This is a genomic window from Streptomyces sediminimaris (genome assembly GCF_047049295.1).
GTDB lineage: Bacteria > Actinomycetota > Actinomycetes > Streptomycetales > Streptomycetaceae > Streptomyces > Streptomyces sediminimaris.
The window spans coordinates 1,118,253-1,233,595 of record NZ_JBJWOT010000001.1 but is presented as its reverse complement, the minus strand read 5'-3'; the positions used below and the strand labels follow the sequence as shown (position 1 = coordinate 1,233,595).

Sequence of the window (115,343 nt, the reverse complement as noted above, 5' to 3'; positions counted from 1 at the left end):
CGTGTCGTGACGCAGGAGAACAGGAGTGAGCCGGTCCAGATATTCCGGGATCCCGGCCGCGGCGATGTCCAGCGCGCCCGCCCACGCCTGCGCCTTCCGGCGGTTGGCGGGGTCCGTGAGGTACGCCTCGAGCCGCTTGACGTCGCAGATCGTCGCCCGCCTCGTGCCCCCGTAGAGACCGGGCGTGTCCCCTTGCTGCAGGCTGCCCCGGACGGGTTGCGGCCCGGCCCCCTCGGCGTCGTGGCCCAGACCGCTCTTCTCGTCGAAGAACGGCGCGAGCGAGGGAACCCCCGCGGCCACCGCCTTCACGAGGAGCAGCGGTGCGCCCCGGTCACACCCACTGAGCACCAGTGCGAATACGAGCAGGACGGCGATCCTGTGAATCGCCGATTTCCCGGCCCCTTGCATAAATGCGCGAAATGTCATCACCGCTCCCCCCGGCGGTTCCCCCGATGCGCTTCATGCTACTGAACGCCGCCGAAAGGCGAAGCCTTCACTGGCCGTGTGCGTTCAATGAGGCCAAATAGGCGTTGTACGCCTGGAGTTCCTTGTCGCCGTCGCGGTCGGCCGCCCGGTCGTCGCGCCGGGCCTGGCGCTGCTCGGAGCCGTACCACTGGAACAGCAGGGCGATCAGCACCAGTACGGACGGGACCTCGCTGAACGCCCAGGCGATGCCACCGGCCGCGGTCTGGTCGGAGAGCGCGTCGATGCCGAGGGAGGCGGGCGGGTTCTTGAACGTCCCGACCATCGGCGTCGAGCCCATCATCAGCGCGATACCGAAGAAGGCGTGGAACGGCATGCCCGCGAACAGCTCCAGCATCCGCATCAGATAGCCGGGCCGGTGCGGACCGGGGTCCACGCCGATGATCGGCCAGAAGAACACGATGCCCACGGCGAGGAAGTGCACCATCATCGCGACGTGCCCGGTCCTCGACCCCATCAGGACGTCGAACAGCGGCGTGAAGTACAGCCCGTACAGGCTGGCGATGAACAGCGGGATGGTGAACGCGGGGTGCGTGATGATCTGCAGGTACCGGCTGTGCAGCAGCATCAGCAGCACTTCGCGCGGCCCTTTGCGGCCCCTGCCGGCGGTGGGCAGCGCGCGCAGGGCCAGCGTGACCGGGGCACCGAGCAGGATCAGGATCGGCGACAGCATGCTGATGATCATGTGCTGCACCATGTGCGCGCTGAACATGACCATGCCGTAGTCGTTGAGGCCGGTGCACATCACGAGGCCGACGGTCAGCACGCCGATGACGTACGACACCGTCCGTCCCACCGGCCACGCGTCACCGCGCCGCCGCAGCCGCACGACCCCCCACCCGTACAGCGCCAGTCCCGCCAGGCAGGCGACGAGGAAGAACGGGTCCGGGGACCACTCCAACCCCCGTCCCAGCGTGAACGGCGGCAGGTCCATGGTCATGCCGTGCCCGCTGTGGTCCATCGGCCGGCTCCTGATTCGTGGGGGTTGGGCGCTTTGTGTCCGGACCCAGAGTAAGACCGCCCCCGGTCGCGCTCACGACCGGGGGCGGCACAACACCCCACGGGACCCCACGGCGAGGATCAGAGCACGCACTCCGCCTCGTCGTACCGCTCCACCGGTACCGTCTTCAGCGTCTGAACCGCCTCGGCCAGCGGCACCATCACGATGTCCGTCCCCCGCAGCGCGGTCATCCTGCCGAACTCCTCGCGGTGCACGGCCTCCACCGCGTGCCACCCGAACCGCGTGGCCAGTACCCGGTCGTACGCGGTGGGGGTGCCGCCGCGCTGGACGTGCCCCAGGATGACCGGCCGCGCCTCCTTCCCCAGCCGCTGCTCCAGTTCGATGGACAGCTGGCGGGCGATCCCGGCGAAGCGCTCGTGGCCGTAGATGTCCCTGCCGCCCTCGTCGAACTCCATGGAGCCGGCCTTCGGCTTGGCCCCCTCCGCCGCCACGACGATGGCGAACCGCTTGCCCGCCTCGAAGCGCCGGCCCACCTTGCGGGCCAGCTCCTCGATGTCGAAGGGCCGTTCGGGGACGACGATGGCGTGGGCGCCGGCCGCCATGCCGGAGTGCAGCGCGATCCAGCCGGTGTGGCGGCCCATGACCTCCACGACCAGGACCCGCTGGTGGGACTCTGCGGTGGTCTTCAGCCGGTCCAGGGCCTCGGTCGCCACGCCGACCGCCGTGTCGAAGCCGAAGGTGACGTCGGTGACCGCGATGTCGTTGTCGATGGTCTTGGGGACGCCGACGATCGGCAGTCCGCTGTCGTACATCAGCCGGGCCGCCTTGAGCGTGCCCTCGCCGCCGATGGGGATGATCGCGTCGAGCCCGAGCTCCTCGACATGGCCCTTGGCCCGCTCCACCCCGTCGCGCAGGTGCGAGGGCTGGACCCGGGAAGAGCCGAGGATGGTGCCGCCGCGGGCCAGGATGCCGCCCACCGCGTCGAGGTCGAGCTTGAGGTAGTCGCACTCCAGGAGGCCCTTCCAGCCGTCCCGGAAGCCGATGACCTCGTCGCCGTGGTCGGCCACGGCGCGGTGCACGACGGACCGGATGACGGCGTTCAGGCCGGGGCAGTCGCCGCCGGACGTGAGGACACCAATGCGCATAGCCCGGAAAACCTTCTCCAACGTGGTCGGGACCGGACCACGCTGTCCGGCTCGAACCCCGCCACCCTAACGGCAGAGGGGGGCGGGGCCGCACTGTACGTCCGACTGCTGGACGACCGCGCTCACCTGTGCGGACGTGCCGTCAGACGGGCTCGCCGCCGGGCCGGCGGACCGTTGCGGGACGGCCCGCCGGCCCGGGGGTGACTACGCCGGCTGCTGCGCGGAGGCGATGCGCTCGTTGCGCAGCGCCTCGTACCAGCGGTCGTCGGTCGGCGGCAGCGCGTTCACGTCCAGCGCGAGCTTCAGCAGCAGGTCCGCGATCTGCGGGTTCCTGGCCAGCACGGGCCCGTGCATGTACGTGCCGAAGACCGTGTCGTTGTACGCGCCCTCCGTGCCGTCGCCCGTGCCGTTGCCGTTGCCGAGGCGCACCTGCGCGAGCGGGCGGGCGGTGGGGCCGAGGTGGGTGACGCCCTGGTGGTTCTCGAAGCCGGTCAGCGGCGGCAGGCCGAGCCGGGCGTCGATGTCGCCGAGCACGTCGCCGACGCAGCGCTGTCCCTCGCCGCGTACCGAGACCACGTCGAGCAGGCCGAGGCCGGGCTCGCGCTGCCCGAGGTCGTTGATGAACTCGTGGCCGAGGATCTGGTAGCCGGCGCAGACCGAGAACAGGATCGCGCCGTTCTCGGCGGCGCGGTTCAGGCCGCCGTCGCGGCGCAGCCGCTCGGCCGCGAGCCGCTGCGGACGGTCCTCGCCGCCGCCGATGAGATAGATGTCCCCGGAGGTCGGGATCGGCTGGTCGCTGCGCACGTCCAGCCGGGCCACGTCGAGGCCCCGCTGCCGGGCCCGGCGCTCCACGACCAGGACGTTGCCCTGGTCGCCGTAGGTGCTGAGCAGGTCGGGGTAGACCCAGACGACCCGCAGGCTGTTGTCGCTCACTTGTGTCCCCTGAGGTGTCAGTTGCCGACGCGGCGGCGCAGGTCCTGGAACGCGGTGTAGTTGGCGATGACCTCGATCCGGCCCGGCGGGCTCGCCTGGACCGCCCGGTCGAGGTCCTCGCAGACCTGGAACTGCTGGTTCGCGACCTCCAGACGCACCGCGAGGTCCAGCTTCCGGTCGCCGATCACACAGATCGGGTGCCCGGTCAGGCGCGTGTAGTCGACGTCCCACAGCCAGGAGGTGTCGGTGCCGTCGGCGCCGCGCGCGTTCACGGAGAGGATCACCGGGGCCGGCGGCGGGTCGATCAGGCTGAACGTTTCGAGCCAGCCCGCCGGGTTCTTCGCCAGCAGCAGCCGCAGGTCGCGCTGCTGGAACTGCACGACGTCGTAGCGGCCGGCCACGGCCTGCACCTGGTACATGCGCTCCAGGGCGACCTGCGGCGGCACGCCGAAGACGGCGGCGACGGCGGCGGAGCTGGCGGCGTTCGCCTTGTTGGCGCGGCCGGGCAGCTGGAGGTGGATGGGCCAGGCGGACCCGTGCGGGTCCAGGACGTGGTCACCGGAGAGCGCCCAGCTGGGCGTCGGCCGGCGGAAGCCGCACTCGCCGCAGAACCAGTCGTCGCCGGGCCGCTGCATCACGCCGCCGCAGGACGGGCAGGACCAGGCGTCGTCCTTCCACATCTGCCCGGCGGCGACCCAGATGACGTTGGGCGAGGAGGACGCGGCCCACACCACCAGCGGGTCGTCGCAGTTGGCGACGACGACGGCCTTGGACCCGGCCAGCCCCTCACGCCAGTTCTCCGCGAGCATGCGGGTCTCGGCGGCGCGGTCGAGCTGGTCGCGGGAGAGGTTCAGCAGGGCGATGCACTTGGGGTCGGTGTCGCGGGCGACGCCGGCGAGGTACTTCTCGTCGACCTCGATCACGCCGTACCGGGCGTCGGAGTTGCCGGCCAGGGCCGAGGTGATGCCCGCGGGCATGTTGGCGCCGAGCGCGTTGGAGACGACCGGCCCCGCGGCCCCCAGGGCCTCGGCGATCAGCCGGGTCGTCGTCGTCTTGCCGTTGGTCGCCGAGACCAGGACGACGTCCAGGTTCTGGGCGAGCCGCGCCAGAAGGTCGGGGTCGAGTTTGAGAGCCACCCGGCCACCGATCACCGATCCGCTGCCGCGGCCCGCGGCACGGGACGCCGCAGCGACCGCCTTGCCCGCGGTCACGGCGAGCTTGGCCCGCGGCGTGAGCGGGTCCGAGTTGCCTGACATCAGTTCTCGATCCTCCTTGCGTACGCGCCGCGCTTCTGCCTGACGGCAACGTGGTGGTGGTCAGCCTATCGAGATCCATTCGCACTCCCGAATCGCCGTACCCTTGCGGCCATGCGAAACAGCTCCATCCCGGGCACCCGCGGGCGCGTGAGACCCCTCACCCTGTACGGCGACCCGCGGCTGCACGCCCCCTGCGCGGAGGTCACCGGCTTCGGACCCGAACTGGCGTCCCTGGTGGAGGATTTGTTCGCGACCATGTACGCGGCGCGGGGAGTCGGCCTGGCGGCGAACCAGGTGGGGCGCGCCCTGCGGGTGTTCGTCTTCGACTGCCCCGACGACGATGACGTGCGGCATCTCGGCCACGTGGTGAACCCGCGGCTGGTGGCGGCCGACGGCGTGGTGCTGCGGGGACCGGAGGGCTGTCTGTCCCTGCCGGGCCTGGAGGCGGGGACGGAGCGCTACGACCACGCGGTGGTCGAGGGCGTGACGGTGACCGGCGAGGCGGTCACCGTGCACGGCACGGGGTTCTTCGCCCGCTGCCTCCAGCACGAGTGCGACCACCTGGAGGGGCGGGTGTACACGGACCACCTCGGCGGGTGGCGCAGGCGCAGGGTGCTGCGCCAGGCGGCGAAGGCCCCCTGGAGCGGCAGGGGTCAGAACCCCGGTCCGCCGACCCTGTCGCCCGCCGCGGCCAGCCGGCCCCACAGCAGGTCGGCCAGGCTGCGCACCAATTCCGCGCGCGAGCAGGGGCGTTCGTAGAGCCACCAGTCGCCGGCCGCGTGCATCATGCCGACGATCCCGTGGCCCCACACCCGGGCGAGCTGCTGGCTCCCCGGCCCGAGGTCGAGGCGGTCCTCGATGACCTGGGCCAGTTCCTCGCCCATCCTGCGCAGCAGCGGGGCCGAGTGCTTGCCGACGTCGAAGCCCTGGTCGCTCTGGGAGCCCTCCGCCGGATGCATCAGGAACCGGTAGACCTGCGGGCGTGCCTCGATTGCGGCGAGGTAGGTGTCCAGCGTCGCCTCGACCCGGTCACGCCGGTCGGCCGGCGCGTCCAGGGCGGCCCGCAGCGAATTCAGCAGGGCGTCCGTGTGGCGCTTGGCCAGCGCGGCGTAGAGTCCGCCCTTGTCGCCGAAGTGCCGGTACAGGATGGGCTTGGTGATCCCGGCCTCGGCGGCGATGGCGTTCATCGAGGCCTGCGGCCCGTCCCGCAGCACCACCCGGTCCGCGGCCTCCAGCAGTTCACGCCGACGTCTGTCGGCGGACCGCTGCTGCTCGGTCCGCTGCGTGGTGTCCATGAGCTCTCCCCACCCGTGCCGTTTCGGTGACGCCTGCGCAAACTAACACTCAACATGCCCGCTGCATCGAACTGGCTGCCGACCGTCGTCGGGAGTTGACTTTTCCTACCCGCGGGTAACACATTAGTGTTACCGCTAGTAACACATATTGTGCCGCCGCTGGAGGGGACATGGCCGAGTTCACCATGGAGCTCAACGACGAACAGAAGGAGGTCCGGGACTGGCTGCACGGCTTCGCCGCCGACGTCATACGGCCCGCGGCCGCCGAATGGGACGAGCGTGAGGAGACTCCCTGGCCTGTCATCCAGGAGGCCGCGAAGGTGGGCATCTACTCCCTCGACTTCTACGCCCAGCAGTACTTCGACCCCACCGGGCTCGGCATCCCGATGGCGATGGAGGAGCTGTTCTGGGGCGACGCGGGCATCGCCCTGTCGATCGTGGGCACCGGCCTGGCCGCCGTGGGCGTCCTCGCCAACGGGACCGAGGAGCAGATCGGCACCTGGATCCCGCAGATGTACGGCGACCCGGACGACGTCAAGGTCGCCGCCTTCTGCTCCTCCGAGCCCGACGCCGGCTCCGACGTGGCGTCCATGCGCACCCGCGCCGTCTACGACGAGGCCAAGGACGAGTGGGTGCTGAGCGGCACCAAGACCTGGGCCACCAACGGCGGCATCGCCAACGTCCACGTCGTGGTCGCGGTCGTCGACCCCGAGCTCGGCTCCAAGGGCCACGCGTCCTTCATCGTCCCGCCGGGCACCCCGGGCCTGTCCCAGGGCCAGAAGTTCAAGAAGCACGGTATCCGCGCCTCGCACACCGCCGAGGTCGTCCTGGAGGACGTGCGGGTGCCCGGCTCCTGTCTGCTCGGCGGCAAGGAGAAGCTCGACGAGCGCCTCGCCCGGGCCCGGGAGCGGGCGAAGGCGGGCGGCGAGCGGCTGAAGAACGCGGCGATGGCCACCTTCGAGGCCTCGCGCCCGGCCGTCGGCGCGATGGCGGTGGGCACCGCCCGCGCCGCCTACGAGGTCGCCCTCGACTACGCCAGGACCCGCGAGCAGTTCGGCCGCCCGATCATCGACAACCAGGGCGTCGCCTTCCAGCTCGCCGACATGCGCACCCAGATCGACGCGGCCCGGCTGCTGGTGTGGCGCGCCTCGTGGATGGCCGTCAACGGCAGGCCGTTCACCGCGGCCGAGGGCTCGATGTCCAAGCTCTTCGCGAGCGAGACGGCGAAGAAGGTCACCGCGCAGGCCGTCCAGATCCTCGGCGGCAACGGCTACACCCGCGAGTACCCGGTCGAGCGGATGCACCGCGACAGCGCGATCTACACCATCTTCGAGGGCACGAGCGAGATCCAGCGCCTGGTGATCGCCCGGACGCTCGCCGGGATGCCGATTCGCTGACCCGCCCGGTCAGCGGCCCCCGCGCGGGACCACCAGGCCGCTGTCGTACGCCAGGATGACGGCCTGGACCCGGTCGCGCAGGCCGTAGTTGTCCAGGATGTGGGCGATGTGCGTCTTGACCGTCGTCTCGCCCACGCCGAGGTCGAGCGCGATCTCCGCGTTGGACAGGCCGCGGGCGAGCGCCCGCAGTACGTCGAGCTCCCGTCCCGTGAGGGCGTCGAGCCGGCGCGGCACCGGCGCCTCCTCGGGCGCGGCCAGGTGGGCGAACCGGTCGAGCAGCCGGTGGGTGATGCGCGGCGAGAGCACGGCGTCGCCCTCCGCGACCGTGCGGATCGCGCCCACCAGGGAGTCGGCGGGACCGTCCTTCACCAGGAACCCGCTGGCTCCGGCCCGCAGCGCGTCCACCACATGGGCGTCCAGGTCGAAGGTCGTCAGGATCACCACCCGGCTGGGCGAGCCGGACCCCACGATGCGCCGCGTCGCCTCCACCCCGTCCACGCCGGGCATGCGGATGTCCATCAGGACGATGTCCGGCGCCAGCGCCGCGGCGCTCGCGACGGCCTCCTCGCCGTCGGCGGCCTCGCCGACGACATCGATGTCCGGCTCCGATTCGAGGATGAGCCGGAACCCCGTCCGGATCATCGGCTGGTCATCGACCAGCAGGACGCGGATGGCCTGCATACGGGGAGTGCCTCTCGTGCCGGGGTGCGGATGGAAGCGGGATGACGGCGTGCACGCAGTAGCCGCCGCCGGGCCGGGTGCCGGTGTGCAGGGAACCGCCCACGGCCCCGACCCGCTCCCGCATGCCGACCAGGCCGTGCCCGGTGCCGTGGGCCGCGACCGGGGGCCGTACCGGCTCGCCGTCGGGCCGGGGCCCGTCGTCGCACAGCCGCACGGTGAGCCGGTCCCGCTCCGGCTCCCAGGCCACGCGCAGCGCGGTCCGGGTCCGGCCCGCGTGCTTGAGGGTGTTGGTCAGCGCCTCCTGCACCACCCGGTAGACGGTCAGGTGTGACCCGGCGGGCAGTTCGGCGGGCGCGCCGGTGGTGCGGTAGTCGACCTCCAGGCCGGCCGCGCGCACCGACTCCACGAGCGCGGGCAGCGCCTCGATGGTGGGCTGCGGCGGCTCCTTGCTCGGGTCGTCCGCCGTCTCCTCGTCGGTGCGCAGCACGTCGAGCAGCCGGCGCAGCTCGGTGACGGTGGCCCGTCCGGTCTCCTCGATGGTGCCGTGCAGTTCGTGAGCCTTGCCCGCGTCCCGCTCCTGGACCCGGTCCGCGGCGATCGTCTGCACGACCATCAGGCTGACGTTGTGCGCGACGATGTCGTGCAGTTCGCGGGCGATCCGGGCCCGTTCCTCCATCACCGCGGCCCGCGCGTCGGCGGCCTGCTCCCGCTCCAGGGCGGCGGCCCGCTCCAGCGCCTGGTCGCGGATGGCCGCGCGGGCGCGGGCGAGCCGGCCCAGCGCCCAGGCGGCGACCAGGAGCACCGCCTCGGTGAACAGCGCGGTGATCCGGTGCCCGGCCGGCGCGAGGACCGCCTCGGTCACCGCCGACGCCGGGATGAGCACCGCCCCGACCAGCGCGGCGATCCTCGGCGTACAGCGCATGGCGGTCAGGAAGACGGCCGTGGCGACGGCGACGTACGTGGGCCCGATGGACGTCCCCTGGGGCCCGGACAGCTCGGGCACGTAGTGCAGGCGCTGCAGCACCCCCGCGGACACCGCCGCCACCAGCAGTGCGGGCAGCGGAAAGAGCCGGTGCAGGGCCAGCGGGAGCGTCGTCAGCAGGACGAGGACGGCGAAGGCGGCGTCCGGCGCGCGCAGCTCGGGACCACCCGGCGGCACCGCCACCGGCAGGGCCAGGCACCCGGCGGCCAGCAGCAGGGCCAGAGCCGCGTCGGTGACGGCCCGGGGTACGTGGCGCCCCGCGAGCGACTCCATCCGGTCCATGTCCCCACCGTAGACGGATCTCCCGGGTTCGTGATCTCCCCTGGGGTGGAGAGCCCGCGGCCCGTCTCCTCCGTGGCGGGTCCTCCGCAGGGAGGAGGCGCCCCGCCGCCTCGCCCGACCGGCCGAGCCGCCGGTTCGGCGGCACGGCCGAGGCCAAGGGCCCTGTCCGCCGGTGCACTTGAGGTACCACTCACGGACAGTCGCACGAGGAGTCACAGTGCTCGCAAGCCGGTACGCGGTCCAGCTCACGGACGTGACCAAGCGGTACGGGGAGGGACCGGACGCCGTCCTGGCCCTGGACGGGGTCAGCGCGGGCATCGAGTCCGGCACCTTCACGGCGGTGATGGGGCCCTCCGGCTCCGGCAAGAGCACGTTCCTGCACTGCGCGGCCGGACTCGACCGCCCCACGGCGGGCCAGGTGCGCCTCGGTGAGCAGGAGCTCTCGGCGCTCCGCGAGCGGCGGCTGACCGAACTGCGCCGCACCCGGGTCGGCTTCGTCTTCCAGGCCTTCAACCTGCTCCCGTCGCTGACCGTCGAGCAGAACATCACGCTGCCCCTGCGGCTGGCCGGACGGCAGCCCGACGGGACCTGGCTGGAGCACATCGTCACCGCCGTCGACCTCGGCGGCCGGCTGACCCGCCTCCCCGCGCAGCTCTCCGGCGGCCAGCAGCAGCGGGTCGCGATCGCCCGGGCCCTGGTCACCCGGCCCGAGGTGATCTTCGCCGACGAGCCCACCGGGGCGCTCGACCCGGAGACCGCCCGGGACATCCTGGTCCTGCTGCGCCAGGCCGTCACCGATCTGCACCAGACGGTCGTGATGGTCACCCACGACCCGGTGGCCGCCGCCCACACCGACCAGGCGCTCTTCCTCAGCGCCGGACGCGTCGTCGACGGCCTGACCGACCCGGGCGCCGGCCGCGTCGCCGAGGTCATGGCCGGCCTGCGGAGGGCGGTGTGATGCTGACCCTCGCACTGCGCACCCTCAAGGCCCGCAAGGGCGGATTCGCCGGTACCTTCGTCGCCCTGCTGCTGGGCGCCGCCGTGCTCGGCGCCTGCGGCGTCCTGCTGGAGTCGGGCATCCGGGCCGGCTCCGCCGCCGAGCGGTACGCGGCGGCCGACGCGGTCGTCACGGGCCGGCAGGAGGTCGAACTGACCCTCAAGGACCTGGACGGCTCCACCCTCCACGCATCCCAGCCGCTGCCCGAACGCGTCCCCCTGCACAGCTCCCTGGCCGGCCGCCTCGCCCGGGTCGACGGCGTCCGCACGGTGATCGAGGACGACTCCAGGACCGTACGCCTGACGAACGCCCACGGCAGGCCCGTGCCCGGTCGCCACGGCACGGCACTGCAGGCGCACAACTGGTCCGGCCTGCGCCTCGGCGCCTTCCGCCTCACCGAGGGCCACGCGCCCCGCACGGCCGGGGAGGTCGTGCTGGACTCCGAACTCGCCGGACGCGCGGGCGTGGTCCCCGGCGACGAGGTCCGGCTGATGACCACGTCGGTGCCGCGCGCCTACACCGTCGCGGGACTCGTCTCGCTCGGGGACGGACGCGCGCCGCGCCGGTCGGTGGCCTTCCTGCCGGACGCGGCCCTGCGCCGGCTCGCGCCCACCGTCGACGCGTTCGGCGTCCTGGCCGGCCCCGGCACCCCGCCCGGACGGCTCGCCGAGGCGATCCGCTCCGCGCTCGGCGACGACCGTCTCGCCGTGCACACGGGCCAGGGTCGCGGCCGGGCGGAGTTCCTCGACGTCGTCTCCGGCGGCTCCGACCTGGTGCTGCTGGCGACCGTCGTCGGCGGCAACGTCCTGCTCGTCGCCGTCTTCGTCCTCTGCGCCACCACGTCGCTGTCCGTGCGGCACCGGCGCCGGGAGATCGCCCTGCTGCGCGCGATCGGTACCACGCCCGGCCAGATCCGGCGCATGCTCGCGGCCGAGGCCGCCGCCACCGGGCTCGTCGCCGGGGTGCTGGGCAGTCCGCTCGGGCTGGCCCTCGTGTACTGGCTGCGCGACCGGTTCGCCGGGCACGGCGTCGTGCCGCCCGACTTCCCGCTCGCCGTCAGCCCGTTGCCCTTCCTCGCCGCGGTCCTGGTCACCGTGGTGACGGCCCTGGCCGCCGGGCAGGTCTCCGCCCTGCGGGCGACCCGGATCCGGCCCACGGAAGCGCTCGGCGAGGCCGCCGTGGAACCCGCCGGACCGGGCCGGGGACGCAGGATCACCGGCTGGGTGCTCCTGGCGCTCGCGGCCGGGGCCTTCGGCACCGGGCTGGCGCGGCGCACCGACTTCTTCACCCTGGTCGGGCTCGCCAACTCCCTCGTGCTCATCCTTGTGATCGCCACCGCCGTCCTCGGCCCGCTGCTCACCCGGGCGGCCGTGCGGCTCCTGGCGCCCCTGCTCGGCAGGACCGGGGTCACCGGCTACCTCGCGGCGGCCAACACCCGCGCCAACGTGGGCCGGCTGGCCGGGGCGATCACGCCGCTGGTGCTCGCCGTGTCCTTCGCCTCGACGGTGGTCTTCACCCAGACCACGGCCCTGCGGGAGTCCGCCGACCAGGTGCGCGCGGGCCTCCTCGCCGACCATGTGCTCACCGCGCCGGGCGGCGTCTCACCCGACCTCGCCGCGAAGGCACGGAGGCTGGGGCAGGTGAGGTCGGCCACCGGACTGGTGACGTCCAAGGTCGTCGCGGCGGGCGACGTCTTCGGCAGCCAGGAGGCCGTCTCGCTCGGCGCGCAGGGCGTGCGGCCCGCCGCGCTCGGCTCCGCCCTGGACCTGCACACCCGTGACGGCGACCTGTCGGCGCTGTCGCCGCGCACCCTGGCGATCAGTACCACCGCGGCCTCCTGGCTCGGTCTCGGCGTCGGCGACACCGCCCGGCTCCACCTGGGCGACGGCACCCCCTTCGAGGGCAGGGTGATCGCCGTCTACACACGGGGATTCGGCTTCGCGGACGTCACCCTCGACCACGACCTGCTGCTCGCCCACACCACGCGGAAGTCCGACGACTCCGTCCTCGTCCGCTCCGCCCCCTCGGCGCACGGCCTCACCCGGGCGCTGTCCGGCCTCGCGGCGGCCTACCCCGGCACCGTGCTGCGGGACGGCCTCGCCGTCGACGACCAGCTGGCGAAGCAGCGCGCCGACGCCTGGGTCAACTACCTCGTCGTGGGCCTGGTCATCGCCTACACCGCGATCACCGTGGTCAACACCCTCGCGATGGCCACCGCGGCCCGCCGCCGCGAGTTCGCCCTGCTACGGCTCTCCGGCACCGCCCGCCGCCAGGTCGCCGGCATGATGCGCAGGGAGAGCGCCGTCGTCGTGCTGGCCGGGGTGGGACTCGGCACCCTGCTGTCCGCCTTCCCGCTGGTCCTGGTCGCCGTCGGCCTGGGCGGATCACCGTGGCCGGCCGTGCCGGGCGCCGGCTACCTGGCGATCGCGGGCGCCACCGCGGCCCTGGCCGTCGCGGGCACGATGGTGCCGACCCGGGTGCTGCTGCGGATCCGACCGGTCGAGGCGATCGGCGCCGGGGAGTGAACACCGCACCGCCCGGGAGCCGGTGCCCGGCGCCCTACGGCGCCCTACGGCGCCCGCAGGGCGCCCGCGGCCCCGTGACCCGGGGTGGGCCCGCGGCCCCGTGACCCGGGGTGGGCCCGCGGCCCCGTGACCCGGGGTGGGCCCGCGGCCCCGTGACCCGGGGTGGGCCCGCGGCCCCGTGACCCGGGGTGGGAGTCCCGCGGACGCGGGCGGCGCGGGCGGGGTGCCGGGTCGCCCGACGCGCCCGGACAGCCGGGCGGCACCGCATGGTGGTGCCGCCCGGCTGCCGTCGCGGGGGCGCCGGTCCGGGCCGTCCGGCGCCGGACTCACCGGTGCCGCAGCGGAGTCAGCTGCTCGATGTCGTAGCGCGCCCGGAGCTCCTCGATCGCCGCGTGGTCCGGCGGGCCGCCGTCGCCGAGGATCTCCAGGAGCTCCTCGAAGTAGCGCTCGTGGTCCGGGGGCGGGGACGCCTGGAAGAACATCCTCGCCGGCCTGTCCGTCGGATTGGCGAACGCGTGCGGGCAGCCGGGCGGTACCACGACGACCGTGCCCGGGGTCGCGCGCACCACCCGGCTGCCCGAACCCGACTCCCAGGTCCGCCAGTTGTCGGGGGTCCGGACGCGGGGCTCGAAGGCGAGGACGTCCAGCTCGCCGTCGAGGACGTAGAACAACTCCTCGCTGCGGGTGTGCACATGGGCGCCGACGTCGAAGCCGGGCGGGACCTCCACCTCGAACGTGGAGGCGGTGCGTGAGTGGGTGCCGGTGACCTTGAACGTCACGCGCTGGGCGGGGGTCTGCACGACCCTCCCGTGGCCCGGTGGCACCAGCAGGCCCTCCGTCGCGCTCACCGGGGCCTCACCAGGTGACCGGCAGGGCTTCGGGGCCGCGGATCAACGCGCCCTTCTTGAAGGGCACCCGCTCCGGCGGCACCGCCAGCCGCAGGCCCGGCACCCGGTCCAGCAGCGCGTCGACCAGCAGCTCCGACTCCATCCTCGCCAGCATGTTGCCGGGGCAGAAGTGCGGGCCGAAGCCGAAGGACACATGCGGGTTCGGACTGCGGTCGAAGTCGATCGACTCCGGGTCGGGGAAGACGTCCGGATCCCGGTTCGCGGCCAGGTAGGAGACGTAGACCGGGTCTCCCGCCCGGATCCGTACGCCCTTGATGTCCACGTCCTGCGTCGCGATGCGGGACAGACCGACGGCGTTGCGGTGCGGGATGTGGCGCAGCATCTCGTCGATGGCCCGCGGGCGGATCTCCGGCTCGGCGCGCAGCCGTTCGGCCAGCTCCGGGCGGGTCAGCAGGAGATAGAACATCTGGCCGCTGTTGTTGGTGACCGCCTCGCCGCCGATCTGCAGGAGCACGGCGAGACCGACGGCCTCCTGCGAGGTGATCTCGCCGCGGCCCACCGCCGCACCGAGCAGTGCGGTGACGTCCTCGTCCGTGGAACCCTCCCGCCGGCCGATGAGTCCGGCGAAGTAGGCGCCCATCTCGTGCTTGGCCCTCTCGCTGACCTGCGCCCCCTGCGAGGAGGACAGGATCAGCTGGGTCCAGGTGTGCATGCGGTGCCGGTCGGCGGCCGGAACGCCCATCAGCTCGCAGATCACCGCGATGGGGAACGGACCGAGGACCGCCGAGGTGAGGTCGGCGGGCGGGCCGTCCTGCAGGAGCTCGTCCACCAGCTCACCGAGCAGGTGCCGGGACCGCTCGCGGACGCGCTCCACACCCTTCGCCGTGAAGGCGGCGGCCACCGAGCGGCGCAGCCGCGTGTGGTCCGGCGGGTCGAGGAAGCCGACCGCGCCCCGCTCGGGGATGAAGTGCGGGGCCAGCCGGGTGACCGGACGGTCCATGACCGCCGCACGGCTGAAGCGCGGGTCGTTGGTCACCGTACGCACGTCGTCCAGACGTGTGACCAGCCAGGCCCATCCCTCGCCGTTGGGCAGCCGGATGCGGGTGACGGGGCCCTGTGCCATCAGCTCGGTCAGCACCGGGTCGAAGTCCAGGCCGGTCAGGTCGAGGGCCGGCCAGTCCCGGACGGGGGGCGGGGTCCCGGTGAGGGTCTCCTCGGTCATGCGCGCTCACCTCGTCCCTTCGCCCGGCCGGTGCCAGCGGCCCAGGGCCATCTCCGCGGTGATGCCGGGCCCGAACCCGGCCAGCAGCCCGCGCGCCCGGTGCTGGGCGCCGCCCTCGTCGAAGAGCCGGCGCAGCGCGTCGAGGACGACGGCGCTGGCGATGTTGCCGTACTCGGTGAGCGTGGCCCGGCTGAACCGGAAGGCGTGCGGGTCGACCTGGAGGAACGTGCTGAGGTCGTCCAGGATCCGGGGGCCGCCCGCGTGGATGATGTAGAAGTCCAGGTCGGAGGCGTCCCAGCCGTGCCTCCGGGCCAGCTCCCGCAGCGCCGGGGCCAGCGGCTCCATGGTGCCGGGCACCCGCTTGTCCAGCAGGAAGTGGAAGCCCGTGGCCCGGACGTCGTACATGATCCACTCCTCGGTCTTGGGGATCAGGTACGAGCCGTTGCGCTCCAGCTCGATGCCCTCCCCGCCCCGGCCGCGCACGACCGCGGCGGCGATCCCGTCGCCGAACAGGCCGTTGCAGAGCAGCGATCCGACGCCCAGGTCGGTGGGCTGGTAGCACAGCGAGCAGAACTCGCAGGCGACGATCAGCACGTTCGCGTCGGGGTAGGCGCAGCAGAAGTCGTGCGCCCGGTTGATCGCCGCGCCGCCCGCCGCGCAGCCCAGCTGCGCTATGGGTATCTGGCGGGTGGTGCTGTCGAAGTCCATCTCGTTGATCAGCCAGGCCGTGAGCGAGGGCATCATGAAGCCCGTGCACGACACGTAGACGATCACGTCGATGTCGGTGGTGAGGAGCTCGGCCTCGTCGAGCGCCCGCTGGACGACGGCCGGGACCCGGGCCTTCGCCTCCGCCTCGTAGACCTTGTTGCGCTCCTCGAAGCCGGGATGCCTCAGGGTCTCCTCGATGGGCTGCACGATGTGCCGCGTCCGTACGCCGGTGTTCTCGATCAGCCGGAGGGCCAGCGGCAGTTGTGGGTGGTCGGCGTGCCGGGAGCGGGCCAGCTGGAGCGTCTCCTCCATCGTGATCACGTGCTCCGGTACGGACACCGAGGGTCTGCACAAAGTCGCCATGAACCGTGCCTGCTTTCGTCGTCCGGGAGGCTTGCGGCCCCCCGGTCGGAAAGGTTGGTTCACCTCTTGGGGTGGTTCACCCACGATCACCCGTCGGGGCGACTATCTCGCGTCGGACTACTCCGTACCGGGGACCCCGTGCCGGGCTCGGACGGGCAGCGCGGCCCCGGGACCACGGAGGACGCGACAGTGCGCACGGCCCCGGAACCGCCGGAAACGGCGGTCGCGACGCCGGCCCCGGACCCCCGCGCCGCACCGGCCGCGGAGCAGCAACGGGTGATCCGACGGGTGACCCCGGCCGGCCGGGGCGCGTTCGTGCATCTGGCGCAACGGGCCGGGGAGCAGGCCGCCGCCGTGTTCCTCCGGCTGCCCGCCTCGGGCGGGACGCGGGCCGGGCGGCGGCCGCAGCGTTCGCGGCGGCCTGCGGCATGGACGAGGCCCGCGCTTACGGGCCCGTCCCGGCTGCCAGGCCGACCCGGCCCGTACCGCCCGGCTCCTCCTCGACGCCGCCCCGGCGGAGGTGGCCGTGGCGATCACCGCGTACCCCGGCTTCTTCGCCGAACCGTGCCCCGGCACCTGGACCGAAAGGCCACGGCGGCCGTCCAGGCGGCCCCGGACGGGGCAGACGCCGACGTGGACCGCGCCCACAGCCGGGACCTCTGCTCCAGCGCTGTCAGTGTCTCTTCCCGGCGGCCCTGCCGCGGCCGGCCCGCAGGACCCGGGCCCGGCACGCGACGCGCGCTCCTACGGCGCACCCCCGCTGCTGTGCGCGATGCACGCCACATCGATCCGATCGGCCAGCTTCGCGAGCTCGATCGTCAAGGCGGCCACCGTGTCCTCGTCGAGCCCCCTTTCCCCGGCCTCGACAAGACGCAGCCACCGGCCGCCGACCGTCCGCAACAACTTGCTCACATCGGCGGCAGCCACCTGCAAGGTCCCGCGGTCGTCGACGATCAGAGGCAGAGTCACTTCGCGGTTCACAGACCGGATGGTAGCCGCGCGGTCCTCACGCACCGTGCCAAACCGTGGTGATGTTGCAGAACTCGCGGATTCCGTGCCCGGACAGCTCACGCCCGTATCCGGACCGCTTGACCCCGCCGAACGGGAACGCCGGGTGCGAGGCGGTCATCCCGTTGACGTACACACCGCCGGCCTCCAGGTCCCGTACGAACCGGTCGACCTCGGCCTCGTCCCGCGTCCACACGTTGGAACTCAGTCCGAAGGAGGTGTCGTTGGCGATCAGCACGGCCTCGTCCAGGTCGGCGGCCCGGTAGAGCGTGGCGACCGGGCCGAAGGCCTCCTCGCGGTGGATGCGCATCTCGCGGGTGATGCCGGCGAGCACCGTCGGCGGGAAGTACCAGCCGGGCAGCTCGGGGCGCCGCAGCCGGTGGCCGCCGCACAGCACCGTGGCCCCGCTCCGCCTGGCGTCGTCGACCAGCTCCTCCAGGTCGTCCCGGCCCTGCTCGCTGGAGAGGGGCCCCACCTCGGTGTCCTCCTCCATCGGGTCGCCGACCTTCAGCGCCTTCATGCCCGCCACGAACCGCTCGGCGAAGGCGTCGTAGACGTCCGTGTGGACGATGAACCGCTTGGCGGCGATGCACGACTGCCCGTTGTTCTGCACGCGCGCGGTGACCGCGACCTGGGCGGCCCGGTCGATGTCGGCGGACGGCATCACGATGTACGGGTCGCTGCCGCCCAGCTCCAGCACCGTCTTCTTGATCATGTCCCCGGCGGTGGAGGCGACCGCGCGTCCGGCGGGCTCGCTGCCGGTGAGCGTGGCCGCCCTGACCCGTTCGTCGCGCAGGATGTCGTCCACCGCGGCGGAGCCGACGAGCAGGGTCTGGAAGCAGCCCTCGGGGTAGCCCGCGCGGTGGAAGAGGTCCTCCAGGAAGAGCGCGGTCTGCGGGACGTTCGAGGCGTGTTTGAGCAGGCCCACGTTGCCCGCCATCAGCGCGGGCGCCGCGAACCGGACGACCTGCCAGAGCGGGAAGTTCCACGGCATCACCGCGAGCACGGGGCCGAGCGGCCGGTAGCGGACCAGCGCCCGGGAGGCGCCGGAGTCCTTCACGTCGGATTCGGCGGGCTCCTCGTCGGCGAGGAGCTCCTCGGCGTGCTCGGCGTACCAGCGCATCGCCTTCGCGCACTTGGCGGCCTCCGCGCGGGCCTGCTTGACCGGCTTGCCCATCTCGGTGGTCATCACCCGGGCGATGTCCTCGCCGCTCTCGTCGAGCAGAGCGGCGGCCTTGTGCATCAGGCGGGCGCGCTCGGCGAACGTCGTCGTGCGGTACGTGCGGAACGTCGCCTCCGCGAGCCGGAGCCGGCGCTCCAGCTCCTCCTCGCCCATGGCCTCGTACGTCCTGAGCGTCTCGCCGTTCGCCGGGTTCACCGTCGCGATGGGCATGGCTGACCTCCTGGGGGCGGGTTTGCTTCGACCTTCCCGCGCGCCGCCGCCCGCCGCAACGCGGGCGCGGCAGCTGTGCGGTTACCGAGTCCTTTCCGAGTGCTCAGCGAGCCGGTCGAGAAACGCGGACTGCGCCTTGACGATCACATCGCGGGCGCGGTCGAGCCCGAACCACGCCACCCGGTCCAGCTCGGGGAACTCCCGGGTCCGCCCGGAGCGCGGCGGCCACTCCATCAGGAAGGTGCCGGGGGTGATCGCCGCCGGGTCCAGGTCGGCCTCGACGGCCCAGGCCGTCACCGTCTTGCCGCCGGACTGCCGGACCTCACCCAGCTCCACCGCCGCGCCGCCGGGCGGCGGCAGCCCGAGTTCCTCCCGGAACTCGCGCCGGGCGGCGTGCCAGGCGGTCTCCTCCCCGGGCCGGTACTCGCCCTTCGGCACGGTCCAGGCGCCCGCCTCCCGCCGGGCGAAGAACGGACCGCCCATGTGGCCGAGCAGCACCTGGAGCCCGTCGCCGGTGTGCCGGTACAGCAGCAGGCCGGCGCTGTGCGGTGCGCTCACGGCCGCACCTCGGGGTGCGCGGCCAGCAGCGTCTCGACCGTGTCGGCCTCCTCGGGGCGCTTGTCCTCGCGGTAGCGGACCACGCGGGCGAAGCGGAGGGTGACGCCGGCCGGGTAGCGGGTGGATCTCTGCAGGCCGTCGTAGGCGATCTCGACGACGAGTTCGGGCCGTACGGTCACCACGTGGCCGTCGCCGCCCGTGGCCAGTTCCCGCAGGCGCTCGGTCTGCCAGGCGAGCAGCGCGTCGGTCAGGCCCTTGAAGGTCTTGCCGAGCATGGCGAAGGAGCCGTCGGCGGTGCGGGCGCCGAGGTGGAGGTTGGAGAGCTTGCCGGTGCGGCGGCCGTGGCCCCACTCGGCGGCCAGTACGACGAGGTCGAGCGTGTGCACGGGCTTGACCTTCAGCCAGGAGGCGCCGCGCCGGCCCGCGCCGTAGGGGGCGTCGAGGCCCTTGACGACGACTCCCTCGTGGCCGCGCTCCAGCGTCGCGGCGAGGAAGCGTTCCGCCTCGGCCGTGTCCTGGGGGCCGGACACCAGGGTGCGCCGCACCCGCATCGGCTCGGGCACCAGCCGGGCCAGTTCGGCGTGCCGCTCGGCGAAGGGCAGGTCGAGCAGGTCGCGGTCGTCGACGGACAGCGCGTCGAAGAAGACGGGGGAGACGGGCACGCTCCCGGAGGCGGCCGCGACGTCCACGCGCGAGCCGACCCGCCCGGCCGTCTCCTGGAAGGAGCGCGGACGCCCGTCCGCGCCGAAGGAGATCACCTCGCCGTCCAGGATGAACCGCCGGCCGTTCAGCTCCAGTGCGGCGGCGGTGACCTCGGGCAGCCGGTCGGTGATGTCGTCGAGGGTGCGGGTGTGGATCCGTACGGCGTCGCCGTCCCGGTGGACCTGGACCCGGATGCCGTCCAGCTTCTCCTCGACCGCGCACGCGCCGAGCTTGTCGACCGCCTCGGCGACCGAGGAGGCGCTGTGCGCCAGCATCGGCAGCACCGGGCGGCCGACGGTGAGCCGGAAGCGGTCCAGCGCCTGCGGGCCGTCGGCGAGCAGCGCCCCCGCCACCGACTGCAGGGAGCCGGCGAGCATCACCGCCCTGCGCACCCGCGCCGGCGGCGCCCCGGTGGCCTGCGCCAGGCCCTCGACGGCGACGGCGTCCAGGGCGCCCTGCCGTACCTCGCCGGTGAGCAGCCCGGACAGGAACCGCTGCTCGTCCTCGGTGGCCGCACCCAGCAGCTCCCCGACCAGCCGGGCCCGTTCGGCCTGCGAGCCGGTGCCCGCGACCTTGCCCAGGCGGGTCAGCAGGGCGTCCACCTCGCGCACCGTGAGGGTGGGCTCGGCGGCCGGTTCGACCGCGCGGCCGAGCACCTTCCAGCCGACGCCGATCCGGCCCTGCGGCAGCCGTCCCGCCAGGTACGGGATCACGATCGGGACGTCGTCCGCCCCGGCCTCCCGGAACAGTTCGGCGAGCAGAGCGATCTTCCGGGACCGCGCCGAGGTGGCGGCGACCTCCCGGGACACCTGGGCCAGACGGGCAAGCAGCATGCAGCCATGGTGCAACGCGTCGGGCCGGCGGACACCCCGGCGGACGGGCCGTCGCCGGTCCGCGGGCCCTCGCGGCCGGTCGCGCCTGAGCGGCGGAGCCGGCCGCCGGGGCGCGGGCCCGCGCCCCTCAGATCGCCGCGTCGAGGTCGGCCATCAGCAGCTCCCCGTTGATGGCGGCGCCCGCCCGGTAGCCGCGGCTCGCCGCGTTGACCACCTGCTCGGCGAAGCCGGAGGCGTTGCCCGCGGCCCACAGGCCGGGCACGGTCGTCAGACCGCGCTCGTCGATCACCGGGTACGCGCCGAACGGCGTCTCGCGCAGCTCGGCACCCAGCCGCGCGAGCAGCTCGGTTCGCGGCACGGCGCGCGGCGCGACGAACAGCACCGAACGGCCGTGGGCGGTGCCGTCCGCCAGGCGTACCCCGGTCAGCCGGTCGTCCTCGACCACCAGGCCGGCCACCGCGCCCGGCACGACCTTCACCCCGGCCGCGGCGAGCCTGCGCAGGTCGTCGTCGGACAGCTCCTCCTCGCCGACCTCGTGCAGGAAGAACGTCACGTCCTTCGACCACTGCGACACCATCAGCGCCTGGTGCACGCTCATCGGGGTGGTGGCCAGCACGCCGAAGGGCCGGTCGCGCACCTCCCAGCCGTGGCAGTACGGGCAGTGCAGCACGTCCCGGCCGAACCGCTCCGCGACCCCGGGAACCTCCGGGAGCTCGTCCTTCAGCCCGGTGGCGACCACCAGCGCCCGGGCGTGTGCGGTACGGCCGCCGGCCAGCGTCACGGCGAAGTCCCCGTGGGTCCCCTCCCGCGTCGCGTCGACGGCCCGGTCCCGGACGCGTTCGACGCCGTAGCGGGCGATCTCCTCGCGGCCGACCGCCAGGAACTCCGCGGGCGGCATGCCGTCCCGGGAGAGATAGCCCTGCAGGTGGGCGGCGGGCGCGTTGCGCGGCTCGCCCGCGTCGACGACCAGGGTGCGGCGCCGGGCCCGGCCCAGGACCAGGGCGGCGGAGAGCCCCGCCGCCCCGCCTCCGACGACGATCACTTCGTACTTCTCGGTCATGGATGACCACCTCCTGCGCCGACCCTCGCCCGGTCACTGCCGGATTGACAAACGCGTTTGCCGAACCTGCAATGAAAGGCATGACGGACGACACGGGTGCCGCTGACGGCACCGAAGAGGTCCTGGCGGAGGTCGGCCCCCGGCTGCGCCGGATCCGCAAGGAGCGGGGCGCCACGCTCGCCGGGCTGTCGGAGGCGACCGGCATCTCGGTCAGCACGCTGTCCCGGCTGGAGTCCGGACTGCGCAAGCCCAGCCTGGAGCTGCTGCTGCCGATCGCGCGGGCGCACCAGGTCCCCCTCGACGAGCTGGTCGGGGCCTCCTCGCCGGCCGATCCGCGCGTGCGCTCGGAGCCGATCGTCCAGTACGGCCGCACGCACTGGCCGCTGACCCGCCAGCCCGGCGGCCTGCAGGCGTTCAAGGTGCTCGAACCGCAGCGGCGGCTGGAGCCGGAGCCGCGTACGCACGAGGGGTACGAGTGGCTGTACGTGCTGTCCGGGAGGCTGCGGCTGGTGCTGGGCGAGCACGACGTCGTCCTCGCGGCGGGGGAGGCGGCCGAGTTCGACACGCGGGTGCCGCACTGGTTCGGCTCGACGGGGGAGGGGCCGGTCGAGTTCCTGAGCCTGTTCGGGCCGCAGGGCGAGCGGATGCATGTACGGGCGCGGCCCCGGCGCAAGGGTGGCGAAAACGGCTGAGGCGGGCTGTTCCCTCCGCGGCAAGCGACCGCTTAGTATGCGACTGGCCCCGGTCATGGATCCGGGCATGGAACCGTTCATGGATCCGTTCATGGATCCGGCATGACTCCGGTACGACGAAGCAGTCCCGTGGAGGCACCGCATGCAGGCATGGCAAGTGCACGAGAACGGCGAGCCGAGCGAGGTGATGCGGCTCGAGGAGGTGGAGCGGCCCACGCCCGGCGACGGCCAGGTGCTGCTGAAGGTGCGTGCCGCGAACGTCAACTTCCCGGACGTGCTGATGTGCCGCGGCCACTACCAGGTGCGTCCGCCGCTGCCCTTCACGCCGGGCGTGGAGATCTGCGGCGAGACCGAGGACGGCCGCCGCGTGCTCGCCACCCCCGCCCTGCCGTACGGCGGCTTCGCCGAGTACGCCGTCGCGGACGCCGCCGCGCTGCTGCCCGCGCCGGACCCGCTGGACGACGCCGAGGCCGCCGCCCTGCACATCGGCTACCAGACGGGCTGGTTCGCACTGCACCGCCGCGCCCGCCTGGAGGCCGGTGAGACGCTGCTCGTCCACGCCGCCGCAGGAGGGGTCGGCAGCGCGGCCGTGCAGCTCGGCAAGGCGGCCGGGGCCACGGTCATCGGCGTCGTCGGCGGGGCCGGCAAGGCCGCCGTCGCCCGGGAGCTGGGCTGCGACGTGGTGATCGACCGCAGGAGCGAGGACGTCGTCGCCGCCGTGAAGGAGGCCACCGGCGGCCGGGGCGCGGACGTGGTCTACGACCCCGTGGGCGGCGAGGCCTACACCCAGTCCACCAAGGTCGTCGCCTTCGAGGGCCGGATCGTGGTCGTCGGCTTCGCGAGCGGGACGATCCCCAGCCCGGCGCTCAACCACGCCCTGGTGAAGAACTACTCCGTCCTCGGCCTGCACTGGGGCCTGTACAACACCAAGAACCCGAAGCTGGTCCTGCACTGCCACGAGCAGCTCACCGAGCTGGCCGCGAGCGGCGCGATCAAGCCGCTGGTCAGCGAGCGGGTCCCGCTGGACGGTGCGGCGGCGGCGGTGCAGCGCGTCGGCGACGGGCTGACCACCGGCCGGGTGGCCGTCGTGCCGTCCACGGCGAACGGAGCCGCGGCATGACCGACGCAGCCGGACTGCAGCGCCGTACGGCCGAGTTGCTGGCCGCCCATCCGCCGGCCACGACCGACCGCCTGGACTTCCTCAGGGCCCGCTTCGACGCGGGACTCGCCTGGGTGCACTACCCGGAGGGCCTCGGCGGGCTGGGCGTCCCGCGCTCCCTCCAGGCCGTCGTGGACACCGCGCTGGAGGCCGCCGGCGCCCCCGACAACGACCCGCGCCGCAACGGCATCGGGCTCGGCATGGCCGCCCCGACCATCCTCAAGTACGGCACCGAGGAGCAGAAGCGGCGCTATCTGCGGCCGCTGTGGACCGGCGAGGAGGTCTGGTGCCAGCTGTTCAGCGAGCCGGGCGCCGGCTCCGACCTCGCGGCGCTCGGCACCCGGGCCGTCCGTGAGGAGGGCGGCCCCTCCCGCTCGAGCGGGGCCGGGAGCGGGGGAGACTGGATCGTCAACGGGCAGAAGGTGTGGACGTCCGGCGCGCACAACGCCCGCTGGGCCATCCTCATCGCCCGCACCGACCCGGACGTGCCCAAGCACGCGGGCATCACGTACTTCGTCTGCGACATGACCGACCCCGGCGTCGAGGTCCGCCCGCTGCGCCAGATCACCGGCGAGGCCGAGTTCAACGAGGTCTTCCTGACCGACGTGCGCATCCCCGACTCCCGCCGCCTCGGCGAGGTCGGCGACGGCTGGCGGGTCGCGCAGACCACCCTCAACAACGAGCGCGTCGCCATCGGCGGCATGCGGCTGCCCCGCGAGGGCGGCATGATCGCCCCGGTCGCGAAGACCTGGCGCGAGCGCCCGGAACTGCGCACCCACGACCTGCACCAGCGTCTGCTGAAGCTGTGGGTGGAGGCCGAGGTCGCCCGGCTCACCGGCGAGCGCCTGCGCCAGCAGCTCGTCGCCGGGCAGCCCGGCCCGGAGGGCGCGGGCATGAAGCTCGCCTTCGCCCGCCTCAACCAGGAGATCAGCGGCCTGGAGGTCGAACTCCTCGGTGAGGAGGGCCTGTTGTACGACGACTGGACCCTGCGCCGCCCGGAGCTGGTGGACTTCACCGGCCGTGAGGCCGGCTACCGCTATCTGCGCGCCAAGGGCAACAGCATCGAGGGCGGGACCAGCGAGATCCTGCTGAACATCGTCGCCGAGCGCGTGCTGGGCCTGCCCGCCGAGCCGCGCACCGACAAGGACGTCGCGTGGAAGGACCTGGCCCGATGACGGCACAGCGCACACAGCCCGACCTTCTCTACTCCGAGGAGGAGGAGGCGCTGCGGGCCGCCGTACGGGACCTGCTCGCCGACCACTGCGACGCGCAGGGCGTCATCGCGCGCACCGAGTCCGGCGTCCCGCACGACCCCGCGGCCTGGAAGGCGCTCACCGACGGCATGGGCCTGGCCGGCCTGCTGGTGCCCGAGGCACAGGGCGGCCAGGGCGCCACCCACCGCGAGGCCGCCGTGGTCCTGGAGGAGCTGGGCCGCGCCGTCGCTCCCGTGCCCTACCTCTCCAGCGCCGTCGTCGCCACCGAGGCCCTGCTGGAGTGCGGGGACGCGGAACTGCTGGGGCGGCTGGCCTCCGGGCGGACCGTCGGCGTGCTCGCGGTCGCGCTGCACCGCGCCCCCGGCACCTCCTTTCCCGCCGTACGGCTGGAGAACGGCACCGTGCACGGGGAGTTGACCGGCATCGCGGACGCGGCGGCCGCCGACGTCCTCCTCGTCCCGGCCGAGGACGGCCGGCTGTACGCGGTGGAAGCGTCCGAGGCGACCGTCACCCCGCAGACGTCCCTCGACCTCACCCGGCCGCTCGCGACCGTCACCCTGAACGGGGCGCGGGCGCGCGGGCTCGGGGCCGCCGAGCCCGCCGTCCGCCGCGCCCTGCGGGCCGGCGCCGGGCTGCTCGTCTCCGAGCAACTCGGCCTCGCCGACTGGGCGCTGACCGAGACGGTGCGCTACCTCAAGGAGCGCAAGCAGTTCAACCGGCCCGTCGGCGGCTTCCAGGCGCTCAAGCACCGGCTGGCCCAGCTGTGGCTGGAGACGGTCAACCTCCGTGCGGCCGCCCGCAACGCGGCCGACGCGCTCGCCACCGGTGTGGACGTCGATGTCTCGGTCGCCGTCGCACAGGCCTACGCGGCGCCGGTCGCCGTGCACGCCGCGGAGGAGGCCCTGCAGCTGCACGCCGGCATCGGCATGACGTGGGAGCACCCGATCCACCTCTGCCTCAAGCGGGCCAAGGCCGACTCGATCGCCTACGGCACGGCCGGCGCCCACCGGTCCGCGGTGGCCGGACTCGTCGGTCTCCAGGCTCCCTGACTCCCGCTCCGGTGCAGCCCGCCCCACCTGGGGCGGGCTTTTCCGTGCGGCTGCGCGGAACGAGTGAACGAGGGGCGGCGGTCCGGCCAACTCCTGTCATGCACAGGTTCGTTGAGGACCGATCCGCTCCATACTCCCTGTGGTTGAGACCGCCCCACAGGGAGGCACAATATGGCCCTCACCACCCGCCGCAGAGCCCTCGGCACGTTCGGTGCCGCACTCGCAGCCGTGCTCGCCCCACCCGCGGGCAGCGCGTTCGCCGAGGGCCACGAGCACCGGCACCGGCCGCTGTGGCGCGCCCACGCCCACAACGACTACGAGCACCCGCGTCCCCTCCTCGACGCCCTCGACCACCGCTTCGGCAGCGTCGAGGCCGACATCTTCCTCGTCGGCGACCAGCTCCTGATCGGCCACACCGCGGACGACCTGGACCCGACCCGCACCCTGGAGTCCCTCTACCTCGACCCGCTGGCGGCCATCGTCCGGGCCAACCACGGTTCCGTCTACCGCGGTCACCACCGGCCCCTGCAACTGCTCATCGACATCAAGACCGAGGGCTCCTCCACCTACCTCGAACTCGACCGCCGCCTCCGGCGCTACCGGCACCTGTTCACGACGTACGCGCACGGCCGCGTCCACCCCGGAGCGGTCACCAACGTGATCTCCGGCGACCGGGCCGCGCGCACGCCGATGGAGGCGCAGAGCGTACGGCGCGCCTTCTACGACGGCCGGCTCGCCGACCTCGGCAGCGCGGCGCCCGCCTCCTTCATCCCGCTCATCAGCGACAACTGGCAGCTCAACTTCGGCTGGCTCGGCGAGGGACCGTTCCCGGACGCCGAGCGCCGGAAGCTGCGCGGCATCCTCGGCCGGGCGCACGAGCGCGGGCAGAAGGTGCGGTTCTGGAACACCCCCGACCTGGCGGGCCCCGCCCGGGACGCGCTGTGGACCGAACTGCTCGCGGCCGGCGTCGACTACCTCAACACCGACGACCTCGCCGGTCTCGAGGCGTTCCTGGACGCCCGCAGGGCGGCGTAGACACCACACGTTCGGAGGACAGGTCAGCCGCCCGGACGAACCCTCCGCTACGCCACACTTTGGGCCGAACGCCGTGCACCGGACATGGCGTGGCGGAGGAGGGCGAACGATGGCGATTTCCATCTCTGTGGTGGTACTGCTGCTGATCCTGACGGTGATCTTCCTGCGCAACGGGGGCCTGAAGGTCTCCCACGCGCTGGTGTGCGCGCTGCTCGGCTTCTTCCTCGCCGGCACGAGCGTCGCGCCCACCATTCACAGCGGCGTCACGGCGACGGCGGAGATCGTCGGCAGCCTGCGGCCGTAAGGGCCGTGAGCTGCGTCAAAAGGCCGTGAGCTGCGTCAGAGGGCCGTGCACGGGGCATGGCCCGGGTCATGGCCGGCGGAACACCCCGACGCCGTCGGGCACCGGGCGTTCCACGCCCCCCGAGGGGTGGTTGCGCACGGTCACCGCCCCGGTTCCCGGCGCGCGGGTGACCAGGGTCGAAGACCCGCCGCCGTCCAGGCTGAAGGCGTCGACCGAGCCCAACGACCGCATGGCGGCGGCCACTTCCGCGATCGTCAGGCCCTTGCGGTACGCGGGGGCTCCGTCCAGCGCGAACAGGAACACGCGCTTCCCGCCGTCGGCGATGCCGACGGCCGTGCGCACGGCCGCGGTCGTGTCGTCCAGCCCGGACAGCGGCTCGCCGCCCCTCAGCACCGGATAGCCGCCGAGCGCGAAGCTGTACGGGATGCGGGAGCGGGCGGCCACCAGCCCGTGCGTGACCCTCACCGGCTCGCCCTCGAAGAGCTTGCGCAGCCGCCGGGCGCCCGCCTCCCGCCCGACGAGGACGGTGCTGCCCGCGGCGATGACGCCCGATCCCGGGGTGTCCGACGCGGCGACGACCCGGCCGCCGCGGACCGTCACCTCGTAGGTGTCCGTGCTGCAGGGGGCGGCCCGGTCGGTGTCCGTGCCGCAGGTGGCGCGGACCCGGGAGACGCCGCCCCAGTCGGAGGTGAAGGCGCCGATCGAGTCCACCGGCAGCGCGTACTGGTTGAGCCCGCCGAGCGGCAGCCGCCCGGCCGGCGTACGCACCGACCCGGTGAGGGCCATCGCGTCCAGCCGGGCCCTGCGGTCGACGCCCACGCCGATCACGTCCCGGGTGCTGGTGCCGGGCGGCAGCGCGGGGCCGAACCGCTGGCCGTCGGGCACCGCCGCCTTCAGCACGTGCCCGTGCGCGATCGCGGGGCCGTCGGTGGAGCCCGTCGCCTCCACGCCCGGGTGCTGGGTCTCGGTGATGTCGAAGAAGTCGCCGTTGACGCCCGCGACGGCGCCCTCGGCGTCGGCCAGCCGGGAGACGGGCTCCCGGGCGGCCACCGCTTGCGGGTACAGCAGGCCGAGACGTACGTGGCTGTTGCGCAGGTCGACGGTGACGACATGGGCGTGGGCCGGGCCGTGGGCACCCGGGATGTCGTACTGCCGGTAGGTGACCCCCGGCGCGAGGGCGATGGAGCTCTGCGCGCCGCCGGCCGGCGCCGCCCCCACCAGGGCCGCACCGGCCAGCGCGCCGAAGGCCGTGAGGAACGTCAGTGCCGATCGCGCCGCCGTCCGTGCCGTTCTGTCCGGCCCCGCCACCGTTCTGTCCGGCCCCACCACCGCGGAACGTCCTTGACGTCGCGTCACAGAACCCCCTGAGGACTCGTCAACTGTCTGCAGTCTCAGGGGAAGTGCAGCAGACCGGGGCGGTCCGCGGGACGGCTATGCGTCGACGACGCGAGAACGGGTGAGAAAACGCACCCCCTCGGGTGCTTCCAGGGAGAAGCCGCTGCCGCGGCCCGCCACGACGTCCACGATCAGCCGGGTGTGGCTCCAGGCCTCGTACTGGCTGCGCGACATCCAGAACGTCACCGGTTCCGCCACCCCCTCGACCTGGAGTTCCGCGAGCAGCACGTCCGAGCCACCGGTGCGGAACTCGCCCCGCGGATAGCACATGGGCGCGCTCCCGTCGCAGCAGCCGCCGGACTGGTGGAACATCAGCGGGCCATGGGCGGCACGCAGGTGCCGCACCAGTTCGGCGGCCGCGGGCGTGAGTTCGACGCGCGGGGTCTCCTCGTACAGCGGGGTCTGCTCAGCCATGCCCGCAGCACAGCACGGGCAAGGTTGCGAGGGGGTTGCGGGCCTCCGGCAACGTCGCCGCGCGTCCGCGACCACCGGGGGAGGCGAGGCGCCGTGCGGCCGCCGCCGGTGCGACCGGGCCGTCGCGGGTACCCGCGCAGGGGCGAGGCAATCGGGAAGGCGGCAACCGAGATCACACCTTGATGTGAGTGGCCCGGCTCACATGGCGTGACGGGGATGTCACCGACACCATGGTGCACGTCATCGGCAGGCTGAAGGGAGCGGTGATGTTCCGCAAGGTGCTGGTCGCCAACCGTGGTGAGATCGCGATCAGGGCGTTCCGCGCCGGCTATGAGCTCGGCGCAAGGACCGTCGCCGTCTTCCCGCACGAGGACCGCAACTCGTTGCACCGGCTCAAGGCCGACGAGGCCTACGAGATCGGCCGGCCGGGGCACCCCGTGCGGGCGTATCTCTCCGTCGAGGAGATCGTCCGCGCCGCACGGCAGGCGGGCGCCGACGCGGTCTACCCGGGGTACGGGTTCCTGTCCGAGAACCCCGAGCTCGCACGCGCGTGCGAGGAGGCGGGCATCACGTTCGTCGGGCCCAGCGCGCAGACCCTGGAGCTCACCGGCAACAAGGCGCGCGCCGTGGCCGCCGCCCGCGCGGCCGGCGTGCCCGTCCTCGGCTCCTCCGAGCCCTCCAACGACGTCGACGAACTCGTCCGCGCGGCGGAGGAGATCGGCTTCCCGGTGTTCGTGAAGGCGGTCGCGGGCGGCGGCGGGCGCGGCATGCGCCGCGTCGAGGACCCGGCCGCGCTGCGCGAGTCCATCGAGGCGGCCTCCCGCGAGGCGGCCTCCGCGTTCGGCGACCCGACCGTCTTCCTGGAGAAGGCCGTCGTCGAACCGCGCCACATCGAGGTGCAGATCCTCGCCGACGGCGAGGGCGAGGTCATCCACCTCTTCGAGCGCGACTGCTCCCTCCAGCGCCGCCACCAGAAGGTCATCGAGATGGCCCCCGCGCCCAATCTCGACCCGGAGCTGCGCGAGCGCATCTGCGCCGACGCGGTCCGCTTCGCGCGGGAGATCGGCTACCGCAACGCGGGCACCGTGGAGTTCCTCCTCGACCGCGACGGCAACCACGTCTTCATCGAGATGAACCCGCGCATCCAGGTCGAGCACACGGTCACCGAGGAGGTCACCGACGTCGACCTCGTCCAGGCCCAGCTGCGCATCGCCTCCGGCCAGACCCTGGCCGACCTCGGCCTGTCGCAGGAGACGGTGACGCTGCGCGGCGCCGCCCTGCAGTGCCGTATCACCACCGAGGACCCGGCCAACGGCTTCCGCCCGGACACCGGCCGCATCAGCGCCTACCGCTCGCCGGGCGGCTCCGGCATCCGGCTCGACGGCGGAACCACCCACGCCGGTACGGAGATCAGCGCCCACTTCGACTCGATGCTGGTCAAGCTGACCTGCCGGGGCCGGGACTTCAAGGCCGCGATCGGCCGGGCGCGGCGCGCCGTGGCGGAGTTCCGCATCCGCGGCGTGGCCACGAACATCCCGTTCCTGCAGGCCGTGCTGGACGACCCCGACTTCCAGGCCGGGCGGGTCACCACGTCCTTCATCGAGCAGCGCCCGCACCTGCTGACCGCCCGCTCCTCCGCGGACCGCGGCACCAAGCTGCTCACCTACCTCGCCGACGTCACGGTCAACAAGCCGCACGGCGAGCGCCCCCACCTGATCGACCCGGCCACCAAGCTGCCGACGCTGCCCGCGGGCGAGCCGCCGGCGGGCTCCCGGCAGAGGCTGGTCGAGCTCGGCCCGGAGGGCTTCGCCCGCGCCCTGCGCGAGTCGCCGACCATCGGCGTCACGGACACCACCTTCCGCGACGCCCACCAGTCCCTGCTGGCCACCCGGGTGCGCACCAAGGACCTCCTGGCGGTCGCCCCCGTGGTCGCCCGCACCCTGCCCGAGCTGCTCTCCCTGGAGTGCTGGGGCGGCGCCACCTACGACGTCGCGCTCCGCTTCCTCGCCGAGGACCCCTGGGAGCGGCTGGCCGCCCTGCGCGAGGCCGCTCCCAACATCTGCCTGCAGATGCTGCTGCGCGGCCGCAACACCGTCGGCTACACCCCGTACCCGACGGAGGTGACCGACGCCTTCGTGCAGGAGGCCGCCGCCACCGGCATCGACATCTTCCGCATCTTCGACGCCCTGAACGACGTCGGCCAGATGCGCCCGGCCATCGAGGCCGTACGCGAGACGGGCACCGCGATCGCCGAGGTCGCCCTCTGCTACACCGCGGACCTGTCGGACCCGGGCGAGCGCCTGTACACGCTGGACTACTACCTGCGGCTCGCCGAGCAGATCGTCGAGGCGGGCGCCCACGTGCTGGCCGTCAAGGACATGGCCGGCCTGCTGCGCGCCCCGGCCGCCGCGACGCTGGTCTCCGCGCTGCGGCGGGAGTTCGACCTGCCGGTGCACCTGCACACCCACGACACCGCGGGCGGCCAGCTCGGCACCTATCTGGCGGCGATCCAGGCGGGCGCGGACGCGGTGGACGGCGCGGTCGCCTCCATGGCGGGCACGACCTCGCAGCCCTCGCTGTCGGCGATCGTCGCCGCGACCGACCACTCCGCGCGGCCGACCGGCCTCGACCTGCAGGCGGTCGGCGACCTGGAGCCGTACTGGGAGAGCGTCCGCAAGGTCTACGCCCCCTTCGAGGCGGGCCTCGCCTCGCCGACCGGGCGCGTCTACCACCACGAGATCCCCGGCGGCCAGCTCTCCAACCTGCGCACCCAGGCGGTCGCGCTCGGCCTCGGCGACCGGTTCGAGGACATCGAGGCGATGTACGCCGCGGCCGACCGGATGCTGGGCCGCCTGGTCAAGGTCACCCCGTCCTCGAAGGTGGTCGGCGACCTCGCCCTGCACCTGGTGGGCGCGGGCGTGGCACCGGCCGACTTCGAGGCCGCCCCGAACCGCTACGACATCCCCGACTCGGTCATCGGCTTCCTCCGCGGCGAGCTGGGCACCCCGCCCGGCGGCTGGCCGGAGCCCTTCCGCAGCAAGGCGCTCGAGGGCCGCGCCGAGCCCCGGCCGGTGCAGGAGCTGACGCCGGAGGACCGCGAGGGTCTGGCCAAGGAGCCCCGCGCCACGCTCAACCGGCTCCTCTTCCCCGGCCCGACCCGCGACTTCGAGAGCCACCGCCAGGCCTACGGCGACACCAGCGTGCTGGACAGCAAGGACTTCTTCTACGGTCTGCGGCCGGGCACGGAGTACTCCGTCGACCTGGAGCCCGGCGTCCGGCTGCTGATCGAGCTGGAGGCGGTCGGCGAGGCCGACGAGCGCGGCATGCGGACCGTGATGTCCACGCTGAACGGCCAGCTGCGGCCGATCCAGGTGCGCGACACCTCCGCCGCCTCCGACGTCCCGGTCACGGAGAAGGCCGACCGGGCCAACCCCGGTCATGTCGCCGCCCCGTTCGCCGGCGTGGTCACGCTCGCGGTCTCCGAGGGCGACGAGGTGGACGCCGGGGCCACCGTGGCGACCATCGAGGCGATGAAGATGGAGGCCGCGATCACCGCCCCGAAGGCGGGCCGGGTCTCCCGGCTGGCGATCAACAGGATCCAGCAGGTGGAGGGCGGTGACCTGCTCGTCGAGATCGGGTGATCCCGGCTCCGGCCCGATGGGGCGGCCCCGGTACGGCTCCTGCCGTGCCGGGGCCGCTTCGCGTCGCGGCGGGCACCGGGAACCGGCGCTCCGGCCGCGGATTCCCGAGCCTTGACCCACGGTCCGCGCTCCATGATGCTGTGTTGCGACACGCGAGATGTGTGCCGTATTGAGCAACTGCCGGGTTTCAGTTCCCCACAGCCGAGGAGTGGTCATGACTCATCAGGTCCGCGCTGTCGTCGCGCGGGGCAAGGGCGCCCCCGTCAGCCTGGAGACGATCATCGTGCCCGACCCCGGCCCGGGCGAGGCACTGGTGAGGATCGAGGCCTGCGGGGTGTGCCACACCGATCTGCACTACCGCGACGGCGGCATCAACGACGACTTCCCGTTCCTGCTGGGGCACGAGGCCGCGGGCGTCGTGGAGTCGGTGGGGGAGGGGGTCACGGACGTCGCCCCCGGTGACTTCGTGATCCTCAACTGGCGGGCCGTGTGCGGGCAGTGCCGGGCCTGTCTGCGGGGCCGCCCGCAGTACTGCTTCGACACCCGCAACGCCCGGCAGAGGATGACCCTCGCCACCACCGGCGAGGAACTGTCCCCGGCGCTGGGCATCGGCGCGTTCGCGGAGAAGACCCTGGTGGCGGCCGGGCAGTGCACCAAGGTCGACCGGGCGGCGTCCGCGGCCGCGGCCGGCCTGCTCGGCTGCGGCGTCATGGCGGGCATCGGCGCGGCGATCAACACCGGGCAGGTCGGCCGCGGCGACAGCGTGGCCGTGATCGGCTGCGGCGGGGTCGGCGCCGCGGCGATCGCCGGTTCCCGTCTGGCGGGCGCGGCGAAGGTCATCGCGGTGGACATCGACGACCGCAAGCTGGCCACGGCGCGGGAGATGGGCGCCACCCACACGGTGAACTCCAGGGAGAACGACCCGGTCGAGGAGATCCGCGAGCTGACCGGCGGCTTCGGCGCCGACGTCGTCATCGAGGCGGTCGGCCGCCCGGAGACGTACAAGCAGGCGTTCTACGCGCGCGACCTGGCCGGGACGGTGGTGCTGGTCGGCGTCCCGACACCCGAGATGAGGCTGGAGCTGCCCCTGCTGGACGTCTTCGGCCGCGGCGGCGCGCTGAAGTCGTCCTGGTACGGCGACTGCCTGCCGAGCCGTGACTTCCCGATGCTGATCGACCTCTACCTCCAGGGCCGCCTGGACCTGGACGCCTTCGTCACCGAGACCATCGCCCTGGACGAGGTGGAGAAGGCGTTCGAGCGGATGCGCGGCGGCGACGTCCTGCGCTCGGTGGTGGTGCTGCGATGACCCGTGTCCGCGTCGAACGGCTCGTCACCTCCGGCACGTTCTCCCTGGACGGCGGCACCTGGGACGTCGACAACAACGTCTGGATCGTCGGGGACGACCACGAGGTCGTCGTGATCGACGCGGCCCACGACGCCGACGCCATCGCCACGGCCGTGGGGGACCGCCGCCTGACGGCCGTCGTGTGCACCCACGCCCACGACGACCACATCGGCGCCGCGCCCGCACTCGCCGCCCGCACCGGCGCCCCGGTCCTGCTGCATCCGGACGACCTGCCGCTGTGGAAGCTGACGCACCCCGACCGGATGCCCGACGCCGACCTGACCGACGGGCAGCCCCTGACGGTGGCCGGCGTCGAGCTGACCGTCCTGCACACGCCCGGCCACGCGCCCGGCGCCGTATGCCTGTACGCGCCCGCCCTGCGGGCGCTCTTCAGCGGCGACACGCTCTTCGCCGGCGGGCCGGGGGCGACGGGGCGGTCGTACAGCCACTTCCCGGCCATCGTGGAGTCGATCCGCTCGAGGCTGCTCACGCTTCCCGCGGACACCGTGGTGCACACCGGTCACGGGGAGACGACCACCGTCGGCGCCGAGGCGCCGCACCTCCAGGAGTGGATCGACCGCGGTTTCTGACCGCGAAGAAGGGGACGCTCCCGCTGGTCGGCCCGCCTTCCCGTCCCGCCCGCGCGGGACGGGAAGGCGGGCTGTCTGCATGACATGGGCGTTTCTCATCATGCGTCAAGTTGTGTGATGAGAAACAAGCGTGCCCGGACAAACCTGCTCTCTGAACTGCTTGACAGGGGTTCGGGCCGACCCCAGACTGATGTTGCGCTTACCGCAATCCGTTTCGTTATACGCACCGAGGTGTCATGATGATTCCCGCGTGCCGTCTCGCGGATCTCCCGCGAGGTGAGGCTTTCCGGCTCGACACCGATCCGCCGGTCTCGGTGTTCCACACCGACGACGGCGAGGTCTTCGCCATCGACGACACCTGCACCCACCAGGACGCCTCGCTCGCCGACGGCTGGCTGGAGGGGTGCGAGGTGGAATGCCCGCTGCACGCCTCGAAGTTCGACCTGCGCACCGGCAGCGTGGACGCCCCGCCGGCCCGGCTGCCCGTCCGCACCCACCAGGTCCTCGTCGAGGACGGCGTGATCTACGTCCAGGTGTCCACGGACGCCCCCAACCTGCCTCCCTGCGTCGCGGCCCGGCTCGCCGGAGGACTCGCGTGAGGACGGTCGCCGTGGTGGGGGCCTCGCTGGCCGGTCTGTCCGCGGCGCGCTCCCTGCGCAAGCAGGGCTACGACGGGCGGCTGGTCGTCGTCGGCGACGAACCGCACCGCCCCTACGACAGGCCGCCGTTGTCCAAGGAGTTCCTGGCCGGCACGATCGGCGAGGACGATCTCGCCCTGGAGGCGGACGGCGAGGACCTGCGGGCGGAGTGGCTGCTCGGTGCCCGTGCCACCGGACTGGACCGGACGCGCCGAGCGGTCCGGCTCGCCGACGGGTCCGAGGTCCGGGCCGACGGCGTCGTCATCGCCACCGGCGCCGCGGCGCGCGGCCTGCCGGGCTCCGCGGGCCTGGCCGGGGTGCACACGCTGCGCACCCTGGACGACGCCCGCGCCCTGCGGGCGGAACTGGCCCGCGGCGGCCGGCTGGTGGTGATCGGGGGCGGCTTCATCGGCGCCGAGGTCGCCTCCACCGCCCGCGCCCTCGGGCTCGACGTCACGGTGGTCGAGGCGGCTTCGACGCCGCTCGCCGGACCGCTCGGCGAGCGCATGGGTGCGATCGTCTCCGGGCTCCACGCGGACCACGGCGTACGGCTGCTGTGCGGTGTGGGCGTCAAGGGGCTCGGCGGGGAGCGCCAGGTGGACGCCGTGCTGCTGGAGGACGGCCGCAGCGTGCCCGCGGACATCGTCGTGGTCGGTGTCGGGGCCCGTCCGTGCGTCGAGTGGCTGGAAGGGTCCGGCGTCGCGCTCGACAACGGCGTCAAGTGCGGGGCCGACGGGCGCACCAGTCTGGCCGGCGTGGTCGCGGTCGGCGACTGCGCCAACTGGTACGACCCGCGGACCGGGGCGCACCGCCGCGTCGAGCACTGGACCGGTGCCCGCGAACGTCCCGAGGCCGCGATCGCCACGCTGCTCGCGGGCGGCGCGGTGGAGCCGGGGGTGCCCCGGCCGCCGTACTTCTGGTCGGACCAGTACGGCGTGAAGATCCAGTTCGCCGGCCACGCGGCCGGCGCCGACAGCGTGAGCGTCGAGCAGGGCCGCGCGGACGACCGCGACGTCCTCGCCGTCTACCGGCGCGCCGGCCACCCGGTCGCCGTGCTCGGAATGAACCAGCCGCGGTCGTTCACGCGCTGGCGCAGGCAGCTCGCCGCCGCGTCTTGACACCACCCCCGCGGCATCCGATGCTGCGGTTGCGCATCGCACGTAGTGTTGCTCTATACACAACGCCGTCCGGAGTCGCTCTTCCCGGCGCGTGAACCACCTTCGCCACGACGTCCCCCGAGGAGTGCACCGTGACCTCGACCAGCCTGCCGGACAGCCTGATCGCCACCCTGCCCGGCTCCTCCTACACGGATCCGGCGGTCTTCGCCCAGGAGCAGGAGCGCATATTCGAGTCCATGTGGTTCTGTGCCGCGCGCTCCTCGGAGCTGGCGCGGCCCGGTGCCTTCCGCACCGTCGACGTGGGCCGTGAGAGCGTCATCGTGACCCGCTCGCGCGACGCCTCGGTCCGCGCCTTCCTCAATGTGTGCCGGCACCGCGGCGCCAGGCTCTGCACCGAGGAGTCCGGCGAGGTCAAGCGGGCCTTCCAGTGCCCGTACCACGCCTGGACCTACGACCTGAACGGCAAGCTGGTCGCGGCGCCCAACCTCACCAGGATGCCCGACGTCGGCCGCACCGAGTACGGCCTGGTGAACGTGGCCGTCCGCGAGTGGCTCGGCTACGTCTGGGTCTGCCTCGCCGAGAACCCGCCCTCCTTCGAGGACGAGGTCGTCGGGGACGTCGTCGCCCGACTCGGGGACGCCGAGTCCATCGAGCACTACGACATCGGCAGCCTCTCCGTCGGCAGGCGGATCGTCTACGACGTCAGGGCCAACTGGAAGCTCATCATCGAGAACTTCATGGAGTGCTACCACTGCGCCACGATCCACCCCGAACTCACCGAGGTGCTCCCGGAGTTCGCCGACGGCTACGCCGCGCAGTACTACGTCGGCCACGGCGCGGAGTTCGGTGCGGAGGTCCAGGGCTTCACCGTGGACGGCTCGGCGGGGCTCGACCGCATCCCGGGTGTCGGCGACGACCAGGACCGCCGCTACTACGCCATCACCGTCCGGCCGCAGGTCTTCATCAACCTCGTGCCCGACCACGTCATCTTCCACCGGATGTACCCGGTGGCCGTCGACCGGACCGTCGTCGAGTGCGACTGGCTCTACCTGCCGCACGTCGTCGAGTCCGGCAGGGACGTCAGCCGCTCCGTGGAGCTCTTCGACCGCGTCAACCGCCAGGACTTCGACGCCTGCGAGCGCACGCAGCCGGGCATGAGCTCCCGGCTGTACGCCAAGGGCGGCGTGCTGGTCCCCAGCGAGCACCACATCGGCGCGTTCCACGACTGGGTGAACGAGCGTCTGGGCGCCCGCCGGCCCGGGTAGCGGGCGTACCGGCGCCGCTCAGCCCAGGTACCCCATCCGGTGACTGATCTCCTCCGCACCCTTGAGCAGGTTCGGCGCGAGCTCGTGCATGCGCTCCTCGGTGAAGCGGTAGGCCGGGCCGGAGGCGCTGAGGGCGGCGATGACCTCGCCGTCCCGGTTGCGGACCGGCGCGGCCATGGCGTGCAGGCCGATCTCGAACTCCTCCAGGGTCCAGGCGTAGCCCCGCTCGCGCACCTCGGCGAGGTTCTTCTCGAGCCTCGTCTTCGCGGTGATCGTGCGCGGGGTGACCTTCTTCAGGCCGGCCTCGGCCAGCAGTGCGGCCCGCTCCTTGGCCGGCATGTGGGCCAGCAGCACCTTGCCGCTGGAGGTGGCGTGCAGCGGGGTCAGCTGGCCGACCCAGTTGTGCGCCGTGATCGCGCCCGGGCCGCGCACCTGGTAGAGGTTGATCGCGTAGTGCTCCTGCGTGACGGCGATGTTCACGGTCTCGCCGAGTTCCTCGGCGAGCCGCTCGCAGACCGGCCGGCCCTGCTGGGTGATGTCGATGCGTCCGGTGACGGCGCCGGCCAGGCGCACGATGCCGAAGCCGAGCCGGTACTTGCCGCGCTCGCCCGCCTGCTCCACAAGACCGCGTGCCTCCAGTGCGCCGAGCAGGCGGAAAGCGGTGGACTTGTGGACGTCGATCTCGCCGGCGACCTCGCTCACGCCGGCCTCGCCGCGCTGGGCGAGGATCTCCAGGACGCTGATGGCGCGATCGACCGACTGCACTCCGCCGGACTGCGAACTGGCTGTCTCGGTGTCTTGACTGTGGTTGCTCACGACGAAACTATACGCGCAGTACGGTACAACCTGTTGAGTGTCGACAGTCTGACCAGGGGCTTTGTCGTAGTACGGGCCGATTCGTGTGTCCGGGGGGTCACCGTTGCAGCCTGGAGAATTCCCGACATCCGCGTACCGGGGGAGGCGATCGGGTCTGTGGGCCGAAGGCCCCCTCCCGGACGGCTGCCAGTCCCGCTGCGGTGGCGCCGACAGGGGACCACCGGGCCCGCGCCGGTGCCTGTTCGACCCAGGCGCGAGCCGGCGCGGCATCACCATGATGACGTGTGACCGGCCCGGGGCAGCCCGGCGCCACCGGGGACCCACAGGCGAGGCAACGGGGGTCGGCATGCCTGAACCGGACGCGCGGGAGCCCCGCTCCCCGCGGCACATGACGGCCCTCTCCGCCCGGACGGCCCTCGCCGCCACCGTCTGCCGCACCGCCCCCGTGATCGGGCGGCGAGCCATGAGGACGCCACCGGTCCACACCGCGCCTGCGCGTCGCCCGGTCCCCGCGCACGGGGACCGGGCGACCACCAGTACCCGAGAGGCAAGAAGGGGTTCCATGCAGCGAGGAGAGCGGTAGGTCTGAGATGGACATCACGATCCACGACCTGGAGGAACTGAGTCCGTCGCTTCGCCGCACGTGGCAGGAGGTGATGGACGACTCACCCGAATACGCCAACCCCTTCCTGTCACCGCAGTTCGCCGTGGCGATCGCCCGGCACCGACGCGGGGCGCGCGTGGCGGTGCTCCGGGAGAACGGGGACCCCGTCGGGTTCTTCCCCCATCAGCGCGGGGCCTTCGGCGTCGGCCGGGCGATCGGCCTCGGCCTGTCCGACTGCCAGGCCCTGGTGCACCGGCCCGGAGTCGGCTGGGACGCCCGCGAGCTGCTGCGGGCCTGCGGACTGTCCGTCTTCGAGTTCGACCATCTCGTCGAGGAGCAGAAGTCCTTCGCACGCTATGTCACGGGGACGTTCGCCTCGCCCGTGATCGACCTGGAGGAGCACGGCAGCGGCTATGTGGACTGGTTGCGCGAGAGGTCCCCGCGGCACACCAAGACGACGCTGGCCAAGGAACGCCGTCTGCGGCGCGACACGGGGGAGGTGCGGCTCGTCCTCGACGAACGCGACCCGCGGATCCTGCGCACGCTCATGCGGTGGAAGTCGGCCCAGTACCGCAGGACGGGGCGGATGGACCGGTTCGCGCGGCCGTGGATCGTCGACCTGGTGAACGACCTGTCCGAGGTCCGCGATGAGCACTTCACCGGTCTGCTGACCGCCCTGTACGCGGGGGACCGGCCGGTGGCCGTGCACTTCGGGCCGCGCTCGCGCACCGTGCTCGCGGGCTGGTTCACCGCGTACGACCCGGAGTTCCGCCGCTACTCACCCGGGCTGATCATGCACTTGCGGATGGTCGAGGCGGCGGGCCGGGACGGGGTGACGCTGGTGGACATGGGGCGCGGTGGCGGCGAGTACAAGGACTGGCTCAAGACCCGGGAACTGCGCGTCGGCGAGGGGTTCGTGACCCGTCCCCGTCCGGTGGCGGCGGCATACCGGCTCTGGCGCAGGCCCGTGCGCGGCCTGCGGAACACGGTCCTCGCCCATCCCGTGCTGCGGAAGCCCGCCGACCGGTTGCTGAAGACGGCCGGCGCCGTGCGCACATCGGGTCTGCCGGGCGCCGCCGAGCGCCACGGCCGGCCTTCCGGCGGAAGCGGGTGACGATGCCGTACGGATCGCGGCTCGCCGCGACGATGGCACGGCGGCTCGGACGCGAGTGCGTCTACACGCCCTCGGCCCGGCTGGCCCTGTACCTGGCGCTGCGGCGCTGGTGCCGGCCGGGCGCGCGCCTGCTGATGTCCCCGGTCAACGACGACGTGGTCCTCTTCGTCGTCCTCGCCGCCGGACTGCGCCCGGTCCTCGCCCCCGTCTCCGTCCGGGACGGCAACATCGACCCGGCCGCCGTGCCGGAGTCCACGTGGCGGGGTGTGGACGCCGTCCTGACCACGAACCTCTACGGGATGCCGGACCAGGTCGTGCCCCTGCGCCGGCGCTGCGACGAGCTGGGGATCCCCCTGTTCGAGGACGCGGCGCACGCGATCGGCACACATGTGGAGGGGCAGCCGGTCGGGACCTTCGGCACGGCCGCGGCGTTCAGCCTGTCCAAGCACGTGGCGGGCATGGCCGGCGGTTTCCTCGCCGTCGGGGACGCCCGCACCCGGCGGGAGCTGGAACTGCTGCGGGACGATCTGCTGGTGCCGGGCCGGCTCAGCGGCGACCTGGCGACGACGCTGCTTCCGCTGGCGCGTTCCGCCGTGCGCACCCTGGATCTGGTGCGTCCCGTGTGGCGGACCATGCAGCGTCTCGGTCTGCTCGAGCGTGACGGCTTCCGCATGGCCCTGCACGCGCCGCGTCTCACCGTCTGCGCGTCCCGGGCGCCGAGCCTGGCGGCCCACGACCCGTGGCTGCGCGTCGATCTGCACGGCTACCGCACCCGCCACGGGGCTTTGGTGCGCGGGCAGTTGGCGTTGCGGCTGGCCGGGCTGGAGCGGGACCTCGTCCGGCGCAGAGCGGGCGTCTCGCTGCTCTCGGGCACATCATGGGCCGCCCCGGCCCTGCGTGCGCGGGTGGCGTCCGACGGGCCTCCGCCGCTTTTCCGGGTGCCGCTCCTCGTCGAGGACCGCGACGCCCTGGTGGAGCGCATGGTGCGGCACGGCGTGGTCGTCGGGTACGTCTACGATCCCCCGCTCGACGACTACGCGGGCGCGGAGTTCGTCGAGCCCTCCCCCGATCCGTCGGCCGCCCGCTGGTTCGCCGCGCACGTCCTGCCGGCCGATCCGCTCCTGGCGCGCAGGATCGGCGACGCCCTCGCGGGAGAGCGTGCCACGGCCGCGCGCCCCTCCGCCCCGGCGATCCCCGTGCCGGGCGCCACGCCCTCGGCGCCTGGACAGGGCCCGGGGCAGTGAGGGCGCGCCGCCCGCCTCGGCGGCCGGTTCAGGCCACGGCGGGGCCGTCGGACGCGCGGGGATCCGGCGCGGGCAGCATGGTCAGCAGCATGACGGTGGGCTCCAGGGCGCGCACCGTGTGCGGCAGCCGGGCGGGCAGACGGATCCAGCTGCCGGGCGTCGCCACGGTCTTCTCGTCCCCCAGCACCAGGTCGAGGCGGCCGCGGACGACCTGGATGACGACGGGCAGGGCCGAGGTGTGCTCGGTCAGTTCCTGCCCGGCGGCGAAGGCGAAGCCGACCACGCGCAGCCGGTCGTCGCGGTACAGGACACGGCTGAGGGTGCCGTCCTCGGCCAGGGGCAGTTCGGCGGTCAGGTCGGCGATCACGGTTGCGGGCACGGGGATGCCTCCTCAGGCGGTACGCGGGGTGGGGGTGGCGATGAGGGCGATGGCGCCCAGGTGGTCCCGGTGGCGGCGGAAGACGCGGCGCATCTGCCGGACGCGGGGGCGGGCCGCGGGGTCGCGGAGGGCCCGGCCGGCGATGCGCACGGCGTTCCCGAGGCCCTCGTCGGCGATGAGCCGGCGCGGTTCGAGCAGGGCCATCGGCGCCCTCCGGCGGGCGGTGACGGTGAAGCCCTCGGCGGCGAGCAGGGCGACCCAGCCGGACGGGGTCAGCGGGCGGGCGCCGACGTGGACGGCGCCGCCCAGGTCCCTGGTGATCTCCTCGGCGTGTTCCGGACCGAGGTCCTCGGGCAGCAGGCACATCTCGTGCAGGGCGTAGCGGCCGCCGGTGCCGGCGAGCAGCCGCCGGGCCTCGCGCAGGACGCGACGCTTGGCGGGCTCGGGCTGCATGGTCAGCACGGCCTCCCCGTACACCGCGGTGGCGCTGCCGGCCGGCAGCCCGGTGTCCGCGGCGTCGGCCCGCACGGCCGCCACCTCGGTCGCTCCCGGGGCGGGGAGGACGCCCAGTCCGGCCACGGCGGCGGGGTCGCGGTCCACGGCCGTGTAGGAGCCCGGGGCGCGCGCGAGGACCAGCCGGGCGGTGGCGCCCAGACCCGCGGCGAGTTCCACCACCCGGTCGTCCGGTCCGAGGGCCAGGCCGTCGAGCATCCAGCCGGTCAGTTCCCTGCCGCCGGGGCGCAGCACGCGCTTGCCCAGGCGGGCCAGCAGCCAGTGGCCGGGCATGCGGGCCGTGTCCAGTCCGTCACCGGGCAGGGGCATGTTTTCCGGGAGGGCCGAAGGGTCGGTCGGTGCCATGCGCGTACCTCGCTCTCCGCTCGCAACAGGTAGTTAGGTAAACCTAACTTGGCGAGGGGCTGGGGGCGGAGGGCCGAACGTCCCGGGCGCGGGGCCGCTGGGCCCCGTGCCCGTCGCGGGCCGGTCACAGCAGGCCGCTCCAGTACGGCCAGAACCGGGTGAGGACGAGCAGCGCGATGACCCCGTACCAGGCCGCGAGGAGCATCCAGTGCGTCTCCCGCACCAGCTGCATCACGCTCCGGGGCACCGGGACGATCGCCTGTTCCAGGCAGTGCAGGGTCACGTACCAGAACAGGGCGATGGTGACGACCCAGACGACGGCGCAGTAGGGGCAGATCTTGTCGAGCTCGTACAGCGACTCCACGATCAGCCAGTGGACGAACACCACCCCCGCAAGCGCCCCCGCGTCGAGGGCCAGCCAGAGCCGGCGGTGCAGGCGCGCCCCGGAGAGCACGGCGATGCCCAGGACGGTCACGGCGGCGAAGGCGCCCAGGCCGAGCAGCATGTTGGGGAAGCCGAACACGTGTCCCTGCGCACTCGACATGACGCTGCCGCAGCTGACGACGGGGCTGATGTTGCACGGCGGCCGGTAGGCGGGATCACGAAGCAGCCGCCAGTCGTCCACGGTGAGCTGGAAGGAGGCGAGCCAGCCGACGGCCCCGGCGGTGACCATCGCCCATCCGGTCCTGCGGCTCGCGCCGAGCGTGTGCGGGCGCCGGGTCTTCGTGGCGTCCCGTACCGGTGCCGGTCCGTGGCTCATGCGGCCCGCCGGGAGGCGGCGGCGGGCCCGGGGGCGGCCGACGGCGTCCGTGCCGCCGGAGCCACGGACCGCCGCCGGTAGACCAGGTAGGGCCGGACGAGGTAGCCGACCGGCACGCTCCACACATGGACGAGACGGGTGAAGGGCCAGGCGGCGAACAGCAGGCAGGCGCTCAGGGCGTGGAGCCGGAAGAGCAGCGGGGCGTCGGCGATCGCCAGCGGATGCGGCTGGAAGGTGAGGACACCGCGGAACCAGACGGAGACGGTCGTGCGGTAGTCGTAGCCGCCCCCGAACACGTTGTGCGTGGCGGTGGCCGAGAGGCCGAGCAGGACCGTGGCGGACAGCAGCGGGAAGAGGAGCTTGTCGCTGCGGTCGGTGGTGAGGCGGATCCGGCGGGTCAGCAGGCGGCGCGCGCAGAGCATGCCGAGCCCCGTGACCATGGCGGCACCGGCCACCGAGCCCGCGAGGACGGCGGTGGTGTGGTAGGCGTGCTCGCCGATGCCGGCCGCCTCGGTCCAGGACGCGGGCACCGCCAGCCCGACCACGTGCCCGGCGATCACCATCAGGGCGCCGAAGTGGAACAGCGGGCTGCCCCAGCGCAGCCAGCGGTGTTCGAGGAGCTGGCTGGTGTGGCTGGTCCAGCCGAACTGGTCGTGCCGGTAGCGCCAGACGTGCCCGGCCACGAACACGGCGAGGCAGGCGTAGGGGAGGGCGACCCACAGCAGCAGGTCGGCGCCGCTTGCGGGGGCGGCGGCCAGGAGGAGGTTCGGGGCGGTCATCGGGGGCCTTCCGTACCGGTGGTCGGAGCGGGCGCCACGCGCGTCGGCGGGGCGGGCGGCGGTGGGGCGAAGGTGCCGGGCGGGGCGAACTCCCCGTCGCCGTAGGTGCCGTAGGGGTCGAGGCCGACCTCCTCGTTCGGCGGGCCCTCGGCCGCCAGCCGGGCCACCGCCGCGCGGTCCGCCTCGCTGGGCGGCGGCAGCAGCGTCAGCAGCGCGGCCAGCGGATGGACATAGGGGGAGCCGGCGTCGGAGAGCGCCTGGTGGATCAGCTCAAGACCGCGCCGGTGCTGGCGCAGGGGTGCCTCGCCCGGGCCCGGCCCGCCGAGCGCGGCGAACTCCAGCACCACCGGCAGGTGGTCGGGCAGCTCGCCGCCGTCGGTCTCCCAGCCGGCGGCGCGGTAGCGCTGGTTGAGGGCGAGCAGGGCCATGCCGCGGCGTCGGGTGTCGCCGTGCAGGTAGTAGGTGAGGTAGAGGCTGCTCTTGCGGCGCAGGTCGAACATCTCGACGTAGTGCCTCTCCAGCGCCTCCGGCTCCTGGCCGCCGAACCATCGCACGAAGTCCGCCAGCCGCTCGGCGGCCGGGGACGCCGGCAGCGCCTCGACGGCGGCGGCCAGCTCCGGGCGGGCGGCGTCCAGTTCCCCGTCCGGGTACTGCAGGAGCAGCGACAGCAGGCGCAGCAGCAGCGCCCGGTCGGCCGTCTCCTGCGGGGTGAGCCGGGCCCGGCGGCGCGTGGACGCGCGCACGCGGGTGCGCAGGGGGATCATGCCCGGCCTCCGCCGGCCGTGCGGCGCAGGGTGGGGATGCCGAGCATGACCCGGCGGCCGGAGGGCTCGTCGGCGGACTCCACCGGACAGCGGTTCTCCACCGCGCTCAGAGCGGCGGCGTCCTCCTTGTGGGCGGCCGGGACCACATAGCGGTCGGCGTACTTGGCGACGGCGAGGAGGCGGTGGAGGTCCTCGGCCTCGCGGGCGGTCAGCCCGACCGCCTCCAGCGCCGCCTCGTCCCCGTCCTCACCGAGGGTGCGGCCGCGCATGTACGAGCGGAGCGCGGTGAGTTTCATCAGCACCCCGGCCACGACGTCGGTGTCACCGGCGGTGAACAGCTCCGCCAGGTACTCCAGCGGGATGCGCAGCCGGGTGACGGCGGCGAAGACGTGGTCGGGGTCGTCCTGGTCGCCGCCCGCGCCGGTGACGGCGTCGAGCACGGGGGACAGGGGCGGGACGTACCAGACCATGGGCAGGGTGCGGTACTCGGGGTGCAGGGGCAGGGCGACCCCGTACCGCACGACGAGGTCGTGGACCGGGGAGCGGCGGGCGGCGTCCAGCCAGTCCTCGGGGATGCCCGCCTGCCGTGCCGCCGCTATCACCTCGGGGTCGGCGGGGTCGAGGAAGACGCCGCGCTGGGCGTCCAGCAGGTCCCGCTCGTCGGGGGTGGCCGCGGCCTCGCCCACGCGGTCGGCGTCGTACAGCAGGAGTCCGAGGTAGCGCAGCCGGCCCACGCAGGTCTCGGAGCAGACGGTGGGCTGGCCGGCCTCGATACGCGGGAAGCAGAAGGTGCACTTCTCGGCCTTGCCGGTGGCGTGGTTGACGTACACCTTCTTGTACGGGCACGCCGTCACGCACATCCGCCAGCCGCGGCACCTGTCCTGGTCGACCAGGACGATGCCGTCCTCGACGCGCTTGTACATGGCGCCGGACGGACAGGCCGACACGCAGGCCGGGTTGAGGCAGTGCTCGCACAGCCGGGGCAGATGGAAGAGGAAGGTCTGCTCGAACTCGAACCTGACCTTCTCGGCCCATTCCCCGGTGAGGTTGGGATCGGCGCCGGCGTGTTCGGGGGCGCCTCCCAGACCGTCCTCCCAGTTGGCGCCCCAGGTGACGGCCGTGGGCCTGCCGGTGAGGACGGAACGGGGCCGGGCGACCGGGATGTCCTGGCCGGCGGGGGCACCGACGAGGTTGTCGTAGTCGTAGGTGACCGGCTCGTAGTAGTCCTCGATGGCCGGCAGGTCGGGGTTGGCGAACAGCGAGAGCAGGCGCTTGACGCGGCCGCCGGAGCGCAGCACCAGCCGGCCGCGCCGGTCGAGCATCCAGCCGCCCTTCCACCGCTGCTGGTCCTCGTAGCGGCGCGGGTAGCCGACGCCGGGCTTGGTCTCCACGTTGTTGAACCAGGCGTACTCGACGCCGGTGCGGTTGGTCCACGTCTGCTTGCAGGTGACCGAGCAGGTGTGGCAGCCGATGCACTTGTCGAGGTTCATCACCATCGCCACCTGTGCCATCACGCGCATGTCAGTACTCCACGTTCTGCGAGCGACGGCGGATGACGGTGACCTCGTCGCGCTGGTTGCCGGTCGGGCCGTAGTAGTTGAAGGCGTAGGTGAACTGCGCGTAGCCGCCCGCGAGATGGGTCGGCTTGAGCAGCAGCCTGGTCAGGGAGTTGTGGACGCCGCCGCGGCGGCCGCTGACCTCGGTCTTCGGGACGTTCACCGTGCGGTCCTTGGCGTGGTACATGTACACCGTGCCCTCGGGCATGCGGTGGGTGACCACGGCGCGGGCGGCCACGACGCCGTTGCGGTTGTAGGCCTCGATCCACTCGTTGTCCTTGACGCCGATCCTCCCGGCGTCGGCGGTGGACAGCCAGATCACCGGGCCGCCGCGGGAGAGGGCGAGCATGTAGGCGTTGTCCTGGTACTCGGAGTGGATGGACCACTTGGAGTGCGGCGTGAGGTAACGCACCGTCACCTCGGCGCTGCCGTCGTGCAGTTCCTCGTCGCCGTAGTGGCGGCGGGCGTCCAGCGGCGGCCGGTAGACGGGCAGCTGCTCACCCAGTTCCGCCATCCAGTCGTGGTCGACGAAGAAGTGCTGGCGGCCGGTGAGGGTGTGCCAGGGCTTCTTGTGCTCGGTGTTGATGACGAACGGCGAGTAGCGGCGCCCGCCGGTCTCCGAGCCGGACCACTCGTAGGAGGTGATGACCGCGCGGGGCTGGACCCGGGTGTCGGCGAAGGTGATCCGCTCGGCCTCACGCTCGGCGGACAGCTCCACCAGCCCCTCGCTGCCGGTCTGCTCGCGCAGTTCGCGGAAGCCCTCGGTGGCCAGGCGGCCGTTGGTGGTCCCGGACAGGGCGAGGATCGCCTCGCACATGTCGGAGGCGGTGGCCAGGGACGGCCGGCCGGCGGCGATCCCGTCCCGGACGGCGCCGTTGCGGTGGCGCAGCTCGTCGATCTCCGGGCCGGGGTGGACGGTGACGCCCTTGGTGGTGGTGCCCAGGGTGTCCAGCAGCGGGCCGAGGGCGCGCATCTTCTCGGCGACGGCGGTGAAGTCGCGCTCGACGGTCACCAGTTTGGGCATCGTGCGGCCGGGAACCGGCTCGCACTCGCCCGCCTTCCAGTCCCGCACGACTCCTCCCGGCTGGGCGAGTTCGTCCGGGGTGTCGTGCTGGAGGGGCACGGCCAGGACGTCGGTACGGGTGCCCAGGTGCTCGCGGGCCAGCTCGCTGAACCGGTCGGCGATCGTCAGGAACGTGTCGTAGTCCGTGCGGGCCTGCCAGGGCGGGGCGATGGCGGGGGTGAAGGCGTGCACGAAGGGGTGCATGTCCGTGCTGGACAGGTCGTCCTTCTCGTACCAGGTCGCGGCCGGCAGGACGACGTCGGCGAGCAGGCCGGTGGAGGTCATCCGGAAGTCCATGGCGACCAGCAGGTCGAGCTTGCCCTCGGGCGCCTCGTCGTGCCAGACGACGTCCCGCGGCCGGGCCTTTGGCGGAGTCTCCTCGGAGCGGACCGCGGCGTCCGTGCCGAGGAGGTGGCGCAGGAAGTACTCGTTGCCCTTGCCGGAGGAGCCGAGCAGGTTGGCCCGCCACACGGTCAGCACGCGCGGGAAGTTCGCCGGGTCGTCGGGGTCCTCCACCGCGAACCGCAGCCGCCCGGACTTCAGCTCGCCGACGACGTGCTCGGCGACGGGGCGCCCCCGGGCGGCCGCCTCGTCCGCCAGGTCCAGGGGGTTGCGGTCGAAGCCGGGGTGGCCCGGCGTCCAGCCCAGCCGCACCGCCTGCGCGAGGGTGTCCGCGAACCCCTTGCCCTTGAACCGGCCGGTGCCGAGCGGGGAGGCCAGCTCCTCGGGCCCGAAGGCCTCGTAGCGCCACTGGTCGGTGTTCAGGTACCAGTACGAGGTGCCCGCCATGTGCCGGGTGGGCCGCTGCCAGTCGAAGGCGAAGGCCAGGTGCTGCAGTCCGGTGAGCGGGCGGATCTTCTCCTGGCCGACGTAGTGGGCCCAGCCGCCGCCGTTGACGCCCTGGCAGCCGGTCATCGTGGTCAGGGCGAGGAAGGCGCGGTAGATGGTGTCGGAGTGGAACCAGTGGTTGGTGCCGGCTCCCATCGCGATCATCGAGCGGCCGCGCGTGCGCTCGGCGTTGCGCGCGAACTCCCGGGCGATCCGGGCCGCCTGCTCGGCCGGCACCGAGGTGACGGTCTCCTGCCAGGCCGGGGTGTACGGCTGGGACGCGTCGTCGTACGCGAGCGGCCAGTGGCCCGGCAGTCCCGGCCGGGCCACCCCGTACTGGGCGAGCATCAGATCGAAGACGGTGGTCACGAGCCGGCCGCCGATCCGCCGCACGGGCACCCCGCGCACCATCACCGCACCGCCCTCGGTGGTGCCCTCGTCGAACCGCGGCAGTGCCACCCGCACCCTGTCCTCGGCCGACTCCAGCAGGCTCAGCTCGGGCTCGACATCACCGAGTTCGAGGTTCCAGCGGCCTCGCTCGGCCTCCCCCCAGCGGAAGCCGAGCGAGCCGCCCGGAACCACCGGTTCGCCGGTGGTCCGGTCGATCAGGACCGTCTTGAACCCGGCGTGCTCCTCCTCACGGCCGAGGTCCGCGGCGGTCAGGAACCCGTCCGGGACGAGGCCCTCGCCGTGCTCGCGCAGGGCCACCAGGAACGGCGCGTCCGTGAACGTCCTCAAGTAGTCCCGGAAGTACGGCACTTCGCGATCCACCAGGAACTCGCGCAGGATCACGTGCCCCATGGCCATCGCCAGCGCCCCGTCGGTGCCGGGGTGCGGGGCCAGCCACTCGTCGGCGAACTTGACGTTGTCCGCGTAGTCGGGACTGACCGCGACGACCTTGGTGCCGTTGTAGCGGGTCTCGGTGAGGAAGTGCGCGTCGGGCGTGCGGGTGACGGGAATGTTGGAGCCCCACATCACCAGGTAGCCGGCGTTCCACCAGTCCGCCGCCTCCGGCACGTCCGTCTGGTCCCCGAAGACCTGCGGCGAGGCGATCGGCAGGTCGGCGTACCAGTCGTAGAAGGACAGCAGGGTGGCGCCGATCAGCGACATGAAGCGGGCGCCGGCCGCGAAGGAGGCCATGGACATCGCCGGGATCGGTGAGAAGCCGGCGACGCGGTCGGGGCCGTAGGTCTTGATGGTGTGCACGTGCGCGGCGGCGACGAGTTCGCTCACCTCGTCCCAGTCGGCGCGGACCAGGCCGCCCTTGCCGCGGGCCCGCTTGTAGGCGCGGGCCCTGGCCGGGTCGGAGGTGATCTCCGCCCAGGCCGCCACCGGGTCGCCCAGGCGCCGGCGGGCCTCACGCCACAGCTTCAGCAACGCGCCGCGCACATACGGATAACGGACCCGGCTGGGCGAGTAGGTGTACCAGGAGAACGACGCCCCGCGCGGGCAGCCGCGTGGCTCGTACTCGGGGCAGTCGGCGCCGATGGAGGGGTAGTCGGTGGCCTGGTGCTCCCAGGTGATGATGCCGTCCTTGACGTACACCATCCAGGAGCAGGAACCGGTGCAGTTGACCCCGTGGGTTGAGCGCACCACCTTGTCGTGCGCCCAGCGGTTGCGGTAGAAGCCCTCCCACTTGCCGTCGGCCTCGCCGAACACGGCGCGGCCGTCGGCGGACACCTCACGGCGGGTCAGCAGTCTTCGGGCGGCCACCGGCCAGCCCTCAGCGGCGCGTCCCTCGTGTGTGGGCCGCGCGGTGTCGTCGTTCTCCATGTGGCGAAAGTAGACGGCCCACGCCGGTGAGGACCTGGGCCCACAGGTCCTCACCGCGGTGCCCCTCCGGCCCAGTCCGGGCCGCGGCACAGGGACCAATGGTCCCGGTACCGGGGCCGGTCGGCCGAAGAACCCGGCTCGGCCGGCGTCGCATGCTGACAGCGATCGAACCGCGGTGCCCGGACACCCCCGTCCTGCCCCGGACCGGCGCGTTCCCCCGTCTCCGGCCCGGGTGGGCGTGGCGCACGTCCCGTACCGATCGTTTCGGTCGCTGTCCGGCCACCTGTCTCGTCCGCCGTGTCCTCAGGTGGCCGGACCTGCGCCGTCCGGGGCCCGGTGATCCGTGGCGCGCCGGGCGGGTCGGCCCGGGGCCGTGCCCGGCCGGTCCCATGACCGGCATGGACACGCGCGGGTCCGTCCGGACCGGAGGCTCGCCGCCGCCGTGTTCCTGTCCGGTCCTCTTCTTCGGGACCGCCGGCCCGGTGGTGGGGACCGACGGCCCACCCCGCCGTGACGCCCCGGCACGGATAGTGGCCGCGGGCCCTGTCGGGTGTGGTCCCGCGGCACCCGCGATCCGGCGGCCCCACACCGCGAACACGAGGGAAGGACCGCATGCTTCCATCACCGAGGCAGTACGACGACGCACCGACACCCCCCAGATCCGTACCGCGCGGGGCCTGGCTGATGCTGGCCCTGGCCACCATCGGGTTCGCCGTGAACTTCTGGGCCTGGGCCCTGCTGAGCCCGCTGGGCCCACGCCTGAAGGACACCCTGGAACTGTCGTCCTTCCAGCAGTCGCTGCTGGTGGCGGTGCCGGTGGTGGTCGGCTCACTGGGCCGCATCCCCGTCGGGGCGCTCACCGACCGGTTCGGCGGACGCGTGATGTTCCCGCTGGTCTCCGCCGCCACCATCGTGCCGGTCCTCTACCTGGGCCTGGCCGGGCACTCCTCGCTGTGGGAGCTGCTGGTGGGCGGGTTCTTCCTCGGCGTCGGCGGTACCGCGTTCGCCGTCGGGGTGCCGGTGGTCAACGCGTGGTTCCCGCCCGAGCGGCGGGGCCTGGCCATCGGGATCTTCGGAACGGGCATGGGCGGCACCGCGATCAGCGCGCTGACCACGGTCAAGCTCGTGGCCGCGCACGGCATGGCCGACCCGTTCCTGATCACCGCCGCCGTCCTGGCCGGATACGCGCTGATCGCCGCGCTGGTGCTGCGCGACGCGCCGGGCCGCACGGTGCCCGACCAGCCGCTGGCCCGCCGGCTGGCCACCACGTTCCGGCTGACCATCACCTGGCAGGCATCCGCCCTGTACGCCGTGGCCTTCGGCGGCTACGTCGCCTTCTCCGTGTACCTGCCCACCTACCTCAAGACCGGCTACGGGCTGTCGCAGGCGGACGCGGCCAACCGCATGGCCGGCTTCGTACTGCTGGCGGTGGCGATGCGGCCGGTCGGCGGCTGGCTGTCGGACCGCATCGGACCGGTGGCGGTGCTGGGCGGCGCCATGGCCGTGGTGTTGTCGGGGGCGCTCGCGCAGTCGCTCACCCCGTCGCTGATACCGCTCGGCACCCTCACGTTCCTGGCGATGGCCGCCGCGCTCGGCGCCGCCAGCGGCGCGGTCTTCGCCCTGGTGGCCCTGCTCGCCCCGGCCGGCACGGTGGGTTCCGTCACCGGGGTCGTCGGTGCCGCCGGCGGTCTGGGCGGCTTCGTACCACCGCTGGTGATGGGCGGGCTCTACGGCGCCTACGGCTCCTACGCCGTCGGCCTGCTCCTGCTGGCCGGGGTGGCCGCGGCGGCGCTGACCTTCACCGGCACCGGCGTGCGCAGGCACGTCACCCGCCCGGTGCCCGCCGTACAGCCGGAATGAGACGACCGGACAACCGAACAGGAGAGTACGACCCCATGTGCGAGTACTGCGGATGCCAGTCCCTGTCCGCGATCGACGAACTCACCCGCGAGCACGACGCGGTGGTGACCCTCATCAGCCTGGTTCGGGACGCCCGGCGCGACGACGACACGACCCGGACGGCCGAGCTGGCCCGGGAGATCGCCGCGGCGCTGGACCCGCACACCGAGGTCGAGGAACACGGGCTGTTCCCCGCCCTGGCCGACGAGTTCCCGGAGAAGATCGCCGCTCTGGAGGCCGAGCACCGTCGCATCGAGTCGGTGCTGGCCGAGGCCGCGGAGGGCGTCCCTGCCGACCCGGGCTGGCCGGAGCGGCTCATGGACACGCTCGCCCTGCTGCGCGAGCACATCCTCAAGGAACAGGACGGCGTCTTCCCGGCCGCCCTGGCGATGCTGGAGCCGGAGCAGTGGGAGGCGGTGGAGGCGGTGCGCACCCGCGTCGGCAGCCGGGTGCCAGAGCCGAACCGCTGACGCGGCGCACGCCCGCGGCACCACGCCCCCGGCCCGTGCACGGGCCGGGACCTCGCGTACGTACGGTCCCGGCCTCGTACACCCGCGTACGTACGGTCCCGGCGCCGTGCACCCGGCCCCGAGCGGCCCGGAGTGCCGGTCCGCGCCCGGTGCCGGGGCCGGGTCACCGGATCACCGCGCGACCGCGGCGTCGTCACCGCCGCACCGGGCACCGCACCGCCGCACCGGGCACACCGCCGTGCGGACGCGGTGACGGTGGCGGGACGCGGACGAACGCCCCGGGCCGGGGCTCGCCGTCCCGGCCGCCCGGACGTCGTCGCGATCCACCACTTCCCGGACGAGGCCGAGCGGGCGGCGGGCCTCGCCGCGGCCGGGGTCATGGCGCGCGTACCGGGCCGAACAGCGGGGGCACACGCGCCTCGATGAGATGAGGGCCCGGCTCGGCGAGGGCTTCGGCGAGCCCGGCCGTGAAGTCCTCGGCCGTGGTGGCGCACGAGGCGGGCACGCCCATGCCCTCGGCGAGCCGGACGAAGTCCAGAGCGGGCCGGGACAGGTCGAGCAGGTCCCGGCGGGCCCGGCCGTGGTCCGCGGGGTCGCGGTCCGGGACCAGGCGCTCGAACTCCATCTCCAGGACGGAGTACGAGCGGTTGGCGAGGACGACGACGGTGACGTCCAGTCCCTCGCGGGCCATGGTCCACAGCGCCTGGAGGGTGTACATGGCGCTGCCGTCGGCCTCCAGGCACAGCACCGGACGGTCGGGGCAGGCGATCGCGGCGCCCGCGGCCAGCGGCAGGCCCTGTCCGATGGCGCCGCCGGTGAGAGTGAGCCAGTCGTGGGGCGGTGCCCCCGCGGTGGCCGGGGGCAGCCACAGACCGCTGGTGTTGGCCTCGTCCACCACGATCGCCCCCTCGGGCAGCAGCGCGCCCACGGCGGCGGCGACCGTCTCACCGGTCAGCTCGCCCGCGGGCGGCTCCGGCCTCGCCCGGGCCGCCGTCGCTGCCGCAGTCGCCGCCGTCGCCGGTGTCGTGCGGGGGAGCAGGTCCGCCAGGTGCGTGAGGGCCGCTGCGGCGTTGTCGCCCGGGCCGGCCAGGGGATGGACGCGGCAGTCGTCGGGGACGAGGAGGCCGGGTGTCTCCGGATAGGCGAAGAAGGACACCGGGGATCGGGCGCCGACCAGTATCAGGCGTCGCAGGCCGCCGAGTTGGGCTCGCGCCCCCTCGGGCAGGTAGCCGAGCCGTTCCACGGCGGGCAGGCCCGCGCCGCGTTCCAGGCGCGCGGGAAAGGTCTCGCACAGCAGCCGGGCTCCGGTGGCGGCGGCGACACGGGCCGCCGCTCGCAGAGCCGGGCCGCGGGTGGCCGGGCCGCCGAGCAGGATCGCGGCCGGTTCCGCGCCGCGCAGGGCGGCGGCGACGGCGGCCACCGTGCCGTCCGGCACCGGCGCGGGCGGCGGGGACGGCAGCGGTGGGGCCGGGCCGGCGCCCGGCGACCAGGAGACGTCGGCCGGCAGGATCAGCGTCGCCACCCGGCCGGGCGGTGCCGTGGCGGCGGCCGCGGCGGCGGACGCGTCGCGGCCGGCGGTTGCCGGGCCCGCGCAGCGCCGCACCCAGCCGGACACCGTGCCGGCCGCTGCGTCGATGTCCGACTCGAGCGGCGCGTCGAGCGGTTTGTGCGAGGTGGCGTGGTCGCCGACGAGGTTGACCAGCGGTGTGGCCGCGCGCCGGGCGTTGTGCAGGTTGGCCAGGCCGTTGCCCAGTCCCGGGCCGAGGTGCAGCAGGGTGGCGGCGGGGCGTCCGGCCATCCGGCCGTAGCCGTCGGCCGCCCCGGTCGCGACTCCCTCGAACAGGCAGGGCACGGCCCTGGCCGCCGGGTCCCGGTCCAGCGCGGCGACCAGGTGTGTCTCGGAGGTGCCCGGGTTGGCGAAGTACAGCTCCACACCGCACGCCCGCAGGGTGGCCACGACCGCTTCCGCACCGTTCACGTCTGCTCCCGTCCTCGCCTGGTGATGGTGATGGTCGTGTCGATGGTCGTGTCGACGGAGAGAAGGAGAAGGGCCCGGCGGCGTCAGTCGAGGAGCACACCGGGATTGAGGATTCCGCCCGGGTCGAAGGCGTCCTTGATCCGGCGCATCAACGCGATGCGGACCGGGTCCTCCAGTTCCAGGAAGTACGGCTTCTTCGCCCGGCCGATACCGTGCTCACCGGAGACGGCACCGCCGCGGTCGAGTCCCGCCCGGAACAGCCGGCGCAGTACCTCCTGGCGGCGTACGGGGTCCGGCTGGAAGACCGAGAGGTGCACGTTGCCGTCGCCGGCGTGACCGCAGCCGGTGACCAGCGACCCGGTGTCCTCGGCGGCGGCGTGGGCGGCGGCCAGCAGGCCGGACAGCTCACCGCGCGGCACGACCACGTCCACGATGTCGTCGGCGCCGGCCGCCTTCGCCGTCCAGAAGGCGCGCTCCCGGGCCTCGACCAGCCTTCTGCCCGCGGCCGCGGGCAGCACGAAGACGTCCACCGCGCCGAGGGAGAGCAACTGCTCGCCGGCCGCTTCGACATCCTCCTGGAGCCGCGCCGCGGAGCGGCTCTCCAGCACGACGAGCAGATAGCCGAGCGCGGTGAGACGCACGGACGCGGGAATGCCCAGCCCCGGCCCGTCCTCGTTCGTGATCGCCTCCATGGCCAGCAGGTCGACGTACTCCAGTGCGGCCGGCTCCAGGTCCCCGCCCGCCAGGGGCGGGACCGACCGGAAGACGTCCTCGGCCGACGCGAACGCCGCCAGTACGGTCGTGGAGTGCCGGGTCCGCGGCCGCAGCCGGAGCGTGGCCTCGGTGACCAGGGCCAGGGTGCCCTCGGAACCGACGAGGAGCTGGGCCAGGTCGTAGCCGGTGGACGTCTTGACGTACTTGCCGCCGCCGCGCAGGACCTCGCCGGACGCCAGGACGGCTTCGACGGCGAGCACGTGGTGGCGGGTGACCCCGTGCCGTACGGCGTGCATCCCGCCGGCGTTGGTGGCGACGGTGCCGCCGATGCTGGCGGTGGGTTCGCCGAGGCGCACGGGATACGACAGCCCGGACTCGGCGGCCGCCTGGTCGAGGCGGTCCAGGGTGACGCCGGGCTGGACGACGGCCACGTGGTTGACGGCGTCCACCTCCAGGATGCGGTTCATCCGCTCGAACGAGACCGTGATGCCGCCCGGCCGCGGCACACAGCCCCCCGACATGCCGGTCCCCGAGCCGCGGGCGGTCACCGGGATCCCGGCCTCCCCGGCGATCCTGAGCACGTCCGCCACCTCGGCGGTCGCGGCGGGCCGGACCAGATACGCGGGCGTCCGCCGTACGGCGGCCAGCGACTCGTCACCGGCGTATTCGGGCGGGATCTCCGCCCCGGCCAGGACGTTCCGTGCCCCCACGGCGTGGGCCAGCAGTGCTTCGGTGTCCGCCATCGCAGCCCCTCCTCGACCCCCGTCCCGCCGATCCTGGCCGCCGTCACGCACCCCGCGGGAGGGGTCCGTCCGGCCCTCGCCCGGGGCCATGCGGACCTACCTGTGTCCAAGGACCCCCGCCCGACCGGGCGGCGCGGTCCGCACGGTGGGTGGATCCGGCCATGGGCGTCCCGCGCCGGTCCGGCAGGGCCGCCCGGAGGCGTGCGTACGGCGTGCCGCCGATGCCTGCGTGCCCGGTCGGCCCGCGTGATGCCGGGGCACCGCCCGCCCGGCGGAGCGCGGGCGGCCCGCCGGGTGCGGACGCGTGAGCGGCCCCGGCGCGGGCCGTTGCGCGTGAGGCCCGGCGGCAGCCGGACGCGGGCTGCGCGGACTGGGCCGACCTTCCCCTTCCCGTACGGCCGTTCGGCCCTGTTCGGCAGGCGGCGCGGGGACCGGCAGGCGCTGCCGGGTGGACCGTCCGGCCCAGGCGTCCCGGACGGTGATCCGGTGATGCTGGTCCGCGACCGGCCGGGAGCGCCACGAGACCGTGGGGCCCGCCGTCGGCCCTCGTCGTCGAGCGTCCACGGGCCGTGGCGGGCGCGGCGTGTCCCGGTCCGGTCGCCGTCCGGCCGTCGCGTCCGTCAGGCCGGACGGTCCTCCGTCCGTCACGTCCCGGTGCCGGCGTCCCGCCCGCAGGCCGGGGGCGGGTGGCCCGATCGCGTCGAGGCCCCGCGGACGGCGGCCCTGCCCGCATCGGCCGGCCCGACCGGCCGTGAACCGCTGGAGTCCGTTGATGAGTGCTGTCACCCTTGCCTCCGCCCCCGAGGACGCCACCGCGCTGGAAGCGGCCGAGGCAGACCACGTCCGCCTGGCCGGGGAACTGGCCGGGCGTGTGGCGCTGTTGCTGACCGCGGCGGAGCGCGACCACGACGCCGCCGAGAGGATCCGGGCCGGCCTCGTCGCCTTCTGCGACCGCGAACTCCTGCCGCACGCGGCCGCCGAGCAGGCCGTGCTCTACCCCGCCGCGCGCCGGCTCCCCGACAGCCGCCTGCTCATCGAGAGCCTCATCGCCGGACACGGCTGCCTGGCCTCGGTCGTCGACTCCCTGCGAGCCGCTCCCACGCCGCTGCGGGCCGCGGCCGACGCCCGGGCACTGCAGGTGCTCTTCGACGAGCTCGTGGACCGGGAGAACGGCCTGGTGCTGCCGCTGCTCGCCGTGGCCCCGGGTGTCCGTCTGGCCGCGCTGCTCACCGAACTGCGCGATCTGTTCCCGCACTCCGCGCCGGCGAGCGGCACCGCCGCGGCTCGGGCGGCCGGTTCGGCTCAGGACGCCACGGGTGAGGTGGCCGAGGAGCGCGGAGGCTGCGGCGGAGGGTGCGGCTGCGGCGGCGCGGAGGAGGCGGAGGTGCCCGAACTGGACGTGCGGAACGTTCCGCACGCCCTGCGCCACGCCACTGTCTTCGGCGCCCTCGGCGCCGTCCCGGCCGGCGACGCCATGGTGCTCGTCGCCCCGCACGACCCGCTGCCGCTGCTCGCGCAGATCGAGCAGCGCGAGCCCGGACGGTTCGCGGTGGAGTACCTCCAGCGCGGTCCCGAGGCCTGGCGGCTCCGCCTCAGCCACCGCTGACCCGGCGCCACCCGTCGCGACGGCACGGCCGCGGAGCCCGGCGCCGCTCGTCCACCCGTACGGACATCATCCGGCCACCCGTGCGGGTGGCCGGGCAACCGGAAAGAAGGAAAACACGTCATGAATGGTGCGTACCGCCGGACCAGCGCCCTGCTGGGGGCGGCCGGGGCGGCCCTGCTGACCGCCGGGCCCGTCATGCTGCTGCGTGGTCGCAGCGGCCGGAAGGAGATCCGCGCCGAACTGGCGGCCCAGAGGATCACATTCCCCCGCCACGGACTGCCCGCCCGGCTCGCTCACCTGGCGGGGGCGCCGGTCGGCACCGGTCCCCGGGCCCACGCCTACGCCGAGATGATCAAGGATCATCTCGCCCAGGCCACCGGCGGCCGTACCTACGCCGAGATCACCGAAGAACTGCACGCGGCCGGGGGCGACGACGAGAAGCTCACGCAGCTGCGTCAGACCTCCTTCATGGGGGAGACCCTGCGGGGCTCGCTGCTGTCCGCCTATCAGGCCTGGCAGCTGACCACCCTGGTCACCGGCCTCGGCGCTGTGCTGACCGGCCTGGGCGCGGTGCTGGTGGCCACGGCGGACGCCGTGCGCACGGAGGGCGTGGAGGGGCGCCGCCCCTGATCTCCGCGTGGTCCAGGAAGGGGCGCGATGCGTGCCGCGTCCCTTCTTCGGACGGACCGTCCGTCCGGTGGAAGGTTCCCTTCGGGCGCACCCTCTCCTGCCGGACCGTCTTCCGACGGACCCTCACCTGACAGGCCGTCTCCCGACGAGCCCTCACCCGTCAGGCCGTCTTCCGACGAACCGTCGCCCCGCCGGCCGCCTCCCGTCAGGCCGCCTTCCGACGAACCGTCGCCCCGCCGACCGCCTCCCGACAGGCCGTCCTCCGACGAACCGTCGCCCCGCCGACCGCCTCCTGGCGGGCCGTCCTCCGGTGAGCCGTCCTTCCGCCGACCGCCTCCTGACGGACCGTTCGGCCCTGTCGGCCCGCTCGTACGAGGGACCCTCGGCCCACCACCGAGGGGCTCATCGGCCGCCGCGGCGATCTCGTCCGATGCCGGATGCTGACCGACGACCGATCCGGAGGAATCCCGTGTACGACCGCACCGAACGCCCCCGCGGCCCACTCCACCGTCGTCCGCCGCGGCGGGCGGTGCGCACGGACCGGGCCGGTCACCGTCCGGCCGCCCGCCACGTCTGCCCTGACCATCGGGCGGCCGGACGCACCCTGGGCACGGTCCCGCCGCGGACGAGCCGATGAGCGGCGCTCGTCCCGTCCGCCGGCAGCACCAGAACGTCGCGGACAAGCCGTTCATCGTCATCTGGGAGTCCACCCGCGCCTGCCCGCTGGCCTGTCTGCACTGCCGGGCGGAGGCCGTCCCCGACCGTGACCCGCGTGAGCTGGACACCGCCGCCGCCCGGGAACTGATCCGGCAGGTCGCCGCGTTCGGGCAGCCCGCCCCGCTGTTCGTGATCACCGGCGGAGACCCGTTCCAGCGTCCCGACCTGACCGACCTCATCGCGTACGGCGGCGCGGCCGGGGTGCGTATCGCGGTGTCCCCCTCCGGCACTCCCACGCTCACGCCCGAGCGGCTGCGCGAGGTGCACGCGGCGGGAGCGGTCGGGCTCTCGCTCAGCCTGGACGGCTCCACCGCCGCTCTGCACGACGGGTTCCGCGGCGTACCCGGCGTGTTCCGCTGGACCCTGGACGCCTGGGACACCGCACGTGCCCTGGGCATGAAGGTGCAGATCAACACCACCGTCGCCCGGCACAACCTGCATGACCTGCCGGACATCGTCCGTCTCGTGGCCGACCACGGAGCGATGCTGTGGAGCGCCTTCTTCCTGGTGCCCACCGGACGCGGCCGCGGACTCGGCCCGCTCACCCCGGCCGAGACGGAGGACGTCCTGAACTTCGTGTACGACGTCGGCCTGACCGTGCCCGCCAAGACCACCGAGGCACACCACTTCCGCCGGGTCGCCCTCCAGCGCGAGGTGCTGGCCGGCCTCGGTGAGGACCACGTCACGGCCCTGGGCCTCGGCCCGCTGTACCGACGACTCCGCCTGCGGGCGGCGGAGTCGGGCATCGACGCGGGTGGGCGCCGGGCGCGCAGGCCGCCGCTGGACGTGAACGCGGGCCGCGGCTTCGTCTTCGTCTCGCACACCGGCACCGTGCACCCGAGCGGATTTCTGCCGCTGGGCGCGGGCTCGGTGCGGGAGCAGCCGCTCACGGAGATCTACCGGACCTCGCCGCTGTTCACCGGTCTGCGGGACGCCGACCGGCTGGGCGGCCGGTGCGGGCGGTGCGAGTTCCGCCGCGTCTGCGGCGGCTCGCGGTCCCGCGCCTACGGCCTGACGGGCGATCCGTACGCCGAGGAGCCGTGGTGCGGCTACACGCCGGGATCCTTTCCCCACCGGCGGGAACTGGCCGCCCTGCTGACCGAGGAGCAGGTTCGCCAGGACGGTCACCCGACGGGTCGTCGCGCGGCGGCAACCGCATGACCGGCGAACAGGGCGGTCCCGCGAGCGCCGACGGGCGGCGTGCGCTGCCGCTTCGGCCGGCCGGCCCGGAAACCGGCAGCCGGCATCCGAGCAGGTTCAGGGCGTCGGGGCTGAGGAAGCGCCATCTGCGCGCCCACGTCGTGATCGTGGCCTGGCTGGCACTGGCGCTGCCGGCGGCCGCCGCGCAGCAGTCCCTGCCGGTGGCCCGCTGGCTGGCCGTCCACCTGTTCCTGCTCGGTGCCGTCACGACCGCGATCCTCGTCTGGAGCGAGCACTTCGCGGTGGCCCTGCTGCACGCGCGGCAGCCCGACAAGCGGTGGAGCGACGCCCGGCTGGCCGGGGTCAACCTTGCCGTGGCCGGTGTGCTCACCGGCGTATGGGCGGACGTGCCGCTGCTGACCGGTGCCGGGTGCGCGCTGCTGATCGCGGCGGTGGCGGCCCATCTGGTGGTGCTGTTCCGCATGGGGCGGGGCGCGCTCGGGGGGCGGCTCGCCCCGGTCGTCGGCTACTACCGCGCCGCCGCACCGGCACTGATCGTGGGAGCGGTCCTGGGCTGGCTGCTCGCCACGGGCCGGGCCGGGGCCGGGGAGTACGCCGGAGTCCGGCTGGCCCACATCCATGTGACGCTGCTCGGCTGGGTCGGGCTGCCCGTGCTGGGCACCCTGTTCATGCTGTGGCCGACCGTGCTGGGCGTGCGGATGGCGGAGCGCACCAGCGAGCTGGCGCCCCGGGTGCTCGCCCTGACCGGGGGCGGCCTGCTGACGGCGGTCGTCGCCCTGGCCGCAGGGTGGCGCTGGGCGGCCGTGACCGGTGTCGCCGGGTACGCGGCCGGGGTCGCGGTGGCCCTGGGCCTGTTCGTCCGTACGGTGCGCCGACGCAGCCCGGTGTCCGCGGCGGCCGTCTGGATGCTGGGCGCCGCGGCCTGCTGGCTGTTCGCCGGTGTGCTGGCGGACCTGGGCGTCCTCGCCGCCCGGCCGCTCGCCGGGGCGCAGGAGGGGGTCGGCTCTCTGGTCCCGGTGCTGCTCATCGGATTCGTCGCCCAGGTCCTCGTCGGGGCGCTGACCTATCTGCTGCCCGTCGTGCTCGCCGGGGGTCCGAAGGAACGGGCGGTGCTGCGGGCGGTGCTGGAGCGAGGCTGGGCGGTCCGGCTCGGGGCGCTCAACGCGGGGGTGGCGCTGCTGGCGCTGCCGCTGCCCGGTCCGTCCGGCACGGTGGGCCTGTTGCTGGCGGCGGTGGCCGCCGCCGCGTTCCTCGCCCTCACCGTGTCCGTCCTCGGCCGTGAGCTGCGGGGAAAGGACGGAGGCGGTGCTTCGCGGTGGCCGGTGCTGCTGGGCACGGCGGCCGGAGCGTCGATCACCGTGCTGGCGGTACTGGTCGCGAACAGCGGCGGCGGCACCGGCGGCCCGGCCGTCGCCGCGGGCACCGGCGGCGGCGCCACGGCCTCGCGCACGGTCGGCGTCGCCCTGTCCGACATGCGCGTCCGCCCGGCCCGGATCGAGGTGGCCGAGGGCACCGCGCTCAGGCTGAAGGTGACCAACACGGACGCCCAGCGCCACGACCTGAAGGTGGCGCATGGCCCCGCCACCCCGCTCCTGTCCCGGGGGCAGAGCCGCGTCCTCGACCTCGGCAGGGTCACCGGCAACCGTCTGGCCTGGTGCACCGTGCCCGGTCACCGGGCCGCCGGGATGACCCTGGACATCGTGGTCAGGCGCGGCGCGGGCAGCCCCGGCGCGGGAGACACCACGGCCGCCCACGGCCCGTCCGGGACCGCCACCGCCACCGCGAACGGCGGGCCGGACCTCACCGCGGGCTTCTCCCGGGGCTGGAAGCCCCGCGACGCCGACCTGGCCCCCGTGCCGGGCGGCACCGTACACAAGATCACCCTGCGCGCCGCCCGCACCGAGGCCGAGGTGGCTCCGGGGGTGAGGCAGCAGATGTGGACCTTCGGCGGCACCGCGCCGGGCCCCACCCTGCACGGCGCGGTGGGCGACGTCTTCGAGGTGACGCTCGTCAACGACGACCACGGCATGGGCCACGGCATCGACTTCCACGCCGGCACGCTCGCCCCGGACCGGGCGATGCGCACCATCCGGCCCGGTCAGCGCCTGGTCTACCGCTTCCGAGCCGATCGGGCCGGGGCCTGGCTCTACCACTGCAGCACCGCGCCCGTGCTCCAGCACATCGGCAACGGCATGTACGGCGCCGTCGTCATCGACCCGCCCGGTCTGAAGAAGGTCGACCACGAGTACGTCCTGGTCTCCTCCGAGCTGTACCTGGGCACCCCCGGCAGCACCGCCCAGGTGACCAAGATGCGTCAGGACGCCCCGGACGCCTGGGTCTTCAACGGCGTCGCCGGCCAGTACGCCCAGCGGCCCCTCACCATGGAGGCCGGCGGGCGCGCCCGCTTCTGGGTGGTCGCCGCGGGACCGAGCGACGGCATCGCCTTCCACATCGTCGGCACCGTCTTCGACACGGTGTACAAGGAGGGCGCCTATCTGCTGAAGCCGGGCCGGCCGGGCGGGTCGCAGGTGCTGGACCTCGCTCCCGCTCAGGGCGGTTTCGTGGAGACGACGTTCCCGGCGGCCGGCCACTACTCCTTCGTCGACCACGACATGCGCCACGCCGAGGCGGGGGCGACGGGCGTCGTGGAGGTGGGCGGGTAGTGGGCGGCGTCGGCTGGTGGTCACTGGTGCGCTTCCTGCACGTCACCGGGGCCATGCTGTGGGTCGGCGGGCAGCTCGCGCTGACCCTGGTCGTCCTGCCGCTGGCCCGGCATCTGCTCGCGGCCGAGGCCAAGGACCGTTTCGGCGCGGCCGCGGGGCGCCGCTTCGGGTTGCTGACCGGGGCGGTGTTCCTGCCGCTGCAACTGGGCACCGGGTGGGCCATGGCCTGGCACAAGGGCGTCACCTGGACCTCGCTCGCCGAACCGGGGTACGGCCGCACCCTGGCGGCCAAACTCGGCCTGTTCGCGGTGGTGATGGCCGCCGCCGCCGGGCACGGGATCGCCCATGCCCGGGGGCGCGCCGACCTGGCCCGGGCGCTGGCGGTCGTGTCCCTCGTCGGCTCCCTCGGTGTCGTCCTGCTCGCGACCGCCCTGCCCGCCACGTGACCGGCGCGCGGACTCGGAGGCGGCGCCCCTCTGGGCGTGGCCGTTCCGGCGCCGCCACCGACCGCCGCCGTCGATCCACACCGCACAGCCCTGGCGCTTCCGCGCGTCCGTTCGAGGTGGGGGCCGGCTCCGGTGCCCCGCGTCCGGCGGAACCGGAGCGAGACCCTGGAGGTTGCGTTGCTCGCAACCTGGTGCGCATCGCGATACCGGCGCTAGCATGCGTCGCACATCGACGGCGCGAGCGAGACGAGGCACCATGGCTCCCCTGCAGTACGACTTCGTCATCGTCGGCGGCGGTTCGGCCGGCAGCGCACTGGCGAACAGACTCACCGCCGATCCGGCCAACCGCGTGCTGGTCCTGGAGGCCGGCCGGCCCGACTACCCGTGGGACGTCTTCATCCACATGCCCGCGGCCCTGACCTACCCGATCGGCAGCCGGTTCTACGACTGGAAGTACGAGTCGGAGCCCGAGCCCCACATGGGCGGCCGGCGCGTCTACCACGCCCGCGGCAAGGTCCTCGGCGGCTCCAGCAGCATCAACGGCATGATCTTCCAGCGCGGCAACCCCATGGACTACGAGCGGTGGGCCGCCGACCCCGGCATGGAGAGCTGGGACTACGCGCACTGCCTGCCGTACTTCCGGCGGATGGAGAACTGCCTGGCGGCCGACCCGGACGACGAGTTCCGCGGCCACGACGGCCCCCTCGTCCTGGAGCGCGGGCCCGCCACCAACCCGCTCTTCGGCGCCTTCCTGAAGGCCACCGAGGAGGCGGGCTACGCCCCCACCGACGACGTCAACGGCTACCGGCAGGAGGGCTTCGCCAAGTTCGACCGCAACGTCCACCGCGGACGCAGGCTGTCGGCCTCGAAGGCGTACCTCAGGCCCGCCATGAGACGGCCCAACCTCACGGTGAGGACCCGCGCCCTCGTCACCCGCGTCCTCTTCGAGGGCACCAGGGCGGTCGGTGTCGAGTTCCAGCGCGGCAAGGGCGCCCCGCAGCAGGTCCGCGCCAAGGAGGTGATCCTCTGCGGCGGCGCGATCAACTCCCCGCAGCTGCTGCAGCTCTCCGGCGTCGGCAACGCCGCGGAGCTGCGCGCCCTCGGCATCGACGTGGTGCACGACCTGCCGGGCGTCGGCGAGAACATGCAGGACCACCTGGAGGTGTACATCCAGTACGCCTGCAAGCAGCCCGTCTCCATGCAGCCGTACCTGGCGAAGTGGCGGGCGCCCTTCATCGGCCTGCAGTGGCTGCTGCGCAAGGGCCCGGCGGCGACCAACCACTTCGAGGCCGGCGGCTTCGCCCGCAGCAACGACGACGTCGACTACCCCAACCTGATGTTCCACTTCCTGCCCATCGCGGTCCGCTACGACGGCTCCGTGCCGGCCGGCGGCCACGGCTACCAGGTCCACGTGGGGCCGATGTACTCCGACGCCGTCGGCTCGGTCAAGATCAGGAGCAGGGATCCGCGCGAGCACCCGGCGCTGCGCTTCAACTACCTCTCCACCGAGCAGGACCGCCGCGAGTGGGTCGAGGCCGTCCGGGTGGCCCGCAGGATCCTCAACCAGCCGGCGCTCGCTCCCTACAACGACGGCGAGGTCTCGCCCGGCCCGTCCGTGGAGACGGACGAGGAGATCCTCGCCTGGGTCGCCAAGGACGGCGAGACCGCCCTGCACCCCTCCTGCACCTGCAAGATGGGCACCGACGAGATGTCGGTCGTCGACCCCACCAGCATGCGGGTGCACGGCGTCGAGGGCCTGCGGGTCGTCGACGCGTCGGTGATGCCGTACGTCACCAACGGCAACATCTACGCCCCGGTGATGATGGTCGCCGAGAAGGCCGCCGACCTGATCCTGGGCCGGGAGCCGCTGCCCGCCTCCGAGGCCGCCTACTACCGCCACCCCGACGCCCGCAAGCAGCGCGATGCCCAGACGCAGGCGGGGTGAGACCTTGGGCACCGCCGGAGTGAGGGACCTGCTGAACAGCGTCCGCTACGAGGTGCTGCCCGCCCGGGCGACCGAGGAGAAGGTCCTCGCCCATGTCCCGCGCGACGTCGTGGTGACGGTCACGGCATCGCCGGTCAAGGGCCTGGAACCCACCCTCGACCTCACCGGGCGGCTCGCCGCGCACGGCCACCGCGTCGTCCCGCACGTGCCGGCGCGGCTGCTGCGCGACGAGGTGCACCTGAAGGACGTGGTGGAGCGGCTGGTCGCGGCGGGCGTGGACGACGTCTTCGTCCCCGCGGGCGACGCGGACCCGCCGGCCGGGCCCTTCGACGGGGCACTGCCGGTGCTGCGCCGGCTGAGCGAGCTGGGCGCGCCCTTCGCCCGCGTCGGCATCACCGGCTATCCCGAGAGCCATCCGCTCCTCCACGACGACCTCACCGTCCAGGCCATGCGGGACAAGCACGCCCACGCCACGTACATCGTCAGCAACCTCTGCTTCGATCCGCGGGTGCTGGGGGAGTGGGTCCTGCGCATACGACGGCGGGGCGTCTCGCTGCCCGTGCACGTGGGCGTCGCCGGTCCCGTGCAGCGGGCGAAGCTGCTGGCGATGGCGACGAAGATCGGGGTGGGGGAGTCGACGCGGTTCCTGACCAGGCACGCGTCGTGGTTCTGGCGCTTCGCCGCGCCGGGCGGCTACGCGCCAGAGAGGCTGCTCTCCCGCACCCGCGAGACGCTCACCGCGCCGCCGGCCGGGGTGGCGGGCCTGCATCTGTTCACCTTCAACCAGGTCGCCGAGACGGAACGCTGGCGCCGTGCCCTGCTGGAGCGGCTCGGAGGCTGAGGGCCGGCGGCTGAGGGCCGGGTGGCGGGCCCTGCGGGCCCGGGTCCGGCGCACTGCGGCCGGTGTCCGTATAGAACTGTCCGTATACGACCGTCCGTGCACGACCGTCCGTACACGGCTGCGGGGCGGGTCCCGATCCGGACCCGCCCCGCAGCCGTGTTGCGTTCAGCGGAAGACCACCGTGCGGTTGCCGTCGATCATCACCCGGCTCTCGCTGTGCCACTTCACCGCGTGCGCCAGGACCTGCGCCTCCACGTCCCGGCCGACCGTGACCAGCTCCCCGGGGTCGAGCGAGTGGTCGACCCGGACCACGTCCTGCTCGATGATCTGGCCCTCGTCCAGGTCCGGCGTCACGTAGTGCGCCGTCGCGCCCACGAGTTTGACTCCGCGGTTGTATGCCTGCTCGTAGGGTCGCGCACCCTTGAAGCTGGGCAGGAAGGAGTGGTGGATGTTGATGGCGCGGCCCTCGAGCTGCTTGCACAGGTCGTCGGAGAGGATCTGCATGTACCGGGCCAGTACGACCAGGTCGACGTCCAGCTCCCGCACCAGCTCCAGCAGCCGTGCCTCGGCCTCGGCCTTGGTGTCCCTGGTGACCGGGACGTGGTGGAAGGGGATGCCGTAGGTCCGCGCCAGGCCCTCGAAGTCGCGGTGGTTGGAGACGATGGCGGGGATCTCGATGTTGAGGGCCCCGGTGGTCCGGCGGAAGAGCAGGTCGTTGAGGCAGTGCCCGAACCTGGAGACCATGATGAGCGTCCGCGTCGGGGTCGAGGCGTCGCGCAGGGTCCAGGAGATGCGGTGGGCCTCGGCGACCGGCCCGAACCGGTAACGCAGCGTTCGCAGATCCGCGTCGGGATCGGAAACATCGAAGTGGACCCTCATGAAGAAACGGTCCTCGAGACGGTCGTCGAACTGCTGGCTCTGCAGGATGTTGCCCGAGTTCCTGACGAGGAAGCCGCTCACGGCGTGGACCAGCCCCGCGCTGTCGGGGCAGGAGAGGGTGAGGACGTACTCACGTCCGGGTTGCGGTCGAGGGGACATGTGCGGCCTCCGTGGGTGCGTAATGCACAACAGGGTGAGCGATGCGCAACATGGTCGGCTCGCCGCGCCGTCGCGGTCAAGGGGTGGCCCGGTAACGGGCTCCATGGCGAAATCGTCATCAGCCAACCACTTGACGGGGCTCCGAGGTTTCGCCACTGTGTTCCACCACAAGCAATTGGATGCACGATGCGCAACGCATTCCGGCTGAAGGGCTTGGCGCGTGGCTGATCTGTACGTGGACGGACAATGGCGGGCGCCGGTGGCCGGCGGCCGTCGCGACATCCGCTGCCCCGCCGACGGCGCGCTCGTCGCGACCGTGGCGGAAGGCACGCGTCCCGACACCGAGGCGGCCGTCGCCGCCGCCCGGCGGGCCTTCGACCAGGGGCCCTGGCCGCGCACCCCCGAGCGCGAGCGCGGCGCGCTGCTGCTGCGCACCGCCGACATCCTGGAACGCGACGCCAAGGAGTTCGCCCGCGCCGAGTCGCTGGACACCGGCAAGCGGCTGGTGGAGAGCGAGTACGACATCGCCGACGTCGTCTCCTGCTTCCGCCACTACGGCGGGATCGCCGGCACCGACGCGGGCCGCGTGATCGACACCGGCCGCGACGACGCCGTCAGCCGCGTGGTGTACGAGCCGGTCGGCGTGTGCGGGCTGATCACCCCCTGGAACTACCCGCTGCTGCAGGCCGGCTGGAAGGTCGCCCCGGCGCTCCTGGCCGGCAACACCATCGTCCTCAAGCCCAGTGAACTCACCCCCTCCACCTCGATCCTGCTGATGAGGGCGCTCGAGGAGGCGGGCCTGCCGGCCGGCGCCGCCAACCTCGTCCTGGGCGCCGGGCCGGAGGTGGGCGCACCGCTGTCCGAGCATCCGGCCGTCGACCTGGTGTCCTTCACCGGCGGGCTGGAGACCGGCAGGAGGATCATGGCCGCCGCCGCGGCGACGGTGAAGAAGGTGGCGCTGGAACTCGGCGGCAAGAACCCCAACGTCGTCTTCGCCGACGCCGACTTCGAGGCCGCCGTCGACTTCGCCCTCACGGCCGTCTTCCTGCACTCGGGACAGGTGTGCTCGGCGGGCGCCCGGCTGATCGTCGAGGACCCGCTGCACGACCGCTTCGTCGACGAGGTCGTCCGCCGTGCCCGGCGCATCCGGCTCGGCGGCCCCTTCGACCCGGAGGCCGGGACCGGGGCCCTGATCTCCGCGCGGCACCTGGAGAAGGTCGAGGCGTACGTCGCGGCCGGCCTCGCCGAGGGCGCGGTGCTGCGCTGCGGCGGCGCACGGCCGGACGACCCGGCCCTGGCGGGCGGCCACTTCTACCTGCCGACCGTGCTCGACGCCTGCACCCAGGAGATGCGGGTGGTGCACGAGGAGTCCTTCGGACCCGTGCTGACCGTCGAGCGCTTCACCGACGAGGACGATGCCGTGCGCATCGCCAACGACACCGAGTACGGACTGGCCGGCGCCGTCTGGACGCAGGACGCGGGCAGGGCGCAGCGCGTCGCCCGGCGGCTGCGCCACGGCACGGTGTGGATCAACGACTACCACCCTTATGTGCCGCAGGCGGAATGGGGTGGCTTCGGGCACTCGGGCGTGGGTAGGGAGCTGGGACCGAGCGGTCTGGACGAGTACCGAGAGCCCAAACACATCTGGCAGAACATCCAACCCCGGCCGCAGCGCTGGTTCAGCGGCTGAACGCCGAAGAGAGGTCGATCGTGACCCCAACACAGACCGAGGTGGCGCAGCGGCGCGGCACGCCCCAGGAGTCGGACGGGACTCCGGTCATATCCGTGCGCAGGCTGTGGAAGGTGTTCGGGCCGAAGGCCGACCGGGTGCCGGACTCGGAGGAGCTGTGCGGGCTGACCCGCCGCGAGCTCATGGACCGCACGGGCTGCACGGCCGCCGTCCGCGACGTGAACTTCGACGTCTCGCCCGGTGAGGTCTTCGTCGTCATGGGCCTGTCCGGCTCCGGCAAGTCCACGCTGGTGCGGTGTCTGACCCGGCTGATCGAACCCACCGCGGGCGAGGTCGTCTTCGAGGGGCAGGACATCCGGCAGGCGGACGACAGGCGGCTGCGGGAGCTGCGCCGCAGCAAGTTCTCCATGGTCTTCCAGCACTTCGGGCTGCTGCCGCACCGCCGGGTCGTCGACAACGTGGCCTTCGGCCTGGAGATCCGCGGCACGGGCAGGGCCGAGCGGACCAGGCGGGCCCTGGAGGTGGTGGAGCTGGTCGGTCTGGCCGGCTACGAGAACTCCTACCCCGACCAGCTCTCCGGCGGTATGCAGCAGCGCGTCGGCCTCGCCCGCGCGCTCGCCGGGGACCCGGACGTGCTCTTCTTCGACGAGCCCTTCTCCGCGCTCGACCCGCTGATCCGCCGTGACATGCAGAACGAGGTCATCCGGCTGCACCACGAGGTCGGCAAGACGATGGTGTTCATCACCCACGACCTCTCCGAGGCGCTGAAGCTGGGCGACCGCATCCTCATCATGCGCGACGGCAGGACCGTCCAGTGCGGCACCGGCGACGAGCTGGTGGGCGCCCCCGCCGACGACTACGTACGGGACTTCGTCAAGGACGTGCCGCGCGGCGACGTGCTCACCCTGCGCTGGATCATGCGCGCGCCCGGGGACTCCGACGCCCTGGACGGGCCGGAGCTGGGCCCGGACGTCGTCGTACGGGAGGCGACGCGGACCGTGCTGGCGGCCCACAAGCCGGTCAAGGTCGTCGAGCACGGCAAGCTGCTCGGCATCGTCGGGGACGAGGAGATCCTCGCCGTGGTCGCCGGGCAGGAAGGCGGCGCGTGATGACCGTCGCCGTCGAGAAACCCGGCACGACCGAACCGCCTGCCGAGCCCAGGGCCCCCGTGAAGCAGCCGCGCCGGGCCGGCCGGGCCACGGTGGTCGCGGGGATCGTGGTCGCGTGGCTGGTGCTGTTCGCCGTGCTGCGCGGCAGGCAGACCCTGTCGCTGGCGACGGCCGACCTCACCGGCCTGCACCGGTGGTTCAACGACGTCAACGACTCCGTCGGCGCCAACCGCAACTCCAATCCGCTCTTCCTGTACTTCTTCAACGAGATCCGGCTGGTCATCGACAACCTGGTGACCTTCGTCCAGCACCTGATCTCCCAGCCTCCGGCCGGCCGGCCCGTCCCGCAGATCGGCTGGCTCGGCGTGGTCGGCATCGCCGGTTACGTCTCCTGGGCCGTGGGCAACTGGCGCGTGGCGCTGCTCGCCGCGGCCGGCTTCGTCTTCTTCGGGCTGCAGGGACTGTGGCAGGAGAGCATGGACACCCTGGCCCTGACCCTCTCCGCGGTGCTCGTGGCCCTGCTGTTCGCCATCCCGCTGGGCGTGTGGGCGGGGCTGTCCGACCGGTTCAACCGGATCGTGACGCCGTTCCTGGACTTCATGCAGACGATGCCGACCTTCGTCTACCTGGCCCCGCTGACCCTGGTCTTCCTCATCGGCCCGGCCTCCGCGACGATCGCCACCGTCATCTACGCGGCGCCGCCCGCCATCCGCATCACCGCGCACGCCATCCGCTCCGTGCCGGAGACCACCGCCGAGGCGGCCGACTCCCTCGGCGCGACCCGGCGGCAGTCGCTGCTGAAGGTGCTGCTGCCGATGTCCAAGCGGACCGTGGTGATGGGCGTCAACCAGTCCATCATGGCCGCCCTGGCCATGGTCACCATCGCGGCCCTGATCGACGCGCCCGGCCTCGGCAAGACCGTGGTGCAGGCGCTGCAGTCGCTGGACGTCGGCACGGCCTTCAACGCCGGCCTCGCGATCGTCGTCATGGCGATCGTGCTGGACCGGGTGACGACCGCGGCCAGCACCCGCGAGGAGGACGCCCGCCGGTCCAAGAACCGCTTCCTGGCCTGGCGCAGGCCGCTGCTCGGCGCCGGCGCGGTGGTCACCGCGGTGCTGGTCTACCTGTCCCACACCTATCTGTGGGCGGCGGACTTCCCCGGCGACGGCACCGTCGGCAGCCACATCGCGAGCGCGGCGGACACCGTGACGAACTGGGCGCAGGACCACCTCGCGGGTCTGACCAACGCGATCCGCGACGTCGTCACCAACGTCCTGCTCAACCCGTTCCAGACCCTGCTCACCGACTCGCCCTGGTGGCTGGTGGCCATGGTGCTCGTCGCGCTCGCCGTGGTGCTCGGCGGCTGGCGGGCCGGCATCACCACCGCCGTGTGCGTGGGCCTGCTGGTCGGCACGGGCGTGTGGTCGGACGCCATGACCACGACGGCGTCCACGCTCGTGGCGACGGTCCTGGTGATGGCGCTGGGCGTCGTCTTCGGCGTGTGGATGGGGCGCAGCACCCTGGTCGACAAGCTGGTACGGCCCACCCTGGACGCGGCGCAGGTCATGCCGCCGTTCGTCTATCTCGTGCCGTTCCTGGCGCTGTTCGGCGCGACCCGCTTCACGGCGATCGTCGCGGCCGTCGTCTACGCGGCGCCGGTCGCCATAAAGATCATCGCCGACGGTGTGCGGGCCGTGCCCGAGGCCACCGTCGAGGCGGCCACCTCCGCCGGGTGCGACACCCGGCAGATCATCACCAAGGTCCAGCTGCCGATGTCACGCAGCGCCCTGACCCTCGCGACCAACCAGGGCCTGATCTACGTGCTGTCGATGGTTGTTGTGGGCGGCCTGGTGGGCGCGGGCGCCCTCGGCTACGACGTCGTGGCCGGCTTCTCGCAGGGAGAGCTGTACGGCAAGGGCCTGGCGGCAGGGCTCGCCATCGTACTGCTCGGAGTCATGTTCGACCGGATCACTCAGGCTGCGGCGCGACGCACCGGTGCATAAGGAGCAGCACACCATGGCAAGACACTGGCGAGCCGGCGCGGCCGGCCTGGCCGTCCTCGGCCTCACCCTCACCGCGTGCGGAGGCGCGAAGGTGGGCGACAGCTCCGCGGGCTCGGGCGGCAGTCCGGGCAAGTGCGGCACCTTCAACCTGGCCGTCAACCCCTGGGTGGGCTACGAGGCGGACGCGGCGGTCGTCGCGTACGTCGCCCGGCACGACCTCGGCTGCACGGTCAACAAGAAGGACCTGAAGGAGGAGATCGCCTGGCAGGGCTTCGGGACGGGCGAGGTCGACGCCGTCCTGGAGAACTGGGGCCACGACGATCTGAAGAAGAAGTACATCACCGGGCAGAAGACGGCCGTCGAGGCCGGCTCGACCGGCAACAAGGGCATCATCGGCTGGTACGTGCCGCCGTGGCTGGCCAAGGCGCACCCCGACATCCTCGACTACAGGAACCTCAACAAGTACGCCGACAAGTTCAAGACGTCGGAGTCGGGCGGCAAGGGCCAGCTGCTGGACGGCGACCCGTCGTACGTCACCAACGACGCGGCCCTGGTGAAGAACCTGAAGCTGAACTTCAAGGTGGTGTACGCGGGCAGCGAGACCGCGCTCATCCAGGCCTACCGCAAGGCCGAGAAGGACAAGGAATGGGTGATCGGCTACTTCTACGAGCCGCAGTGGTTCCTGTCCGAGGTGCCGCTGAAGAAGGTCAGCCTGCCCCCGTACAAGAAGGGCTGCGACGCGGACGCGGCCAAGATCGCCTGTGACTACCCGGTCTACGACCTCGACAAGATCGTCAGCGCGAAGTTCGCCAAGTCCGGCTCTCCCGCCTACGACCTGGTGAAGAAGTTCAACTGGACCAACGACGACCAGAACACCGTGGCCAGGTACATCGCGGTGGACAAGATGAAGCCCGACGCGGCGGCCAAGAAGTGGGTCGAGGCCAACAAGGACAAGGTGGCCGCCTGGCTCAAGTGAGCCGTCTTCGACAACAGCGGTCCCATGCCCGGCGGGCGGCGCACAGGTGTGCGCCGCCCGCCGGGCATTGCCGTGCTCCGGGCGCCGTTCCGGTCCGTTTTCCGACGTCACGGACCCCTTGACACCCCACCCGGCGACGGGCACATTGAGTTGCGCAACCTGAATCATGTTGCGCACAAAGCAACTAGCTGGTTTTGACTCCGGAGGTGCGGCGATGGCGGGACCCCGAGTGGTGATCATCGGAGCGGGTGTCGTGGGAGCGGCGCTCGCGGACGAGGTCTCCGCGCGAGGCTGGACCGAAGTGACCGTGGTCGACCAGGGCCCGCTGCCCGCCACGGGAGGATCCACCTCGCACGCACCGGGCCTGGTCTTCCAGACCAACTCCTCCAAGACCATGACCGAGCTGGCCCGCTACACGGTCGAGAAGTTCTGCTCCCTCGACGTCGACGGCGAGCCCTGCTTCCTCCAGGTCGGCGGGCTCGAGGTGGCGACCGGCCCGGAGCGCCTGGCGGAACTGCGCCGCCGCCACGGCTGGATCACCGCCTGGGGCGTCGAGGCGCGGCTGCTCACCCCCGAGGAGTGCGTCGAGCAGCACCCGCTGGTCGACCGCGACCGGATCCTCGGCGGCCTCCTGGTGCCCACGGACGGCCTCGCCAAGGCGGTCCTCGCGGTCGAGGCGCAGATCCGCCGGGCCACCGCGCGCGGCGTGCGCTTCCTCGCCCGCCACGAGGTCCTCGACATCCGCCAGGAGGACGGCCGCGTCACCGGCGTCGTCACCGACCAGGGCGAGCTCGACGCCGACATCGTCGTGTGCTGCGCCGGCATCTGGGGCCCGAAGATCGCCCGCATGGCCGGCATGAACCTCCCGCTGACCCCGCTCGCCCACCAGCTCGCCTGGACCGGCCCGGTCCCGGCACTCGCGGGCCAGACCGAGGAGGCCGTGCGCCCGATCCTGCGCCACCAGGACGCCGACCTCTACTACCGCGACCGCTTCGACGGCTTCGGCATCGGCTACTACGGCCACCGCCCGATGCCCGTCACCGCCGAGGAGATCCGCTCCTTCGACGAGGCGGAGGAGATGCCCTCGGTGCTGACGTTCACCGAGGAGGACTTCGCACCCGCCTGGACCGAGACCCAGTCACTGCTCCCGGCCACCCGGGAGGCGAAGATCGAGGAGGGCATCAACGGCCTGTTCTCCTTCACCACCGACAACTTCCCGCTGCTCGGCCCGTCCCCGGACGTCGAGGGCTTCTGGGTCGCCGAGGCGGTCTGGGTCACCCACTCCGCGGGCGTCGGCCGGGCCGTCGCCGAATGGCTGGTCGACGGCCACTGCTCCTCCTTCGACCTGCACGAGTGCGACGTCAACCGCTTCGAGCCGCACCAGCTCGCGCCGGAGTACGTGCTGGCCCGCGACTGCCAGAACTTCGTCGAGGTCTACGACATCCTGCACCCGCTGCAGCCCTCCGGCGACCCGCGCCCGATCCGCACCAGCCCCTTCCACCCCCGCCAGCAGGAGCACGGCGCCTTCTTCCTGGAGGCGAACGGCTGGGAGCGCCCGCAGTGGTACGAGGCCAACGCACCGCTGGTGGAGGGCCGCTCGATCCCCACGCCCGGCGACTGGGCCGCGCGGTACTGGTCGCCCGTCGTCGGTGCCGAGGCGCAGGTCACCCGCGAGACCGTCGCGATGTACGACATGACCGCCCTCAAGCGCCTGGAGGTGAGCGGCCCGGGCGCCGCCGGCTTCCTGGAGGGCCTGGTCACCGGAAAGGTCGCCAAGTCGGTCGGCTCGGTGACGTACACCCTGCTGCTCGACCACGACGGCGGCATCCGCAGCGACATCACGGTGGCCCGGCTGGGCCGGGACCTCTTCCAGGTCGGCGCCAACGGCAACCTCGACCTGGACTGGTTCACCCGCCACCTGCCCGCCGGGGGCGGCGTGCAGGTGCGGGACATCACCCCCGGCACCTGCTGCGTCGGCCTGTGGGGCCCGCTGGCCCGCAGGGTGCTTCAGCCGCTGGCGGACGAGGACTTCTCGAACGACGGCCTGAAGTACTTCCGCGCCAAGCGCGCCCACATCGGCTCGGTGCCGGTGACCGCGATGCGCCTGTCCTACGTCGGCGAACTCGGCTGGGAGCTCTACACCACCGCCGACCAGGGCCTGAAGCTGTGGGACACCCTCTGGCGGGCCGCGCGGCCGCTCGGCGGCATCATCGCCGGGCGCGGCGCCTTCAACAGCCTCCGCCTGGAGAAGGGCTACCGCTCCTTCGGCACCGACATGACGTACGAGCACGACCCCTACGAGGCCGGCGTCGGCTTCGCCGTCAAGCTCGACAAGGGCGACTTCATCGGCAAGGCCGCGCTGGAGCGCCGCAAGGAGAACGTGCGGCGCCGCCTCACCTGCCTCACCATCGACGACCCACGGTCGGTCGTGATGGGCAAGGAGCCGGTCTACGACGGTGAGCGCGCGGTCGGCTACGTCACCAGCGCGGCGTACGGCTACACCATCGGCAAGGGCATCGCCTACGCGTGGTTGCCCGCCGAGGCCGCCGTCCCCGGAAACCGCGTGCGGATCGGCTACTTCGACCGGCGGATCGAGGCGGTCGTGGCCGAGGAGCCGTTGTTCGACCCGAGCATGTCCCGTCTGCGCGGCTGACCCGCCCGCGTCGAATCCGAGGGAAGGAACACCACCGGTGACCGCACAACTCCTCGACGGCAAGGCGACCGCCGCCGACATCCGCAGCGAACTCGCCGAGCGCGTGGCCAAGCTGGCGGCCACCACCGGCCGCGTCCCGGGGCTCGGCACGGTACTGGTCGGCGACGACCCCGGCAGCCGCGCCTACGTCGGCGGCAAGCACCGGGACTGCGCGCAGGTGGGCATCGCCTCCATCCGCCGGGACCTGCCCGCCGACGCCTCGCAGCGCCAGGTCGAGGACGTCATCGACGACCTCAACGCCGACCCCGCCTGCACCGGCTACATCGTCCAGCTGCCGCTGCCCCGACACCTGGACGCGAGCGCCGTACTGGAACGCATGGACCCGGCCAAGGACGCCGACGGCCTGCACCCCGTGAACCTCGGCCGGCTCGTCCTCGGCGTCGAGGCGCCGCTGCCGTGCACCCCGCGCGGCATCGTGGAACTGCTGCGCCGCCACCACGTGCCCCTCACGGGCGCCCGGGTGACCGTGATCGGACGCGGCATCACGGTCGGCCGCCCCATCGGCCTCCTGCTCACCCGCAGGTCGGAGAACGCCACCGTGACGCTCTGCCACACCGGGACCAAGGGCCTGTCCTGGCACGTGCGCGAGGCGGACGTCGTCGTCGCGGCCGCCGGTTCGCCCGGACTGATCACCAAGGACATGCTGCGCCCCGGCGCGGCCGTCCTGGACGTCGGCATCACCCGTACCGGGCAGGGGCTGGTCGGCGACGTGCACCCGGAGTGCGCCGCGGTCGCCGGACGGCTCGCCCCGATGCCCGGGGGAGTGGGCCCCATGACCCGGGCCATGCTGCTCGCCAACGTCGTCGAGGCCGCCGAGAGGAACGCGAACGCCCTATGAACGCGCTGAACACCCCGCTGGCCGAGCTGGACCCGGAGGTCCACGCGGCGCTGCGCGCCGAACTGCACCGCCAGCAGTCCACCCTGGAGATGATCGCCTCCGAGAACTTCGCCCCCACCGCCGTGCTGGAGGCGCAGGGCTCGGTCGCGACCAACAAGTACGCCGAGGGCTACCCCGGCCGCCGCTACTACGGCGGCTGCGAACACGTCGACGTCACCGAGCGCCTGGCGATCGAGCGGGTCAAGTCCCTGTTCGGGGCGGGCTTCGCCAACGTCCAGCCGCACTCGGGCGCCCAGGCCAACACCGCCGTGTTCTTCGCGCTGCTGCGCCCCGGCGACACGATCCTCGGCCTTGACCTCGCGCACGGCGGCCACCTCACCCACGGCATGCGCATCAACTACAGCGGCAGGATGCTGAACGTGGTGCCGTACCACGTGTCCGAGACGGACAACCTCGTCGACATGGACGAGGTGGAGCGCCTCGCCAAGGAGCACCGCCCCAAGATGATCATCGCGGGCTGGTCGGCGTACCCCAGGCAGCTGGACTTCGCGGCCTTCCGCCGGATCGCCGACGAGGTCGGCGCCCTCCTCATGGTCGACATGGCGCACTTCGCGGGCCTGGTCGCGGCCGGACTGCACCCGAACCCCGTGCCGCACGCCCACGTGACCACCACGACGACGCACAAGACGCTCGGCGGCCCGCGCGGCGGCGTGATCCTCACCGACGATGCGGATCTCGCCAAGAGGATCAACTCGGCGGTCTTCCCCGGCATGCAGGGCGGTCCGCTGGAGCACGTCATCGCCGCCAAGGCGGTCTCCTTCAAGGTCGCCGCGTCACCGGAGTTCGCGGAGCGCCAGGCACGCACCCTGGCCGGCGCCCGCATCCTCGCCGAGCGCCTCACGCGGCCCGGCACGGCCGCCGCCGGGGTGAAGGTCCTGACCGGCGGCACGGACGTCCACCTGGTCCTGGTCGACCTGCGCGACTCGGCCCTCGACGGCCGCCGGGCGGAGGACCTCCTGCACGAGATCGGCATCACCGTCAACCGCAACGCCGTGCCCTTCGACCCGCGCCCGCCCATGGTCACCTCGGGCCTGCGCGTCGGCACCCCCGCGCTGGCCACCCGCGGCTTCACCGAGGAGGACTTCGCCGAGGTCGCCGACGTGATCGCGTCGGCGCTCGGGCCCGGACCCGACATCACGGGCCTGCGCGCCCGCACACGGGCCCTGGCCGCCGAGCACCCGCTCTACCCGCACCTGTCACAGGCAGCAGCAGAAGCCGGAGACACCCGATGAGCCAGCGCACTCCAGGCGCCGACCTCCCCGAACACCCCGACTTCCTCTGGCGCACGCCCGAGCCGAAGCGCTCCTACGACGTCGTGATCGTCGGCGGCGGAGGGCACGGCCTGGCCACCGCCCACTACCTCGCCAGGAACCACGGCATCACCGATGTCGCCGTGCTGGAGAAGGGCTGGCTGGCGGGCGGCAACATGGCCCGCAACACCACGATCATCCGCTCCAACTACCTCTGGGACGAGAGCGCCGGCATCTACGAGCACGCCCTCAAGCTCTGGGAGGGCCTGACGGAGGAACTCGACTACCCGATCCTCTTCTCCCAGCGCGGCGTGCTGAACCTGGCCCACAGCCTCCAGGACGTCCGCGACAGCGTGCGCCGCGTCGAGGCCAACCGGCTCAACGGCGTGGACGCGGAGTACCTGGACGCCGAGCGGGTCAAGGAAGTCTGCCCGATCGTCAACATCTCCCAGGACGTGCGCTATCCGGTGCTCGGCGCCACCTACCAGCCGCGCGCGGGCATCGCCAAGCACGACCACGTGGCCTGGGGCCTGGCCCGCTCGGCGGACGCCGCCGGCATCGACATCATCCAGAACTGCGAGGTCACCGGCCTGGAACTGGCCGGCAACCGGGTGGTCGGCGTGCGGACGAACCAGGGCCCGATCGCGGCGGGCAAGGTGGCCCTGTGCTCGGCGGGCCACACCTCGGTCCTCGCCGCCATGGCGGGCGTCGAGCTCCCCCTGCAGAGCCACCCGTTGCAGGCCCTGGTCTCCGAACTCCTGGAGCCCGTGCACCCGACGGTCGTCATGTCCAACGCGGTCCACGTGTACGTCAGCCAGGCGCACAAGGGCGAGCTGGTGATGGGCGCGGGCATCGACGCGTACAACTCGTACACGCAGCGCGGGGCCTTCCACATCATCGAGGACCAGATGTCCGCGGCCCTGGAGCTCTTCCCGGTCTTCGCCCGGGCCCACGTGCTGCGCACCTGGGGCGGCATCGTCGACGTCAGCCCCGACGCCTCGCCCATCGTCGGCCTCAGCCCCGTCGACAACCTCTACCTCAACTGCGGCTGGGGCACGGGCGGTTTCAAGGCCACCCCGGGCGTCGGCTGGGTCTACGCCCACACCATCGCCCACGACAGCCCCCACCCGCTCAACGCCCCCTTCTCGCTCGACCGTTTCACCACCGGCGCGCTCGTCGACGAGCACGGCGCCGCCGCGGTGGCCCACTAGGGAGCCGAACCATGCTGCTCATCCCCTGCCCGTGGTGCGGGCCCCGTGACGAGGCCGAGTTCCACTACGGCGGCCAGGCCCACGTGCCGTATCCCGAGGACCCGTCGGCCCTCACCGACGAGGAGTGGGCCCGCTACCTCTTCTTCCGCGACAACCCCAAGGGCCCCTTCGCCGAACGCTGGAACCACACCTCCGGCTGCCGCCGCTGGTTCAACGCCGTGCGCGACACGTCGACCAACGAGGTGCTGACGGTGTACCGCTCGGGCGAGCCGCGGCCACAGACGCCGCCCCGCGAGCCGGATCCGGTACGGCCGGCCCGTCCGGCGTCCGGGGACGAGGCCCGCTCACGTCCAGGACCGACCGGGAGTCCGGGGGCGAAGCCCCTACGGCGCCACGGGCGCACCCTGGCGTTCACCTTCGACGGCATCGCGTACGAGGGCCGCGAGGGCGACACCCTCGCCTCCGCCCTGCTCGCCAACGGAGTCGTCGCGACAGCGACCAGCATCAGACTCGGCCGTCCCCGAGGCATCTTCTCCGCTGGCGCGGAGGAACCCAACGCCGTCGTCCAGATCGAGGAACCCTTCCCCGAACCGATGCTCCCCGCGACGACCGTGGAGCTCTACGACGGCCTCGTGGCGAGCAGCCTCCCCGGCCAGGGCCGCCTCGCCACCGAACCGGACCCGTGCCGCTACGACGCCGTGCACGAACACTGCGACCTGCTGATCGTCGGCGCGGGCCCGGCCGGCCTCGCCGCCGCCGGCGCCGCGGCACGCACCGGCGCCCGCGTCATCCTCGCCGACGACCAGCCGGACCTCGGCGGCAGCCTCCTCGGCACCGGCGAACTCCTGGACTGGGTGGGCGAGACGGCCAGGGAGCTCCAGACGGCGGCGGACGTCCGTGTGCTGCGCCGCACCACCGTCTTCGGCTATTACGACGACAACCACCTCCTCGCCGTCGAGCGCCGCACCAACCACCTCGGCGCCGGTGCCCCGGCCGGCGTCTCCCGCGAACGGGTGCACCGCATCCGCGCCCGCCGCGTGGTGCTCGCCACCGGCGCCCACGAGCGCTCGCTGGCCTTCGCGGACAACGACCGCCCGGGCGTGATGCTGGCCGCCTCGGCCCGCACCTACGTCAACCGGTACGGCGTGCTCCCCGGCCGCCGCGCCGTCGTCTTCACCACCAACGACAGCGCCTACGCCGCCGCACTGGACCTCGCCGCGGCCGGCGCGGAGGTCGCGGCGGTCGTCGACACCCGTGCCGAACCGGGAGACTGGGCCGAGCGTGCCCGGCAGGCGGGCATCGAGGTGCTGGCCGGGCATGCCGTGACCGGCACGGACGGCGGGGCGCGCCTGACCTCCGTGACCGTCGCCCCGTACACAGGAGCCGGAGCGGAGCGGGAGTTCGCCGCCGATCTCCTCCTGGTCTCCGGCGGCTGGAACCCGGCGGCGCACCTGTTCAGCCAGGCGGGCGGCAAGCTCCGCCACGACGCGGCGCTCGGCACCTTCGTGCCCGGCGCCTGCCGGCAGGCCGTGGAGGTCGCGGGCAGCGCGAACGGTGTCTTCGACCTGGCCGGGGCGCTGGCCGAGGGCGCGGCGGCCGCCGCCCGCGCGCTCGGGGCCGAGGGCTACGGCTGCCAGGCGCCCGTCCTCCCGGCCGTGCCCGCACAGCCGCGGCCGACGCCGCCCATGCAGGTCTTCACCGTGCCCGGCCGCGAGGGCGCCCCGCGCTTCGTGGACCTTCAGCGCGACGTCACCGTCGACGACCTGGCGCGCGCCACCGGCGCCGGCCTGCGCTCGGTCGAGCACACCAAGCGCTACACCACGGCCGGCACGGCCAACGACCAGGGCAAGACCTCCGGCGTCCTGGCCGCCGGCGTGGTCGCCGAACTGCTCGGCGTGGACGTCTCCGCGATCGGCACGACCACCTTCCGGCCGCCGTACACACCGGTGTCGTTCGCCGCGCTGGCCGGCCGCGACCGCGGCGCGCTGAGCGACCCGGTCCGCACGACGGCCCTGCATGAGTGGCATGTCGCGCACGGCGCCCGGTTCGAGAACGTCGGCCAGTGGAAGCGCCCCTGGTACTACCCGCGGGACGGCGAGGACATGGAGTCCGCCGTGCTGCGCGAGTGCGCCGCCGCGCGCGAGGGCGTCGCGTTCATGGACGCCTCCACGCTCGGCAAGATCGACGTACAGGGGCCGGACGCGGCCGCCTTCCTCGACCTGCTGTACACCAACATGATCAGCACCCTGAAGGTCGGCATGATCCGCTACGGCGTGATGTGCCGCCCGGACGGCATGGTCTTCGACGACGGCACCGTCATCCGCCTCGCCCCGGACCGCTTCCTGGTCACCACGACCACGGGCAACGCGGCGGCCGTACTGGACTGGATGGAGGAATGGCTGCAGACCGAGTGGCCGCAGCTGCGGGTGCACTGCACGTCCGTCACCGAACAGTGGGCCACCGTCGCCCTCGTCGGCCCGAAGTCCCGAGCGGTCCTCGCCTCCCTGGCGCCCCGGCTCGCCGTCGCCAACGACGACTTCCCGTTCATGGCATGGCGCGAGACGGCCGTCGCGGGCATCGACGCCCGGGTCTGCCGGATCAGCTTCTCCGGCGAACTCGCCTACGAGATCAACGTGTCGCCGTGGCACGCGCTCGCCCTGTGGGAGGCGCTGCGCGAGGCGGGCGCCCCGTACGGCATCACCCCGTACGGCACGGAGACCATGCACGTCCTGCGCGCCGAGAAGGGCTATCCGATCGTCGGCCAGGACACCGACGGCACGGTCACCCCGCAGGACCTCGGCATGGGCTGGGCGGTGTCGAAGAAGAAGCGCGACTTCATCGGCAAGCGCTCCTTCGCCCGCGCCGACACCGCCCGTCCCGACCGCAAGCACCTGGTCGGCCTGGTTCCCGAGGAACCCGGCACCCTCCTGCCCGAGGGCACCCAGCTGGTGACCTGCGACGTGCTGCCCGCCCCGCCCGTGCCGATGCTCGGCCACGTCACCTCCAGCTACCGCAGCGCCGCCCTCGGCCGGACCTTCGCGCTCGCCCTGGTCAAGGGCGGCCGGGACCGCATCGGCGAGCGGCTGTACGCACCCGTGGGCGACCGGCTGGTCCCGGTGACCGTCGCCGGCCCCGTCCTCTTCGACCCCGAGGGAGCCCGCCGCGATGGCTGACACCGCTCTTTCCGCCCCGGCCCGCAGCCCCCTGGCGCGTGACGCCGGCCGCCTGGCCGCCGCGACCCGCACCTCCCGGGGCGCGGTCCGGCTGGCCGAAGTGCCGTTCCTGGCCCAGGTGAACGTCCGCCTCGACGCCAAGGGGCCCGCGGCGGACGCGGCCGGTCTCGCGCTCGGTCTGCAACTGCCCCTCGAACCCGGCACCGCCGTACGGGCGGGGGAGCGGGCCGCGCTCCGGCTCGGGCCGGACGAATGGCTCCTGGTGGGCCCGCCCGGCAGCCAGGCCGACCTGGAGGCCCGCGTCCGGGAGGCCGCCGGGGACGAGCCGGTCTCCGTCACCGACGTCTCCGCCCAGCGCACCACGCTGCTCGTCGCGGGCCCCCGGGCCCGCGACCTGCTGGCCCACGGCTGCTCGCTCGACCTGCACCCGCGCGCCTTCGGCGCCGGGCGCTGCGCGCAGACGACGCTGGGCCGCACCCAGGTCGTCCTGGTCGCCCGGGACGAGCCCCGGGCGGGGTTCTGGGTGCTGGTGCGCTCGTCCTTCGCGGGCTATCTCGCGGACTGGCTGCTGGACGCGGCGACCGAGTACCTGGGGTGAGACACCTGCCGCGGGCTCCTGCCGCGGGCCCGTTGTTGAAGAAGTGACAAATGCTTCTTTTGTGGAAGTTTGCATGCTTTGTGCGCATATGGTCACCTGAGTGGCGAAGGCTGTTCGTACACCCAGAGGAGATGGTCGTATGCCTTCCACGGACAGGACGGTCGAGGAGTTCACGGGGATCGGGAGCGCGGACATCGAAGCGGCCCTCGACCCGGCCGAGCCCGACGGTGTCTACCGCGACAGCCGCGAGTGCGCCGCGCTCGCGCTGACCTCCGGCACCACCTCACTGCTGCTCTCCCCGCCGGCCCCACGCCCGAAGAAGGGCTGACCGAGCCGACAGGAGCAGCTCGATGGAGCAGTCAGGCACATCCGCCCTCCTGCAGGGTGCGGTGCAGGACCTCTCGTCGGACGTGGTCTCCGTCCTCCGGGGTGGGGGCCACGTGCGGCTGTCCGGCGGCGTGGCGGACGGCCCCGGGGCCGGCCTCGCCGCCGCGGCCGTCCGCGTACTGGGAGCGGACCTGCTGCTGCCGCACGTCCTCACCGGTACCCCGCCGCTCCCCGACACGCTGGAGGCATTCCGGCAGGCCGTGCAGGCCTTCCCGCCCCGCTCCGACGCGGCGCCCGCCGTCGTGTGGAGCCACTGGGCCATGCGACGCACACTGCACCGGTTCGACCGGGCCGGGTCCGACCGGGCCGGGCAGGACGCCGAACCCGACGCCGGCTGGCTCGGCGGCGCCACCTGGCAGTCACTGACGCACCAACTCGCCGTCCTGGCCCCGCTCGCGGCGGTGGCAGAGGACTGCGCGGTGGCCCGCGCCGCCCGAAGCCGCCCCGTCGACGTCGCACGCGGCTTCGTGCGGGCCGTGCGCCGCAGGGACTGGCTGCAGGCCGCGGGGGCCGGCCGCTGGCTGACCCTGCTGGACGGAGTGCCGGACACGCTCGGTCTGGACGGCGGCCTGGACTTCGTGGACCTGATGGGCGGCGGCGACCCGCGGGTGGCCCTCCAGCTGGCGGCGGCCCGGGCGGCGCGCCGGGCCGGAGCGCCCGTATGACGGCCGCTGCGGACGTGGAGAGGATACGGGGCGTGGCGGCCGCCGCGCTCGCCTGGACCGGCGAGCACCGCGCCGACTTCGCGCTCGGCGAGGAGGCGTTCACCGCCGAAGGACCCGTCGACCTCACCTGGAAACCGCTCGGGGAACTGGCGCAGACCTGCGTGGGCGTGCGCCGCCGCACCCCCCGGTCGGACCCGCTGCACGCGTGCGCCTCGGACCTCCTGGCCTTCGCCTGGCGGCAGACGGGCCGGGGCGAGCTGTTCCTGCGCCTGCAGGAGCTGGAGCCGTTCGCGACGTACCCGCTGGAGGTGTACTCGGTCTTCGCCGGCGCCGGGTTCCGGCACGCCGGCTACGAGGCGGCCGCCGCCACGGTGGCCCGCACCCGGGGCTGGCGCCTCACCGAGCAGGAGCCGACCCGCCGGCTGGGACTGCTCAACGCCGAGCGGCGCAGCGGCATCCACCGGCAGGAGCGGGTGGCGCACGCCCTGCGCCGCACCTGGCTCGGCGGTCTGCCGGAACCGTGGGCCTTCGAGCGGGCCGCCGGGTACGCGCTCACGCACGTCGTCTTCCACCTCACCGACTGGGGCCGCCGCGAGGAGGACGTCCCCGCCGACCTCGCCGACTACCTCTCCGACTGGCTGCCGCCGTGGCTCGACACCTGCCTGGACGCCGGGCTGTGGGACCTCGGCTGCGAGCTCCTGATCGTCGCCGCGAGCCTGCCCCGACCGACCGACACGGCCCTGCTGCGGGACGCCTGGGCGCGGCTCGTGCACGCCCAGCACGACTCAGGCGCGGTCCCGCTGACCGCGCCCGACCCCGCGCGCGACACCGCTGCGGACCCCGACCCGGGCTTCGTCCACTGCTACCACTCGACGCTCATGGCGGCCTTCGCCGCGGCCCTGAGCGCCGACCGGCTCACCCGCGGCCCCGACCGCCCGGGCCCGCGCGCGGCAGAGACACGGACCCGGTACGGGGGAGGAGTTCCCGGATGACCGACACCCGTGTGCTGCACACCGTCGGCGCCCGCGCCCTCGAGTGGCTGTGGGCGCGGCGCGACGGCTTCCGTCTGGAACCCGGCGCCGATCCCGAGGTGGGCTTCCTGCAGCGGTTCAAGCCGATCGGTGAACTCGCTCTGATCTGCCGGGTACTGTTCCGCGAGGGCGTCGCCGGATCGCAACAGGCCGAACTGGCCCGCCGCTTGGTGGACCACACCTGGCGGGACTCCCTGGACGGCGGACGCATGCTGGTGCGCGGCCAGCGCGTCGAGCCGCTCTCACCCATCCCCTTCGAGGTGTACCTGCCGTACCGGGAACTCGGTTACCGCGAGCCCGAGGTGGAGCGCACCTGCGCCCTGCACCACCGGCTCAGCGGCTACGCGGCCCTCGAACTGCACCCGACCCGCCGCCTCGGCCTCGCCGCCTTCCAGCGCCGCTACGGCCTCACCCCCCGCCCGCCGGAGGCCGACCTCGTCGGCTCGACCTGGCTGGGCCGCACCCCCGAGCCCTGGACGGTCGGCGGGCACACCGCCTACGACATCACGCACGCGGTGTTCCACCTCACCGACTGGGGAGAGCGCCCCGAGGGCCTGCCGCCGCACATCGCCGGGTACCTCGCCACCTGGCTGCCGGTCTGGATCGACGACTGGCTGGACCTGGAACGCTGGGACCTGCTCGGCGAACTCCTCGTCGTCGACGCCTGCCTGCCCCGCCCGACGCTCGACGAGCGGGCCTGGCGGGCCTTCGCCGCCGCGCAGCAGCCCGACGGCGCCATGCCCGCCGTACGCGGCATGCCCGACGGCGGGCCCGACGAGGTGTTCGACATCGTCTACCACCCCACGCTGGTCGCCGCCTTCGCCTCGACCCTGGCCACCTCCCGCGCCCTGACCGAACTGGCGCACGCCCCCTCATGAGCGGCCCGAGCACGCCCTGGCCCGGCGACCCGCACGACGAGGAGGATTTCCGTGCGGACGGCTGCGCCGCGGCCGGCGCCGAGGAGGAGGTGCACCAGCGGCTGACGGCGGCCGTGGAGGCGGCCGACGCGCCCGACGCCGTCTTCGCCCTCTCCCGGCACGGCCGCCGGACCCTCCACCGCGGCGGCACCGCCCCGCCCCCGCCGGTCCCCCGCGAGCACCTGCGCTACGAACTCGGCTCCGCCTCCAAGACGTTCACCGGACTGCTGCTGGCGCAGCTGATCCGGTGCGGGCCGCTGACCGGCGGCGAGCCGGCCACCGTCTGCCTGGACCCGGCCCGGCGCGCGGAAGCGTCCCCGGTGACGCTCGCCCACCTGCTCACCCACACGTCCGGGCTGCCCGCCCTGCCGCCCGACTTCCACCTGCGGGCCCTGCCCGCCCGGCACACCGCGCCCTACGCCCGCTACCCGGCCGCCCGGGTGATCGACGCCTTCCTGCGCCGCCGCCCGCGGCACCGGCCCGGCACCCGGTGGCGGTACTCCAACTTCGGTGTCGCGGTGCTCGGTCACGCCGTCGCGGCGGCCACCGGCACGGCCTGGGAGGACCTGCTCACCGACCAGGTCCTGCGTCCGCTGGCCCTGAGCGGCACCGCCCCGCGGGCCACCGGGCCGGACGTCGACGCCGTGGGCCACGGCAAGGACGGCCGTACGCCGGTGCCGGCCTTCGACGCCGGCGGCTTCCAGGCGGCGGGGGCGCTGCGGGCCACCCCGCACGATCTGCTCACCTTCCTCGAGGCCCACCTCGACCCCTCCGGCACCTCCCTGCCCGGCGCGCTGCGCTCGGTGCGCACGCCGGTGCTGCGACGGGGGCCGGGGCACCGGCACGTGCACACCATGGCGTGGTTCCGGCACCCCGCCGATGGCGGGCCGATGTACTTCCACTGCGGGGCCACCCTCGGCCAGCAGGCGTTCCTCGGTTTCAGGCCCGGCACCGGCACGGCCCTGGCCGCGGTCTGCACGCGCCGCTTCCGGGCCGCCGACCCCTTCGTCACCGCCGCCTACGAGCTCCTCGCCGAGGACTAGTGCCGCAACAGGCACGAGAACGGCGGACGGTGCGGGGGCCGTGCCGCCCCCGCACCGTCAGGACGCGCCTACTGCAGCCGCTGCCACAGGGCCGGAGTCGCGTCCGGCGACCACGCCGGCTGTGCCTGGTGGGTCTGCAGGCACTGGTAGCGCACACCGGCGTGGGTGACGGTCTGCCCGGCCTCGTAGACCCGGCCGGGGGCCCACGCGTCCGCCGCGGCGTTGTCCTGCGGGGCCTGCGCGCCGGCCTGGGCGGTCTTCAGCGTGAGGCCGAAGTCGCTGAGGATCGGGTTGACCGGCTGGAAGAAGGTGGTCCCGCCGCTCGTGCAGTCGCCCGAACCGCCCGAGGTGGTGCCCTGGGCCTGGGTGCCGGAGACGAACGGGCCCCCGGAGTCACCCGGTTCGGAGCACACGTTCGTCCGGGTCAGGCCGGCGACCGTGCCCTCCGCGTACTGGACGGTCGCGCCCAGCTGCTGGATGGTGCCGCAGTGCCAGCCCGAGGTGGAGCCGGAGCGGCACACCGACGATCCGACGAGCGCCTGGACGGAGCCGGCGACCTGGGCCCGCTTGCCGCCCTTCCCCTTGTAGTCGGGCGTGGCGGTCCACTTGCTGTTGACGCTCACCCAGGACATGTCCTTGCCGGGGAAGGTGGACGCCTTGAACGTGCCCTGGTCGGCCTTGTCGTAGCCCTTGGTGCTGTCACCGGGGGTGCCGCAGTGCCCCGCGGAGGCGAAGCCCTGCGTGGAGCCCTTGGTGACGGAGAATCCGATCGAGCAGCGGGCGCTGTCGTTGATGTAGTAGGCGTCACCGCCGACGAGGTCCGTCCTCAGCTCGGGCCGGTCCGCCGTGACCCGGACCGCCACGCCCCGCCCTTGGAGTCCCGCGGCCTTGATGAAGGCCGTGGCCGCCGACCGCTTGGTCGCCTGGACGACGACCCGGTTGGAGGGCACGTCCACGTACCACACCGGTGTGTCGCGGCTGCGGGGGTGACCGGCGGCGGCGTCCAGCCGCTCCTTGAGCGCCTGCAGCGTGCTCAGCGGCGTCCTGACGACCACCGCCTTCGCGCCCTCCGCCCGGATCGCGGCCGTGTCCGCCGCGTGGGTGGTGGCGACGGTGAGCTCGGCAGACGTCGCCCCGCTCACCCAGGCACCGGCGAAGTGCCCGCCCAGAGCGTTGCGGAGGCGGCCCGCACGGGTGCCGGCCTCGGCCTCGTCGACCAGCCGGGCCCTCGCCTGGGACCGCGTGAGCCCCAGATCGCGCTCCATGGCGCGCAGCACCTGGGCCGGTGGCCGGTCGGCGCCCAGTGTCCGGGCGGAGAGGTGCGCGGGTCCCGGCGCGGGTGGCGGTGGGGCCGCGGCGGCGGACGGGACTGTGGTGAGTACGAGAGCGCCGAGCGCGGTGAGGGCGGCGCGGCGCGCGCCCACGGCATGTCTGCCGACCATGCGGTGTACCTCCTTCTGGAAGGGGTGAGACGGTGGCGAATCCGTAGGCGGCCTTGCCGCAATGACCCGGAACGATGTCAAGGGAGGGGCTCTTTCGCGCTTTGGGGGACGCGGGAGGCGGCATGTGCAGTACTGCGAGGGGGCCGGCGGCATCCGGCCCGCGCCGCCTGCCGTGCCGGCCGCGGCGCGCACGGCCGCGGCCGGTCCGCTGTGACGTGGCGCATGGTCACCCCGTGGCAGGCATGAACCGCCCGGACGCGGTGACATGGTTGTGTCATGTGCTGGAGTGCGACGGCTGATCTCGTGGCGGGTTCGGCGATCGCCTGCGTCGGTGTGGCCTGTGTGGCGCGGGCGCGGCGGAGCGGGGACCTCCCGCTCGCCGCGCTGCCGTTGCTGCTCGGCGCGCACCAGCTGGTCGAGGCCCGGGTCTGGCAGGCCGGCGGCGGCACCGGATGGGCCACCGTCGCCTGGACCGTGATCGCCCTGCCCCTACTGGCGGTGTGGATGCCGGTGGCCGTGCTGTGCGCCGTCGCGCCGTCCGGCCGGAGACGGCTGGCCGTCCCGCTGGTGTCCGGTGTGCTGACCGCCGCCGTGCTGGCGTACACCATCGCCACCCGCACGGTCCGGGCCGAGATCCGCGGACACACCGTCGGCTACGTCATCGGACTGCCGCACGGGGAGGTGCTGGTCGCGGGCTACCTGCTGGCCACCGTCGGCGCGCTGCTGCTGAGCGGCGACGGCCGGCTGCGGGGCCTCGGCCTCCTGGTCGCGGTGGGCGCGCTGGTCTGCTGGGCGCTGTGGCGGCTGGAGTTCGTCTCGACCTGGTGCGCCTTCGCAGCGGTGTGCTCGGTGACGGTGTTCGGCTGGGTGATCCGGCGCGCGCCCGCGGGCAGCCGGTGTCACGCCGAATCCGCGTGAACGCTGCGAAGGGCCGACTCCGCGATCAGCCCCGGCGTCGCCCCCGGTTTCCGCTGCCGGCTCGGCCCGGGCGCCCCGACATGGGCGCGGCCGCCGGCCCGCTCGGTCCGTCGAACGCGGACTGCGTGCTGCTCACGCCGGCTCGGGGGCGAACCCGCCGCCGGTCCGTCGCCTACAGCGTCCGGGCGACGAGGAGGGCGACGTCGTCGTGGTCGTCGGGGTGGCGCAGGCCGTGCAGGAGCAGGTCGCAGGTCTGCTCCAGTGGGCGTCCCGGCTCGTCGAGGAAGCTCAGCAGGACGTCCAGCCGGTCGTCGAGGGAGTGCTGCCGGGTCTCGACGAGGCCGTCGGTGTAGAGGACCAGCAGGTCGCCGGGGCCGAGCCGGACCGTGGTGGTCCCGAAGGGGATGCCGCCGACACCGAGCGGGGCGGCGGGCGGCAGGTCGAGCAGTTCCGCGGGGCGGTCCGGGCCGGCCAGCGCGGGCGGCATGTGCCCGGCGTTGGCGATGTGGCACCGCCGGGTGCGCGGGTCGTAGACCGCGTACAGGCAGGTGACGATGTAGTGCTCCAGGTCGCAGGTGATCTTGTCGAGGTGCTGGAGCACGGCGCCGGGCGCGAGGTCGAGGTCCGCGTAGGCGCAGGTGGCGGTGCGCAGCCGGCCCATGGTGGCGGCCGCGTCGATGCCGTTGCCCATGACGTCGCCGACGACCAGGGCCGTCTTGTCGTCGCTGAGCGGGATGACGTCGTACCAGTCGCCGCCGACCTCGCTGGTGGCCTGGGCGGGCTGGTAGCGGGAGGCGAGCTCCAGGCCCGAGTGCTCGGGCGGGTGGTCGGGCAGCAGGCTGCGCTGCAGCGTGAGGGCGGTGTTGCGCACGCTCTGGAACCAGCGGGCGTTGTCGATGGCCACGGCCGCGCGGCCGGCCAGCTCGGCGGCGAGGACGACGTCGTCGTCGTCGAACGGGAGCGGGTTGCGGGTCCGCTTGAGGTCGAGGGCGCCGAGCACCTCGCCGTGGGCGATCAGCGGCACGGCGAGATAGGAGTGGACGCCGGCCCGGGCCAGCAGCGAGCCGGCCTCGGGGTCCCGGGCGATGCGCGGCAGGTCCCGGTCGCCGACGTGGCGCACCAGGACCGGCCGCCCGGAGTGCACGCACAGCGTGACCAGGCGGTCCCCGTCGTAGGCGGCGAGGCCGCCGGGCGGGTCGGCGGCGCGCAGCGCCACGGTCGGGTGGGCCGCCTTCAGGGCGAGGGCGCGGAAGAGCTCCGGGCCGTCGTCGGGCCTGCGCGAGCGGCGGCAGGCAAGGGCCGAGTCGAGGATGTCCACGGCGACCACGTCGGCGAGCCGCGGCACCGCGATCTCGGCCAGTTCGCGGGCCGTCTCCTCCACCTCGAGCGTGGTGCCCACGCGCACCGAGGCGTCGGCGACGAGGGCGAGCCGGCGCCGGGCCCGGTCGGCCTCGGCGGCCGCGCGGTGCCGCTCGGTGACGTCGACGACGGAGGCGGCCGCGCCCAGGACCCGCCCGCCGGGGTCCTCCAGCCGGTAGAAGGACAGCGACCAGGCGTGCTCGTGCTCGGGGTCGGCCGGCGGACAGCCCACGTGGTACTGGTCGAGCAGCGGGGTGCCGGTGGTGAGCACCTGGCGCAGCGCGGACTCGATGGTGCCGACGTCCGGCAACGGCAGGGTCTCGCGCAGGCGGTGGCCCACGTGGTCCTCGGCGGGGATGCCGTCGATGCGGGCCAGCGCCGGGTTGACCAGGAGGTAGCGCAGGTCCGGGTCCATGAGGGCCAGACCGATCGGGGACTGGTTGATCAGCCGCTCGCACAGGGCCAGATCGGTCTCGACACGCTGGAGCAGGTTGTGGTCGGCGGCGATCCCGAGCGCGTAGACGTCACCGAGGTCGTCCTGGAGCCGCATGTTGCGGAACTCCATCAGCCGGGTGCTGCCGTCCTTGTGCCGGATCGGGAAGGCGCCCGCCCAGCTCCGGCCGGTCCGCAGCACCTCCGTGAACAGCTCGACCACGGCCTGCAGATGCTCGGGGTGGATGAACAGGCGGGCCGCGTAGGTGCCCAGCGCCTCCTCGGCGGTGTATCCGAACAGCTCCTCGGCCTGCGGGGTCCAGAACACGACGCGCCCACCGGCGTCGACGACCACCGCGGACACGCTCAGGACGTCCAGCAGGCCGGTGGGCGCAGGCTCCCCGGAGCCTCGGCTCCCACCGCCGGACCGGAATGAATCGGCCGTCATCCCGCACCCACCTCCGCCGCGTCCGCGGCATCCGGCGCGGCCTTCCGGCGTCGCCGGGCACCCGGGTCCGAGCAGTGCTGCTTCCATGCTGCCCCCGGTCCGGGCGGAGCGGAAGCGGAGGGTGCCCGGCGGGCTCCCGGCCGGGGCCGTGCACATCGGGCGGAGTAGCAGGACCATGGTGCTGTAGCGAACGGAACCGGATGGCATCCATGGACCCTGCGCGAGAAGCGTCCGGCGGGCCGCCGCCCGCGGAACCGCGCGATCTCCTCGACGCGTCCAGCGACGCGGCGGCGATCGTGTCCGCCGGTGGTGCCGTGATCGGCTGGACCCGGGGCGCCGAGGCCCTGCTCGGCCTCCCGGCGTCCGACGTGGTCGGCGGCCCCGCCGCCCGCCTGCTGGCGATGGACCGGGACCCGGCGCGGGTGGCCGCGGTGGTGGAGCGGTGCCGGGCCGGCGTGGGCTGGAACGGCCTGGCCGCCCTGCGGCACGCCGACGGCCGCCCGGTCGACGTCGACCTGCGCGTCTCCGCGTCGTTCCGGGTCGGCGCCGAGGAGTGCTTCCTGCTCTCGGCGCGTGAGGAGAAGCCGCAGTGGACCGTGGGCCGGTCCGTGCTCGACGGATTCCTGACCCGCTCCCCGGTCGGCATGGCCGTGATGGACCTGGAGCTGCGCTACGTATGGCTCAACGACACCCTGGAGCGGTTCGGCGGCGTGCCCCGTGAGCAGCGGCTGGGGCGCCGCCTGAGCGAGCTGCTGCCCGGTCTGCAGGCGGCCGCCATCGAGGGCCTGATGCGCAAGGTCCTGGAGACCGGTGTCCCGGTCACCGACTACGAGTACCTGGGCTGGAGCTGGGCCGACCCCCGCCGCCAGCACGCCTACTCCACGTCGTTCTTCCCCCTGGTGGACGCGGCGGACGCCATCACCGGGGTCTGCTACCTGGTCCAGGACGTCACCGAGCGGTGGACCGCGCGCCGGCTGCTGACGCTGGTCAACGAGGCCGGGACCTGCGTCGGTACGACGCTCGACGTGATGCGCACGGCACAGGAACTCGCCGACTTCGCCGTGCCCCGGTTCGCGGACTTCGTCGTCGTGGACCTCCTGGAGCCGGTCCTCAGCACCGAGGGGCACGGCGCGTGGCTCACCGACGCCGGGCCGGCGTCCGACCGGCCGGTGCTGCGCCGCGCCGGCATGAGCTCGGTGCGCGAGGGCTGCCCGGAGGCCGTGGTGCGGGTCGGCGACCGCGCGGGCTTCCTGCCGCCGACGCACGACCTGCAGCTGCTGGTCGGCGGCGAGCCGATCCTCATCCCGGTGCTCGATCCGTCCGCCCCCGAGTGGGTCGCCGAGGAGCCCGAACGAGCCGAGCGGGTGCGCCGGTTCGGCCTGCACTCCCTCATCTCGGTGCCGATGCGGGCGCGCAACACCGCCCTGGGCATCACCACGTTCCTGCGCTCGCTCAACCCGGTCTCCTTCCAGCCCGACGACGTCCTGCTGGCCCGGGAGCTGGTGGCGCGCGCGGCGCTGTGCGTGGACAACGCCCGCCGCTACACCCGGGAGCACACGGCCGCCGTGACCCTGCAGCGCAGTCTGCTGCCGCACGCGCTGACCGGGGGGACCGCGCTGGAGGTGGCCTCCGCCTATCTGCCGGCCGACCCGACCGGCGGGGTGGGCGGCGACTGGTTCGACGTCATCCCGCTGTCCGGGGCGCGGGTGGGCCTGGTCGTCGGGGACGTGGTGGGGCACGGCATCTCCGCCGCGGCGACCATGGGCCGGCTGCGCACCGCGGTGCAGACCCTGGCCGACATGGAGCTGCCCCCCGACGAACTGCTGGCCCACCTCGACGACCTGGTGCTCCGGCTGAGCGCCGAGCAGGCCGACGACGAGGCGGCCCGGCGCAGCACGGCGGCCTTCCTCGGGGCGACCTGCCTGTACGCCGTCTACGACCCCGTCACCGGGCGGTGCACGATGGCCCGGGCCGGGCATCCGCCTCCGGTCGTCGTCGCACCGGATGGGCAGGTGTCTTTCCCAGAACCCCCGGCCGGGCCCCCGCTGGGGTTGGGAGGAATGGCGTTCGAGGCCACCGAGGTCGAGCTCGGCGAGAACAGCCTGCTCGGTCTCTACACCGACGGCCTGATCGAGGGCGCCGACGGCGACATGGAGCGCGGCATGTCCCGGCTGGCCGGCCTGCTGGCCGGCTCCCGCGCCGACCCCGCCACACTGTGCGCCTCCGCGGTGCGGCAGCTGGTGCCCGTGCCGCAGCCCGACGACATCGCCCTGCTGCTGGCCCGTACGCACATCCTGGGTGAGGACCGCGTCGCCTCCTGGGACGTGCCCGCGGACCCGTCCGCCGTGGCCGACATCCGTGCGCGGGCGACCCGCCAGATGGCGGCGTGGGGCCTGGACGACCTGGCCATGACGACGGAACTCGTGGTCAGCGAACTCGTCACCAACGCGATCCGCTACGCCGAGCCGCCCATCCGGCTCCGTCTCCTCCGCGACGCCCGGCTGACCTGCGAGGTCGCCGACGGCAGCAGCACGGCCCCGCGGCTGCGGCACGCCCGCAGCACCGACGAGGGCGGCCGCGGCCTGTTCCTGGTGGCCCAGCTCACCGGCCGCTGGGGCGCCCGCCACACGTCCGAGGGAAAGATCATCTGGGCCGAGCAGGAGATCCCGGATCCGGCTCACTAGCCCCTGTACTGCCGCTTCGCCCCGGCGGGTCCGGGCCGCCGTCGCACCGCCGTGCCGACTCCTTGACAGGGAGGGGGTGCGCCCCCAAACTGACGTTGCGCCAAGCGCATGTCGTTTCATATTACGCACCGAGGTGGTCATGAAGATTCCCGCGTGCCCTCTTGCCGACCTGCCGCAGGGCGAGGCGTTCCGCATGGAGTGCGAACCGCCGGTCTCCGTCTTCCGCACCGAGGACGGCGAGCTCTACGCGATCGACGACACCTGCACCCACCAGGACGCCTCGCTCGCCGACGGCTGGCTGGAGGGGTGCGAGGTGGAATGCCCGCTGCACGCCTCGAAGTTCGACCTGCGCACCGGCAGCGTGGACGCCCCGCCGGCCCGGCTGCCCGTCCGCACCCACCAGGTCCTCGTCGAGGACGGCATGATCTACGTCGAGCTGTCCGACGCCCGGCCGAACCTGCCGCCGGCCTGTGTCGCCGCCCGGTTCGGCCCGGCGGTGGCCGCCGGAGGGGTGGCGTGACGCACGCGGCGGCGCGGAAGGTCCGGCCGCGGTGATCGGCACGGCCCGCGCCGCCACGGCGACGCCCCCGGGAACGCCGGAACTCCACCCCGACGGACTTCCGCGGCCCGGCCGGACGCTGGTCATGGGCGTCGTGAACGTCACGCCCGACTCCTTCTCCGACGGCGGGCGGTGCTTCGCGGCCGACGCGGCCGTCGCGCACGGGCTCGCCCTGTTCGAGGAGGGAGCGGACCTCGTCGACGTCGGCGGGGAGTCGACCCGCCCCGGCGCGGTACGCCCGCCGGTCGGGGAGGAACTCCGCCGCGTGCTGCCCGTCGTACGGGAACTGGTCGCGGCGGGCGGCGCCGTCAGCGTCGACACCATGCGGGCCGAGGTCGCCGCGCGCGCCCTCGACGCGGGCGCACGGCTGGTCAACGACGTCTCGGGCGGCCTCGCCGACCCCGCGATGCTGCCGCTGATGGCGCGCGCGGGCATGCCGTACGTCCTGATGCACTGGCGCGGCCACGCCGCCGGCATGCAGGCGAACGCCGTCTACGGCGACGTCGTCACCGACGTGGTCGACGAGCTGCGCCGGCGGGTCGAGGCCGCCCTGGGGGCAGGGATCCGGCCGGGCCGCCTGGTCGTCGACCCCGGCCTGGGATTCGCCAAGGAGGCGGAGCACAACTGGGAGCTGCTCGGCCGCCTCGCCGAGGTCCGGGCGCTGGGCCATCCCGTCCTCGTGGGCGCGTCCCGCAAGTCCTTCCTGGGCCGCCTGCTGGCGGACCCGGCAACGGGACGACCCCGCCCGGCGCCCTTGCGCGACGCCGCGACGACCGCCGTCTCCGTCCTCGCCGCCGCCCAGGGCGCCTGGTGCCTGCGCGTGCACGACGTGGCGTCGACGCTGGACGCGGTACGGGTGACCGCCCGCTGGGCTGCGGGGGCGGCGGCCTGAGGACGCCGTGGGGCGGCCCGTCCCGCACCCGGTCCGACGTGGCCCGGGCGGCGGGCTCGGCCGCGCCTCGGCGATGCGCACGCCGGGCCGCGGGCCCCAGCGGGCCGCGGTGACCTCGCCCTCGCGGTGGCCGCTCGGGGCCGCCACGGTGTGCGGCCCGACGGCGCGGCGGTCGTCGTCCCGGCCCGGAGCGCGGCTCCGCCGGTAGCGTCGCCGTACCCGACCGAGGAGGCTCGCGTGGCGACCAGGTGGACCGTGACGATCGACTGCGCGCGACCGGTGGAACTGGCCGCGTTCTGGGCTCTGGCACTGGGCTACGCGGAGCGCCCGCCGCCCGCCGGGTTCGGCAGCCGGCAGGAGTGGTTCGCCCGTCACGGCGTCCCGGAGGAGGAGTGGGACGACGGCGCGTACCTCAGCGATCCGGACGGAGCGGGGCCCGACATCTCCTTCCTGCGGGTTCCGGAGCCGAAGGTGACGAAGAACCGGCTGCACCTCGACCTGCAGGTCGGCGGCGGCCGGGAGACGCCCTGGGCGCAACGGTGGCCGCGCGTGGTGGCGGCGGCCGAGCGGCTGACCGCCGCCGGCGCCTCCGTGATCAGCGAGGAGGTCCTGGACGGCAGGCCCGATCACATCGTGATGGCGGACCCGGAAGGCAACGAGTTCTGTCTGCTCTGAACGCGGAGGGTGCCCGGCGCGCCTCTCCCGGCGCGGACGACGGGACCGGTGACCCGCACCGCGCACCGCTCTCGGCCTGACGACCCGGGTGCGGCCGCCGGCGCCTCACGCCAGGGACAGAAACAGCTTCTCCAGCCGGGCGCGCATCTGGTCGACGCCCTCGCCGTTCTTCCGGCCGGTCTCCACGTCGGTCAGGCACTGCTGGAGGCCGGTGGCGATGATGGCGAAACCCGCCCGGTCCAGGGCGCGTGAGGCCGCCGCGAGCTGGGTGACGACCTCCTCGCAGTCGCGTCCCTCCTCGATCATCCGGATCACCCCGGCGATCTGGCCCTGGGCGCGACGCAGCCGGTTCAGCACCGCCTTCAGTTCCGCACCCGCGAGCTCCATGTCCACGGCGACTCCTCGATCGACCCATACCCGGAGGGGTACTGTACGTCCCGATTCGGGCCGGAGTCGAACGTGGGTGGCCGTCTGTCGCGTCGCGGCCTGGGGAGACGAGAGGAAAGGCGGGAGGAAGGCGGCAGGAAAGGCGCGGCGCTCAGACCTTCCCCGCCGCGAACTCAGACCTTCTCCGCCGCGAACGAGGCCGCCGCGTCGGCGTCGGCGGTGTAGCCGAGGTGCGCCGCCACGTCGCCTCCGCCGCTCTCGCAGACGGGGTCGCCCTTGGCGCAGAAGTCGATCGTACGGCTCTGGTAGGTGCCGGTGACGCTTCGGCCGAGGGCCCGGATCGGGTTTCCGAACAGCAGCACCGCGGCGACCCTCGGTTCGAGTGCCGCGGGGATCGTCGCCACGATGGGGCTGCCGACGACCGCGCCGTCACTGCTGATTCCCAGCGAGTTGTCGACGACGTTCGCGCCCTGCGAGTAACCGACCAGAATGAAACGCTGCCCGGGGCAGGACGCCGCCTGCGCCCTCACATGGTTCACCAGGTCCGCGTTCCCCCGGGCGGCCGACGCCGGGGAAAGGTCGGCGGGATAGTTCACGGCGTAGCCGGACAGGTTCTCGCCGCTCAGCTTTTTCCGCAGAGCGGAGAACACGGGGTCGCCCACTATGACGCCGAGCGTGCCGGGCTCGAAGGTGCCGCGTGCCGCCACGACGTCGATGTCCGAGCAGGTGGCGGCCGATGCGGTGGACACGGGGAGGGTGGCCAGGCCGGTCCCGCCGACGGCCACTGAGAGCGCGGCGAGACACAGACGGATTCGGCGATGACGCATGGGGGATCCTTTGCGGGTGGGGCGGCGCTCGACGCGCCTGCGGAAAAGGATGACCCGAAGGTATTCGCCTTTCCTGGCGGGGTGTTATGAACGGGAATTCAGAAATTCCGCCGCTCATTGTTCCGTCGTGAGTGACGGTGTGCAGCGCAGTGCGAGGATCAGGTCCAGGCGGGTTCCGGGGTCGTGCAGGGATTCCCCGAAGAGTTTCTCCAGCTGGCGCAGGCGGTAGCGGACCGTCTGCGGGTGGACGTGCAGACGGGCGGCGACGTCGGGGACGTTGCTGCCGCTGAGCAGCCAGGCCAGCAGTGTCTCGGCCAGCCGGGCGCGCTGTCCCTCCGAGGCGGCCTCCAGGGGGGCGAGAGCCCGCGCGGTGAGGTGGTCGAGCAGCGGCTCGTCGCTGTGGAGCAGCAGGGTCGAGAGGTGGTCGGCACAGCGGATCACGCCCTGCCGGGGCAGGACCCCGCGGCCCATCAGACCCAGCGCCCGTGCCGCCCAGCGCAGCGACCGCGCGGCCTCGGCGAGCGGGACCGTCGGACCGATCGCCGCCGGACGGCCGCCCAGGCCCAGGGCGAGCGCCCGGCCGCCGAACCGTCCGGAGCCCTCCGGATCCGGCACCAGCAGCCGCGGCGGCCGGGACTCCAGGTCCACCAGCGCCCCCGGCATGGCGGGAAGCCGACCCTCGAAGCACGCGTCCGCGGAGGCGGCCAGCGCCACCACGGCCACGTGCCGCGGCACCCGCCACCGCGCCGCGTGCGCCAGGTCCCGCACCGTCTCCGGCGACACCGGCCCCCCGTCCAGCAGCAGGCCGAGCAGCCGCCTGCGGCGCCGGTCCAGCTCGTGCGCGCTGCGCGCCTGCGCCTCCGCGTACCCGGCGGCGGCCGCCTCCGCGACCTCGTGCACCGTCCGGAACGCCAGTTCACCCAGTGCCGCCACGGCCGCCGTCTCCAGACCGAGCTCCTCCGCCGTACGGCTCATCAGCCGCCAGGCGTGCAGACCTCCCACCCGCAGCGCCGACTGCAGCGCGTCCAGGCTGCGGCCCTCGAGAGCCTCGCCGCGGCCCAGTCCGTAGTACGTCGCCGCGATCGCCGCCCCCTGGCCGCAGGGGTCGGCGATGTGGTCGACGAACAGCGTGAGCGCCTGGACCACCCCGGCCCGCAGGTTGCGGTGGTAGGTGCTGCCGGCGGGCCGCGCGTACTCGGGGACCTGCCGGCGCACCTCCTCCTCCACCTCGTCGGCGACCCGCTCGAGCCGGGCGAACAGCAGCTCGGCCAGCTCGGGGGGAACCGCGGGGGCGCCGCGATCGCCGCGCGGGGTGGGGACGGCCACGACGGACACTCCTTTCCCCCGGAGCCGGCTCGCCCACGGGCCGGCGCCCATGGGACGGGGGGAACGCCCTGGGTCTGACGGGCGTCCCCTGCGCTCCGTTCCGTGCCCCGGCTGCACCGACATCACTCCCGCAACCCCAGCGCACCGGCGAGCATCGGCCACGAGGCGGCGAACTCGCCCTTCCAGTACGCCCAGCTGTGTCCTCCTCCCGGGTAGAAGTGCGTGGTGACCGGGATGCCGAGCAGGTCGAGGGTGCCGGTGAAGCGGTGCGCGGACGGCCACAGCAGACTCTCGAGCGCCTCCGGCAGCCAGTCGCCGAGGCCCCCGGCGACACCGCTGCCGCTGGAGACGTACAGCGCGGTGCCGCGCAGCCCGGTGGCGCGGGCCCGCGGGTTGAAGTCGTGCCAGACGAGCAGGTCGAGCAGCGGGCTGCCCCACAGCGAGTGGGGCGCGAGGTTCTCGCGGGCCACGATCGCCTCCACCAGGGCCGGTACGCCGAGGGCCGTGGTGTCGAGGATGCCGCTGTAGGAGGCCGCGGCGGCGAACGCCCCCGGATGGCGGGCCGCGTGCGCCATCGCGCCGTAGCCCCCGGTGGACACGCCCGCGACGGCCCGCACACCGGAGGCACGGTAGTCGCGGGCGAGCAGCGCCGGGACCTCCTGGACCTGGAAGGTCTCGTAGTCCGGGCCGCTGCGCCAGACGGAGGGGATGCCGGTCGGGCCCGCGTCCGGCATGGCCACGATCAGGTCGAGGCCGTCGGTGAAGGCCTCGATGTCCGTCTCCCGGGTCCACGACGTGTAGTCGTCGTGGGCGCCGTGCAGGAGGTAGAGGACGGGGTAGGTGCGGCCGGGCACGGTGTCGAAGTCCGACGGCAGGATCAGCCGCACCGGCGCGCTGCGGCCCAGCGCGGCCGAGGCCACGGACACGTCGAAGGTGCGCGCGCCGACCTGGCTGACGGCCCGGGCCCGGCCGGCCGCCGTGATGCCGAACAGGGCGGCCAGCCCCGTGACGGCCGCTGCCCCGGTGACGGTACGCCGGGGGATTCCGGCGGTGCTGTGCGGCATGGTGGCTCCTCAGTCCGGTTCGGAGTCCGGCCGGGCGGTGGTGTCCGGCGGGGCGAGCAGCCGCCGCAGATGCGCGGCGATCTCGTCGACGTGCGGCGGGTCGAGCAGCGAGAGGTGGTGCCCCGGGACCGGCACGACGCTCAGCCGTGGACACACCTCGTCCCAGCCGAGGGCGTCGTCGTCCCGCTCGTACGCCGGGTCCCGCACGGTGTGCGGAGCCGGCTGTGCGGCCCGGTAGAGCACCACGCGGCCGTCGTAGCGGCCCGGGCGGTGCGCCTCACCGCATCTCAGGTCCAGGTAGGAGGCCCGCTGGTGCTCCAGCGCGGCGGGCGGCACGTCGACGGCCGCGCGCACGGCCCGCAGCACGCGCTCGATGCGCTCGTGGTCGTCGTCCACCGCCACGAGCTCGTCGTACGGCAGCCCCAGTTCGACTCCGTACGTGTCGGCGACGTACCCGGCGAAGCCCGTGAGGTGCGCGCGGACGCGGTCGGCCGCCGTGCGGCCAGGCCGGGGGAGGGGCCGTACGGAGTCGATCAGCGCGACCAGCTCCACCGCCCGTCCGGCGGCGGTGAGCTGCCGTGCCGTCTCCTGGGCGAGGAAGCCGCCGAAGGACCAGCCGCCCAGCACGCAGGGGCCGTCGGCGTGCGCGGCCGCGATCGCCTCGGTGTAGCGGCGCGCCTTCTGCCGCACGGTAGGGGCGTCCTCGAGCCGCTCGAGTCCGTACACCGGCCGGTCACCGCCGAGCCGTTCGGCGAGCGCGCGGTAGACGGAGGCGGGCCCGCCCGCCGCGTGGAAGAGGAACAGCGGCGGCCGCGTGCCGCCGGTGCGCAGGGCCAGCAGGGGGAAGGACGCCGCCCGGTCGATCCGTTCCGCCACCTCGCCGACCGTGGCCGCGCCGAACAACGCGCGCAGCGGCAGTTCGACGGTGAACTCCCGCTCCAGGGCGGTGCGGACGCGGACGGCCATCAGGGAGTCGAGACCCAGGTCGCTCAGCGCCGTCGCGGGCGTGACACGGGCCGGCGGGTGGCCGGTGACGGCCGCGATGTGCCGGCTCACGCGGGCGGCGACCGAATCCTCCGGCACCGGCGCGGCGGGTGCCGTCCAGCGTTGCGTGGCGGGCGCGGTGACCGGGGCACGGCCGTCCGTCCACCAGTGGCGCGTGTGCCGCCAGCGCGGTACGGGCAGGTCGACGACCCGGCCCGGCGGCAGGGCGGGAGCCAGGCCCGCCGCGTACAGGGCGCCGGACTCCCGCAGGAACCCGGCCGCGCCGTCGGCGTCCCGGCGCAGCGTGCCCACCACCGCCGCACCAGGCACCGTGTCGCCGACGGACCGGCCCAGCACCGGGTGCGGCGAGACCTCGACGAAGGCGGTGTGGCCGTCCTCCGCGGCCGCCGCGAGGGCCCGGTCCAGACGCACGGGCCGGCGCAGGTTGGCGGCCCAGTGCGCGGCGTCGAAGACGCAGTCGCCGCGCGGGTCGTCGAGCACGGTGGAGTAGACGGGGACGCGCGGGTGCCCGCCCCGTACGTCCGCCAGGGCCTCGGTCAGCTCCGGCAGGAGCGGATCCACCTGCGCACTGTGCCCGGCTCCGGCGACCCGCATGGCGCGGGCGGCACGGCCCTGCTCCGCCAGCCGCCGCACCAGCCGCGCGACCCCCGCCTCGTCGCCGGTGACGACCTTCTGCCGGGGCGAGGAGTGCACGGCCACCCGCACACCGGGGAAGTCCCGCTCCAGCGCGGCCAGTTCACCGTCGTCCAGGTCGACGACGGCCATCGCCCCGCCCCGCAGCCCGCCGAGCAGCCGCGCCCGTACGGCGACCACCCGTGCCGCGTCCGGCACCTCCAGCGCGCCCGCGCAGACGGCGGCGGCCACCTCGCCCATGGAGTGACCGACGACGGCAGCGGGCTCGACGCCGTGCGCACGCCACAGCTCGGCGAGGGCCAACTGGATCCCGAACAGCATCGGTTGGGCGACCTCGAGGCGATCGAGATCACCGCCGCGGGCCAGCTGCTCGTGGAAGGAGAACCCGAACGCGTCGGCGGCCTGTGCGTCCACCTTCTCCACGGCGGCGGCGAAGGCGGGCTCCTCGGCCAGCAGCCGGCGTCCCATGCCGGGCCACTGGCTGCCGTACCCGGAGAACACCCACACCGGGCCCCGCCCGACGAGGTCGCGGTCACCGGTCAGGACCCGCGCGTGCGGACGGCCCCGCGCCAACGCCTCCAGCCCCTCGGCCAGTTCCTCCCCGCCCCGGGCCACGACGGCCGCTCGGACGGGCCCGCGCCCCGCCCGTCCCGCGAGCGTACGGGCCACGTCCACCGCGCGGGCGGTGCTCCCCTCGGGCGTGCGCAGCCAGGCCGCGAGCCGCCGCGCGGTGTCCCGGACCCGCTCGGTGCCGACGTCGGACAGCACATGGAGCCGGGCCGCGGGTTCCTCGGCCGGTGGTGGCGGCAGGAGGCCGGGGCGCCATTCCTCCAGTACCGCATGGGCGTTGGTGCCGCCGAAGCCGAAAGCCGACACCCCGGCCACGGCGGTGCCGCCGTAGCGGGGCCACGGCTCGGGCTCGGTCACCACGCGCAGCCGCGGATCCTCCAGGGCGCTGCCGCGGGCACAGTGCAGCGACGGCGGGATGCGGTCGTGGTGGAGCGCGAGGACCGTCTTCACCAGGCCGGCGATACCCGCGGCGGACTCCAGGTGGCCGAGGTTGCCCTTCACGGAGCCGAGCAGCAGCGGCTGTTCGGGATCGCGGCCGGCACCCAGCACGGCACCGAGGGCGCCCGCCTCGATCGGGTCGCCGAGCGGGGTGCCGGTGCCGTGGGCCTCGACGTGGTCGGTCCGCGCCGGGGCCAGCCCGGCCCGTGCGTAGGCGGTCCGCAACAGGGCCTGCTGCGCGGCCGGGTTGGGCGCCAGCAGGCCGTTGGAACGCCCGTCCGAGTTGACGGCGGTGGCGCGGACGACGGCGAGGACCCGGTCGCCGTCCCGTTCGGCGTCGGACAGCCGCTTCAGCAGGACGGCCGCGCACCCCTCCCCGCGCCCGATGCCGTCGGCCGCCGCCGAGAAGGGCTTGCAGCGCCCGTCCGGCGCGAGCACACCCGCCCGTGCGAACGCGACGCCGACGGCGGGCGACAGCAGCAGGTTGACCCCGGCGGCGATCGCCGCGTCGCTCTCACCCGTGCGCAGGCTGACGCAGGCGTGGTGCACCGCGACCAGCGAGGACGAGCAGGCGGTGTCGACGGCCATGCTGGGCCCGCGGGTGTCGAGGACGTACGCCAGCCGTCCCGCGGTCACGCCGAGCGCCGCGCCCGCCGGGGCCCACGGGTCCACGGCGTCCGGGTCGGCACCGGTGAGCTGACCGTACTCCGGGGCCGAGACGCCGACGAAGACCCCCGTGGACGTACCGGCGAGCGAGGAGGCCGGAACGGCTGCGTGCTCCAGCGTCTCGCGGACGACCTCCAGAAGGATCCGCTGCTGCGGGTCCAGCACGGCGGCCTCACGGGGTGTGACGTGGAAGAACTCGGCGTCGAAGCCCGCGATGTCGTCGAGGAAGCCGCCGTACGCGGGCGCCTCGGCGGGTGGGAAGGCCGTGAAGTCCCCCCATCTGTCCCCGGGTACACGTCCGACCGCGTCCACCCCTTCCTCCAGCAGCCGCCAGTAGTCGGCCGGTCCGTGCACCCCACCGGGCAGCCGGCAGCCGACCCCGACGACCGCGACCGGTTCGCCGGGCACGGCCGGGGGAGGGGACGTGACCGCGGCGGGGGCCGGTCGCGCCGCCGTGGCGCACAGGTGCGCCACCAGCGCGTCACCGGTGGGCGCTTCCCACAGCAGCGTCGCCGGCAGCTCCCGGCCCGTCAGCAGGGACAGCTCCCCGGCCAGCACGACCGCGTCCCGCGACGACATGCCGAGGTCCGCCAGCGGACGGTCCATCGGGACCCGGCCCACCGGGACGCCGTGCCACGCGGCCACCCGCCGCGCGACCAGGCGGCGCACCGCGCTCTCGTCGACCGCCCTCATCCCGCGGTCCCCGCGGGGTAGGCGCCCTCCAGGTACCGGGCGCGGGTCAGCGCCCGCGCCACCTTGCCGCTGGAGGTCCGCGGCACGGTGCCCGGGGCGACCAGCACGACGTCGGCGAGGCGCAGTCCGTGCCGCACGGACACGGCCGCGCGCACGGACCTCACCAGGGCCGGTACGTCGATGTCGGCGAGGCTCAGGGCCCGCGTGTGCTCGGCGACGACCACCACCCGCTCGCCCGCGCCGCCGGGCACGGAGAAGGCCGCCAGCCGGTCGCGCCGCACGGCCGGATCGGCCTCCTGCGCGGTGGCCTCCACGTCCTGCGGATAGTGGTTGCGGCCGTCGACGACGATGAGGTCCTTCAGCCGGCCGGTGACGACCAACTGCCCGTCGAGCACCGTGCCGAGGTCGCCCGTGCGCAGCCAGCCGCCGCCCGGGGCGTCCTCGCCCGCGTCCCCGTCCGTCTCCTCGCAGGCCGTGGCGCCGAAGACGCGCCGCGTCTGCGGCTCGTTGCGCCAGTAGCCGCGCCCCACGTTGGGCCCCCGTACCCAGATCTCCCCGACCTCCCCCTCGGCCAGGACGGAGCGGGAGACGGGATCGACGATGCGTACCCGCTGGCCCGCGGGGGCCCCGCACCCCGCCAGCAGTACGGCCCTTGGATCGTCCGGCCGCGCGGCGAGTGCCTTGCCGGAGGCGAGCGCGTCACGGTCGAGGGCGAACCGGGCGACGGGATCGCCGGGCCGGGCCGCACTGACGAAGACGGTGGCCTCCGCGAGACCGTACGAGGGACAGTGCGCCCCGGCGGGCAGCCCCCGCGCGGCGAACGCGGCGTGGAAGCGCTCGGCGGTGCCGGGCCGCACCGGTTCGCTGCCGTTGATCAGCGCGGCGACGCCGTCCAGCCTGAGGTCCGCCTTCTGCGCCTCGGTGACGGCGGAGGCGCAGTAGTCGTAGGCGAAGTTCGGTGCGGCGCTCACCGCCCCCGGATGCGCCGTGAGCAGCCGCAGCCAGCGCGCCGGTTCGTGCAGGAACGCGGCCGGGTCCATGAGGACCGACAGCAGCCCCCGTACGACAGGAGCCGCGACGCTCAGCACCAGCCCCATGTCGTGGTAGAGCGGCAGCCAGCCCACGCAGGTCACCGGGTGCGTGTCCGCGCCGTAGGCGGTGAGCGCCTGGCGGGCGTTGGCGACGACGTTGGCGTGGGTGATCTCCACGCCCGCCGGGGCGCGGGTGGAGCCGGAGGTGTACTGCAGATAGGCGGTCGCGTCGGCGTCCCGAGCGGGCGGCCGCCGGTCCCGGGCGGCGGCGTCGGGCACCTCGTCCACCGCTACGACCGGCACCCGCCCGCGCCCGCAGAAGTCCCGGACCTCCTCCAGGGGGCCGCTCGTGGTCAGCACGGCCGCGGGACGCGCGTCGGCCAGCACCCCGGCGAGCCGGTCCGCGTGCCCGGGCAGACCGGGCGGATAGAGGGGCACGGCGACCAGCCCGGCCGCCAGGGCGGCGAGAAAGCCCGTGACGTACTCCGTCCCCTGCGGGCACAGCAGCGCGACGCGCGCCCCCGGCTCGGCCTGCTCGCCGAGCCGGGCGGCCAGCGCCCGCACCCGTACGTCCAGACGCTTCCAGGTCAGCGTGCGGTGCACTCCGCGCGAGCCGGCGGAGGGATGGTCGACGAAGGTGAACGCCCTGCGGTCAGGGACGGTCTCGGCCCAGTGCCGCACGTACTCGGGCAGAGTCCGGCACACGGGCGCGAGCGGGGGGCGGCGGCTTTCCATACGGGCGTGGCTCCTCACGTCGCGGGTTCGGCCGGCGGTTCGGGCGGTCCGGCCGGCGGGCGGTGCGGTTTCGGACGGCGGGCGGTGGCGGTAGGGGTCGGGCCGGGTCGGACGGCAGGGGATGCGCGGTGGCCGGCAGGGAGGGCGCTGCGGGCGCGGCAGGCGGGGGAGGCGCGGGTCAGAGAGGGATGTTGCCGTGCCGGCGCTCCGGCATGGGGGCGCGCTTGCCGCGCAGGGCGCGCAGCGCGCGGCCGATGTGCGCACGGGTGTCACGCGGGGCGATCACGGCGTCGACATACCCGCGTTCCGCGGCGGGGTACGGCGTCCCGTGCGTGCTCTCGTACCCGGCGACGAGACGGGCGCGCAGCGCCTCGGGGTCGGTGGCTGCGGCGAGTTCGCGCCGGTGCAGCACGCCCACGGCCCCCTCCGCGCCCATCACCGCGATACGCGCGGTGGGCCAGGCCAGGTTGACGTCCGCGCCGAGGTGCTTGGAGCCCATCACCGCGTACCCGCCGCCGTAGGCCTTGCGCACGACCACGGTGACCTTCGGAACCGTCGCCTCGGCGTACGCGTACAGCAGCTTGGCGCCGCGCCGGATGATGCCGGCCTGTTCCTGCCGCACTCCGGACAGATAGCCGGGCACGTCGGCGAAGGTCAGCAGCGGTATGCCGAACGCGTCGCAGAACCGCACGAACCGCGCCGCCTTCTCGGAGGCGTCGATGTCCAGGACGCCGGCCGCGTGCAGCGGCTGATTGGCGACGATCCCCACACTGGCACCCTCGATCCGGGCCAGCGCGCAGACGATGTTCGGCGCGAACAGCTCCTGGACGTACAGGAGTTCACCGTCGTCCACGACCGACCGCAGGACGGCGCGCATGTCATAGGCCTGTCCGGTCCGGTCCGGCACGACATGGTCGAGCGGATCACCGTCGGGGGCGGACCCGGGAGCGTACCGCGGCGGCCGCTCGAGGTTGTTGGCGGGCAGATACGACAGCAGGTCGCGTACGGCGTCGAGGGCGTCCTCCTCGTCGGCGGCGAGGAAGTGGGCGTTGCCGTTGACGGCGTTGCTGATGCGGGCGCCGCCCAGGTCCTCGGCGGTGGTGCGCTCTCCGGTGACCGCCTCGATGACGTCGGGGCCGGTGACGAACATGTGCGAGGCGCCGTCCACCATCACCGTGAAGTCGGTGATGGCCGGCGAGTAGGCGGCGCCGCCCGCGCACGGCCCGAGGATGACGGAGATCTGCGGGATCACTCCGGACGCCCGCACGTTGCGGCGCACCAGCTCCGCGTAGAGGGCGAGCGAGGCGACGCCCTCCTGGATACGGGCGCCGCCGGAGTCGTTGAGCCCGACGACCGGACAGCCCGTCTTCAGCGCCAGGTCCATCAGGGCGACGGTCTTCTCACCGAAGGCCTCGCCCATGCTGCCGCCGAAGACCGTGGAGTCCTGCGCGAACACGCAGACCGGCCGCCCGTCGACCGTGCCGTACCCGGTGACGACCCCGTCGCCGTAGGGGCGCCGGGCGCCCTCCGCCGTGGCCCGTGCCCGTACGAACATCCCGGTCTCGCAGAAGGAGCCCTCGTCGAGCAGCCGCCCGATCCGCTCCCGCGCGCCGAGCGCACCACGTCGTCTCGGCGCTCTCGCGGCCACCGCCCGGGCCCGGCGGTGTTCCAGGTCGGCCATGCGCCCGACGGTGCTGTCCGGTGCGGTCGGTGTCGCTCCAGCCGTCATCGCAGCCGTCGCCGTGGTCCGGGATGTTGTCGCCTCACGCGTCACAGCCACCTCCGAAGTTGCTTCCGAATATGGCAGCGGGGCGGAAGTGTGTATGGCCGGTAGCCGTTCTGTGTGCGGGAGTTGAGTCCCGCGGGACGGCGGTTGCTCCGGAGGTGACAACGACCGGGTGTTTCGGTCGTCTCGGCCGTGGGCGGTCAGGGCGGTCAGGGCGGTCAGGGCGGTCAGGGCGGTCCGGGCGGTCCGGGCGGGACGGGCGGGACGGCGCGGGCGGCGCACCGCGTCGTGGTTGATCGACGTGCGCGTCCTGGTCGTGGACGGCGACGGCAGCGGCGGTGCCGGCGGCGGTCTCGCGGCCTGCGGCATCGCCACGGATCGATCGGGCAACGGCTGCCGGTGTGCGCCTCTGCCGCCGTCGGCGTCATTCTTCGCGACACGAGCGCGTGGTGGTTGACTGCGCTCGATTTCCCGTTCCGGCCGAAAATTCTGCCACGGACCGGGCCAACTGGCTCCCCGCGCTACCCCATCCGGTGGCTTATGGCGCCCATAGCGTTATTCGCCCTTCCGATTTCCTGATTATTTCACTGTCCGGCTCTTGGTACTGACCAGCTGTCACCAAGCTCTGAACCAAGTCGAGGAGAGTGGAATCAATGACGACATCGCCGAGATGGCGATCTGTCCTGGCGTCAGCCACCATGGTCGCCGCGCTCGCCACCACCCCACTGGCGACCCCGCTGTTCGCCTACGCGCAGGACGACGCCGCCCCGATGCCCCCGCACCCGGGGCAATCGTCCGGAACAGCCCCTGAATCGCAGCCGGCGGAGGCGGTACCGCAGGCCCACCCGGCAGATCCCCCGCCCGAGGGCAAGCCCGAGAAGCCCGGGCACGGTTCCAAGCCCGGGAAGCCGGGGAAGCCGGGGAAGCCTGGGAACGAGGCCAAGCCCGAGAAGCCCGGGCATGGCTCCGGGCCCGAGAAGCCCGGGCATGAGTCGAAGCCGCAGAAGCCGGGACATGAGGCCGAACCGGAGAAGCCCGGGCACGAGTCGAAGCCGCAAAAGCCGGCCCACTGGGACAAGCCGGCGAGGCCCGAGCATCCTTCGAAGCCGGAGTACCCGGCGCACCCGGTGAAGCCCGAGCATCCGGTGAAGCCGGAGTACCCGGCGCACCCGGTGAAGCCCGAGCACCCGGTCAAGCCCGAGCACCCGGTCAAGCCCGAATACCCGGTCAAGCCCGAATACCCGGCCCATCCCGTGAAGCCGGAGCTTCCTTCGAAGCCGGTCTACCCGGTCTACCCGGTGAAGCCGGAGCGGCCCGCCTATCCGGCGTATCCCGTGAAGCCGGAGCGGCCCGCGTATCCCGTGAAGCCTGAATATCCGGCCCGGCCCGCGAAACCGGCCTTTCCCTCGAAGCCCGTTTACCCGGTGCTGCCGCAGAAGCCGGTGTACCCGGTGAAGCCGGCGTACCCCTCGAAGCCTGAGCTGCCCGCACTTCCTGAGAAGCCGGCCCTGCCCGCCCGCCCTGCCAAGCCGGTGTATCCGGTGAAGCCGGCGATGCCCGTTTATCCGACGCGACCCGTGCTGCCCGCGTACCCGGTCAAGCCCGTGCTGCCCGCGTACCCGGTCAAGCCCGTGCTGCCCGCGTACCCGGTCAAGCCCGCTTACCCGGTGAAGCCGGCGATGCCTGCATATCCGGAGAGGCCCGCCTACCCGGTGAAGCCGGCCATGCCGGCGTACCCGCAGAAGCCCGAGTACCCCTCGAAGCCCGCGTATCCGGCGAAGCCGGAGCGGCCCGCGTATCCGGCGAAGCCGGAGCGGCCCGCGTATCCGGCGAAGCCGGAGCGGCCCGCGTATCCGGCGAAGCCGGAGCGGCCCGCGTATCCGGCGAAGCCGGAGCGGCCCGCGTATCCGGCGAAGCCGGAGCGGCCCGCGTATCCGGCGAAGCCCGAGCGGCCCGCGTATCCGGCGAAGCCCGAGCGGCCCGCGTATCCGGCGAAGCCCGAGCGGCCCGCGTATCCGGCGAAGCCCGAGCGGCCCGCGTATCCGGCCAAGCCCGAGCGGCCCGCGTACCCGGCCAAGCCCGAGCGGCCCGCGTACCCGGCCAAGCCCGAGCGGCCCGCCCACCCGGCCAAGCCTGACTACCCGGCTCACCCGGTCCGGCCGGACCACCCCTCGCAGCCCATGCGGCCCGACTACCCGTCGAGGCCCGACCTCCCGTCGAGGCCGGACCACCCGTCCCTCCCCACGAAGCCCTCGAAGTAGCACCGGGTCTCCCGCTGCGGGAAGCCGCAGCGAGGGAACCGCCTCGCCGCGTCCGTCGGCACCGGAGACACCGACAAGGCGGTACGGGGCGGTCATGCGAAGGGCGCCTGACAGACAGCGGTTCTGTCAGGCGCCCTTCGCATGACCGGAGTACCGGCACCCGGTCACGGCCACGCCGTCACCGCGGCCACCGGACCGGCGGTGTTCGCGCTGGGCACGTTCACCGCCTACGACGACACATCGCTCACGTCGCCCGCCCACGACGGCACATCGCTCAGCAGTCCCGGCGACTGGGCGATCTCCTGTTCGGCGGCTTCGATGATCGCGAGTACGGCGGCCGCCGCGGCAGCGGGGTCGCGGGCCTCGACGGCCTCGACGACGGCACGGTGACCCGGCAGTGAGGCCTCCACCGCGCCGGGGGTCTGGGTGCTGACGTGGAAGCTGTGTTCCAGTGCGATGTCCACGGCGCGGCCCAGTGAACCGAGGAGACGGTTGCCGCCGGCGTCGAGCAGGGTCCGGTGGAAGGCGGTGTCGGCCTCGACGTAGCCGCTGCGGCCGGGGGTCGCCGCCGCGGCCTCCATGGCCGCCAGGCAGTCGTACAGGGCCCGTACATCGTCGGGCCCGGCCCGGTCGGCGGCGAGCCGGGCCGCCTCGGGCTCGACGATCCGGCGCAGCTCACCCGTGTCGCGCAGCAGAGCCGTGGCGTCCCCGGCCAGTTTCCAGCGCAGCACGTCACGGTCCAGGTGGTTCCAGTGCTCCGGGGGCAGCACGCGCGTGCCGGTGCGCGGGCGCACGTGCAGCATCCCCTTGGCCACCAGGGCCTTGACCGCTTCCCGCACCACCCCGCGGCTGACGCCGATCTCGGCCGCGAGCGCGTCCTCGACCGGCAACGGATCCCCCGGCTGCCACGCGCCGGCCACGACACGCCGCCCGAGCTCGTCGACCACGCGCTGGTGCATGGTCAGGAAGTGCACCACGATCTCCGCTCACCCCCTGGACGTCATTCATCGAATCATTTAATGATTGCGTCACAGAGTACGGCCTGCGGGGCCTCAGCCGGCAACACCCCGTGGGGAAGCGGGCGACGCCGGGAGCCGAACGACGCCGGAGCCAGGGGAGTACGTACATGACCGACGGTGGGAAGACGAGCCGGCGCAGCCAGGCATGGTTCGGCGCACAGGGCCGCAGCGGGATGGTGTACCGCTCCTGGATGCGCAACCAGGGACTCGGGCACGAGGTGTTCGACGGGCGGCCCGTCATCGGCATCGCCACCAGTGCCTCTGAACTCGCCCCGTGCAACGCCCATCTGACCCGCGTCGCCGAAGCCGTCAGGCGCGGCGTGTGGCAGGCGGGCGGGCTGCCGCTCCAGTTCCCCACCATGGCCACCGGCGAGACCCTGATGCGCCCCACCGCCATGCTGTACCGCAACCTGATGGCCATGGAGGTCGAGGAGCTGATCCGGGCCAATCCGCTCGACGGCGTCGTGCTGCTGTCCGGCTGCGACAAGACGACCCCCGCCATGCTCATGGGCGCCGCCAGCGTCGACCTGCCCGCCGTCATGGTCACCGGCGGGCCGATGCTCAACGGCAAGTACCGGGGCCAGGACGTGGGATCGGGCACCCACGTGTGGAAGTTCGAGGAGGACCTGAAGACCGGCCGGATGACCGAGGAGGAGTGCTTCTTCGCGGAAGGGTGCATGGCCCGCTCCAACGGCCACTGCATGACGATGGGGACCGCCTCGACGATGGCCTGCATGGCCGAGGCGCTCGGCATGCAGCTGCCGGGCTCGGCGGCATGGCCCGCGGTCGACTCCCGGCGGATGGAGACCGCGCAGGCGGCGGGGCAGCGCATCGTGGCGATGGTGGAGGAGGAGCTGCGCCCCTCGCAGATCATGACCCGGCGGGCGTTCGAGAACGCCGTCCGGGTCAACGCGGCCATCGGCGGCTCCACGAACGCGATCATCCATCTCACCGCCATCGCCGGACGCGTCGGCGTCGACCTGGGCCTTGCGGACTTCGACGACCTGGTCCGCGCGGTGCCGACCCTGGTCAACCTGATGCCCAGCGGCACGTACCTCATGGAGGACTTCTGCTACGCGGGCGGGCTGCCCGCCGTCATGGCCGAACTGCTCCGCGGCAAGCTGCTGCACGGGGACCCGGTCACGGTCACCGGACGCACCGTCGCCGAGAACACCGAGGACGCCGAATGCTTCGACTCCGACGTCATCACCGGCCTCGACGACCCCTTCCAGCCGGCCGGCACCGGAACCGCAGTCCTTCGCGGCAACCTGTGCCCGGACGGCGCCGTGATCAAGCAGTCCGCCGCCTCACCGCACCTGCTCACCCACCGCGGCCCCGCGCGCGTCTTCGACTCCCCCGAGGCATACCACGAGGTGGCCGACGACCCGGACCTCGACATCGACGAGAACACCGTCATCGTCATCCGCAACGCCGGCCCCAAGGGCTACCCCGGCATGCCCGAGGTCTCCAACGTCCCGCTGCCCGCGAAGCTGCTGAAGGCCGGCGTCAAGGACATGGTGCGCGTCTGCGACGGCCGGATGAGCGGCACCGGGTACGGGACCGTGGTCCTGCACGTGGCACCCGAGGCCGCCGTCGGCGGACCTCTCGCCCTGGTGCGCGACGGGGACCCCGTCGTCCTCGACGTCCCGAACCGCACCCTGCGCCTGGACGTGGACGACGCCGAACTCACCCGGCGCCGGGAGGCGTGGAGGCCGCCCGCCGAGCGGCACGCCGGCGGCTACGCCTGGCTCTACACCCAGAACGTCGAACAGGCCGACCAGGGCGCCGACTTCGGTTTCCTGCGCGGAAGCCGTGGACACGAGGTCCCCCGCGACTCCCACTGAGTCCCCCGGCCGCCCGTACCACTCGCGAACAGGAGAGCACCGATCGTGGAATCGGCAGCAGCGCGCCCTCGTCCGGTCCTCACGGCCGGCTCCGTCCTGCCCGAGGACGCCGGCCGAGCCGTCCTCGTCGCCCGTGTCCATGATCCGGAAGGGGACGGACCGTGTGTGGCCGCGGTCCGCGGGGAACGGGTCGTCGATCTGACGGCCATCGCCCCCACCGTCTCCGACCTGCTGGAACGCGAGGACGCGGCGGCAGTCGTCCGTGAGGCCGACGGCGGACGCGCCTGGCGCCTGGACGAGCTGCTGGCGGCACCACCCGGTCGTCGTGACGTCGCGCACCTGCTCGCCCCCGTCGACCTGCAGGTGATCAAGGCCGCGGGCGTCACCTTCGCCCGGAGTCTGCTGGAACGCGTCATCGAGGAGCGCACGGGCGGCGATCCGGCGCAGGCCGCTCGGGTGCGGGCCCGCGTGAAGCAGGTGGTGGGCGGCGCGCTCGACGGGATCCGTCCCGGATCGCCGGAAGCGGACAAGGCCAAGGAACTGCTCGTCTCCGAAGGACTGTGGTCGCAGTACCTGGAGGTCGGGATCGGGCCGGACCCGGAGGTGTTCACCAAGGCGCCGGTACTGTCCGCGGTCGGCACCGGCGCCGACATCGGCGTCCTCGGCGCCTCGGTGTGGAACAACCCCGAGCCCGAGGTCGTCCTCGTCGTGGACTCGTGCGGCCGGGTACGCGGCGCGACGCTCGGCAACGACGTCAACCTCCGCGACATCGAGGGACGCAGCGCCCTGCTGCTGTCGCGCGCGAAGGACAACAACGCCTCGTGCGCGATCGGCCCGTTCGTCCGCCTGCTCGACGACGGCTTCGACCTCGGCACCGTACGCGGGCTCGACGTCGACCTGCGGGTCGACGGCACGGACGGCTACGTGCTGCACGGCAGCAGTTCCCTGCGCGAGATCAGCCGCGACGTACTGGACCTGGTGGCCGCCACGCACGGTCCGCACCATCAGTACCCGGACGGTTTCGCGCTGTTCACCGGAACGCTGTTCGCCCCCACCGAGGACCGGCAGGCACCCGGCGCGGGCTTCACCCACGAGTACGGCGACATCGTGCGGATCTCCAGCCCGCGGCTCGGCGCTCTGGTCAACACCGTCGTCCCCAGCGAGCAGGCCGCGCCGTGGACCTTCGGCGTAGGAGCGCTGATGCGCAACCTCGCCCGGCGCGGCGTGCTGTGAGACGACCGCGTGCCCGGCCGCGCGGCCGCGCGTGCGCGGCGCTGCCACTGCCGTGACACGCGCCGCGCACACCCGGTTCAGGCGCGGGCGGCCGGCTCCTGTGCGACCGAGGCGTGCAGGCGCCGCGTGTGATCCACCCGGCGCTCCGCCCCGGTCAGCGTGACTCTGGCCGTCAGGCGTGCATCCGCGCTGGAGGCGGCCAACCGCAGCTCCAGCTCGCCCGGTTCGACGACGCGCCGGCCGTCGCGTCCGGTGAAGGAGGCGAGGTCGGCCGGGACCGTGACCCGGACGCGGCGGGCCTCGCCCGGCTCCAGGTCGACCCGGGTGAAGGCGACGAGGCGCTGCACCGGCTGGACGACGGAGGCGACCGGGTCGTGCAGATAGAGCTGGACGACCTCGGTCCCGGACCGCGCGCCGGTGTTGCGGACGGTGAAGGCGAGGGCGAACTCGCCGTCCGTGGGGGCCTCCCGGGTCCGCACGGTCAGGTCCGTCCAGTCGAACCGCGTGTAGGACAGGCCGTGGCCGAAGGCGAACGCGGGAGTCGGGTCGACGTTGGACACGTCGTTGGCGTGGGCGAGCCGCGCCCCGAGGTACGTGGCCGGCTGGGAGCCCGGCCCGCGCGGCACGCTGACCGGGAGGCGTCCGGAGGGATTGACCCGGCCGCTGAGCACCCCGGCGATCGCGTGCGTGCCCTCCTCACCCGGGAAGAAGGACTGCACGATCGCGGCCGACTCCGCCACGGCGCGGCCGAGGGCGTACGGCCGTCCGGCGAGCAGCACGGTGACCACGGGTGTCTCCAGGTCGAGCAGGCTGTCCAGCAGCTGCTGCTGCGCACCGGGCAGGGCCAGCTCCTCGACGTCGCATCCCTCGCCGCTGGTGCCCCGCCCGAAGAGCCCGGCACGGTCGCCCAGCACCACCAGGGCGACGTCGGCCTCGCGTGCCACCCGGGCGGCCTCGCCGAGGCCGGAGAGATCCCCGTCGTCGATCCCGGTGCCGCGGGCGACCGTGATCTCGGCGTCCGGGAACTCGGCGGCGAGAGTGTCGCGCAGCGTGGGCAGTTCGATGCCGAGCGGTGTCCCGGGATGGCGCACGCCGATGTGCTGGGGGAAGGAGTAGCAGCCCAGTACCGCCGTGGGCTCGGTCGCGTTGGGACCGATCAGGGCGATACGGCGCGGCCCGGCCAGCGGCAGGGAGCCGTCGTTGCTGAGCAGGACGACCGCCTTCTCGGCGATCTCGCGGGCCAGCCGACGGTTCTCGGGCCGGTCCAGGTCGACCGTGCCGCGCAGGGCGGCCGCGTCGTCCAGGTCGGCTCCGTCGAGCGCGGCCGGCACCGGGTTCCAGTCCTTGTCGAGCAGGCCGAGCATCGCCTTCTGGGTCAGCACCCGGCGCAGGGCGCGATCGACCAGGGCCTCCGGTATGCGGCCGTCGGCGACGGCCTCGGCCAGGGGCGCGCCGTAGGTCTTGACGTTGGGCAGTTCCACGTCGATGCCCGCGCGCAGCGCCGCGCCGGCTGCGCCGGCCCAGTCCGCCGCGACGCCGTGCAGTGTCCTCAGGAAGGCGATGGCGAAGTAGTCGGCGACGACGGTGCCGTCGAAGCCCCACGTGCCGCGCAGCAGCCCGGTGAGCAGGTCCTCGTCGGCCGCGGAGGGCACGCCGTCGGTGTCGGTGTAGGCGTTCATCACCGACCGGGCGCCGCCTTCCCGGATCGCCATCTCGAAGGGAGGCAGCAGAACGTCGGCGCGCTCCCGCGGGCCCACGGAGGAGGGGGCGAGGTTGCGGCCGGCGCGGGAGGCCGAGTAGCCGACGAAGTGCTTGAGGGTGGCGACGATCCCGGCGGACTCCAGGCCCTGTACGTATGCCGTCCCGACGGTGCCGACGAGGTACGGGTCCTCGCCGATGGTCTCCTCGACCCGGCCCCAGCGGGCGTCGCGC

General features: G+C 73.6%; 89 protein-coding genes and 1 pseudogene (2 of these 90 cut by a window edge). 50 read left to right on the top strand and 40 right to left on the bottom strand.

Translation table 11 applies throughout. From position 1 onward, the window contains the following. The 5 genes from ACJ9NR_RS05585 to ACJ9NR_RS05565 all read right to left on the bottom strand — a co-directional run. Window positions 1-408: the 5' portion of a DUF6777 domain-containing protein gene (locus ACJ9NR_RS05585; RefSeq protein WP_412512766.1), read on the bottom strand. 1,329 nt of this gene lie to the left of the window's left edge; the window shows 408 of its 1,737 coding nt (coding positions 1-408); the start codon lies at window positions 406-408; the stop codon falls past the left edge of the window. A gap of 85 nt (window positions 409-493) precedes the next feature. Next, the gene (locus tag ACJ9NR_RS05580; RefSeq protein ID WP_412489443.1) at window positions 494-1,444 is read right to left on the bottom strand and encodes a cytochrome c oxidase assembly protein; all 951 of its coding nucleotides are present in this window, start codon (window positions 1,442-1,444) and stop codon (window positions 494-496) included. A gap of 119 nt (window positions 1,445-1,563) precedes the next feature. Next, complete coding sequence (locus ACJ9NR_RS05575; protein WP_412489444.1) at window positions 1,564-2,589, bottom strand: 6-phosphofructokinase; 1,026 nt, start codon at window positions 2,587-2,589, stop codon at window positions 1,564-1,566. 204 nt (window positions 2,590-2,793) lie between these two features. After that, window positions 2,794-3,522: a type 1 glutamine amidotransferase gene (locus ACJ9NR_RS05570; RefSeq protein ID WP_412489445.1), complete on the bottom strand. Its 729-nt coding sequence runs from the start codon at window positions 3,520-3,522 to the stop codon at window positions 2,794-2,796. Window positions 3,523-3,539: 17 nt separating this feature from the next. Next, on the bottom strand, window positions 3,540-4,778 hold the full coding sequence (locus ACJ9NR_RS05565) for a Mur ligase family protein (RefSeq protein ID WP_412489446.1): 1,239 nt from the start codon (window positions 4,776-4,778) through the stop codon (window positions 3,540-3,542). 111 nt (window positions 4,779-4,889) lie between these two features. Between ACJ9NR_RS05565 and def the strand changes: the two are divergent. Beyond that, a pseudogene (gene def, locus ACJ9NR_RS05560) lies at window positions 4,890-5,423 on the top strand (peptide deformylase); the annotation flags it as partial. An 8-nt stretch (window positions 5,424-5,431) separates the two neighbouring features. On the opposite strand, the gene ACJ9NR_RS05555 reads toward def, so the two are convergent. Further along, window positions 5,432-6,073, bottom strand: coding sequence for a TetR/AcrR family transcriptional regulator (locus ACJ9NR_RS05555; protein ID WP_412489447.1), 642 nt, complete (start codon window positions 6,071-6,073; stop codon window positions 5,432-5,434). 170 nt (window positions 6,074-6,243) lie between these two features. Between ACJ9NR_RS05555 and ACJ9NR_RS05550 the strand changes: the two genes are divergently transcribed. Next, window positions 6,244-7,470, top strand: coding sequence for an acyl-CoA dehydrogenase family protein (locus ACJ9NR_RS05550; RefSeq protein WP_412489448.1), 1,227 nt, complete (start codon window positions 6,244-6,246; stop codon window positions 7,468-7,470). Between the two features lie 9 nt (window positions 7,471-7,479). Here the strand turns inward: ACJ9NR_RS05550 and ACJ9NR_RS05545 are convergent, their stop codons facing one another. Together ACJ9NR_RS05545 and ACJ9NR_RS05540 are read right to left on the bottom strand one after the other, a co-directional pair. Then, window positions 7,480-8,151 carry a response regulator gene (locus ACJ9NR_RS05545; RefSeq protein ID WP_412489449.1) on the bottom strand — a complete coding sequence of 224 codons (672 nt, stop codon included), beginning with the start codon at window positions 8,149-8,151 and terminating at the stop codon, window positions 7,480-7,482. Further along, complete coding sequence (locus ACJ9NR_RS05540) at window positions 8,120-9,415, bottom strand: sensor histidine kinase (RefSeq protein ID WP_412489450.1); 1,296 nt, start codon at window positions 9,413-9,415, stop codon at window positions 8,120-8,122. The genes ACJ9NR_RS05545 and ACJ9NR_RS05540 overlap by 32 nt, the downstream gene beginning before the upstream one ends. Before the next feature lie 217 nt (window positions 9,416-9,632). On the opposite strand from ACJ9NR_RS05540, the gene ACJ9NR_RS05535 reads away from it, so the two are divergent. Then, complete coding sequence (locus ACJ9NR_RS05535) at window positions 9,633-10,373, top strand: ABC transporter ATP-binding protein (protein WP_412489451.1); 741 nt, start codon at window positions 9,633-9,635, stop codon at window positions 10,371-10,373. Beyond that, the gene (locus ACJ9NR_RS05530; protein WP_412489452.1) at window positions 10,373-12,937 is read left to right on the top strand and encodes an FtsX-like permease family protein; all 2,565 of its coding nucleotides are present in this window, start codon (window positions 10,373-10,375) and stop codon (window positions 12,935-12,937) included. The genes ACJ9NR_RS05535 and ACJ9NR_RS05530 overlap by 1 nt, the downstream gene beginning before the upstream one ends. Window positions 12,938-13,263: 326 nt before the next feature. Here ACJ9NR_RS05530 and ACJ9NR_RS05525 read toward each other — a convergent pair whose 3' ends face one another. The 8 genes from ACJ9NR_RS05525 to ACJ9NR_RS05490 form a co-directional block, all read right to left on the bottom strand. Beyond that, a complete protein-coding gene (locus ACJ9NR_RS05525) occupies window positions 13,264-13,785 on the bottom strand; it encodes a cupin domain-containing protein (RefSeq protein ID WP_412489453.1) in 522 nt (173 codons plus the stop codon). A 7-nt stretch (window positions 13,786-13,792) separates the two neighbouring features. Next, complete coding sequence (locus ACJ9NR_RS05520; RefSeq protein ID WP_412489454.1) at window positions 13,793-15,007, bottom strand: cytochrome P450; 1,215 nt, start codon at window positions 15,005-15,007, stop codon at window positions 13,793-13,795. A gap of 6 nt (window positions 15,008-15,013) precedes the next feature. Next, window positions 15,014-16,141, bottom strand: coding sequence for a type III polyketide synthase (locus ACJ9NR_RS05515; protein WP_412512681.1), 1,128 nt, complete (start codon window positions 16,139-16,141; stop codon window positions 15,014-15,016). Between the two features lie 681 nt (window positions 16,142-16,822). Then, a complete protein-coding gene (locus ACJ9NR_RS05510) occupies window positions 16,823-17,059 on the bottom strand; it encodes a DUF6213 family protein (RefSeq protein ID WP_412489456.1) in 237 nt (78 codons plus the stop codon). A 25-nt stretch (window positions 17,060-17,084) separates the two neighbouring features. Next, complete coding sequence (locus ACJ9NR_RS05505; protein ID WP_412489457.1) at window positions 17,085-18,479, bottom strand: NADP-dependent succinic semialdehyde dehydrogenase; 1,395 nt, start codon at window positions 18,477-18,479, stop codon at window positions 17,085-17,087. Between the two features lie 81 nt (window positions 18,480-18,560). Continuing rightward, on the bottom strand, window positions 18,561-19,037 hold the full coding sequence (locus tag ACJ9NR_RS05500; RefSeq protein ID WP_412489458.1) for an NUDIX hydrolase: 477 nt from the start codon (window positions 19,035-19,037) through the stop codon (window positions 18,561-18,563). Further along, window positions 19,034-20,572, bottom strand: a complete 1,539-nt coding sequence (locus tag ACJ9NR_RS05495; protein WP_412489459.1) for an ATP-dependent DNA ligase — start codon at window positions 20,570-20,572, stop codon at window positions 19,034-19,036. Before ACJ9NR_RS05495 ends, ACJ9NR_RS05500 begins: the two co-directional genes overlap by 4 nt. Window positions 20,573-20,699: 127 nt before the next feature. Beyond that, window positions 20,700-21,632, bottom strand: coding sequence for an NAD(P)/FAD-dependent oxidoreductase (locus tag ACJ9NR_RS05490; RefSeq protein WP_412489460.1), 933 nt, complete (start codon window positions 21,630-21,632; stop codon window positions 20,700-20,702). Window positions 21,633-21,712: 80 nt separating this feature from the next. On the opposite strand from ACJ9NR_RS05490, the gene ACJ9NR_RS05485 reads away from it, so the two are divergent. The 6 genes from ACJ9NR_RS05485 (at window position 21,713) to ACJ9NR_RS05460 (ending at window position 27,085) form a co-directional block, all read left to right on the top strand. Further along, window positions 21,713-22,324, top strand: coding sequence for a helix-turn-helix domain-containing protein (locus ACJ9NR_RS05485; protein ID WP_412489461.1), 612 nt, complete (start codon window positions 21,713-21,715; stop codon window positions 22,322-22,324). A gap of 142 nt (window positions 22,325-22,466) precedes the next feature. Further along, window positions 22,467-23,444, top strand: coding sequence for an NADPH:quinone oxidoreductase family protein (locus tag ACJ9NR_RS05480; protein WP_412489462.1), 978 nt, complete (start codon window positions 22,467-22,469; stop codon window positions 23,442-23,444). Further along, on the top strand, window positions 23,441-24,658 hold the full coding sequence (locus ACJ9NR_RS05475) for an acyl-CoA dehydrogenase family protein (protein ID WP_412489463.1): 1,218 nt from the start codon (window positions 23,441-23,443) through the stop codon (window positions 24,656-24,658). Before ACJ9NR_RS05480 ends, ACJ9NR_RS05475 begins: the two co-directional genes overlap by 4 nt. After that, window positions 24,655-25,746: an acyl-CoA dehydrogenase family protein gene (locus tag ACJ9NR_RS05470; RefSeq protein WP_412489464.1), complete on the top strand. Its 1,092-nt coding sequence runs from the start codon at window positions 24,655-24,657 to the stop codon at window positions 25,744-25,746. Before ACJ9NR_RS05475 ends, ACJ9NR_RS05470 begins: the two co-directional genes overlap by 4 nt. Before the next feature lie 171 nt (window positions 25,747-25,917). After that, a complete protein-coding gene (locus ACJ9NR_RS05465; RefSeq protein ID WP_412489465.1) occupies window positions 25,918-26,781 on the top strand; it encodes a phosphatidylinositol-specific phospholipase C/glycerophosphodiester phosphodiesterase family protein in 864 nt (287 codons plus the stop codon). Between the two features lie 109 nt (window positions 26,782-26,890). Continuing rightward, window positions 26,891-27,085 (top strand): hypothetical protein, encoded by a 195-nt coding sequence (locus ACJ9NR_RS05460; RefSeq protein WP_412489466.1) that lies wholly within the window; start codon window positions 26,891-26,893, stop codon window positions 27,083-27,085. Window positions 27,086-27,151: 66 nt separating this feature from the next. Here the strand turns inward: ACJ9NR_RS05460 and ACJ9NR_RS05455 are convergent, their stop codons facing one another. Both ACJ9NR_RS05455 and ACJ9NR_RS05450 read right to left on the bottom strand, forming a co-directional pair. Continuing rightward, window positions 27,152-28,303 (bottom strand): phosphodiester glycosidase family protein, encoded by a 1,152-nt coding sequence (locus tag ACJ9NR_RS05455; protein WP_412490505.1) that lies wholly within the window; start codon window positions 28,301-28,303, stop codon window positions 27,152-27,154. A gap of 213 nt (window positions 28,304-28,516) precedes the next feature. Further along, window positions 28,517-28,894 (bottom strand): DUF779 domain-containing protein, encoded by a 378-nt coding sequence (locus ACJ9NR_RS05450; RefSeq protein WP_412489467.1) that lies wholly within the window; start codon window positions 28,892-28,894, stop codon window positions 28,517-28,519. A gap of 266 nt (window positions 28,895-29,160) precedes the next feature. Here ACJ9NR_RS05450 and ACJ9NR_RS05445 point away from each other — a divergent pair, with 266 nt between their 5' ends. The 6 genes from ACJ9NR_RS05445 (at window position 29,161) to ACJ9NR_RS05420 (ending at window position 37,491) form a co-directional block, all read left to right on the top strand. Continuing rightward, on the top strand, window positions 29,161-32,535 hold the full coding sequence (locus ACJ9NR_RS05445) for a pyruvate carboxylase (protein ID WP_412490506.1): 3,375 nt from the start codon (window positions 29,161-29,163) through the stop codon (window positions 32,533-32,535). 214 nt (window positions 32,536-32,749) lie between these two features. After that, window positions 32,750-33,841 (top strand): S-(hydroxymethyl)mycothiol dehydrogenase, encoded by a 1,092-nt coding sequence (locus ACJ9NR_RS05440; protein ID WP_412489468.1) that lies wholly within the window; start codon window positions 32,750-32,752, stop codon window positions 33,839-33,841. Beyond that, window positions 33,838-34,470: an MBL fold metallo-hydrolase gene (locus ACJ9NR_RS05435; protein ID WP_412489469.1), complete on the top strand. Its 633-nt coding sequence runs from the start codon at window positions 33,838-33,840 to the stop codon at window positions 34,468-34,470. Before ACJ9NR_RS05440 ends, ACJ9NR_RS05435 begins: the two co-directional genes overlap by 4 nt. A gap of 236 nt (window positions 34,471-34,706) precedes the next feature. Beyond that, window positions 34,707-35,069: a bifunctional 3-phenylpropionate/cinnamic acid dioxygenase ferredoxin subunit gene (locus ACJ9NR_RS05430; RefSeq protein WP_412489470.1), complete on the top strand. Its 363-nt coding sequence runs from the start codon at window positions 34,707-34,709 to the stop codon at window positions 35,067-35,069. Further along, window positions 35,066-36,226, top strand: a complete 1,161-nt coding sequence (locus ACJ9NR_RS05425) for an NAD(P)/FAD-dependent oxidoreductase (RefSeq protein WP_412489471.1) — start codon at window positions 35,066-35,068, stop codon at window positions 36,224-36,226. Before ACJ9NR_RS05430 ends, ACJ9NR_RS05425 begins: the two co-directional genes overlap by 4 nt. A 131-nt stretch (window positions 36,227-36,357) precedes the next feature. Beyond that, the gene (locus tag ACJ9NR_RS05420; RefSeq protein ID WP_412489472.1) at window positions 36,358-37,491 is read left to right on the top strand and encodes an aromatic ring-hydroxylating oxygenase subunit alpha; all 1,134 of its coding nucleotides are present in this window, start codon (window positions 36,358-36,360) and stop codon (window positions 37,489-37,491) included. An 18-nt stretch (window positions 37,492-37,509) separates the two neighbouring features. On the opposite strand, the gene ACJ9NR_RS05415 is transcribed toward ACJ9NR_RS05420, so the two are convergent. After that, entirely contained in the window at window positions 37,510-38,256 is a 747-nt protein-coding gene (locus tag ACJ9NR_RS05415) for an IclR family transcriptional regulator (protein WP_412490507.1), read from the bottom strand. A gap of 641 nt (window positions 38,257-38,897) precedes the next feature. On the opposite strand from ACJ9NR_RS05415, the gene ACJ9NR_RS05410 reads away from it, so the two are divergent. Together ACJ9NR_RS05410 and ACJ9NR_RS05405 are read left to right on the top strand one after the other, a co-directional pair. After that, window positions 38,898-40,025 (top strand): GNAT family N-acetyltransferase, encoded by a 1,128-nt coding sequence (locus tag ACJ9NR_RS05410; RefSeq protein ID WP_412489473.1) that lies wholly within the window; start codon window positions 38,898-38,900, stop codon window positions 40,023-40,025. Then, window positions 40,022-41,269, top strand: coding sequence for a DegT/DnrJ/EryC1/StrS family aminotransferase (locus tag ACJ9NR_RS05405; RefSeq protein WP_412489474.1), 1,248 nt, complete (start codon window positions 40,022-40,024; stop codon window positions 41,267-41,269). The genes ACJ9NR_RS05410 and ACJ9NR_RS05405 overlap by 4 nt, the downstream gene beginning before the upstream one ends. Before the next feature lie 28 nt (window positions 41,270-41,297). Here ACJ9NR_RS05405 and ACJ9NR_RS05400 read toward each other — a convergent pair whose 3' ends face one another. The 7 genes from ACJ9NR_RS05400 to ACJ9NR_RS05370 form a co-directional block, all read right to left on the bottom strand. Then, window positions 41,298-41,648 carry a cupin domain-containing protein gene (locus ACJ9NR_RS05400; protein ID WP_412489475.1) on the bottom strand — a complete coding sequence of 117 codons (351 nt, stop codon included), beginning with the start codon at window positions 41,646-41,648 and terminating at the stop codon, window positions 41,298-41,300. Window positions 41,649-41,660: 12 nt separating this feature from the next. Further along, window positions 41,661-42,506: a class I SAM-dependent methyltransferase gene (locus ACJ9NR_RS05395; protein WP_412489476.1), complete on the bottom strand. Its 846-nt coding sequence runs from the start codon at window positions 42,504-42,506 to the stop codon at window positions 41,661-41,663. A gap of 124 nt (window positions 42,507-42,630) precedes the next feature. Next, window positions 42,631-43,266: a vitamin K epoxide reductase family protein gene (locus ACJ9NR_RS05390; RefSeq protein ID WP_412489477.1), complete on the bottom strand. Its 636-nt coding sequence runs from the start codon at window positions 43,264-43,266 to the stop codon at window positions 42,631-42,633. Beyond that, a complete protein-coding gene (gene narI, locus ACJ9NR_RS05385; RefSeq protein WP_412489478.1) occupies window positions 43,263-44,045 on the bottom strand; it encodes a respiratory nitrate reductase subunit gamma in 783 nt (260 codons plus the stop codon). Before narI ends, ACJ9NR_RS05390 begins: the two co-directional genes overlap by 4 nt. Continuing rightward, a complete protein-coding gene (gene narJ / locus ACJ9NR_RS05380) occupies window positions 44,042-44,809 on the bottom strand; it encodes a nitrate reductase molybdenum cofactor assembly chaperone (protein ID WP_412489479.1) in 768 nt (255 codons plus the stop codon). Before narJ ends, narI begins: the two co-directional genes overlap by 4 nt. Then, window positions 44,806-46,329, bottom strand: a complete 1,524-nt coding sequence (gene narH, locus ACJ9NR_RS05375) for a nitrate reductase subunit beta (protein WP_412489480.1) — start codon at window positions 46,327-46,329, stop codon at window positions 44,806-44,808. The genes narJ and narH overlap by 4 nt, the downstream gene beginning before the upstream one ends. Before the next feature lies 1 nt (window position 46,330). Then, window positions 46,331-50,029, bottom strand: a complete 3,699-nt coding sequence (locus ACJ9NR_RS05370; protein WP_412489481.1) for a nitrate reductase subunit alpha — start codon at window positions 50,027-50,029, stop codon at window positions 46,331-46,333. A 612-nt stretch (window positions 50,030-50,641) separates the two neighbouring features. Here ACJ9NR_RS05370 and ACJ9NR_RS05365 point away from each other — a divergent pair. Both ACJ9NR_RS05365 and ACJ9NR_RS05360 read left to right on the top strand, forming a co-directional pair. Further along, on the top strand, window positions 50,642-51,889 hold the full coding sequence (locus tag ACJ9NR_RS05365; RefSeq protein ID WP_412489482.1) for an MFS transporter: 1,248 nt from the start codon (window positions 50,642-50,644) through the stop codon (window positions 51,887-51,889). A 35-nt stretch (window positions 51,890-51,924) separates the two neighbouring features. After that, complete coding sequence (locus ACJ9NR_RS05360; RefSeq protein WP_412489483.1) at window positions 51,925-52,398, top strand: hemerythrin domain-containing protein; 474 nt, start codon at window positions 51,925-51,927, stop codon at window positions 52,396-52,398. Window positions 52,399-52,774: 376 nt separating this feature from the next. On the opposite strand, the gene ACJ9NR_RS05355 is transcribed toward ACJ9NR_RS05360, so the two are convergent. Both ACJ9NR_RS05355 and ACJ9NR_RS05350 read right to left on the bottom strand, forming a co-directional pair. Then, a complete protein-coding gene (locus ACJ9NR_RS05355; RefSeq protein ID WP_412489484.1) occupies window positions 52,775-54,376 on the bottom strand; it encodes an acetolactate synthase large subunit in 1,602 nt (533 codons plus the stop codon). Between the two features lie 83 nt (window positions 54,377-54,459). Then, window positions 54,460-55,833, bottom strand: a complete 1,374-nt coding sequence (locus ACJ9NR_RS05350) for an FAD-binding oxidoreductase (RefSeq protein WP_412489485.1) — start codon at window positions 55,831-55,833, stop codon at window positions 54,460-54,462. Between the two features lie 772 nt (window positions 55,834-56,605). On the opposite strand from ACJ9NR_RS05350, the gene ACJ9NR_RS05345 reads away from it, so the two are divergent. The 7 genes from ACJ9NR_RS05345 to ACJ9NR_RS05315 all read left to right on the top strand — a co-directional run bounded on the left by ACJ9NR_RS05345 (window position 56,606) and on the right by ACJ9NR_RS05315 (window position 65,842). Continuing rightward, window positions 56,606-57,439, top strand: coding sequence for a DUF2249 domain-containing protein (locus ACJ9NR_RS05345; RefSeq protein ID WP_412489486.1), 834 nt, complete (start codon window positions 56,606-56,608; stop codon window positions 57,437-57,439). Between the two features lie 120 nt (window positions 57,440-57,559). After that, on the top strand, window positions 57,560-58,069 hold the full coding sequence (locus ACJ9NR_RS05340; RefSeq protein WP_412489487.1) for a hypothetical protein: 510 nt from the start codon (window positions 57,560-57,562) through the stop codon (window positions 58,067-58,069). Between the two features lie 633 nt (window positions 58,070-58,702). After that, the gene (locus ACJ9NR_RS05335; protein WP_412489488.1) at window positions 58,703-59,947 is read left to right on the top strand and encodes a TIGR04053 family radical SAM/SPASM domain-containing protein; all 1,245 of its coding nucleotides are present in this window, start codon (window positions 58,703-58,705) and stop codon (window positions 59,945-59,947) included. Then, window positions 59,944-62,610, top strand: a complete 2,667-nt coding sequence (locus ACJ9NR_RS05330) for a multicopper oxidase domain-containing protein (RefSeq protein ID WP_412489489.1) — start codon at window positions 59,944-59,946, stop codon at window positions 62,608-62,610. Before ACJ9NR_RS05335 ends, ACJ9NR_RS05330 begins: the two co-directional genes overlap by 4 nt. Next, window positions 62,610-63,056, top strand: coding sequence for a hypothetical protein (locus tag ACJ9NR_RS05325; protein WP_412489490.1), 447 nt, complete (start codon window positions 62,610-62,612; stop codon window positions 63,054-63,056). Before ACJ9NR_RS05330 ends, ACJ9NR_RS05325 begins: the two co-directional genes overlap by 1 nt. 256 nt (window positions 63,057-63,312) lie before the next feature. Beyond that, the gene (betA, locus tag ACJ9NR_RS05320) at window positions 63,313-65,001 is read left to right on the top strand and encodes a choline dehydrogenase (RefSeq protein ID WP_412489491.1); all 1,689 of its coding nucleotides are present in this window, start codon (window positions 63,313-63,315) and stop codon (window positions 64,999-65,001) included. A 4-nt stretch (window positions 65,002-65,005) separates the two neighbouring features. Further along, on the top strand, window positions 65,006-65,842 hold the full coding sequence (locus ACJ9NR_RS05315; RefSeq protein WP_412489492.1) for a methylenetetrahydrofolate reductase: 837 nt from the start codon (window positions 65,006-65,008) through the stop codon (window positions 65,840-65,842). 165 nt (window positions 65,843-66,007) lie between these two features. Here ACJ9NR_RS05315 and purU read toward each other — a convergent pair whose 3' ends face one another. After that, entirely contained in the window at window positions 66,008-66,880 is an 873-nt protein-coding gene (gene purU / locus ACJ9NR_RS05310; protein ID WP_412489493.1) for a formyltetrahydrofolate deformylase, read from the bottom strand. A 220-nt stretch (window positions 66,881-67,100) separates the two neighbouring features. On the opposite strand from purU, the gene ACJ9NR_RS05305 reads away from it, so the two are divergent. From ACJ9NR_RS05305 to ACJ9NR_RS05235, 15 genes are all read left to right on the top strand, one after another. Then, window positions 67,101-68,570: an aldehyde dehydrogenase family protein gene (locus ACJ9NR_RS05305; protein ID WP_412489494.1), complete on the top strand. Its 1,470-nt coding sequence runs from the start codon at window positions 67,101-67,103 to the stop codon at window positions 68,568-68,570. Between the two features lie 20 nt (window positions 68,571-68,590). Then, the gene (locus ACJ9NR_RS05300; RefSeq protein ID WP_412489495.1) at window positions 68,591-69,679 is read left to right on the top strand and encodes a quaternary amine ABC transporter ATP-binding protein; all 1,089 of its coding nucleotides are present in this window, start codon (window positions 68,591-68,593) and stop codon (window positions 69,677-69,679) included. Then, window positions 69,679-71,682: an ABC transporter permease gene (locus tag ACJ9NR_RS05295; protein ID WP_412489496.1), complete on the top strand. Its 2,004-nt coding sequence runs from the start codon at window positions 69,679-69,681 to the stop codon at window positions 71,680-71,682. The genes ACJ9NR_RS05300 and ACJ9NR_RS05295 overlap by 1 nt, the downstream gene beginning before the upstream one ends. A gap of 13 nt (window positions 71,683-71,695) precedes the next feature. After that, complete coding sequence (locus ACJ9NR_RS05290; RefSeq protein ID WP_412489497.1) at window positions 71,696-72,658, top strand: ABC transporter substrate-binding protein; 963 nt, start codon at window positions 71,696-71,698, stop codon at window positions 72,656-72,658. Window positions 72,659-72,872: 214 nt separating this feature from the next. After that, complete coding sequence (locus ACJ9NR_RS05285; protein WP_412489498.1) at window positions 72,873-75,311, top strand: GcvT family protein; 2,439 nt, start codon at window positions 72,873-72,875, stop codon at window positions 75,309-75,311. A 37-nt stretch (window positions 75,312-75,348) separates the two neighbouring features. Continuing rightward, window positions 75,349-76,209 carry a bifunctional methylenetetrahydrofolate dehydrogenase/methenyltetrahydrofolate cyclohydrolase gene (locus ACJ9NR_RS05280; protein ID WP_412489499.1) on the top strand — a complete coding sequence of 287 codons (861 nt, stop codon included), beginning with the start codon at window positions 75,349-75,351 and terminating at the stop codon, window positions 76,207-76,209. Then, window positions 76,206-77,501, top strand: a complete 1,296-nt coding sequence (gene glyA / locus ACJ9NR_RS05275; protein WP_412489500.1) for a serine hydroxymethyltransferase — start codon at window positions 76,206-76,208, stop codon at window positions 77,499-77,501. Before ACJ9NR_RS05280 ends, glyA begins: the two co-directional genes overlap by 4 nt. Continuing rightward, a complete protein-coding gene (locus tag ACJ9NR_RS05270) occupies window positions 77,498-78,730 on the top strand; it encodes a sarcosine oxidase subunit beta family protein (RefSeq protein ID WP_412489501.1) in 1,233 nt (410 codons plus the stop codon). The genes glyA and ACJ9NR_RS05270 overlap by 4 nt, the downstream gene beginning before the upstream one ends. Window positions 78,731-78,741: 11 nt before the next feature. Then, window positions 78,742-81,903, top strand: a complete 3,162-nt coding sequence (locus ACJ9NR_RS05265; RefSeq protein ID WP_412489502.1) for a sarcosine oxidase subunit alpha family protein — start codon at window positions 78,742-78,744, stop codon at window positions 81,901-81,903. Beyond that, entirely contained in the window at window positions 81,896-82,501 is a 606-nt protein-coding gene (locus ACJ9NR_RS05260; RefSeq protein ID WP_412489503.1) for a sarcosine oxidase subunit gamma, read from the top strand. Before ACJ9NR_RS05265 ends, ACJ9NR_RS05260 begins: the two co-directional genes overlap by 8 nt. 139 nt (window positions 82,502-82,640) lie before the next feature. Then, entirely contained in the window at window positions 82,641-82,829 is a 189-nt protein-coding gene (locus ACJ9NR_RS05255) for a hypothetical protein (protein ID WP_412489504.1), read from the top strand. A gap of 22 nt (window positions 82,830-82,851) precedes the next feature. Further along, entirely contained in the window at window positions 82,852-83,553 is a 702-nt protein-coding gene (locus ACJ9NR_RS05250) for a hypothetical protein (protein WP_412489505.1), read from the top strand. Next, window positions 83,550-84,545, top strand: coding sequence for a DUF6895 family protein (locus tag ACJ9NR_RS05245; RefSeq protein ID WP_412489506.1), 996 nt, complete (start codon window positions 83,550-83,552; stop codon window positions 84,543-84,545). Before ACJ9NR_RS05250 ends, ACJ9NR_RS05245 begins: the two co-directional genes overlap by 4 nt. Next, window positions 84,542-85,462, top strand: coding sequence for a DUF6895 family protein (locus ACJ9NR_RS05240; RefSeq protein ID WP_412489507.1), 921 nt, complete (start codon window positions 84,542-84,544; stop codon window positions 85,460-85,462). The genes ACJ9NR_RS05245 and ACJ9NR_RS05240 overlap by 4 nt, the downstream gene beginning before the upstream one ends. Continuing rightward, window positions 85,459-86,544: a serine hydrolase domain-containing protein gene (locus ACJ9NR_RS05235; RefSeq protein WP_412489508.1), complete on the top strand. Its 1,086-nt coding sequence runs from the start codon at window positions 85,459-85,461 to the stop codon at window positions 86,542-86,544. Before ACJ9NR_RS05240 ends, ACJ9NR_RS05235 begins: the two co-directional genes overlap by 4 nt. 68 nt (window positions 86,545-86,612) lie before the next feature. Here the strand turns inward: ACJ9NR_RS05235 and ACJ9NR_RS05230 are convergent, their stop codons facing one another. Further along, entirely contained in the window at window positions 86,613-87,986 is a 1,374-nt protein-coding gene (locus tag ACJ9NR_RS05230; RefSeq protein ID WP_412489509.1) for an alpha-lytic protease prodomain-containing protein, read from the bottom strand. Between the two features lie 276 nt (window positions 87,987-88,262). Here ACJ9NR_RS05230 and ACJ9NR_RS05225 point away from each other — a divergent pair, with 276 nt between their 5' ends. Beyond that, entirely contained in the window at window positions 88,263-88,904 is a 642-nt protein-coding gene (locus ACJ9NR_RS05225; protein ID WP_412489510.1) for a DUF6629 family protein, read from the top strand. A gap of 172 nt (window positions 88,905-89,076) precedes the next feature. Here ACJ9NR_RS05225 and ACJ9NR_RS05220 read toward each other — a convergent pair whose 3' ends face one another. Continuing rightward, window positions 89,077-91,143 (bottom strand): SpoIIE family protein phosphatase, encoded by a 2,067-nt coding sequence (locus tag ACJ9NR_RS05220; protein WP_412489511.1) that lies wholly within the window; start codon window positions 91,141-91,143, stop codon window positions 89,077-89,079. A 200-nt stretch (window positions 91,144-91,343) separates the two neighbouring features. Between ACJ9NR_RS05220 and ACJ9NR_RS05215 the strand changes: the two genes are divergently transcribed. From ACJ9NR_RS05215 to ACJ9NR_RS05200, 4 genes are all read left to right on the top strand, one after another. After that, entirely contained in the window at window positions 91,344-93,827 is a 2,484-nt protein-coding gene (locus ACJ9NR_RS05215) for a SpoIIE family protein phosphatase (RefSeq protein WP_412489512.1), read from the top strand. Window positions 93,828-93,966: 139 nt separating this feature from the next. Beyond that, a complete protein-coding gene (locus tag ACJ9NR_RS05210) occupies window positions 93,967-94,347 on the top strand; it encodes a bifunctional 3-phenylpropionate/cinnamic acid dioxygenase ferredoxin subunit (RefSeq protein WP_412489513.1) in 381 nt (126 codons plus the stop codon). 124 nt (window positions 94,348-94,471) lie between these two features. Next, on the top strand, window positions 94,472-95,278 hold the full coding sequence (folP, locus tag ACJ9NR_RS05205; RefSeq protein WP_412490508.1) for a dihydropteroate synthase: 807 nt from the start codon (window positions 94,472-94,474) through the stop codon (window positions 95,276-95,278). Window positions 95,279-95,515: 237 nt separating this feature from the next. Further along, on the top strand, window positions 95,516-95,953 hold the full coding sequence (locus ACJ9NR_RS05200; RefSeq protein WP_412489514.1) for a VOC family protein: 438 nt from the start codon (window positions 95,516-95,518) through the stop codon (window positions 95,951-95,953). Window positions 95,954-96,058: 105 nt separating this feature from the next. Here the strand turns inward: ACJ9NR_RS05200 and ACJ9NR_RS05195 are convergent, their stop codons facing one another. The 7 genes from ACJ9NR_RS05195 to ACJ9NR_RS05165 all read right to left on the bottom strand — a co-directional run bounded on the left by ACJ9NR_RS05195 (window position 96,059) and on the right by ACJ9NR_RS05165 (window position 107,057). Next, window positions 96,059-96,346 carry a metal-sensitive transcriptional regulator gene (locus ACJ9NR_RS05195; RefSeq protein WP_412489515.1) on the bottom strand — a complete coding sequence of 96 codons (288 nt, stop codon included), beginning with the start codon at window positions 96,344-96,346 and terminating at the stop codon, window positions 96,059-96,061. A gap of 167 nt (window positions 96,347-96,513) precedes the next feature. After that, window positions 96,514-97,167, bottom strand: coding sequence for a cutinase family protein (locus tag ACJ9NR_RS05190; RefSeq protein WP_412489516.1), 654 nt, complete (start codon window positions 97,165-97,167; stop codon window positions 96,514-96,516). A gap of 114 nt (window positions 97,168-97,281) precedes the next feature. Further along, on the bottom strand, window positions 97,282-98,493 hold the full coding sequence (locus ACJ9NR_RS05185) for a PucR family transcriptional regulator (RefSeq protein WP_412489517.1): 1,212 nt from the start codon (window positions 98,491-98,493) through the stop codon (window positions 97,282-97,284). Between the two features lie 122 nt (window positions 98,494-98,615). Continuing rightward, window positions 98,616-99,557, bottom strand: coding sequence for an alpha/beta hydrolase (locus ACJ9NR_RS05180; protein WP_412489518.1), 942 nt, complete (start codon window positions 99,555-99,557; stop codon window positions 98,616-98,618). Window positions 99,558-99,566: 9 nt separating this feature from the next. Then, entirely contained in the window at window positions 99,567-103,562 is a 3,996-nt protein-coding gene (locus ACJ9NR_RS05175) for an acyltransferase domain-containing protein (RefSeq protein WP_412489519.1), read from the bottom strand. Then, window positions 103,559-105,328, bottom strand: coding sequence for a fatty acyl-AMP ligase (locus tag ACJ9NR_RS05170; protein WP_412489520.1), 1,770 nt, complete (start codon window positions 105,326-105,328; stop codon window positions 103,559-103,561). The genes ACJ9NR_RS05175 and ACJ9NR_RS05170 overlap by 4 nt, the downstream gene beginning before the upstream one ends. A gap of 178 nt (window positions 105,329-105,506) precedes the next feature. After that, a complete protein-coding gene (locus tag ACJ9NR_RS05165; RefSeq protein WP_412489521.1) occupies window positions 105,507-107,057 on the bottom strand; it encodes an acyl-CoA carboxylase subunit beta in 1,551 nt (516 codons plus the stop codon). Between the two features lie 650 nt (window positions 107,058-107,707). Between ACJ9NR_RS05165 and ACJ9NR_RS05160 the strand changes: the two genes are divergently transcribed. Beyond that, the gene (locus ACJ9NR_RS05160; RefSeq protein WP_412512680.1) at window positions 107,708-109,315 is read left to right on the top strand and encodes a hypothetical protein; all 1,608 of its coding nucleotides are present in this window, start codon (window positions 107,708-107,710) and stop codon (window positions 109,313-109,315) included. A 227-nt stretch (window positions 109,316-109,542) separates the two neighbouring features. Here ACJ9NR_RS05160 and ACJ9NR_RS05155 read toward each other — a convergent pair whose 3' ends face one another. Next, window positions 109,543-110,274: a FadR/GntR family transcriptional regulator gene (locus ACJ9NR_RS05155; protein WP_412490509.1), complete on the bottom strand. Its 732-nt coding sequence runs from the start codon at window positions 110,272-110,274 to the stop codon at window positions 109,543-109,545. 167 nt (window positions 110,275-110,441) lie between these two features. Here ACJ9NR_RS05155 and ACJ9NR_RS05150 point away from each other — a divergent pair, with 167 nt between their 5' ends. After that, window positions 110,442-112,178 (top strand): IlvD/Edd family dehydratase, encoded by a 1,737-nt coding sequence (locus ACJ9NR_RS05150; RefSeq protein ID WP_412489523.1) that lies wholly within the window; start codon window positions 110,442-110,444, stop codon window positions 112,176-112,178. Between the two features lie 45 nt (window positions 112,179-112,223). Continuing rightward, complete coding sequence (locus ACJ9NR_RS05145; protein WP_412489524.1) at window positions 112,224-113,411, top strand: fumarylacetoacetate hydrolase family protein; 1,188 nt, start codon at window positions 112,224-112,226, stop codon at window positions 113,409-113,411. A gap of 77 nt (window positions 113,412-113,488) precedes the next feature. On the opposite strand, the gene ACJ9NR_RS05140 is transcribed toward ACJ9NR_RS05145, so the two are convergent. Further along, window positions 113,489-115,343: the 3' portion of a beta-xylosidase/alpha-l-arabinosidase gene (locus ACJ9NR_RS05140; protein WP_412489525.1), read on the bottom strand. The gene runs 527 nt beyond the window's last position; 1,855 of the gene's 2,382 nt are visible here — the last part of the coding sequence; its start codon lies beyond the right edge, outside the window; it ends in the stop codon at window positions 113,489-113,491.

Excerpts from the sequence above, each read along its gene's own strand:
- ACJ9NR_RS05430 (WP_412489470.1), top strand. The coding sequence starts at position 34,707 with ATGATGATTCCCGCGTGCCGTCTCGCGGATCTCCCGCGAGGTGAGGCT.
- ACJ9NR_RS05260 (WP_412489503.1), top strand. The coding sequence starts at position 81,896 with ATGGCTGACACCGCTCTTTCCGCCCCGGCCCGCAGCCCCCTGGCGCGT.
- ACJ9NR_RS05410 (WP_412489473.1), top strand. The coding sequence starts at position 38,898 with ATGGACATCACGATCCACGACCTGGAGGAACTGAGTCCGTCGCTTCGC.
- ACJ9NR_RS05265 (WP_412489502.1), top strand. The coding sequence starts at position 78,742 with ATGCTGCTCATCCCCTGCCCGTGGTGCGGGCCCCGTGACGAGGCCGAG.
- folP (WP_412490508.1), top strand. The coding sequence starts at position 94,472 with ATGGGCGTCGTGAACGTCACGCCCGACTCCTTCTCCGACGGCGGGCGG.
- purU (WP_412489493.1), bottom strand. The coding sequence starts at position 66,880 with ATGTCCCCTCGACCGCAACCCGGACGTGAGTACGTCCTCACCCTCTCC.
- ACJ9NR_RS05245 (WP_412489506.1), top strand. The coding sequence starts at position 83,550 with ATGACGGCCGCTGCGGACGTGGAGAGGATACGGGGCGTGGCGGCCGCC.
- ACJ9NR_RS05390 (WP_412489477.1), bottom strand. The coding sequence starts at position 43,266 with ATGAGCCACGGACCGGCACCGGTACGGGACGCCACGAAGACCCGGCGC.
- ACJ9NR_RS05445 (WP_412490506.1), top strand. The coding sequence starts at position 29,161 with ATGTTCCGCAAGGTGCTGGTCGCCAACCGTGGTGAGATCGCGATCAGG.
- ACJ9NR_RS05165 (WP_412489521.1), bottom strand. The coding sequence starts at position 107,057 with ATGACGGCTGGAGCGACACCGACCGCACCGGACAGCACCGTCGGGCGC.
- ACJ9NR_RS05235 (WP_412489508.1), top strand. The coding sequence starts at position 85,459 with ATGAGCGGCCCGAGCACGCCCTGGCCCGGCGACCCGCACGACGAGGAG.
- ACJ9NR_RS05295 (WP_412489496.1), top strand. The coding sequence starts at position 69,679 with ATGACCGTCGCCGTCGAGAAACCCGGCACGACCGAACCGCCTGCCGAG.
- ACJ9NR_RS05370 (WP_412489481.1), bottom strand. The coding sequence starts at position 50,029 with ATGGAGAACGACGACACCGCGCGGCCCACACACGAGGGACGCGCCGCT.
- narJ (WP_412489479.1), bottom strand. The coding sequence starts at position 44,809 with ATGATCCCCCTGCGCACCCGCGTGCGCGCGTCCACGCGCCGCCGGGCC.
- ACJ9NR_RS05210 (WP_412489513.1), top strand. The coding sequence starts at position 93,967 with ATGAAGATTCCCGCGTGCCCTCTTGCCGACCTGCCGCAGGGCGAGGCG.
- ACJ9NR_RS05330 (WP_412489489.1), top strand. The coding sequence starts at position 59,944 with ATGACCGGCGAACAGGGCGGTCCCGCGAGCGCCGACGGGCGGCGTGCG.
- ACJ9NR_RS05485 (WP_412489461.1), top strand. The coding sequence starts at position 21,713 with ATGACGGACGACACGGGTGCCGCTGACGGCACCGAAGAGGTCCTGGCG.
- ACJ9NR_RS05180 (WP_412489518.1), bottom strand. The coding sequence starts at position 99,557 with ATGCCGCACAGCACCGCCGGAATCCCCCGGCGTACCGTCACCGGGGCA.
- ACJ9NR_RS05465 (WP_412489465.1), top strand. The coding sequence starts at position 25,918 with ATGGCCCTCACCACCCGCCGCAGAGCCCTCGGCACGTTCGGTGCCGCA.
- narH (WP_412489480.1), bottom strand. The coding sequence starts at position 46,329 with ATGCGCGTGATGGCACAGGTGGCGATGGTGATGAACCTCGACAAGTGC.
- ACJ9NR_RS05150 (WP_412489523.1), top strand. The coding sequence starts at position 110,442 with ATGACCGACGGTGGGAAGACGAGCCGGCGCAGCCAGGCATGGTTCGGC.
- ACJ9NR_RS05565 (WP_412489446.1), bottom strand. The coding sequence starts at position 4,778 with ATGTCAGGCAACTCGGACCCGCTCACGCCGCGGGCCAAGCTCGCCGTG.
- glyA (WP_412489500.1), top strand. The coding sequence starts at position 76,206 with ATGAACGCGCTGAACACCCCGCTGGCCGAGCTGGACCCGGAGGTCCAC.
- ACJ9NR_RS05290 (WP_412489497.1), top strand. The coding sequence starts at position 71,696 with ATGGCAAGACACTGGCGAGCCGGCGCGGCCGGCCTGGCCGTCCTCGGC.
- ACJ9NR_RS05575 (WP_412489444.1), bottom strand. The coding sequence starts at position 2,589 with ATGCGCATTGGTGTCCTCACGTCCGGCGGCGACTGCCCCGGCCTGAAC.
- ACJ9NR_RS05230 (WP_412489509.1), bottom strand. The coding sequence starts at position 87,986 with ATGGTCGGCAGACATGCCGTGGGCGCGCGCCGCGCCGCCCTCACCGCG.
- ACJ9NR_RS05555 (WP_412489447.1), bottom strand. The coding sequence starts at position 6,073 with ATGGACACCACGCAGCGGACCGAGCAGCAGCGGTCCGCCGACAGACGT.
- ACJ9NR_RS05360 (WP_412489483.1), top strand. The coding sequence starts at position 51,925 with ATGTGCGAGTACTGCGGATGCCAGTCCCTGTCCGCGATCGACGAACTC.
- ACJ9NR_RS05495 (WP_412489459.1), bottom strand. The coding sequence starts at position 20,572 with ATGCTGCTTGCCCGTCTGGCCCAGGTGTCCCGGGAGGTCGCCGCCACC.
- ACJ9NR_RS05540 (WP_412489450.1), bottom strand. The coding sequence starts at position 9,415 with ATGGACCGGATGGAGTCGCTCGCGGGGCGCCACGTACCCCGGGCCGTC.
- ACJ9NR_RS05340 (WP_412489487.1), top strand. The coding sequence starts at position 57,560 with ATGAATGGTGCGTACCGCCGGACCAGCGCCCTGCTGGGGGCGGCCGGG.
- ACJ9NR_RS05580 (WP_412489443.1), bottom strand. The coding sequence starts at position 1,444 with ATGGACCACAGCGGGCACGGCATGACCATGGACCTGCCGCCGTTCACG.
- ACJ9NR_RS05460 (WP_412489466.1), top strand. The coding sequence starts at position 26,891 with ATGGCGATTTCCATCTCTGTGGTGGTACTGCTGCTGATCCTGACGGTG.
- ACJ9NR_RS05250 (WP_412489505.1), top strand. The coding sequence starts at position 82,852 with ATGGAGCAGTCAGGCACATCCGCCCTCCTGCAGGGTGCGGTGCAGGAC.
- ACJ9NR_RS05475 (WP_412489463.1), top strand. The coding sequence starts at position 23,441 with ATGACCGACGCAGCCGGACTGCAGCGCCGTACGGCCGAGTTGCTGGCC.
- ACJ9NR_RS05255 (WP_412489504.1), top strand. The coding sequence starts at position 82,641 with ATGCCTTCCACGGACAGGACGGTCGAGGAGTTCACGGGGATCGGGAGC.
- betA (WP_412489491.1), top strand. The coding sequence starts at position 63,313 with ATGGCTCCCCTGCAGTACGACTTCGTCATCGTCGGCGGCGGTTCGGCC.
- ACJ9NR_RS05175 (WP_412489519.1), bottom strand. The coding sequence starts at position 103,562 with ATGAGGGCGGTCGACGAGAGCGCGGTGCGCCGCCTGGTCGCGCGGCGG.
- ACJ9NR_RS05365 (WP_412489482.1), top strand. The coding sequence starts at position 50,642 with ATGCTTCCATCACCGAGGCAGTACGACGACGCACCGACACCCCCCAGA.
- ACJ9NR_RS05345 (WP_412489486.1), top strand. The coding sequence starts at position 56,606 with ATGAGTGCTGTCACCCTTGCCTCCGCCCCCGAGGACGCCACCGCGCTG.
- ACJ9NR_RS05270 (WP_412489501.1), top strand. The coding sequence starts at position 77,498 with ATGAGCCAGCGCACTCCAGGCGCCGACCTCCCCGAACACCCCGACTTC.
- ACJ9NR_RS05530 (WP_412489452.1), top strand. The coding sequence starts at position 10,373 with ATGCTGACCCTCGCACTGCGCACCCTCAAGGCCCGCAAGGGCGGATTC.
- ACJ9NR_RS05490 (WP_412489460.1), bottom strand. The coding sequence starts at position 21,632 with ATGACCGAGAAGTACGAAGTGATCGTCGTCGGAGGCGGGGCGGCGGGG.
- ACJ9NR_RS05240 (WP_412489507.1), top strand. The coding sequence starts at position 84,542 with ATGACCGACACCCGTGTGCTGCACACCGTCGGCGCCCGCGCCCTCGAG.
- ACJ9NR_RS05335 (WP_412489488.1), top strand. The coding sequence starts at position 58,703 with ATGAGCGGCGCTCGTCCCGTCCGCCGGCAGCACCAGAACGTCGCGGAC.
- ACJ9NR_RS05435 (WP_412489469.1), top strand. The coding sequence starts at position 33,838 with ATGACCCGTGTCCGCGTCGAACGGCTCGTCACCTCCGGCACGTTCTCC.
- ACJ9NR_RS05190 (WP_412489516.1), bottom strand. The coding sequence starts at position 97,167 with ATGCGTCATCGCCGAATCCGTCTGTGTCTCGCCGCGCTCTCAGTGGCC.
- ACJ9NR_RS05480 (WP_412489462.1), top strand. The coding sequence starts at position 22,467 with ATGCAGGCATGGCAAGTGCACGAGAACGGCGAGCCGAGCGAGGTGATG.
- ACJ9NR_RS05545 (WP_412489449.1), bottom strand. The coding sequence starts at position 8,151 with ATGCAGGCCATCCGCGTCCTGCTGGTCGATGACCAGCCGATGATCCGG.
- ACJ9NR_RS05160 (WP_412512680.1), top strand. The coding sequence starts at position 107,708 with ATGACGACATCGCCGAGATGGCGATCTGTCCTGGCGTCAGCCACCATG.
- ACJ9NR_RS05450 (WP_412489467.1), bottom strand. The coding sequence starts at position 28,894 with ATGGCTGAGCAGACCCCGCTGTACGAGGAGACCCCGCGCGTCGAACTC.
- ACJ9NR_RS05470 (WP_412489464.1), top strand. The coding sequence starts at position 24,655 with ATGACGGCACAGCGCACACAGCCCGACCTTCTCTACTCCGAGGAGGAG.
- ACJ9NR_RS05550 (WP_412489448.1), top strand. The coding sequence starts at position 6,244 with ATGGCCGAGTTCACCATGGAGCTCAACGACGAACAGAAGGAGGTCCGG.
- ACJ9NR_RS05225 (WP_412489510.1), top strand. The coding sequence starts at position 88,263 with ATGTGCTGGAGTGCGACGGCTGATCTCGTGGCGGGTTCGGCGATCGCC.
- ACJ9NR_RS05170 (WP_412489520.1), bottom strand. The coding sequence starts at position 105,328 with ATGGAAAGCCGCCGCCCCCCGCTCGCGCCCGTGTGCCGGACTCTGCCC.
- ACJ9NR_RS05440 (WP_412489468.1), top strand. The coding sequence starts at position 32,750 with ATGACTCATCAGGTCCGCGCTGTCGTCGCGCGGGGCAAGGGCGCCCCC.
- ACJ9NR_RS05505 (WP_412489457.1), bottom strand. The coding sequence starts at position 18,479 with ATGCCCATCGCGACGGTGAACCCGGCGAACGGCGAGACGCTCAGGACG.
- ACJ9NR_RS05520 (WP_412489454.1), bottom strand. The coding sequence starts at position 15,007 with ATGACCGAGGAGACCCTCACCGGGACCCCGCCCCCCGTCCGGGACTGG.
- ACJ9NR_RS05285 (WP_412489498.1), top strand. The coding sequence starts at position 72,873 with ATGGCGGGACCCCGAGTGGTGATCATCGGAGCGGGTGTCGTGGGAGCG.
- narI (WP_412489478.1), bottom strand. The coding sequence starts at position 44,045 with ATGACCGCCCCGAACCTCCTCCTGGCCGCCGCCCCCGCAAGCGGCGCC.
- ACJ9NR_RS05350 (WP_412489485.1), bottom strand. The coding sequence starts at position 55,833 with ATGGCGGACACCGAAGCACTGCTGGCCCACGCCGTGGGGGCACGGAAC.
- ACJ9NR_RS05215 (WP_412489512.1), top strand. The coding sequence starts at position 91,344 with ATGGCATCCATGGACCCTGCGCGAGAAGCGTCCGGCGGGCCGCCGCCC.
- ACJ9NR_RS05395 (WP_412489476.1), bottom strand. The coding sequence starts at position 42,506 with ATGGCACCGACCGACCCTTCGGCCCTCCCGGAAAACATGCCCCTGCCC.
- ACJ9NR_RS05155 (WP_412490509.1), bottom strand. The coding sequence starts at position 110,274 with ATGCACCAGCGCGTGGTCGACGAGCTCGGGCGGCGTGTCGTGGCCGGC.
- ACJ9NR_RS05220 (WP_412489511.1), bottom strand. The coding sequence starts at position 91,143 with ATGACGGCCGATTCATTCCGGTCCGGCGGTGGGAGCCGAGGCTCCGGG.